Raw genomic sequence first — 115,343 nt, 5'->3', positions numbered from 1 at the left:
TTCTTTATATTACGAGAGTGGCTTGTTCCAGTAATGGAGCTGACAAACACGGGGTTTTTGGAATTGATTATGCTATTTATAGCATTATGTCTGGTGCTTAGCTTATTTCAAATTCACTTCTTAATTTCCGGACTTATTAAATTCGCATACATTATCTGGTTTATCGTTTTTGTATATGGAGGAGTCTTTGTTTTATCAGCTGAGGGAATCGATTTTTTATTTAACGATTTTCAAACGAATATCGCAGCTGTTTTGCGAGCAGATTGGCTACATATCACAAATCCGTTCCGAACATTCTTATTCTTTATCTTGATTTGGATGTTAATTTATTTGATACATCACTGGATTGTTGTACGAATGAGTGTTTTTTATTTCTTGTTGTTAACAGTATTCTTTGTCGGAACACTTGATACTTTCACGGAATATGATGGGTCATTTGCCATTGTGCGAGTAATGGTGCTTGGTTTAGCTTTAACAGTCTTTTTATTAGTAAAGCGTTTATTAAAACAAGCAAATATTACGTTAGATTTGAAGAAATATCTCAAATTAGCTGTACCGGCTATTTTGTTAGTTTTTGTGATGAGCAGTATCGCGATTTACCTACCGAAATTCTCTCCTCAATGGCCAGATCCCGTGCCGTTTATTAAATCTGCAACGGGGCAAGGTGGCGCGGAGGTTAATGGAGGGGGCATTTCAAAGGTAGGTTATGGTGAAAATGATAGTAGACTGGGTGGCTCATTTGTTGCTGATGATACAGTTGTGTTTTTAGCTGAATCGGAAACAAAGCAATACTGGCGTATAGAAACAAAGGATCGATATACATCCAAAGGCTGGGAGGATTCGGGTTACTTCCAAGGGGAGCTTAGTGTATTTGAGCATCAGCAGATTATAGAGACTTCTTTGCCGGTTGGTCCTGAAGAAGATACGAAAACAGCTACGGTTGAAGTGGTAAACCCATATGATTTTATTATCCAGCCTTATGGTATGAAGTCTGTTACCTCTGCAATGGTATCGGTACTTCCAAATCTTGAATTCATGTTGTCATTGGATACAGAGAAAATCGTGACTTACGTAGACCGTGCTCCAACTGAGTTGCCAGGTTATACATTAGAGTATAGTAAACCAGTTTATCTATACAGTACTTTAAAGAATCCGACTGAAGAGATAGATCCGGTTCTTTTTGAGCGTTATTTACAATTGCCGGATACATTGCCTACTAGAGTCAGAGATTTAGCGGCGGAGATTGTGGGAATAAGAGAAACTCCGTACGACAAGGCAAGAGCAATCGAAATGTATTTCAAGCAAAATGGATTTCGTTATGAAACGGATAATGTAGCGATTCCTTCAGAAGAACAAGACTATGTAGATCAATTTTTATTTGATACGAAAATCGGTTATTGCGACAATTTCTCAACTTCAATGGTAGTATTATTGCGTTCGTTAGGCATTCCAGCTAGATGGGTAAAAGGATTTGCCGGTGGAGATGTAATCGATAATCATGGATCATCTAGTACCTACCAAATTACGAATAATGATGCCCATTCTTGGGTAGAGGCTTACATTCCGAATGTTGGCTGGATGAATTTTGAGCCGACGATTGGATTCAACAATTCTCGTTCGATTGAATATGACTTAAGCACAGATGATTATGAAGAAGAAGTCCTAACTGTTGAAGAGGAAACAGAGCCTGATGAAAAAATTGAAAAAGAAACAGAGCCTAAAAAAACAGCCGCCGAAGAAAGTCAATTCTTTGAGAATATCGCGAAATTCTTTGAGCAAAATAAATATATCCTTATAGGTATTTTACTGTTAGCTCTAGTTGGAGCATTTATCCTCTATAAGATACGCAGAAAATGGTTGCCGAAAGTATATGGAAAGCTATATAGACGAAAAGAATTAAATGAATCTAGGTTTGAGGCTTCTTTCTTACAATTATTAAAGCTCTTAGAGATGAAAGGATTCAAACGTAAAGAAGGACAAACCCTGCAAGCCTTCGCAAAAGAAGTGGATTCCTACTTTGAAAATGGGCATATGTCTCTGTTAACGGCTGCTTATGAGCAAACAATCTATTCAAAAGATGCTTCGGCAGTGAATGTGCTGCAAATGAGAGAAAGTTGGGAATATTTAATCAATCAGATAACTAGTTGATTTTAGCTTATATTAAGAGTAGAATTTAGAAAAAATATAATTAGGCTGCCTTCATATAAGTCCGATAATAGGGTTCGGATGTATCTACTAAGTTACCTTAAATAACTTATCTATGAGGGCGGGTATGGCTATGCCTTGCGCATACGCTCTATCCGCCTTGTCTTCAAACCATGAACGCGTCAGAAAGATTTCTTTTTGAACGCGTTTTTTTACAAAGAAGCAAGAGCCTTTAAAATTTAGAAGAGGTGTAAATAGCGTGACGACTCCATTGTTAAAAGAACAGGAAAAAATCGTGGTACTCGATTTTGGTAGCCAATTTAATCAATTAATTACACGTAGAATTCGTGAATTCGGTGTTTTCTCAGAATTACATCCACACACAATTACGGCTGAAGAAATTAAAGAAATGAACGCTACAGGGATTATTTTCTCTGGTGGTCCGAACTCTGTATACGATGAAAAAGCATTCAAAGTAGACGAAGCAATCTTTGACTTAGGGTTACCGATCTTAGGGATTTGCTACGGAATGCAGTTAATGTCTTATGCTTTAGGTGGTAAAGTTGAAGGTGCAGACCATCGTGAGTATGGGAAAGCGCAAATCAATATTACTGCTGACAACCAATTATTTGGTGAGCTTCCAAAAGAACAAGTTGTTTGGATGAGTCATGGTGACCTTGTAACAGAAGTACCAGCTGGATTTGAAGTGATTGCAACAAGTGCATCTTGCCCAATTTCTGCAATGCAAAATGTTGAACGCGGCTTCTATGCGGTGCAATTCCATCCAGAAGTACGTCACTCTGTATACGGTAACGATATTTTACGCCAATTCGTATTTGATATTTGCCATGCTAAAGGTGACTGGTCAATGGCAAACTTCATCGAAATCGAAATGAATAAAATTCGTGAACAGGTTGGTGACAAACAAGTTCTTTGTGCATTATCCGGTGGGGTAGATTCTTCTGTCGTAGCGGTTTTAATACATAAAGCAATTGGTGATCAGTTAACTTGTATGTTCGTGGATCACAACTTAAACCGTAAAGGCGAAGTTGAACAAGTAATGAAAACCTTCACTGAAGATTTCGATATGAAAGTTATCAAAATCGACGCTCGTGAACGCTTCATGAGTAAACTAGAGGGTATCTCAGATCCAGAGCAAAAGCGTAAAATTATTGGTAACGAATTTATCTACGTATTTGACGAAGAATCTGCAAAATTAAAAGATATGGACTTCCTTGCTCAAGGAACTCTTTATACCGATATTATTGAATCAGGTACTGCAACAGCCCAAACAATCAAATCTCACCACAATGTTGGTGGGCTTCCAGAGGATATGAAGTTTGAGTTAATTGAACCTTTAAATACTTTATTTAAAGACGAAGTACGTGCTTTAGGTCTAGAGCTTGGCTTACCTGAAGAAATCGTATGGCGTCAACCATTCCCAGGTCCTGGCTTAGGAATCCGTGTTCTTGGCGCAATCACAGAAGATAAATTAGACATTCTTCGTGAAGCTGACTACATCCTGCGTGAAGAAATCAAAAATGCCGGTCTTGACCGTGAAATTTGGCAATACTTCTGTGTACTTCCAGACATCCGTTCAGTAGGTGTTATGGGGGATGCTCGTACGTACGATTACGCAGTAGGCATCCGTGCCGTAACGTCCATCGATGGCATGACATCCGACTGGGCCCGCATCCCTTGGGACGTACTAGAAAAAATCTCAGTACGTATCGTCAACGAAGTAAAACACGTAAACCGCGTGCTGTATGACATTACGTCTAAGCCACCTGCTACTATTGAGTGGGAATAGGATTGTTAAGTAATATAATCTAACTATTATTAAATCCTCTTTTAGTTATTTTGCAACAAGTAACTAGAAGGGGTTTTTATTTTGATCAAAATACATGATCAAAAAGTAAAAAGAATGCCATTTGGCGATGAATTATTTTATATTTAAATAAGTTTTTCATGTTTTTACTGATATCTGTAAGGTTAGGGAGTACACTAATAAAGTAAAAAGGTTTACTTCAGTAAAATAAGCTAAATTATATTTGTTGAATAGATTCTCTTTAAAGACAAGAAAAGTAGGTGAACAAAGTGGGGAAATATCAATTGGATAACAAAGGTCAGGCAGCAGTGGCGAAGTATCATGAAAAAAACAAGCCTGCCCAATTTGATAAAAAGCAACAGCTAGAAAAAATTCGTGCGGAGTATTTGAAAAAGAAGCAAGACCAAACAGATAAATAATATCAATGAATGAATATATAGGAATACTAAAATTTATCATATGTTATTCTTCTATGAAAATTGAACAGATTTTGTGGTTTGTAAATTTAATCTCCTTTCTTTGTGTTTTGCAAAGAAAGGGGACTTTTTTTATGCACAAATTTAAATAAATAGGAATTATTACGATTTGAATTAAATACTATGTTATGAGAAGTCTATTTTTAATTTTAATTTGGACAAGAGACAAACTATTTTATTGGTGCACCGAAGCTCGCTATCAGTACTAGTAAAAAATCTAACTAATGAAAAGAGGAGATTGGATGCAATATAGGCAGAAGAGGTCAGGCAAACTCTCAACAGTATTTGTGGTAGGAATTTTAGTGTTATGTCTCGTTCCGCTTTTTCTAAAAACGAGTTCACTAACAATTTCAAACTCTTTTCTCCAATTAAATACGATTTTTCTTAGTATTTTAATTGAAGCCATTCCTTTTGTTTTAATAGGGGTACTGATTGCAGGATTTATTCAAATTTTTATAACGGAGGATCATATCCGGGCATGGATACCGAAGAATAAATTTTTAGCAGTGTTGATGAGCTGCGTGGTAGGTGCAGTGTTTCCGGCCTGTGAATGTGGAATTGTTCCGATTGTGCGCAGATTAATAGGAAAGGGAGTACCTTTATATGCTGGGGTCGGTTTTTTACTAACGGGCCCGCTTATTAATCCAATCGTGATTTTGTCGACCTATATGGCCTTTGGAAATAATAAGGAGATAGCTATTTTGCGTATGGGGGTAGGTTTTGCTGCGGCGTTGGCAATAGCTCTAGTTGTTAGTGTGTTATTTAAAACCAACCAACTAAAAAATGCTAAGGAGCTTCAGCGTTCGAAAACAAAAGCTAAAAAACAGCCTCTTGTGCCCAGAATAAGCGAAATGTTCAAGCATTCAATAGATGAATTTTTTGATATGAGTAAATACTTGATTGCAGGTGCCTTTGTTGCAGCGTTTCTACAAACCTATGTATCTACACAGTCTCTTCTTCAGTTAGGGAACACTCAAGTTCAATCGACGCTGGTCATGATGGCTCTAGCCTTTGTTCTATCACTGTGCTCAGAAGCGGATGCATTTATTGGGGCTTCCTTCAGAAACGTTTTTCCAACTACTTCCATTTTAGCCTTTTTAGTTTATGGACCAATGATTGATTTGAAAAATACAATTATGCTTTTAAGTGTATTTAAGGCGAAGTTTGTTTTTGTTTTATTTGTCCTTATTACAAGTATTGTTTTCTTGTTTGTAACCTTATCGAGCTTACTGTAGGAGGTGCACCGTTGATATTTCATTTTCAGCATTTTTTAAAAGCTTTATTACTAGGATTATTTACTTTGTATTTTGCTAATCTTCATCTCACAGGTGACATCTCTAAGTACATCAACCCAAAATATGATTTTATGAGTAAAATGGCGGCCATACTCTTTTTTATTTTATTGCTTATCCAGATTACGCGCATATGGTCGGAAAAGCATTCTCACCATACCTGTTCCCATAATTGTGATCATGATCATGGGAATAGTCATTGGAACTTGAAACGAATCGTCGGCTATAGCATTGTTGCATTTCCAATCATAACAGGATTTATGATTCCGCCTGCCACGTTAGATGCATCGATTGCTGCGAATAAGGGATTTCTAGTGGGCAAGGAGAACAGCCAAGGTTCGTTTTTAATGGAGGGGGCAGAATCTTTGGTGGAGAAAGAACATATTGATATCTATTCAAGTGATGTGGATGATATTGCTTTACCAAACGAAAATTATTTGTCTGAGAGTGAGTATGATGAAAGGTTCCGATTACTGCAAGAGTCTGAGACAATCGAAATGGCTGATGATATGTTCAGCACTTATTATGGGGAAATTAACGATAATCCAAAAACCTATGCGGGTAAAAAGATAAAACTGAGTGGCTTTGTTTTTAAGGAAAAGGGATTTGAAAGCAATCAGTTGGTAATATCAAGATTTTTAATAACCCATTGTATAGCCGATGCAAGTATTATAGGGTTTCTAACAGAATTTGATGGAGCCGATACCATCCAGGAGGATACATGGGTTGAAATCGATGGTGTAATAGAAGTGGGCTCATATGATGGATACGAATTGCCGATTTTAAAGGTTACAAGCTTAAGTGTAATAGATGAACCAAGTGAACCTTATATCTATCCTGTTCTAAAACTGTTAGGTAATTAATCTGCTTTCTAGGAGAGTCTCAATATGAGGCTCTTTTTTGATGATTGAATCCCTTTTCTAATAATGTTTTTGCACCATTTTCAAAAATGTGTAAGTTTCATGGAGAGGATATTGGGCAATAGAATAATAGATTCAACTACACAAAATAGCTGTAATTCTAGGAGGAGATTTAACATGGATAAACGTGAATTATATGGGATTTATGATACCGAGGCACAATTAGATGCTGAGATGGATCGATTACGTCTTCAAGGGTATAAAGAAGAAGATATGTTTATTGTATCAAGCAGAGATGACCAGTATACATTGCACCGTGGATATCTCGGAACCTCTGGAGAAATGGAAGGGGCTAGCTGGTGGGATAAATTCAAAGCCTTCTTAACAGGTGAAGACTTAGTGGATGATAATTTCCGTAGACTGGGGTTAGACGATGCCGAAAGAGAACGCTATTACAATGAATTGCGTAATGGCAAATATCTATTGTATGTCGATTCAGACTATGACACGTATTACAAGGATAGTACCCTTGCCTCCAGTGTTAATGATCTGAAAACATTAGAGCTTCATGAAGAGCGTTTGAATATTGATAAAAACCGCGTAATAACTGGAGAAGTGAATGTGAATAAAAACGTACACTTAGATGAGCAATCAATAGATGTACCTGTAGAACGAGAAGAGGTATATATTGAGCGACGTCCGGTAAATCGGGAAGTTGGAGAGGTGGCCGCTACTACCTTCAATACAGATAGTACTGTGGATGAAGAAGGTACAATTCATATTCCAATTACCGAAGAGCAAGTTGAGGTAACGAAAAAAGACGTTGTCACTGAAGAGATTGTGGTCGGTAAGCGTAAAGTAATGGATACTGAAACAATCACTGATACAGTCCGTCGTGAAGAAGCAGAAATCGATGATACGACAGATACTCTCAATAATAAGATTGATCGCCAGCAAGGTGGTATCTAATAGAAGAGTATTTTTCACAGCTAAGTAAAGGAGCTGAAAATATGCCTCACAAAGGAAAAGAGAAAATTGACCGCTTGGAAGATAGTGCGACGTTTGATGATGTCCCAAACGAAGAATTGAATGAAAAGGTAAAAGATGAGAAAAACAAAGAAAAGACAAAAGATACTTCTTCCAGTGAAGATGGAAAGCTAGATGAAAACTAGTTTAAAAAAGAGTGAATCCGTGATTTAATTGCGGGTTTGCTCTTTTTTGGTGTCTTGATGGAAGAGAGGTTGAATTCTTCAACAGATAATTTAATAGAATAAAAGTGATTAAAAGAGCAAAGTTTATCCAAAAAACGTTAAGTATACATTTAAATGATAGATATCCCCTTTAATTTACGAACTATAAAACAAATTTACCAATTAATGTTCGTAAAAAGGGTTGAAATCAAAAGAGTGAGATGTTATATTACAGAAGTAAATTAAATATTTCGTCGTATAATGTCGAGAATATGGCTCGTGAGTTTCTACCAAGCTACCTTAAATAGCTTGACTACGATTTAGAATCTATTAGTAACTGCTATTTTTGTATAGTTATTCTAATTATCGTAGACATGCAACTCTTGTTAGGTGCGTGTCTTTTTATTTATGACATTGTGGACGATTAATTCGGAGGAAAAAATGAAAAAGTATTTCCAATTTGAAGAGTTAGGGACGAATTATCGTCGAGAGATTCTTGGAGGTTTAACTACATTCCTTTCAATGGCTTATATTCTTGCTGTAAATCCAGGAATGCTAGAAGCTGCAGGGATGGACTATAATGCAGTATTTGTTGCAACAGCGTTAGCTGCAGCAGTAGGTTGTTTGTTCATGGGGCTTATTGCAAAATATCCAATAGCATTAGCACCAGGTATGGGGCTTAACGCATTCTTTACATTCTCTGTAGTTATGGGAATGGGTATGGCTTGGGAAACAGCCTTAACAGGGGTAATGTTCTCTGGGATAGTCTTCATTGTTTTATCACTTTCTGGTATTCGTGAAACAATTATTAATGCAATTCCAGCTCAATTAAAATATGCAGTTGGAGCAGGGATCGGTTTATTTATCACCTTCGTAGGATTCCAAGGTGCTGGAATCATTGTAAACGATGATGCAACTTTAACAGTATTAGGTGATATTACATCAGGTAATGCGTTACTTGCTGTATTTGGTATTTTCGTAACAGCAATCTTTATGGCTAAAAAAATTAATGGCGGTATTTTCTACGGTATGGTCATCACTGCAATTGCTGGTATGATTTTTGGTTTAGTTAATATGCCTGAAAAAATTGTTTCTTCTATTCCTAGTCTAGAGCCTACATTTGGCGCAGCTTTCGATTTTTTAGGAAACTTTGATGTTATCTGGAATTTAGATTTCTTAATTGTTGTTCTAACATTCCTATTTGTAGACTTCTTTGATACTGCTGGTACACTAATGGCGGTAGCTGGACAAGCTGGTCTTGTAAAAGACAACAAGCTACCACGAGCTGGTAGAGCCTTACTTGCGGATTCTTTAGCGACTGTAACAGGTGCAATTTTCGGTACTTCTACTACAACTTCTTATGTAGAGTCAACGGCTGGTGTAGCTGCAGGTGCTCGTTCTGGTCTTGCAGCGGTTGTAACAGGTATATTATTCTTATTAGCTTTATTCTTCTCTCCGGTTTTAGCGGTAGTAACAAGTGCGGTTACTGCTCCAGCTTTAATTATCGTTGGTGCATTAATGGTATCTTCGTTAAAGCTTATCGAATGGGATAAAATCGAAATTGCTATTCCGGCATTCTTAGTAATGATTTGTATGCCACTAGGATATTCAATTGCTACAGGTATTGCGATAGGGTTTATCTTCTATCCAATTACTATGCTTGTATCAGGTCGTGGTAAAGAAGTGCATCCAATTATGTATGGATTATTTGTTATCTTCTTATGCTACTTTATCTTCTTATAATTATAGATTACTAATATTATAGTAAAGGGTCGTTATCTTCTTTAGGAGATAACGGCTTTTTTTGTTCTATAAAATAACTGTATTCAAAATAGAAGGGGATGCATGTGTTTTAAACCAAAATACAATAGAAGGAATTTTGAGAAGGAGAAAAGACTGACTTAATGGAATTAATTTAAATTCATTTTTCGCTTGCAAAATAATCTATAGCTTAGTATAGTAATAAACGTTGCTGCTTGAGCAGTGAAGAATTGAAAAAATATATTGTTGACATCGTAAGAACTGGATGTTAAAGTAATTCAAGTCGTTACTTTTTGTAAGTAATGATGGATATCAAAAGTATTGACATAGTGTTAGTGGTTTGATATTATTTAAAAGTTACTTTTTGAAAAACACATTCAATTAATAAAGTGTTGACGATAAATTATTATCTTGATATAATAATTTGAGTAACGAATGAACCTTGAAAACTGAACAACAAAACGTTAATGAACATAGTTTCTTCTATTAAATTAGAGAAACAAAATTTTGGACATCAAAATTGATGCCGGCAGATGTTTGTCGGACATTTATAATGTCCGGTACAAAATTTGAGCTTTATCAAATTTTCTCTTTTATGGAGAGTTTGATCCTGGCTCAGGACGAACGCTGGCGGCGTGCCTAATACATGCAAGTCGAGCGGACTTTAGAAAAGCTTGCTTTTCTAAAGTTAGCGGCGGACGGGTGAGTAACACGTGGGCAACCTGCCCTATAGTTGGGGATAACTCCGGGAAACCGGGGCTAATACCGAATAATACATTCCTTCTCCTGTTGGAATGTTGAAAGATGGTTTACGCTATCGCTATAGGATGGGCCCGCGGCGCATTAGCTAGTTGGTGAGGTAACGGCTCACCAAGGCGACGATGCGTAGCCGACCTGAGAGGGTGATCGGCCACACTGGGACTGAGACACGGCCCAGACTCCTACGGGAGGCAGCAGTAGGGAATCTTCCACAATGGGCGAAAGCCTGATGGAGCAACGCCGCGTGAGTGAAGAAGGTTTTCGGATCGTAAAACTCTGTTGTAAGGGAAGAACAAGTACAGTAGTAACTGGCTGTACCTTGACGGTACCTTATTAGAAAGCCACGGCTAACTACGTGCCAGCAGCCGCGGTAATACGTAGGTGGCAAGCGTTGTCCGGAATTATTGGGCGTAAAGCGCGCGCAGGTGGTCCTTTAAGTCTGATGTGAAAGCCCACGGCTCAACCGTGGAGGGTCATTGGAAACTGGGGGACTTGAGTGCAGAAGAGGAAAGTGGAATTCCAAGTGTAGCGGTGAAATGCGTAGAGATTTGGAGGAACACCAGTGGCGAAGGCGACTTTCTGGTCTGTAACTGACACTGAGGCGCGAAAGCGTGGGGAGCAAACAGGATTAGATACCCTGGTAGTCCACGCCGTAAACGATGAGTGCTAAGTGTTAGGGGGTTTCCGCCCCTTAGTGCTGCAGCTAACGCATTAAGCACTCCGCCTGGGGAGTACGGTCGCAAGACTGAAACTCAAAGGAATTGACGGGGGCCCGCACAAGCGGTGGAGCATGTGGTTTAATTCGAAGCAACGCGAAGAACCTTACCAGGTCTTGACATCCCATTGACCGCTATGGAGACATAGCTTTCCCTTCGGGGACAGTGGTGACAGGTGGTGCATGGTTGTCGTCAGCTCGTGTCGTGAGATGTTGGGTTAAGTCCCGCAACGAGCGCAACCCTTGTTCTTAGTTGCCATCATTTAGTTGGGCACTCTAAGGAGACTGCCGGTGACAAACCGGAGGAAGGTGGGGATGACGTCAAATCATCATGCCCCTTATGACCTGGGCTACACACGTGCTACAATGGACGGTACAAACGGTTGCCAACCCGCGAGGGGGAGCTAATCCGATAAAACCGTTCTCAGTTCGGATTGTAGGCTGCAACTCGCCTACATGAAGCCGGAATCGCTAGTAATCGCGGATCAGCATGCCGCGGTGAATACGTTCCCGGGCCTTGTACACACCGCCCGTCACACCACGAGAGTTTGTAACACCCGAAGCCGGTGGGGTAACCCTTTTGGGAGCCAGCCGTCGAAGGTGGGACAGATGATTGGGGTGAAGTCGTAACAAGGTAGCCGTATCGGAAGGTGCGGCTGGATCACCTCCTTTCTAAGGATTATTAACGGAATGGTTGACCTTCCGAGGTCAAACCAACATTAACGTTTTGTGTTCAGTTTTGAAGGTTCAGTAATGAAACTTCAAAACTTGTTCTTTGAAAACTGGATAAAACGACATTGAAAGCAACAAAATTCAAGTAATTGATTGTGTAGTTCTTAAGTCTTTTCTTTTTAAGAAAAGCAGTAACTTTTAATCGAGGGTTTCAAGACACGAGTTAGACAAGGAAACAAGCGAGCGAACACCGCAGTGTACTTTAGTACATGAGGATGTGAGTGAGTGCAGTTGACACAGTATAACGATGTGGATTGGAAGCCGAACTAGGTTAAGTTATTAAGGGCGCACGGTGGATGCCTTGGCACTAGGAGCCGAAGAAGGACGGCACTAACACCGATATGCTTCGGGGAGCTGTAAGTGAGCTTTGATCCGGAGATTTCCGAATGGGGGAACCCACTGTTCGTAATGGAACAGTATCTTGACGTGAATACATAGCGTCTTGAAGGCAGACCCAGGGAACTGAAACATCTAAGTACCTGGAGGAAGAGAAAGAAATTATTCGATTCCCTGAGTAGCGGCGAGCGAAACGGGAAGAGCCCAAACCAAGAGGCTTGCCTCTTGGGGTTGTAGGACACTCAACATAAGAGTTACAAAGGAATGAGTTAGACGAAGCGACCTGGAAAGGTCCGCCGTAGCGGGTAAAAGCCCCGTAGTCGAAAGTTCATTCTCTCTTGAGTGTATCCTGAGTACGGCGGAACACGTGAAATTCCGTCGGAATCCGGGAGGACCATCTCCCAAGGCTAAATACTACCTAGTGACCGATAGTGAACCAGTACCGTGAGGGAAAGGTGAAAAGCACCCCGGAAGGGGAGTGAAATAGATCCTGAAACCGTGTGCCTACAAGTAGTTAGAGCCCGTTAATGGGTGATAGCGTGCCTTTTGTAGAATGAACCGGCGAGTTACGATTACGTGCAAGGTTAAGCTGAGAAGGCGGAGCCGTAGCGAAAGCGAGTCTGAATAGGGCGAATGAGTACGTGGTCGTAGACCCGAAACCAGGTGATCTACCCATGTCCAGGGTGAAGGTGAGGTAACACTCACTGGAGGCCCGAACCCACGCACGTTGAAAAGTGCGGGGATGAGGTGTGGGTAGCGGAGAAATTCCAATCGAACCTGGAGATAGCTGGTTCTCTCCGAAATAGCTTTAGGGCTAGCCTCGTGATTGAGAATACTGGAGGTAGAGCACTGTTTGGACTAGGGGGGCATCTCGCTTTACCGAATTCAGACAAACTCCGAATGCCAGATATTTATACACGGGAGTCAGACTGCGAGTGATAAGATCCGTAGTCAAAAGGGAAACAGCCCAGACCACCAGCTAAGGTCCCAAAGTAATCGTTAAGTGGAAAAGGATGTGGCGTTGCTTAGACAACCAGGATGTTGGCTTAGAAGCAGCCATCATTTAAAGAGTGCGTAATAGCTCACTGGTCGAGTGACGCTGCGCCGAAAATGTATCGGGGCTAAACGATTCACCGAAGCTGTGGATGGAACATCTTAGATGTTCCGTGGTAGGAGAGCGTTCTAAGTGCGTTGAAGTCAGACCGGAAGGACTGGTGGAGCGCTTAGAAGTGAGAATGCCGGTATGAGTAGCGAAAGATGGGTGAGAATCCCATCCACCGTATGACTAAGGTTTCCTGAGGAAGGCTCGTCCGCTCAGGGTTAGTCGGGACCTAAGTCGAGGCCGATAGGCGTAGACGATGGACAACAGGTTGATATTCCTGTACCACCTCCCCGCCGTTTGAGTAATGGGGGGACGCAGTAGGATAAGATAAGCGTACCGTTGGTTGAGTACGCCCAAGCAGTAAGGCGTGGAAGTAGGCAAATCCGCTTCCTGTAACGTTGAGCTGTGATGGGGAGCTCTTATGAGCGAAGTATCTGATTTCACGCTGCCAAGAAAAGCCTCTAGCGAGGCGGGAGGTGCCCGTACCGCAAACCGACACAGGTAGTCGAGGAGAGAATCCTAAGGTGTGCGAGAGAACTCTCGTTAAGGAACTCGGCAAAATGACCCCGTAACTTCGGGAGAAGGGGTGCTCTCAGCAATGAGAGCCGCAGTGAATAGGCCCAGGCGACTGTTTAGCAAAAACACAGGTCTCTGCAAAACCGTAAGGTGACGTATAGGGGCTGACGCCTGCCCGGTGCTGGAAGGTTAAGAGGAGGGGTTAGCGCAAGCGAAGCTCTGAATTGAAGCCCCAGTAAACGGCGGCCGTAACTATAACGGTCCTAAGGTAGCGAAATTCCTTGTCGGGTAAGTTCCGACCCGCACGAAAGGCGTAACGATCTGGGCACTGTCTCAACGAGAGACTCGGTGAAATTATAGTACCTGTGAAGATGCAGGTTACCCGCGACAGGACGGAAAGACCCCGTGGAGCTTTACTGTAGCCTGATATTGAATTTTGGTACAACTTGTACAGGATAGGTAGGAGCCAGAGAACTCGGAGCGCCAGCTTCGAGGGAGGCGTCGGTGGGATACTACCCTGGTTGTATTGAAATTCTAACCCATGCCCCTTAGCGGGGCAGGAGACAGTGTCAGGTGGACAGTTTGACTGGGGCGGTCGCCTCCTAAAAGGTAACGGAGGCGCCCAAAGGTTCCCTCAGAATGGTTGGAAATCATTCGTAGAGTGTAAAGGCACAAGGGAGCTTGACTGCGAGACCTACAAGTCGAGCAGGGTCGAAAGACGGGCTTAGTGATCCGGTGGTTCCGCATGGAAGGGCCATCGCTCAACGGATAAAAGCTACCCCGGGGATAACAGGCTTATCTCCCCCAAGAGTCCACATCGACGGGGAGGTTTGGCACCTCGATGTCGGCTCATCGCATCCTGGGGCTGTAGTCGGTCCCAAGGGTTGGGCTGTTCGCCCATTAAAGCGGTACGCGAGCTGGGTTCAGAACGTCGTGAGACAGTTCGGTCCCTATCCGTCGTGGGCGTAGGAAATTTGAGAGGAGCTGTCCTTAGTACGAGAGGACCGGGATGGACACACCGCTGGTGTACCAGTTGTCTTGCCAAAGGCATCGCTGGGTAGCTATGTGTGGACGGGATAAGTGCTGAAAGCATCTAAGCATGAAGCCCCCCTCAAGATGAGATTTCCCATTACGCAAGTAAGTAAGATCCCTCAAAGACGATGAGGTAGATAGGTTCGAGGTGGAAGTGTGGTGACACATGGAGCTGACGAATACTAATCGATCGAGGACTTAACCAAATCTTGAAAGCAATCAATGTCTTTATCCAGTTTTGAGAGAACAAGCTTCTTTCAATAAAATAGTCTAGTGATGATGGCAAAGAGGTCACACCCGTTCCCATACCGAACACGGAAGTTAAGCTCTTTAGCGCCGATGGTAGTTGGGGGCTTCCCCCTGTGAGAGTAGGACGTCGCTAGGCAACTAAACCACTGAGTGTTCAGTGGTTTTTTTATATGCAAAAAAGCCCTAACTATTATTAAACCGAAGGTTCATTAGTGCGTATAAGAAAGAGAAATACATACAGAAGTAAAACCTCGAGAAGTGGGAGGACCAAGGAGAACAAAGTGCGGTGTACTTTATTCATGAGCGTCGGCTCAACATAGCTGAAGAAGTTGTCATCTTCGTTGGCCAATTGAAAGTAGGACATAATTAGTCGTATAAAAACCGTAGATATTTCTACAATTTTTTATTTTTCCTTAAATCTAATTAATATAGTGGAAAGAAACATCTAATATAAATTCATGCTCAGTAGCTATTAGGTGCCAATATATATAATAAGGATGGAAGGAAATAATGGATTGAATGCAGTGGGAATAATAATTTAATTTAGACAACAGGTCTTTCTATATTTTAGGTTGAAGATTAACTGTTATTTTTGAAACTAATAAGAAGATATGCAAATAAATATTAGATGCAAAAAAACAGCATATTAAAAATGGAAAATAAATGTTTTGATTAACTATTATTAATAAAATAGCACCAATAACTATACCTGTTAATGAATATATTCCGAGACTAATAAAATAACGTAATAATTTTGAAGTAATGATAAATCTTCCTGCTAAATTGTCTATCAAGATAGAGAGAGGTAATCCTACAAGGAAATAAATAGGTCCCGCATATAGTATAACGAAGATAAATGTCTCAAAAAAAACCAAAATAATAAACATTAGCTTCTCGCTGGGAACTGGGTACATATGAATACCAAGAAAGTAATATTGCAAATAAAATAACTGATATTGCTGCAGTTATGAATCTTTTTAACATTGAATCCTCCATATATGATCAATAGAAATTTTAAGATTACAGGAGAGATAACGTTTGCTAAAAATGTGAGATGATTTATACAAATATTAACAAAGTATAAAAAGAGAATAAATAGGTAATTTTCATAGATTAGCTAAATGGCTAATAATAAAAGTGTAAGAATATTTTTTCTAACAAATACACAAGTTATATATAATCTAGCAATATTTTTAAGTAGGTCATACTTTTCTAATTTATTGAATGCTACTCGTCCTTCAAAGAATAGGAATTGATTAGGCTTATATTATATAGATATATTAGAGGGAGTTCTAATCTAAACAAAATTAAAATTAATTTCTTACTATATACTTGCAATCTGTTTATTATAGTGATATATTATTAACTGTCAGCTTAAGAGTATCAAATAAATACAATTAATGAAAGAAAGTTATTGACTTTGATATGAATTATTGATAGAATTAAAAAGTTGTCGATCGAATTTAATCGATATAATTTAAAACTGTTGACATCTATATATAAGTGGTGTTATAGTAATAAAGTTACTTTTTTTAAAACAGCGGGAAAATTATTGTTGACATAACAAATTAGAGATGTTACAATATTGGAAGTCGATATTAAAGAGATTAACACGAACCTTGAAAACTGAACAACAAAACGTTAATGAACATAGTTTCTTCTATTAAATTAGAGAAACGAAATTTTGGACATCAAAATTGATGCCAGCACAAAATTTGAGCTTTATCAAATTTTCTCTTTTATGGAGAGTTTGATCCTGGCTCAGGACGAACGCTGGCGGCGTGCCTAATACATGCAAGTCGAGCGGACTTTAGAAAAGCTTGCTTTTCTAAAGTTAGCGGCGGACGGGTGAGTAACACGTGGGCAACCTGCCCTATAGTTGGGGATAACTCCGGGAAACCGGGGCTAATACCGAATAATACATTCCTTCTCCTGTTGGAATGTTGAAAGATGGTTTACGCTATCGCTATAGGATGGGCCCGCGGCGCATTAGCTAGTTGGTGAGGTAACGGCTCACCAAGGCGACGATGCGTAGCCGACCTGAGAGGGTGATCGGCCACACTGGGACTGAGACACGGCCCAGACTCCTACGGGAGGCAGCAGTAGGGAATCTTCCACAATGGGCGAAAGCCTGATGGAGCAACGCCGCGTGAGTGAAGAAGGTTTTCGGATCGTAAAACTCTGTTGTAAGGGAAGAACAAGTACAGTAGTAACTGGCTGTACCTTGACGGTACCTTATTAGAAAGCCACGGCTAACTACGTGCCAGCAGCCGCGGTAATACGTAGGTGGCAAGCGTTGTCCGGAATTATTGGGCGTAAAGCGCGCGCAGGTGGTCCTTTAAGTCTGATGTGAAAGCCCACGGCTCAACCGTGGAGGGTCATTGGAAACTGGGGGACTTGAGTGCAGAAGAGGAAAGTGGAATTCCAAGTGTAGCGGTGAAATGCGTAGAGATTTGGAGGAACACCAGTGGCGAAGGCGACTTTCTGGTCTGTAACTGACACTGAGGCGCGAAAGCGTGGGGAGCAAACAGGATTAGATACCCTGGTAGTCCACGCCGTAAACGATGAGTGCTAAGTGTTAGGGGGTTTCCGCCCCTTAGTGCTGCAGCTAACGCATTAAGCACTCCGCCTGGGGAGTACGGTCGCAAGACTGAAACTCAAAGGAATTGACGGGGGCCCGCACAAGCGGTGGAGCATGTGGTTTAATTCGAAGCAACGCGAAGAACCTTACCAGGTCTTGACATCCCATTGACCGCTATGGAGACATAGCTTTCCCTTCGGGGACAGTGGTGACAGGTGGTGCATGGTTGTCGTCAGCTCGTGTCGTGAGATGTTGGGTTAAGTCCCGCAACGAGCGCAACCCTTGTTCTTAGTTGCCATCATTTAGTTGGGCACTCTAAGGAGACTGCCGGTGACAAACCGGAGGAAGGTGGGGATGACGTCAAATCATCATGCCCCTTATGACCTGGGCTACACACGTGCTACAATGGACGGTACAAACGGTTGCCAACCCGCGAGGGGGAGCTAATCCGATAAAACCGTTCTCAGTTCGGATTGTAGGCTGCAACTCGCCTACATGAAGCCGGAATCGCTAGTAATCGCGGATCAGCATGCCGCGGTGAATACGTTCCCGGGCCTTGTACACACCGCCCGTCACACCACGAGAGTTTGTAACACCCGAAGCCGGTGGGGTAACCCTTTTGGGAGCCAGCCGTCGAAGGTGGGACAGATGATTGGGGTGAAGTCGTAACAAGGTAGCCGTATCGGAAGGTGCGGCTGGATCACCTCCTTTCTAAGGATTATTAACGGAATGGTTGACCTTCCGAGGTCAAACCAACATTAACGTTTTGTGTTCAGTTTTGAAGGTTCAGTAATGAAACTTCAAAACTTGTTCTTTGAAAACTGGATAAAACGACATTGAAAGCAACAAAATTCAAGTAATTGATTGTGTAGTTCTTAAGTCTTTTCTTTTTAAGAAAAGCAGTAACTTTTAATCGAGGGTTTCAAGACACGAGTTAGACAAGGAAACAAGCGAGCGAACACCGCAGTGTACTTTAGTACATGAGGATGTGAGTGAGTGCAGTTGACACAGTATAACGATGTGGATTGGAAGCCGAACTAGGTTAAGTTATTAAGGGCGCACGGTGGATGCCTTGGCACTAGGAGCCGAAGAAGGACGGCACTAACACCGATATGCTTCGGGGAGCTGTAAGTGAGCTTTGATCCGGAGATTTCCGAATGGGGGAACCCACTGTTCGTAATGGAACAGTATCTTGACGTGAATACATAGCGTCTTGAAGGCAGACCCAGGGAACTGAAACATCTAAGTACCTGGAGGAAGAGAAAGAAATTATTCGATTCCCTGAGTAGCGGCGAGCGAAACGGGAAGAGCCCAAACCAAGAGGCTTGCCTCTTGGGGTTGTAGGACACTCAACATAAGAGTTACAAAGGAATGAGTTAGACGAAGCGACCTGGAAAGGTCCGCCGTAGCGGGTAAAAGCCCCGTAGTCGAAAGTTCATTCTCTCTTGAGTGTATCCTGAGTACGGCGGAACACGTGAAATTCCGTCGGAATCCGGGAGGACCATCTCCCAAGGCTAAATACTACCTAGTGACCGATAGTGAACCAGTACCGTGAGGGAAAGGTGAAAAGCACCCCGGAAGGGGAGTGAAATAGATCCTGAAACCGTGTGCCTACAAGTAGTTAGAGCCCGTTAATGGGTGATAGCGTGCCTTTTGTAGAATGAACCGGCGAGTTACGATTACGTGCAAGGTTAAGCTGAGAAGGCGGAGCCGTAGCGAAAGCGAGTCTGAATAGGGCGAATGAGTACGTGGTCGTAGACCCGAAACCAGGTGATCTACCCATGTCCAGGGTGAAGGTGAGGTAACACTCACTGGAGGCCCGAACCCACGCACGTTGAAAAGTGCGGGGATGAGGTGTGGGTAGCGGAGAAATTCCAATCGAACCTGGAGATAGCTGGTTCTCTCCGAAATAGCTTTAGGGCTAGCCTCGTGATTGAGAATACTGGAGGTAGAGCACTGTTTGGACTAGGGGGGCATCTCGCTTTACCGAATTCAGACAAACTCCGAATGCCAGATATTTATACACGGGAGTCAGACTGCGAGTGATAAGATCCGTAGTCAAAAGGGAAACAGCCCAGACCACCAGCTAAGGTCCCAAAGTAATCGTTAAGTGGAAAAGGATGTGGCGTTGCTTAGACAACCAGGATGTTGGCTTAGAAGCAGCCATCATTTAAAGAGTGCGTAATAGCTCACTGGTCGAGTGACGCTGCGCCGAAAATGTATCGGGGCTAAACGATTCACCGAAGCTGTGGATGGAACATCTTAGATGTTCCGTGGTAGGAGAGCGTTCTAAGTGCGTTGAAGTCAGACCGGAAGGACTGGTGGAGCGCTTAGAAGTGAGAATGCCGGTATGAGTAGCGAAAGATGGGTGAGAATCCCATCCACCGTATGACTAAGGTTTCCTGAGGAAGGCTCGTCCGCTCAGGGTTAGTCGGGACCTAAGTCGAGGCCGATAGGCGTAGACGATGGACAACAGGTTGATATTCCTGTACCACCTCCCCGCCGTTTGAGTAATGGGGGGACGCAGTAGGATAAGATAAGCGTACCGTTGGTTGAGTACGCCCAAGCAGTAAGGCGTGGAAGTAGGCAAATCCGCTTCCTGTAACGTTGAGCTGTGATGGGGAGCTCTTATGAGCGAAGTATCTGATTTCACGCTGCCAAGAAAAGCCTCTAGCGAGGCGGGAGGTGCCCGTACCGCAAACCGACACAGGTAGTCGAGGAGAGAATCCTAAGGTGTGCGAGAGAACTCTCGTTAAGGAACTCGGCAAAATGACCCCGTAACTTCGGGAGAAGGGGTGCTCTCAGCAATGAGAGCCGCAGTGAATAGGCCCAGGCGACTGTTTAGCAAAAACACAGGTCTCTGCAAAACCGTAAGGTGACGTATAGGGGCTGACGCCTGCCCGGTGCTGGAAGGTTAAGAGGAGGGGTTAGCGCAAGCGAAGCTCTGAATTGAAGCCCCAGTAAACGGCGGCCGTAACTATAACGGTCCTAAGGTAGCGAAATTCCTTGTCGGGTAAGTTCCGACCCGCACGAAAGGCGTAACGATCTGGGCACTGTCTCAACGAGAGACTCGGTGAAATTATAGTACCTGTGAAGATGCAGGTTACCCGCGACAGGACGGAAAGACCCCGTGGAGCTTTACTGTAGCCTGATATTGAATTTTGGTACAACTTGTACAGGATAGGTAGGAGCCAGAGAACTCGGAGCGCCAGCTTCGAGGGAGGCGTCGGTGGGATACTACCCTGGTTGTATTGAAATTCTAACCCATGCCCCTTAGCGGGGCAGGAGACAGTGTCAGGTGGACAGTTTGACTGGGGCGGTCGCCTCCTAAAAGGTAACGGAGGCGCCCAAAGGTTCCCTCAGAATGGTTGGAAATCATTCGTAGAGTGTAAAGGCACAAGGGAGCTTGACTGCGAGACCTACAAGTCGAGCAGGGTCGAAAGACGGGCTTAGTGATCCGGTGGTTCCGCATGGAAGGGCCATCGCTCAACGGATAAAAGCTACCCCGGGGATAACAGGCTTATCTCCCCCAAGAGTCCACATCGACGGGGAGGTTTGGCACCTCGATGTCGGCTCATCGCATCCTGGGGCTGTAGTCGGTCCCAAGGGTTGGGCTGTTCGCCCATTAAAGCGGTACGCGAGCTGGGTTCAGAACGTCGTGAGACAGTTCGGTCCCTATCCGTCGTGGGCGTAGGAAATTTGAGAGGAGCTGTCCTTAGTACGAGAGGACCGGGATGGACACACCGCTGGTGTACCAGTTGTCTTGCCAAAGGCATCGCTGGGTAGCTATGTGTGGACGGGATAAGTGCTGAAAGCATCTAAGCATGAAGCCCCCCTCAAGATGAGATTTCCCATTACGCAAGTAAGTAAGATCCCTCAAAGACGATGAGGTAGATAGGTTCGAGGTGGAAGTGTGGTGACACATGGAGCTGACGAATACTAATCGATCGAGGACTTAACCAAAATCTTGAATGCAATCAATGTCTTTATCCAGTTTTGAGAGAACAAGCTTCTTTCAATTAAATAAGTCTAGTGATGATGGCAAAGAGGTCACACCCGTTCCCATACCGAACACGGAAGTTAAGCTCTTTAGCGCCGATGGTAGTTGGGGGCTTCCCCCTGTGAGAGTAGGACGTCGCTAGGCAAACGAAACCACTGATTAATCAGTGGTTTTTTTATATTTAAAAATAACCCAACTATTATTAAAACCGAAGGTTCATCGGTGCGTATGAGGAAAAGAAATGCTTACTGAAGTATAACCTCGAGAAATAGGAGAACCAAGAGTAACAAGGAATTATGTGTAGTCCAGGTTATTTTATGAAAATAGCTTGTATACTAGCAGCTACTTCACTAGGTCTTACATCAATAAGATGAAGATTACCAATAGGAATCCGCATAGGTTCATAGGTACCACGATTCCTAGTTGGATTAGTAAATTCTTCACCTTGTCCATTCCCGATATTCCCCTCAATGATTTCTTCTTTGAAAAAATACTGTGTGCCATTGTATTGGATGATTTGAAAACAATCTTCAACATGAATTTTAACTCCTAATTCCTCAAGGACTTCTCTTTTAGTTGCTTCCTCAGGTGTTTCATCCTCTTCTATTCCTCCTCCTGGAAATACATAATAAACTATCCCTTCTCTTATTCTTTTAATTAATACAATTTTTTGATTCTTTACAAGTATACAAGAACCCCTATCACGCATATAAATCTCCCCCTAAAAGAATCTGTATATAAATATTAGCTTTATTTTTTGATTATTCAAACAAATGAACTTAGAATAAAAGGATAGTAGAAATCTGCTTTAAGTGGAGGAGGGGAAGATGTTAAAAAGAAAATACGGTAATCGGACAAATTGGAAACGAGTTTTGAAACGAGAATATCAACAAATCTATTATCAGGATGAAATATTTAAGGGATATATCACCTTGCTCAATATCAAGGAAGTATCTGAGCCCTTGATTGTAAAAAATGGTGGGAAAGAAGTTTGTATAGTTAATAACGGTTTTTCATGGCTACAGCATTTCCCAATTGGAAAGAACTATTCCGTTACTACAATGTTTGATACTCAAGGTAAGATTGTTCAATGGTATATAGATATTTGCTATGAAATTGGCAGTGAGAAGAATATTCCGTGGATGGATGATTTATATTTGGATATTGTTGTATTTCCGACAGGAGAAATAATACTGTTAGATGAAGAGGAACTTGATGAGGCTCTAACTAATGGAGTAATTGATAAGTCTATGTATGATATGGCTTGGAAAGAGGCTAATGAATTGATGGATTTAATTCAACAAGACAATTTCGACTTACTTAAACTAGCTAAAGATCACCAAGAGATTATAAGAAATAAAGGTTAAAGCTATATAGATGGTTATTGTTAGACAGGAGCTGGTAGAGATGGGAAATTTACAATTTAAATTATTTCAAAATGAACTAAATGAAATGATCTCGTTTATGACAAGTAATTTCTGGGAGTATCACACAGACCCAAATGTTTCACAAGAACAAATTGTTCATTCAGTTAATAAGGGCTGGTACAATGAGAATCGTGAGACCTTTTGGATTGAACTATCCAACAAAAAGATTGGTTTAATCATTATACATGATATTAGTGATACGATACCGCTATTTGATATTAGATTAGACAGTATATACAGAGGACTTGGTTATGGAAGCGAAACTATTAAGTGGATGGTAGATTACATATTTAATTTACAAGATAGCAAAATTAGAATTGAAGCATACACTCGTAGCGATAATTACGCGATGAGAAAGACTTTGAGTAATTGCAACTTTGTAAAAGAGGGGTATTTGAGAAGCGCGTGGGAGAATAAGGACGGTACCATTCACGACTCAATTTGCTATAGTGTCATTAAAACCGATTGGGAAAGAGGAATAGTGACGCCGGTAAATCTAGAAGCAGTCCCTTTTTAATAATATAGAGGAGATGTAATAAAACATCTCCTGTAAAATTACACTTCGACTTTTAAGACCTCGTATTGATAACCTTCCAGTTTGTAATTTTGTCTTTGGTACATATCTCTGGGTGTATCTTTACCATTTATAACTAAAATAATAGTTTTGTATTGAAAATTTGCCATTATAAAATGTTGAATGGCACTACTAATACTTATGAGTGGAGAAGAATCTAATATAAATATATTATCTATCTCTACAGAATCTTGCTTTTCGATAGAAGGCCGATAGTAGTAATGTTTTATATAAGATTAATATAACTATACATTTATAATAAAAAAATAATATTTATGTTTAGTTGAATTATTATACAAAATACTTGCTTAGCAATAATTATAGTGATATAGTAGTTAAGTCGCTCAAAGAGTATCATATAAATAATATGTTATTAAAATAAGTATTGCTTTTGATTCAAACGAGTGATAGTATTAGTAAAGTCGTTAGTTGCTTGTAGTAATAACGATACAAAAAACAATTGACATCTACTAATATAAATGTTATATTATAAAAGTTGCTTTTAACAAGCGTAATTGAAAGTTGTTGACATCACGATAGTGAAATGCTACAATATTAAAGTTACTGTTAAAGTGATATGTGAACCTTGAAAACTGAACAACAAAACGTTAATGAACATAGTTTCTTCTATTAAATTAGAGAAACAAAATTTTGGACATCAAAATTGATGCCAGCACAAAATTTGAGCTTTATCAAATTTTCTCTTTTATGGAGAGTTTGATCCTGGCTCAGGACGAACGCTGGCGGCGTGCCTAATACATGCAAGTCGAGCGGACTTTAGAAAAGCTTGCTTTTCTAAAGTTAGCGGCGGACGGGTGAGTAACACGTGGGCAACCTGCCCTATAGTTGGGGATAACTCCGGGAAACCGGGGCTAATACCGAATAATACATTCCTTCTCCTGTTGGAATGTTGAAAGATGGTTTACGCTATCGCTATAGGATGGGCCCGCGGCGCATTAGCTAGTTGGTGAGGTAACGGCTCACCAAGGCGACGATGCGTAGCCGACCTGAGAGGGTGATCGGCCACACTGGGACTGAGACACGGCCCAGACTCCTACGGGAGGCAGCAGTAGGGAATCTTCCACAATGGGCGAAAGCCTGATGGAGCAACGCCGCGTGAGTGAAGAAGGTTTTCGGATCGTAAAACTCTGTTGTAAGGGAAGAACAAGTACAGTAGTAACTGGCTGTACCTTGACGGTACCTTATTAGAAAGCCACGGCTAACTACGTGCCAGCAGCCGCGGTAATACGTAGGTGGCAAGCGTTGTCCGGAATTATTGGGCGTAAAGCGCGCGCAGGTGGTCCTTTAAGTCTGATGTGAAAGCCCACGGCTCAACCGTGGAGGGTCATTGGAAACTGGGGGACTTGAGTGCAGAAGAGGAAAGTGGAATTCCAAGTGTAGCGGTGAAATGCGTAGAGATTTGGAGGAACACCAGTGGCGAAGGCGACTTTCTGGTCTGTAACTGACACTGAGGCGCGAAAGCGTGGGGAGCAAACAGGATTAGATACCCTGGTAGTCCACGCCGTAAACGATGAGTGCTAAGTGTTAGGGGGTTTCCGCCCCTTAGTGCTGCAGCTAACGCATTAAGCACTCCGCCTGGGGAGTACGGTCGCAAGACTGAAACTCAAAGGAATTGACGGGGGCCCGCACAAGCGGTGGAGCATGTGGTTTAATTCGAAGCAACGCGAAGAACCTTACCAGGTCTTGACATCCCATTGACCGCTATGGAGACATAGCTTTCCCTTCGGGGACAGTGGTGACAGGTGGTGCATGGTTGTCGTCAGCTCGTGTCGTGAGATGTTGGGTTAAGTCCCGCAACGAGCGCAACCCTTGTTCTTAGTTGCCATCATTTAGTTGGGCACTCTAAGGAGACTGCCGGTGACAAACCGGAGGAAGGTGGGGATGACGTCAAATCATCATGCCCCTTATGACCTGGGCTACACACGTGCTACAATGGACGGTACAAACGGTTGCCAACCCGCGAGGGGGAGCTAATCCGATAAAACCGTTCTCAGTTCGGATTGTAGGCTGCAACTCGCCTACATGAAGCCGGAATCGCTAGTAATCGCGGATCAGCATGCCGCGGTGAATACGTTCCCGGGCCTTGTACACACCGCCCGTCACACCACGAGAGTTTGTAACACCCGAAGCCGGTGGGGTAACCCTTTTGGGAGCCAGCCGTCGAAGGTGGGACAGATGATTGGGGTGAAGTCGTAACAAGGTAGCCGTATCGGAAGGTGCGGCTGGATCACCTCCTTTCTAAGGATTATTAACGGAATGGTTGACCTTCCGAGGTCAAACCAACATTAACGTTTTGTGTTCAGTTTTGAAGGTTCAGTAATGAAACTTCAAAACTTGTTCTTTGAAAACTGGATAAAACGACATTGAAAGCAACAAAATTCAAGTAATTGATTGTGTAGTTCTTAAGTCTTTTCTTTTTAAGAAAAGCAGTAACTTTTAATCGAGGGTTTCAAGACACGAGTTAGACAAGGAAACAAGCGAGCGAACACCGCAGTGTACTTTAGTACATGAGGATGTGAGTGAGTGCAGTTGACACAGTATAACGATGTGGATTGGAAGCCGAACTAGGTTAAGTTATTAAGGGCGCACGGTGGATGCCTTGGCACTAGGAGCCGAAGAAGGACGGCACTAACACCGATATGCTTCGGGGAGCTGTAAGTGAGCTTTGATCCGGAGATTTCCGAATGGGGGAACCCACTGTTCGTAATGGAACAGTATCTTGACGTGAATACATAGCGTCTTGAAGGCAGACCCAGGGAACTGAAACATCTAAGTACCTGGAGGAAGAGAAAGAAATTATTCGATTCCCTGAGTAGCGGCGAGCGAAACGGGAAGAGCCCAAACCAAGAGGCTTGCCTCTTGGGGTTGTAGGACACTCAACATAAGAGTTACAAAGGAATGAGTTAGACGAAGCGACCTGGAAAGGTCCGCCGTAGCGGGTAAAAGCCCCGTAGTCGAAAGTTCATTCTCTCTTGAGTGTATCCTGAGTACGGCGGAACACGTGAAATTCCGTCGGAATCCGGGAGGACCATCTCCCAAGGCTAAATACTACCTAGTGACCGATAGTGAACCAGTACCGTGAGGGAAAGGTGAAAAGCACCCCGGAAGGGGAGTGAAATAGATCCTGAAACCGTGTGCCTACAAGTAGTTAGAGCCCGTTAATGGGTGATAGCGTGCCTTTTGTAGAATGAACCGGCGAGTTACGATTACGTGCAAGGTTAAGCTGAGAAGGCGGAGCCGTAGCGAAAGCGAGTCTGAATAGGGCGAATGAGTACGTGGTCGTAGACCCGAAACCAGGTGATCTACCCATGTCCAGGGTGAAGGTGAGGTAACACTCACTGGAGGCCCGAACCCACGCACGTTGAAAAGTGCGGGGATGAGGTGTGGGTAGCGGAGAAATTCCAATCGAACCTGGAGATAGCTGGTTCTCTCCGAAATAGCTTTAGGGCTAGCCTCGTGATTGAGAATACTGGAGGTAGAGCACTGTTTGGACTAGGGGGGCATCTCGCTTTACCGAATTCAGACAAACTCCGAATGCCAGATATTTATACACGGGAGTCAGACTGCGAGTGATAAGATCCGTAGTCAAAAGGGAAACAGCCCAGACCACCAGCTAAGGTCCCAAAGTAATCGTTAAGTGGAAAAGGATGTGGCGTTGCTTAGACAACCAGGATGTTGGCTTAGAAGCAGCCATCATTTAAAGAGTGCGTAATAGCTCACTGGTCGAGTGACGCTGCGCCGAAAATGTATCGGGGCTAAACGATTCACCGAAGCTGTGGATGGAACATCTTAGATGTTCCGTGGTAGGAGAGCGTTCTAAGTGCGTTGAAGTCAGACCGGAAGGACTGGTGGAGCGCTTAGAAGTGAGAATGCCGGTATGAGTAGCGAAAGATGGGTGAGAATCCCATCCACCGTATGACTAAGGTTTCCTGAGGAAGGCTCGTCCGCTCAGGGTTAGTCGGGACCTAAGTCGAGGCCGATAGGCGTAGACGATGGACAACAGGTTGATATTCCTGTACCACCTCCCCGCCGTTTGAGTAATGGGGGGACGCAGTAGGATAAGATAAGCGTACCGTTGGTTGAGTACGCCCAAGCAGTAAGGCGTGGAAGTAGGCAAATCCGCTTCCTGTAACGTTGAGCTGTGATGGGGAGCTCTTATGAGCGAAGTATCTGATTTCACGCTGCCAAGAAAAGCCTCTAGCGAGGCGGGAGGTGCCCGTACCGCAAACCGACACAGGTAGTCGAGGAGAGAATCCTAAGGTGTGCGAGAGAACTCTCGTTAAGGAACTCGGCAAAATGACCCCGTAACTTCGGGAGAAGGGGTGCTCTCAGCAATGAGAGCCGCAGTGAATAGGCCCAGGCGACTGTTTAGCAAAAACACAGGTCTCTGCAAAACCGTAAGGTGACGTATAGGGGCTGACGCCTGCCCGGTGCTGGAAGGTTAAGAGGAGGGGTTAGCGCAAGCGAAGCTCTGAATTGAAGCCCCAGTAAACGGCGGCCGTAACTATAACGGTCCTAAGGTAGCGAAATTCCTTGTCGGGTAAGTTCCGACCCGCACGAAAGGCGTAACGATCTGGGCACTGTCTCAACGAGAGACTCGGTGAAATTATAGTACCTGTGAAGATGCAGGTTACCCGCGACAGGACGGAAAGACCCCGTGGAGCTTTACTGTAGCCTGATATTGAATTTTGGTACAACTTGTACAGGATAGGTAGGAGCCAGAGAACTCGGAGCGCCAGCTTCGAGGGAGGCGTCGGTGGGATACTACCCTGGTTGTATTGAAATTCTAACCCATGCCCCTTAGCGGGGCAGGAGACAGTGTCAGGTGGACAGTTTGACTGGGGCGGTCGCCTCCTAAAAGGTAACGGAGGCGCCCAAAGGTTCCCTCAGAATGGTTGGAAATCATTCGTAGAGTGTAAAGGCACAAGGGAGCTTGACTGCGAGACCTACAAGTCGAGCAGGGTCGAAAGACGGGCTTAGTGATCCGGTGGTTCCGCATGGAAGGGCCATCGCTCAACGGATAAAAGCTACCCCGGGGATAACAGGCTTATCTCCCCCAAGAGTCCACATCGACGGGGAGGTTTGGCACCTCGATGTCGGCTCATCGCATCCTGGGGCTGTAGTCGGTCCCAAGGGTTGGGCTGTTCGCCCATTAAAGCGGTACGCGAGCTGGGTTCAGAACGTCGTGAGACAGTTCGGTCCCTATCCGTCGTGGGCGTAGGAAATTTGAGAGGAGCTGTCCTTAGTACGAGAGGACCGGGATGGACACACCGCTGGTGTACCAGTTGTCTTGCCAAAGGCATCGCTGGGTAGCTATGTGTGGACGGGATAAGTGCTGAAAGCATCTAAGCATGAAGCCCCCCTCAAGATGAGATTTCCCATTACGCAAGTAAGTAAGATCCCTCAAAGACGATGAGGTAGATAGGTTCGAGGTGGAAGTGTGGTGACACATGGAGCTGACGAATACTAATCGATCGAGGACTTAACCAAAATCTTGAATGCAATCAATGTCTTTATCCAGTTTTGAGAGAACAAGCTTCTTTCAGAAACAAATAGGAACTTCGCCTAAGAGCGCAACGTCCATGTTGCAAAGGCGAAGCCAGCACATCTATGTGCAAGTCTAGTGATGATGGCAAAGAGGTCACACCCGTTCCCATACCGAACACGGAAGTTAAGCTCTTTAGCGCCGATGGTAGTTGGGGGCTTCCCCCTGTGAGAGTAGGACGTCGCTAGGCAACGAAACCACTGATTAATCAGTGGTTTTTTTATATTCAAAAATAGCCCAACTATTATTAAAGCCGAAGGTTCATCGGTGCGTATAAGAAAAAGAAATACTGTACATGAGTATCTGCTCGACACTAGACGTCGAAGTTAGCTGCTATGTTACAAATTGAAAAGGGAGTAAACCGTGTTGTTTTACTCCCTCATTATCTATAGATTAATTATCATACCTGTTGTCATCGTTATCATCAAAATCATCATCATACCAGTCATCATCATCAAAATCATCGTCATCATATTGATCATCAAAATCATCATCATCCCCATGAGAATATTGATAAGGTACTGGATGATCTTTAGATGCGCTGTTTGAATTTATATTCGTATTAGGCTTAGACTTTTTAATATCATCTTTTGTTTTCTTTAGTAATTCACCAGTCAAGGCGTTGAATTTTAGGTCATGCTCTGCATCGGCAGTTACTATTTCTACTTCATAAAGAAGTGCAGCCCCTTCTTTTTCTAATTCAATTTCAGTGATTTTTCCATCTACTTCTGCCAATGCTTTTTTCTCTATTTCATTTTTTGTTAATTCTTTAGAAGAATTAGCAGAACCAACTAGGTTGTCACCAGATACGGCGATTACTCCTCCAATACTCATTATTCCTAATAAAGCAGGTACTAAAATTATCTTTTTCATGTGTTCTCTCCTTAAACTTATTTGATACCTTTATAATACTGGCGGTAAATTATAAGAAGGAGAGAGAAAGATTAGGATTCCATTAGAATACTATGAAGCTTTTCTAATCATCATCGTCACTATCGTCGTCCTCTTTAGTCACAGACATCACTTTTCCAGAAACGGCATGTATTTGAAAGATGGATTCTTGATTTTCTCCGTCTATTTCAACGAGATAATAGCCTCCATCATTAGCCGCCTCATATACTACATATTCCACTGTGCCATTGAGCTGGGATAGGGCAATTTGTTTTGCTTGTTCACTAGAAAGTATTGATAGTGTATGATTATCAGATGTGTTTGGTTGTTTCACTTCTTCAGACAGTATTTCACCTGTAATGGCATGCATAACTACTGTTTTTAAATTTTCCTGTTCTAATATCTCAACTATATACTGAGGCTGCTCTGCAGCATCTTGATAGCTTATAGAATGAATAGAACCTTTTTGGTGAGCCATTATTAAAGCTTGAATTTCCTCCTTTGTTTTCACATTAGTTAGAGCATTAGGTAATTTGTTGTCATTCTTAGTTAATTGAAGGATGCTGCCGGTTTGTGTATCGATTTGAAAATCATAGGTTAGATTATTTCGAACGACAGAGATATAGAAAATATCGTCCTTCTCTTCAATCGATTCCACAGAGCCTCCATAGAGGTTAGTAATCATCTGTGAGGCTTCTTGTACAGTAAGCTCGGCTGTGGACTCAAAAAAGCGATCATGAATAAGCCAAATGACAAAGGCGGTAACGGTTATCATCAGGATGACTAAAGCAATCATCCCTTTAGTGTACTTTGTCATTTTTGCTCCTCCTGCTTAGCTTCTATTTTGAAGGGAATTAACAGTGTGAAGCATGCTCCTCCACCTAATTCACTTTGAACGTTAATAACGATTTGCAGCTTCTTAGATAGCTCTTTTGCAATTGCAAGACCTAACCCTGAACCACCCGTTTTTCTGTTCCGATCCTTACTTACCCGATAAAAACGGTCAAACAGATGAGGAATCTGCTCTTGTGCTATTCCTTCACCAAAATCTTGAATAGCGATAGAGATTGATTTTTCTTGCTTCCTTGTAGTGATAATAATTTTATCTTCACTATATTTTCGTGCATTATCCAAAATAATAAATAAAAGCTGCTTTAGTTTTTTTCCGTCTGTTTGAACGGATAGATGTGAATCTCCTTGTATTTCAAATGTTCTATTATAGGCTTGGTGCATTTGGGATACTGTGCTTTCAAGAAGTAAGGAGACGTCTACCTGATTAATAGAAAGGGAGGCATTCTCTTTATTCTTCGCTAGCTCTAGCATTTGAACGATTAAATCATTCATGCGGTCCGATTCATATGCGATTGCTTCTAAGGCTTCTTGAGCTACCTTTTCATTCGTAAAGCCTCTTCGTAACAAAAGCTTCGCATAGCTTTCGATTACTGTAAGAGGGGTTTTTAGCTCATGGGAAGCATTAGATACAAATTGTTCCTGCTTTTTGTAGTTTGTTTCAAGAGCCTCCATCATTCCATTAAATGTTCTCCCAATTTCAGCAAGCTCATCTTTACCAGCCTCTGCTTTTTCAATTTTTTCATAGGTACCAGTCGTTCGGCTTTTCTTCATAGCTAGATTTAGACGGTCTAATGGCTTTAAAATGATGCGGCTTAGTGCCATATTGGAAAGTAAAAGAGGGATGGCTATTATAGTTGTAACAGCGATGAGAATTAGCTTTAACAACTCAGCATTATTCGCAACTTCAGTTAAACGCTGTAATAGCTGTAATTTAACAACACTCCCATCAATCCAAATGGCAGGGGTTTCAATCATAATGACAGGAGTGCCTTCTATCTCTCTTTTGGCATAGTTTTCATCTTTCCCTAATTCCAGCTTGATATTTTCGATTTCCAGTGAAGCATCAACTGAACTCAATTGTTTTCCAGACGCATCTAATAGCCGAATTGCACCATCTGTTGGCATATAAGCACGTAGAACTATATATGGATCAGTTACTGCTACATCGGTTAATTGATTAAAAGACGTTAAAAGTTCTTCTCCTCGCACTTTTAATTGCTTATATTCAGTATTGATAGCCAGCTGCTCATATAGCACATAAACACCGCTATTCATTAATGCCAATAAAATCAGCATAAGCAAAGTAGTGATAAGATGGATTTTTGTCCTAAGCTTCATGATTGGACTCCTTTAAGACATAACCAACGCCTCTCACAGTCTTTATAATAGCTGTAGGGTTTACCGACTCTAGCTTTTGACGAATATAACGAATATAGACATCTACTACATTGGTATCGCCAAAGTAATCAAAGCCCCACACAGCCTCCAGGATTTGCTGCCGTGATAAAACCTGTTTTGCGTGTTTAAGCAAATAGAGCAGTAAATCATACTCTCGTGGAGTTAACTCAACCGGCTTTTCAAAGTAAAGCACGTCACGGGTTTGCTCATGAATAGAAAGAGGTCCATAGCTTACTAGATGAGTATCTTTTTCATCAGCCAGTGATTTAGGGTTTTTCATCTTAGAAAATCGAATAGAATTTCGGATACGTGCTAATAATTCATCGATTTCAAAGGGCTTTGTTACATAATCGTTTGCGCCGAGATCTAATCCCTTGACCTTATCATCAACCTCACTTTTAGCAGTTAGTAAAATGACCGGCGTGTTTTGCTCTGTAGCACGGATTCGCTTTAAAACGTCCAAACCATGCATCTCAGGTAACATCAAATCAAGAAGTATTAAATCAAAGCTTCCCTCGCGATACTTTATTAAGCCACTCGTTCCTGTATGAGCAACATCTGCCTCATAGCCCTCAAACTCTAACTCCAACTGCAGAACACGGGCAATATTCTCTTCATCCTCGATAATTAAAATTTTATCAGTCATCTTATCAGCTCACTTTTTTCTTCTTATATAAAATCATACATAATCTCCATTAGAAATTAATGAGAAAACCCCACTTTTATGAAAATATTTGTTATATATTTTGGAATAATCATTTCAGCGATGTTAAGCTGAAAAATATGAAAAAGGATATCCATTTTGAATGCAACTGTAATAGGTAAATTAATAAAGAATTTAAATACTTTATCAGAAATGACGATTTAATATTTGTTATGATTGTTACTACAATGATTGAAAGGAATTAAGCATGGGAAAAAAACAAATTTGGTTTGAAGTTGAAGAAAATGAAACAATTGATCAATGTCTAGAGCGTATGAAGGAACAGGGATATATGGCAATGGGACGTAAGGAAGAACCGGTATTTCACATTGTGGACGGAGAGCCGACGTATCTACGTCAAAAGATTATGTTTAAGGGGATTTTGCTAGAAGAATAAGGAGACTTTTAACCTAAATACGAACATTACCGTTTTCTGAAAATTTATCGTTCGCATTTTACCGTTGATTTTCTTCTGAAGGGTTGTTAAAATGTGAGAAGGAAGTAAAACTTCTAAAAATATTGAAAAATACTATTTTAGAAGATTAGCCTCTAGCATGGTCATGTAAGTGCTTGAAACAAATCACAAGACAATGATTGCAGAGGACGTGTAAGTAAGTAAGTAAGTAAGTAAGTAAGTAAGTAAGTAAGTAAGTAAGTAAGTAAGTAAGTAAGTAAGTAATTTAGTCACCATTAAATATGATATCCCACATATATGCTAGAGAATATGGCTCTAGTGTCTCTACCCGACACCGAAAATGTTGGACTATGCGGGAAAGCGAGCTTTTGGTATATAGAAAGGTGTGGGTGTGTACTATGTTCACTTCATTCTCTTTCAATCTTATGTCCTCAAGTAATCTGCTTTCTTCGTGTAGGAGAGAGTGGATTATTTGAGGGCTATTTTATTGTTCAAATGGAAAAGTGTTAACAAATTGATGTAAACTATCAAGCTTAATTGGCTAGATAGTCATTCCAGAAAAAATTGATTGAAATATATTTAGTTTTAAAGACATTAAAGCGTAATCGTAAAGAAGAGCGAAGATTGAAGGAGAGATTGAAATGAATCCAAAAATCGGTGTTATTATGGGAAGTTCTAGTGACTGGGAAACGATGAAGCATGCATGCGATATTCTTGAAGAGCTACAGGTGCCTTATGAGAAGCAAGTAGTTTCTGCGCATCGTACGCCCGATCTTATGTTTGAATATGCAGAGAACGCTCGTTCAAGAGGAATTCAAGTAATTATTGCAGGTGCAGGTGGAGCGGCTCATTTACCAGGAATGGTTGCAGCTAAAACAACTTTACCTATTATCGGTGTACCGGTCCAATCAAGAGCGTTAAATGGATTGGATTCATTGCTATCAATCGTACAAATGCCAGGTGGTGTACCAGTTGCAACAGTTGCAATTGGAAAAGCTGGGGCAACAAATGCAGGACTATTAGCAGCTCAAATTTTATCGATTACAGATAATGAGTTAGCAGCAAGACTGGATGCACGTCGTGAAGCCATTAAGGCGCAAGTATTAGAAAGCACGGGTGACTTATCATGACAAAAATGATTTTCCCTGGACAGACAATCGGCATTATTGGTGGTGGTCAATTAGGCCGTATGATGGCTCTTTCAGCAAAAGAGGCTGGATATAAAATTGCTGTACTTGAACCAGCGATGGATTCGCCTTGTGGGCAAGTTGCCGATATTCGAATTGTAGCTCCTTTTGATGATGAGGCTGCATTAGAAGAGTTAGCAGATGTTAGTGACGTAATTACGTTTGAATTTGAAAACATAGATTATGAAGGCTTAAAGAGGTTAACAGAGATTGCATATGTTCCACAGGGTGCTGAGCTAGTTCGCATCACTCAGGACCGTGTAACAGAAAAGGCTGCAATTGTAGAAGCTGGTTGTCCTGTTGCACCATACATAGTAGCAAAGAATTACGACGAGTTATTGAATCAAATCGACAAAATTGGCTATCCAAGTGTTGTGAAAACCTCACGTGGTGGCTATGATGGTAAGGGTCAACAACTATTAACTTCAAAAGATGATTTACCATTGGCAAAAGAGCTATTTGAGCATTCGCAATGTGTTGCTGAAGGTTTCGTTCCTTTTGAAAAAGAGATATCTGTCATTGTTCAGCGAAATGGACAGGGGGAGACGTATTGTCTACCTGTTGGGGAGAATATCCATGTTCATCACATTTTGCATGAAACGATTGTACCTGCACGTATTGCTGATGAAACTTACAACAAAGCGGTTGAAGCTGCGAAGAAAATAGCAGATCATCTAGAGCTTGTTGGTACATTAGCTGTAGAAATGTTTGTCTTAGAAAATGGTGAAATTATCATTAATGAGCTTGCACCTAGACCTCATAATTCAGGGCATTACTCCATTGAAGCTTGTAATGTATCTCAATTTGGTCAGCATATTCGAGCGATTTGTGGATGGCCACTTCGAGCACCAAAGCTTATGAAACCATCGATAATGGTGAATGTTCTAGGTCAGCATGTGATGCCATTAAGTAATTCTATTTCTAAGTATCCTGGTTGGTCCATCCATCTTTATGGGAAGACTCAAGCAAAAGTGGATCGTAAAATGGGGCATGTAACGATTTTGACAGATAATATTGACGACACACTTAAAGAAATCGAGCATTCTGGCATCTGGTCAGAATAAAAGGAGAAGAAAACATGATCGAACGTTATACACGTCCGGAAATGGGCGCAATTTGGACAGAGGAAAACAAATTTAAAGCTTGGTTAGAAGTTGAAATTTTAGCTTGTGAGGCATGGGCTGAGCTTGGGGACATTCCAAAAGAAGACGTAGCATTACTTCGTCAAAACGCTTCATTTGATATTAATCGTATCTATGAAATCGAAAAAGAAACGCGTCATGATGTAGTAGCCTTCACTCGTGCGGTATCTGAAACTTGTGGGGAAGAACGTAAATGGGTTCACTACGGTCTAACTTCAACAGACGTAGTTGATACGGCTCTATCATATCTAATCAAACAAGCAAACGTAATCTTACGTAAAGATATCGTGAACTTTATCGATATCTTAACTAAAAAAGCAAAAGAGCATAAATACACTGTAATGATGGGACGTACTCATGGTGTACATGCTGAGCCAACGACATTTGGTTTAAAGCTTGCATTATGGCTTGAGGAAATGAAACGTAACCTTGAACGCTTTGATACTGCTGCACAGGTAATTGAAACAGGTAAAATGTCAGGAGCAGTTGGAACTTATGCCAACATCGATCCATTCGTTGAACAATATGTTTGTGAAAAATTAGGTCTACAAGCTGCACCAATCTCGACTCAAACATTACAACGTGACCGTCACGCGCAATACTTCTCAACTTTAGCTCTAATTGCAACTTCTATTGAAAAGTTTGCAACAGAAATTCGCGGCCTGCAAAAATCTGAAACACGTGAAGTAGAGGAAGGATTTGCAAAAGGTCAAAAGGGTTCATCTGCAATGCCGCATAAGCGTAACCCAATCGGTTCTGAAAACATGACAGGTATTGCTCGTCTATTACGCGGATATATGTTAACAGCTTATGAAAACGTATCTTTATGGCATGAGCGTGATATCTCACACTCTTCGGCAGAGCGCGTAATTATTCCAGATGCAACTATCGGATTAAACTACATGTTAAACCGTTTTGGAAACATCGTGAAGAACTTAACGGTATTCCCTGAAAACATGAAACGCAATATGGATCGCACATTCGGATTAATTTACTCACAACGTATCTTGCTTGCATTAATCGATAAGGGCTTATCACGTGAGGAAGCTTATGATACGGTTCAACCACTTACTGCTATTGCATGGGATGAACAAAAGCAATTCCGCCCATTAGTAGAAGCAAACGAAAAAGTTTCTTCTTTATTATCAAAAGAAGAGATTGATGACTGCTTCGACTATAACTATCACATTAAAAATGTAGATATGATCTTTGAACGTCTTGGACTAAACTAGCATATTCATTGAAGTAAACTTCAATGAATATGCTAAGCCTCCGGCGGATGCCACAGATTTTCAAATGAAGTTTAAAGAGGAAGTTAGCCTAAAATCGTCGCGTCCTACGACAACGGCTAACTGACCTGCATCGTGCAGGCCTAAGCTCGATAAAATCTGGGCGAGCAAATACGCCAAGGCGAATTTGATTAAATGATTAACTGATTTTCGCTAGTAACCATTGATAATAATCATTCATCTTCCATACTAAGTGGGAGATGAATGAAAAATAATTGGAGGCACGCGTCATGAATAAAGGTCAGCTTTTATATGAGGGGAAAGCAAAACGTTTATACCAAACAGAGCAAGAGGATGTTTTGTTCGTTGAGTATAAAAATAGTGCTACTGCATTTAACGGTGAAAAGAAGGCAGAGATTGCTGGAAAAGGTATACTAAACAACCGCATTACAACTGTAATTTTCGAAAAATTAAAAACGCAAGGTATTGATTCACACTTTGTGGAGCGTATCTCTGAAAACGAACAACTAGTTCGCAAGGTTGATATTATCCCAATCGAAGTTGTGGTTCGTAATATCGCTGCGGGCAGTCTTGCGAAACGACTTGGGTTTGAAGAAGGAACACCGCTAAGCCGTACGATTGTAGAGTTCTACTATAAAGATGATGCCTTAGGAGATCCAATCATTAATAACGAGCATATCGATATTTTGGGGATTGCTACAAAGGAAGAAGTCGGAATTCTCTATGAACTAGGTTTAAAGGTTAATAGTGTTCTTCAACCAATTTTTGAAGAAGTCGGCGTTATTTTAGTAGACTTTAAGCTTGAATTTGGCCGTGATAAGGATGGAAATGTACTCTTGGCAGATGAAATTTCACCAGATACATGCCGTCTTTGGGATGCAGAAACAAAACAAAAGCTTGATAAAGACGTGTTCCGTCGTGATTTAGGTAGTTTAACAGATGTATATGAAATTATTCTTGCTAGACTTGGAGGAAAATAGAAATGACTAAAGTTAAAATTTACGTTACATTACGCGAAAGTGTACTTGATCCACAAGGGTCAGCTGTACAAGGTTCATTGGTGAAAATGGGTTACAACGAGGTTCAGGATATCCGTATTGGTAAATATTTAGAGGTTGTAATTGGTGATACAGAGCGCGATCTAGATTCTCTAGTAAAAGAAATGTGTGAAAAGCTTCTTGCAAACACAGTGATTGAAGATTACCGCTACGAAGTCGAGGAGGCTAACTAATCATGAAATTCGCAGTACTTGTTTTCCCTGGGTCAAACTGTGACGTTGATATGTATCATGCGATCAAAGACGAACTAGGTGAAGAAGTAGAATACGTTTGGCACGACGCAACAGATTTAAGCGAATTTGATGGCGTTTTAGTACCGGGAGGATTTTCTTACGGCGACTATTTACGCTGTGGTGCAATGGCTAACCAATCGAACGTTATGGCAGAAGTGAAAAAGTTTGCTGAAGCAGGCAAGCCAGTCCTTGGTGTATGTAACGGATTCCAAATTTTAACTGAAGCAGGCTTACTTCCAGGAGCATTACTTCGAAACAAAAACTTAAAGTTCATGTGTCGTACTGTTGAGTTGAAAGTTGAAAATAACGATACATTATTTACACATCAATATGAAGCTGGCCAAATTATCAATGTTCCAATCGCACATGGAGAAGGAAACTACTTCTGTGACGACCAAACACTAGCTGAGTTAAAAGCGAACAATCAAATTGTATTTACATATTCAGGGGAAAATCCAAATGGTAGTCTTGAGGATATTGCAGGAATCATTAACGAACGAGGAAATGTACTAGGAATGATGCCTCACCCAGAGCGTGCTGTGGATACATTACTAGGTAGTGACGACGGACTTAAGGTATTTAAATCTATTGTAAAAATGTGGAGGGAATCACATGTCAGTTAGTTTAGAACCAACTAAAGAGCAAATCAAAGAACAAAAGCTATATGCTTCTATGGGTATGTCAGATGAAGAATTTGCAATGGTAGAGGGTATCTTAGGTCGTCTTCCAAACTGGACTGAAACAGGTCTATTCTCTGTAATGTGGTCTGAACACTGTTCTTACAAAAATTCAAAACCAGTATTACGTAAATTCCCTACAAAAGGTCCTCAAGTTTTACAAGGTCCTGGTGAAGGTGCAGGGATTGTTGATATTGGTGATGAACAAGCGGTTGTTTTCAAGATGGAATCACATAATCACCCTTCAGCAATTGAACCATATCAAGGTGCTGCAACTGGTGTAGGCGGGATTATCCGTGACGTTTTCTCAATGGGTGCTCGTCCGATTGCCATGTTAAACTCATTACGCTTTGGTGAATTACAAACTAAGCGTGGTAAGTATTTGTTTGAAGAAGTAGTTGCAGGGATTGCTGGCTACGGAAACTGTATCGGTATTCCAACAGTAGGTGGCGAAATTCAATTCGATCCATGCTATGAGGGGAATCCACTTGTAAACGCAATGTGTGTTGGCCTAATCGACCATAAGGACATTCAGCGCGGAATTGCTGCTGGAGTTGGTAACACAGTGATGTACGTTGGTGCTAAAACAGGTCGTGATGGAATTCATGGTGCGACATTTGCATCGGAAGAACTGTCAGAAGCTTCAGAAGAAAAGCGACCAGCAGTTCAAGTTGGGGACCCATTCATGGAAAAACTTTTACTTGAAGCATGTCTAGAGGTTGTAAAGTCAGATGCTCTTGTAGGAATTCAGGATATGGGTGCAGCAGGTCTTACTTCATCGTCAGCAGAAATGGCTTCAAAAGCTGGTTCTGGCGTGGAAATGAATTTAAATCTAGTACCTCAACGTGAAACAGGAATGACAGCTTACGAAATGATGTTATCTGAATCACAAGAACGCATGCTACTCGTTGTGAAAAAAGGGCGCGAAGATGAAATCAAAGTGATTTTTGAAAAATACGGTTTAGATGCTGTAGCAATTGGCCGCGTTACAGATGATAAAATGCTTCGTTTATTACATAAAGGAGAAGTGGTTGCAGAGGTTCCTGCTGATGCGCTTGCTGAAGATGCACCAGTTTACAATAAGCCATCACAGGAGCCTGCATACTTTGCAGAGTTCCAAGCAATTGAAAATAGTGAACCAGAAGTAGTTAACTATAAAGATACTTTACTAGGATTGCTTCAGGCACCAACAATTGCTTCTAAAGAGTGGGTTTACGACCAATATGATTACCAAGTACGTACAAATACAATTGTTGCACCTGGATCAGATGCGGCTGTATTACGTGTTCGTGGTACAAATAAAGGTCTTGCAATGACAACTGACTGTAACTCTCGTTATATTTTCTTAGATCCTGAAATGGGTGGGAAAATTGCAGTAGCAGAAGCCGCACGTAATATCGTTGCTTCAGGTGGGCGACCACTTGCAATCACGGACTGTCTAAATTTTGGGAATCCAGAAAAACCAGAAATCTTCTGGCAAATTGAAAAATCAGCAGATGGTATCTCAGCAGCATGTACAGCACTGAATGCACCAGTAATCGGTGGGAACGTATCCCTTTATAACGAGCGTTCTGGTGAAGCGGTGTATCCAACACCAACAATTGGTATGGTTGGTTTAGTAGAGGATTTGGCACATGTAACTACTCAACAAGTTAAAGCTGCTGGCGATGTTGTTTACTTAGTAGGCGAGACGGCTACTGAGTTCGGTGGATCTGAGCTACAAAAGCTGGTCTACGGCAAAATCTTCGGTAAAGCACCTTATATTGATTTAGAGGTAGAAGCAAGCCGTCAAGAATCAATTTTAACTGCAATCCGTGAAGGGTTATTACAATCTGCACATGACGTTTCAGAAGGTGGCGTAGCAGTAGCTTTAGCTGAGAAAGCGTTTGGAGCAGCGGGCTTAGGTATAGACGTAACTTTAGAAGGCTCTGCTGTAACGGCTTTATTTAGTGAAACTCAATCACGTTTTGTTGTGACAGTAAAAGAAGAAAATGCAGCTGCATTTGAAAAAGTAATTCCTGATGCGAAGAAAATCGGTATTGTAACAGCTGATGCAAATATTACAATCAACGGTGATACTGGCGTTCTTTTAGAAGGTACAGTGGAGGAATTCCGTTCTGCTTGGAAAGGAGCTATCCCATGCTTGGTGAAATCAGAGGCTTAAACGAAGAATGTGGTGTATTCGGAATTTGGGGACATCCTGATGCTGCACAACTTAGCTACTATGGTCTACATGCACTTCAACACCGTGGTCAAGAGGGAGCAGGGATCGTCGTAACTGACGGTCACTCTCTTCGTGCGGTAAAAGGTGAAGGACTAGTAAATGATGTATTTAATGAGGCAAACATAAGTGCTGCCAAAGGTAACTCGGCAATTGCCCATGTTCGTTACACTACTGCCGGTGGTGGGGGAATTGAAAATGTACAGCCATTATTATTCCGTTCCTCAACTGGTACATTAGCGATTGCCCATAACGGGAATTTAGTAAATGCTAATCATTTAAAGCAGCATTTAGAGCGCTCGGGAAGTATTTTTCAATCTACTTCTGATACAGAAGTTGTTGTCCATTTGATCAAGAAAAGTAAAAAGCCAGGCTTCCGTGAACAAGTAAAGGAATCACTTTCTCTATTAAAAGGTGCTTTTTCATTCTTGATTCTTACAAAGGAAGGCATGATGGTTGCCCGTGATCGTAATGGTTTACGTCCTTTGTCTCTTGGTAAATTAGGAGATGCATATGTTGTCGCATCGGAAACCTGTGCATTTGATTTAATTGGTGCTGAGTTTGTAAGAGAAGTAGAACCAGGGGAGCTATTGATCATTACAGATAATGGTATTGAAGAGGATCGCTTCGTTCAAATGGAAAAACGTGCAATGTGTGCGATGGAGTATGTATACTTCGCTCGTCCAGATTCCAATATCGATGAAATAAACATTCATGCTGCACGAAAACGTATGGGGAAACAATTGGCGAAAGAGTGCTTTGGAATTGAAGCAGATGTTGTAACAGGTGTTCCTGATTCATCAATTTCAGCGGCAATTGGTTTTGCTGAAGAAAGCGGCATCCCTTATGAGCTTGGTTTGATCAAAAATCGCTATACTGGTCGTACTTTCATTCAGCCTACACAAGAGCTTCGTGAACGTGGAGTGAAGATGAAGCTTTCGCCAGTCGTACAGGTGGTTAAAGGGAAGCGTGTCATTATGGTGGATGATTCCATTGTACGCGGCACTACATCACGTAGAATTGTGAACATGCTAAAAGAGGCTGGGGCAACAGAAGTCCATGTTCTCATTTCATCACCGCCGATGAAAAATCCTTGCTTCTATGGTATAGATACGTCAACAAGCGAAGAGCTTATTGCGTCCAATATGAGTGTAGAGGAAATGCGTGAAGCCATTGGTGCGGATACGTTAACCTTCCTTTCAGCAGATGGACTGGTAGAAGCTACTGCACGTGCATTTGAGGACGAAACTCGCGGACTTTGCATGGCGTGCTTTACAGGGGATTATCCAACAGAGATTTTCCCAGATACAGTATTACCACATGTGAAGGAATTGCAGCATTAAACACTTGCCCTGATACTTCTACATCGCGGCGAAATGATTAAGAGGAGGATTCAACAGTCATGTCAAAAGCATATGAACAAGCGGGCGTTAATATTGAGGCTGGATACGAGGCCGTAAACCGAATGAAATCCCACGTAGAACGTACAAATCGTTTAGGTGTAATGGGTACATTTGGTGGCTTCGGAGGCATGTTTGACTTGTCCTCTTTAAACTTAAAGGAACCGGTTCTAATTTCAGGTACTGATGGTGTTGGGACAAAATTAAAGCTTGCATTTATGGTCGATAAACACGATACAATTGGCGTTGATTGTGTGGCAATGTGTGTTAACGACATCGTTGCTCAGGGTGCAGAGCCACTTTATTTCTTAGATTATGTGGCAGTTGGAAAAGCTGAACCTGCGAAAATTGAACAAATCGTAAAGGGCGTAGCAGATGGCTGTGTGCAAGCTGGATGTGCTTTAATTGGCGGGGAAACAGCTGAAATGCCAGGACTTTACGAAGAAGATGAATATGATCTAGCGGGGTTTGCAGTAGGGGCTTGTGAAAAAGCGAATGTCGTTACTGGAGAGAAAATTGCAGAAGGTGACGTTCTAATTGGTCTAGCTTCAAGCGGTGTTCATTCCAACGGTTATTCGCTAGTTCGTAAAATTGTCTTTACTGATAATGGATTCGCAGTTGACGAGGTTGTGGATGGCTATGAGGATCTTGGTCCAATCGGCGAAGCCTTGCTTGTACCCACTAAAATATATGCAAAGCCTGTGCTCGAAATCTTGAAGCAAGCAGATATTCACGGTATGGCCCATGTTACAGGTGGCGGTTTCTATGAAAACCTTCCTCGTATGATGCCTGAGGGATTAGCTACTGAAATCGAGCTAGGCTCTTGGCCAGTTTTACGTATATTTGATTTTTTACAGGACAAAGGTGCTTTAGCTGATAAAGATTTATATAACGTTTTTAATATGGGCATTGGATATGTTCTTTCAGTTCCAGCTTCCGAAGCGGACAAGGTTCTTGCCATTGCAGAAGAAAATGGTGAACAAGCTTACAAAATTGGTCGTGTCGTTAAAGGAGAAGGTGTCGTATTTAACGGGTCACATGATGGGAGCTTGAAATAATGACTACCAAAATTGCCATATTTGCTTCTGGTAGCGGGAGCAATTTTCAAGCAATCCAAACAGCTATCGAAAACGGGAAGCTAGATGCAGAGATTGGAGTCGTCGTAACGGATAAACCAGATGCTTACGTTGTAAAACGTGCAGAAAATTTTGGCATTCCAGTATTCTCGTTCGTTGCAAAGCAATATGAATCAAAAGCAGATTATGAGCAGGAAATTATTAATATTCTAAAAGAGCATGAAGTACAATGGGTAATTCTTGCTGGATACATGCGTTTAATAGGTAACACTTTACTGTCTGCTTATTCGAATCGAATTGTGAATATTCACCCCTCCTTACTCCCTGCGTTTCCGGGCAAAGATGCTATTGGACAAGCATTAGAGCATGGTGTCAAGGTTACGGGCGTAACGGTTCATTTTGTTGATGAGGGTTTGGATACTGGTCCAATTCTTAGTCAGGCGGCAGTAGATGTTGTAGAAGGAAATCGTTCTGCAACAGAAGCCAAGATTCATGCACTTGAGCATGAGCTTTACACAAGCACATTGCAAAAGCTGTTTAAAAAGGAAATTAAATTATTTCATTAATTTATAAAAGTTCCTAAGAGCTGTTAATTTCGAGCCGAGCTTCATTATTTGATGCTCCCGAAATACTGTACTTAATTTATTTACATAATTGGAGGTCTTTTTCGTGGCGAAACGTGCACTTATTAGTGTTTCTAACAAAGATGGTATTTTAGAATTTGCAAAAGAATTGGTAGCATTAGATTACGAGATTTTATCAACTGGTGGTACGAAAAAAATGCTGCAGGATAACGATGTACCTGTAACGGCTGTTGATGAAGTAACAAAATTCCCTGAGATTCTAGATGGGCGTGTAAAAACCTTGAACCCATTAATTCACGGGGGTTTGTTAGGCAAATTTGACGATCCTTCTCACCAAGCACAAATGAATGAACATGGTATCGAACCGATTGAAATTGTTTGTGTAAATCTGTATCCGTTTGTAGAAACAATTTCAAAACCGAATGTAACCTGGGATGATGCAATCGAAAATATCGATATCGGTGGTCCAACAATGTTACGCTCTGCAGCGAAAAACCATCAATATGTAACAGTAATCGTAGACTCAGATGACTATGCAAAAGTACTTGAAGAACTAAAAGCACAAGGGTCTACAGGTCTTGAAACACGTAAACGTTTGGCAGCAAAAGTATTCCGTCATACAGCAGCTTATGATTCATATATCTCGAATTACTTAACTGAAGAAGAGTTCCCTGAAAATTTAACAATGACATATGAGTTAAAACAAACTTTACGTTACGGGGAAAATCCACATCAAAAGGCTGCATTCTATCAAAAACGTTTAGGCTCTGATTTTTCATTAGCCTATGCTACTCAATTACACGGTAAAGAACTATCCTATAATAATATTCAAGATGGCAATGCGGCTCTACAAATCGTGAAGGAATTTGATATTCCTTCTGCTGTTGCAGTTAAGCATATGAATCCTTGTGGAGTAGGTACTGGTACGACTATTGAGGAAGCTTTTGATAAGGCTTACGAGGCGGATCCGACTTCTATCTTTGGAGGAATTATCGCCTTAAACCGTGAAGTAGATGTTGCTACAGCTGAAAAATTAAGCGGCATTTTCTTAGAAATCATTATTGCGCCTTCATTCACAGAGGAAGCTCTAGCAATTTTAACTCAAAAGAAAAATATTCGTTTAATGACTATTAACTTCGCACAGGAAAACCAAGACAAGTTAAAAGTGGTTTCTGTTGAAGGTGGTTTATTAGTTCAAGAAGACGATGCTTTCGGATTCGCGGAAGCAGACGTTAAAGTTGTAACAGACCGTGAGCCTACTGAAGAAGAGTGGGCAGCTTTAAAACTAGGCTGGGCTGTAGTTAAGCACGTGAAATCGAACGCAATTGTTGTAACGGATACTCAAATGACATTAGGTGTTGGTGCTGGTCAAATGAATCGCGTGGGCTCTGCAAAAATTGCTCTAGAGCAAGCAGGTGAAAAAGCAAAGGGTGCAGCTTTGGCATCTGACGCGTTCTTCCCGATGAACGATACTGTTGAAACAGCTGCTTCAGCGGGTATCACAGCAATCATCCAACCAGGAGGCTCTATCAAGGACCAAGACTCTATCGACAAAGCCAATGAATACGGAATCGCTATGATATTTACAGGTGTACGTCATTTTAAACACTAATTTAGAATAAGAGTATGAAGTGGTATTGAAACGCTCGGCGATGAGCCGGGCGTTTTTTAGGGGTAACTAGGTGTTTGTTGGCTTTGTGCTGGGAATAGGAAATAGGATGGTAGGGTGCCAGCAAACTATTTGAAGTGGCAAGTAACCTAACGAAAGTCGCAAGTATTCTCTTAAAACTCTCAAGTAATCGAGCAACCAAAGCGCAGCGCTCATAACTAAGTAAATTAAAAACATAAATATAGGAGGCATTTCACATGAACATTCTTGTAATTGGTAGTGGTGGACGTGAACATGCTATTGCAAAGAAATTTAATGACTCTCCTTCAGTTGAGAAGGTGTTTGTTGCACCTGGAAATGATGGGATGAGGCAGGATGCTGAAATCGTTGCTTTAGATGCGATGGATTTTGCAGGACTTGCTCAATTTGCAAAGGAGAATGAAATCGATTTGACGTTTGTTGGACCTGAGCAACCTTTAGCAGGAGGAATTGTAGACTTCTTCCAAGCAAGAGGGCTACAAATTTTTGGGCCAACAAAAGCGGCAGCTTTTATCGAAGGCAGTAAATCCTATGCTAAAGAAATTATGCAAAAATATAATGTCCCAACTGCTGCATATGAAACCTTTACGGATGTCAAAGAGGCTGTAGAGTATGTTCAACAGCAGGGTGCACCAATTGTTGTGAAAGCGGATGGATTAGCGGCAGGGAAGGGTGTTATTGTCGCTATGACGGAGCAAGAAGCAATCGATGCTATTAACGATATGATTGGCAATCAACGTTTTGGTGAGTCGTCATCTCGTGTGGTAATTGAAGAGTTTTTAGACGGGGAAGAGTTCTCCTTCATGTCATTTGTTCATAAGGGTCAAATTTATCCAATGGTAATTGCACAGGATCATAAGCGTGCTTACGATGGAGACAAAGGGCCAAACACAGGTGGAATGGGAGCATATTCACCAGTTCCTCAAATCACACAAGAGTATATTTCCAGAGCATATATCGAGATTGTTGAGCCAACTGTTAAGGCGATGGAAGAAGAAGGAGTATCCTTTACGGGAATCCTGTATGCAGGCTTGATATTAACGAAGCAAGGTCCAAAAGTAATTGAATTTAATGCCCGTTTCGGTGACCCTGAAACGCAGGTAGTTCTTCCACGTATGGCCTCAGACTTTGGTTTATTCATGAAAGCCATGATGGAGGAAAAATATTTTGATCTACAGTGGTCTGACGAAGCAATGTTAGGTGTTGTTATTGCAGCAGAAAACTATCCAGGTGATGTAGAAAAAGGGAATCCACTTCCGGACTTAAATAGTTTAACCGAAAATTATGAGGTTTATCATGCTGGAACTAAACTCGTAGAGAATCAATTTGTGGGCAATGGAGGCAGAGTTCTTTTGGTTGCAGCAAAAGCAGCTACATTAAAAGAAGCACAAGAACAAGTATATGAAGGCATTGAACAACAAAAATGGGATAAATTTTTCTATCGTAAAGATATAGGCTGGAGAACTTTCCAGGACTAATAAAAATGGCAAGAGGAATAGACGCCTCTTGCCATAATTTATCTTATCGGGCAAAAGCCAATACTAAAAATAATATATTAGCGTTAGCTCTTATCCGTTATTTTGAAGAGTGTGTATTTTTCCCTGAACCAGCACCGGCAGCAGTTTTTACCGCCTGTGAAGCAGTATTTTTTAAGGAGTCATTTTGCGTTGTATTCGATACGATTTGGCCAATGTCATTAGCCGCTTTTTCAATACTAGAGCCAGTGTTAGACTGACCACCGCTAGAATCTGAAGCTCCTGTACCCCATTTTTCTGTATAGAAGTCGTTATAGGCACTCATAAGGTGATCGCCATCTAAGTAATCATTAAAGGATGTTGCAACGGCTTCTTTTACATTAGAATTAATTAAAGCTTTTACGGGACAATAAAGGAAAATGCCTTCTGCCACCTTCATGGCACCTGCTGCGACGAAAAGAGCACCTATGCCACGATTACCGGATTCCTTTGAGAGGTGAGCAATTCCGCATGCTGTTAAACCTGTACCCAGAGCTAAACGGACAAAACCATTTCTTTCTGAAATATTCTCTTCCATGTAAAGTCACTCCCCTTATAAAAGTTATTGAGTAGCAAATTTAAATCTTTTCTTTAAAAAAATGCTGTGATACGATAAAAACACTATATTTTTTCTAAATACTCAATTAATATTTGAACATTTTTTGAGCAAAGTTAGTATGTGCGTATAAAAGTCGATTAACCAAAATAAATTTTATAAGTAATAGAAGGGAGTGTTAAAAATGCCAGAATCTACCTGGAGGATTCACGAAATTCGAAAACAAGTGGCTGTAATCGATGGAAAACTAGCACCATCAATGGTTTTAAAAAATGCTCGCTTTCTACATAGTGTGCTAAAAAAATGGCTAGTAGGAAACATATGGATTTTAGGGAATCGAATTGTATATGTAGGTAATGAGATGCCAATAGAGATGTCTAAAACGGAAGTCATTGATTTGGATGGAAAAGTAGTTGTACCTGGATACATTGAGCCACATGTACATCCAACACAATTGTATAATCCACATTCATTTGCAGATTTTGCTGCTCAAACTGGAACAACAACATTCATTGCTGATAACATGACATTCGCTCTTTCATTGTCAAATCAGAAAGCGTTTACAATTATGGATCAATTAAAAAAATTGCCGTTTTCATTTTACTGGTGGGCGAGATTTGATTCACAAACAGAGCTACAAAATGAAGATGAAATTTTTACTAATAAATCTGTTTTAGAATGGCTAGGGCGGGATGATGTGCTTCTAGGTGGCGAGTTAACTGGATGGCCACGTTTAGTTCGTGGAGATGATCTAATGCTAAGCTGGATTCAAGCGGCGAAAATGAAAGGGAAAAAGATTGAAGGTCATTTTCCCGGTGCATCAGAAAAGACAATCGCTCGTATGAAGCTTTTTGGAGCAGATAGTGATCATGAAGCTATGACGGTTGAAGAAGTAGAGAAAAGAATTCTGCATGGTTTAGATGTGACATTACGTCATTCTTCAATTCGTCCAGATTTACCGCAATTACTAAAAGGGATTTTAGATAAGGAGCTAGACATATTTGATCATTTAATGATGACGACAGATGGTTCTACTCCTGCATTCCATGAGGATGGTGTCATGGATAAATGTATTCGTATTGCACTAGAAGAGGGTGTCTCGCCAATTGATGCCTATAATATGGCTTCATACAACATTGCCCGTTACTATAATAAATCACATTTACATGGGTTAATTGCAACTGGGCGTTTTGCTACGTTGAATATTCTGAAAAATGAAAAGACACCAAATCCTGAATCGGTTTTATCTAAAGGCGTTTGGCTAAAAAGGGATGATAAAAAGGTAAATGCTCTTCCAAAAATTAAATGGGACCAATACGATACCTTTACAATTCCTTTTGATATTTCAGATGATGATTTTCAATTTTCAATGCCTATAGGAATTCATTTGACTAATGAGGTTATTACCAAGCCATATTCTATTAATCTTCAGTTTAGTAAAAAGGAGCTTCCTCTAGACAATGATGAAAGCTATCTTATGCTAATCGACAGAAAAGGCAAGTGGCGTGTTAATACTATGCTCAAGGGATTCGATACGCATATTAAAGGATTTGCTTCCTCTTATTCAAGTACTGGTGAAATTATTTTAATAGGAAAAAGCATAGAAGATATGAAGTTCGCATTTAATGAACTAAAGAGAATAAATGGTGGAATTGTTCTAGCAGAAAATAAAGAAGTAGTTGCATCAATCCCGCTTAAAATAAACGGCAAGGTTTTTGATGGTGAAGTAGAAGAGTTGATACAATATGAGAAAAAGCTATCAAAAGCTCTTAACGATAGAGGATATAGTCACTCAGATGCAATCTATACCTTATTCTTTTTACAATCCACACATTTACCATATATTCGTATCACTCCACAAGGTATATATGATGTCATGAAAAAGAAAGTGATGTTGCCTGCTGTGATGCGCTAAAGGAGCGAATTCTATGCGTGTAAATCAAGTTTTTCCAGTGCTTGCCTGTCTATGCTTATTAGCTGGATGTGGCGACAAAGAGAAAGTCGTAGAAGCAAACACAAACAATACTAGTGAAGAAGTAGTGCCTGTAACAGGAGAAGAAAGCACGTTCCCCTATTTTGCACCATTTACAGGCATGGGTGTTGCAAATGAGATTACCCAGCGCCCTATTCTAGCAACTATTAATAATTATCCTGATGCACGTCCACAATCAGGTTTAGAATCGGCTGACGTGATTTATGAAATGCTCGCAGAAGGTGATGTTACTAGATTACTAGCGTTATATCAATCGGAAATTCCAGAATCGATTGGACCAATACGTAGTGCGCGGGATTACTTTATTGAATTAGCTGCAGGGCTCGATGCCTTTTACATTGCCCATGGCTATAGCCCAGAAGCTCAGCAGCAATTAGTCAATGGGTTTGTTGACAATGTAAACGGTATGCAATATGACGGAATCCTATTTAAACGTTCGTCTGACCGTGTTGCACCACATAATTCTTACTTCCCTGGTGAAAATTTAGAAACTGCTGCGGATAAAGTGAACGCTTCACTTCTTTATCAGAAAAAAGTATCGTATACTTATTATAAAGAGGATGAAAGTGTTAAAATAGGGACTGAGGCAGAATCAGTAGCTATTACTTATAGTAATAATGACATGTTTAATAGCTTATACACTTATGATGGTGAAAGTAATACCTATACACGACAATCAGGAAATGCAGAAACAATCGATTATTTAACAAATAAGAAGGTAGAGCTTTCGAATGTCTTGTTTTTTGAAATGAGCCATTCCATTATAGACAGTGAAGGTCGTCGCGAAATTGATTTAACTTCTGGTGGGACTGCTTATGTTTTTCAGCAAGGCTTAATGCGGGAGGTACGCTGGGAAAATAGAGATGGCGTATTAAAAGCAGTTGAAGAGGATGGTAGTGAAGTGAAATTAACCCCAGGAAAAACATGGGTTCATTTCGTACCGACAAAACCAGGAATTACTACATCGGTAAAATATTCGTAGCAAATGCGAAAGGATGAAGATTATAAATGCAAATCGATAAAATTCGTGGGCATCAAACTGAACAATTATTTAAGGCTGTATTAGAGTTGAAGGATATAGAGGAATGCTATAAGTTCTTCGATGATTTATGTACGATCAGTGAAATTCAATCATTAGCACAACGATTTGAAGTAGCTCATTTATTGCGTCTAAAGAAAACGTATGAATCCATTAAAAAGGAAACAGGTGCATCGACTGCAACGATTTCACGTGTGCGACGCTGTTTTGATTATGGAAATGATACTTACGATGAAATGTTGGGACGTCTTTATCCAGACGAAAAACCGTTTCAGGCTTCAAAATAATAATCGATTAAATAAAAATAGGCTGTTTAGTTAGTCAAAGAACAAGACTTGCTAAATAGCCTTTTACCATTCTTTAAAGTAATACATAGGATAAAACTGCATGGATTTTAGAAGAATGAAAACTTTTTGATTTAGTGCACTTTACGTTATACTTGAAGACGAATATTAAGAGTCAAAACATATAAATATTAGGGTTGATAGGTGGGAAGTAAGGAATATGGAATATAAAAATTGGCGACATGTGTTCAAAATTGATCCTGCAAAAGAGCTGTCAGAGGAAGCATTAGAGATGGTATGTGAATCTGGAACTGATGTCATATTAGTTGGCGGTACAGATGATGTAACACTAGAAAATGTGATAGATATATTACTTCGTGTACGACGTTTTTCAGTACCGGTTGCACTGGAAATTTCCAATGTAGACGCAATTTTAGCTGGCTTTGACTATTATTTTATACCAAGTGTATTAAACAGTCAGGATACAAAATGGGTAAAGGATTTGCATCATGAAGCGATTAAAGAATATGGTGATATTTTAGTTTGGGATGAGCTGATTGCTGAAGGCTATTGTGTGTTAAATCCAGATTGCAAGGTAGCCCAGGTAACAGACGCGAAGACGGATTTAACGAAGGATGACGTGATTGCTTACGCACGCTTAGCTGAAAACTATTTTAAATTACCGATTTTTTATCTTGAATATAGTGGTGCTTATGGTGACGAAGAGATTGTTGCTTCTGTAAAGGAAGTTTTAGACGAGACTCGACTTTTCTATGGCGGTGGTATTACTGGTCCGGAGCAAGCGGCTGAGATGGCTCGTCTTGCAGATACAGTCGTTGTAGGGAATATTATTTATGATGATTTAAAACAAGCCCTGAAAACAGTTGAGGCGGTAAAGAACGTTACTATTTAAATATAAAATTCACAAGCTAAAAGAAATTCGTTATAATAAAAACAGAACAAATGTTTGTGTAGAAGGCGGTGCATCATGGAACAAATAACGAAAAATTTACTTAATGGAATGAATCCACAACAGGCTGAAGCGGTAAAAACAACAGATGGCCCATTGTTAATTATGGCGGGGGCGGGATCTGGTAAAACTCGTGTTTTAACGCACCGTATTGCTTATCTAGTTGTTGAGAAGGAAGTCTATCCTTCTAAAATATTAGCTATTACATTTACCAATAAGGCAGCTCGAGAAATGCGTGAACGTATCGATAACCTGCTTGGAAACGGTACGACACAAAGTATGTGGGTATCAACCTTCCACTCAATGTGTGTACGTATTTTAAGACGTAATATCGATCGAATTGGTATTTCAAAAAACTTCTCTATTTTAGATTCAAGTGACCAGTTAACTGTAGTGAAAAATGTGTTAAAAGAATTGAATATTGATTCAAAACGTTTTGAGCCTAGAGCTATCTTAAATGCTATTAGCTCTGCCAAAAATGAATGTATCACTGCAGATATGTACAAGGCTAACAGTAATCCTAGTAATCCATATGAAAAAGTAATTTCTCAGGTCTATGAAGGCTATGAGAAAAGACTGCGTCGAAACCAATCATTGGATTTTGATGATTTGATTATGACGACAATTACACTTTTTGAGCGTGTACCAGAGGTGTTGGAATTCTACCAAAATAAATTCCAATACATACATGTAGATGAGTATCAGGATACCAACCATTCACAATATAAGCTTGTTCAATTACTAGCACAAAAATTTAAAAACATATGTGTCGTAGGGGATTCCGACCAATCGATTTATCGTTGGCGTGGAGCAGATATCGGCAATATTTTATCCTTTGAAAAGGATTATCCAAAAGCTAAAGTCATTCTTCTTGAGCAAAACTATCGCTCGACAAAACGCATTCTAAAGGCTGCTAATGATGTCATTGAGCATAACGAAAGCCGTTATCCAAAGAAATTACGTACAGAAAATTTAGATGGTGAAAAGCTTGTTCATTACAAGGCTTCAAATGAGCAGGATGAAGCACAATTTGTCGTGCAGACAATCCAAAAGCTTATGGAAAAGGAAAACCGCTCATTAGATGATTTTGCGATTCTTTACCGTACCAATGCCCAGTCCCGTGTGATGGAGGAAGTGCTCGTTAAGTCGAATATGACCTATCAGATCGTTGGCGGAACTAAGTTCTATGACCGTAAAGAGATTAAAGACTTGTTAGCTTACTTACGATTGATAGCCAATAATGATGATGATTTATCTTTGGCAAGAATTATTAACGAGCCGAAGCGAAGCATTGGAGCAACTTCCTTTGAAAAGATTGCCTCTTACGCAATTGGACAAGACCGTTCAATTTTTGATGCCATGAAGGAAGTGTTATTCATGGGGATTACAGGAAGAGCGGCAAGCAGTGTGGAGAAATTCCATCAGTTAATAGAAGATTTCACTAAAATGCAGGACTATCTGTCAGTAACAGAGCTTGTTGAACAAGTTATCGAGAAATCTGGCTACCGAGCTATGCTGGAAAACGAAAAAACGATTGAAGCAGAAAGTCGTTTAGAAAATATAGAAGAGTTTTTATCTGTTACGAAGGCTTTTGAAGAGCGTAGTGATGACAAGTCGCTAATTGCTTTTTTAACAGACTTAAGCTTAATAGCAGACATTGACTCATTAGATAAAGAAGATACATCAAAAGGTACTATTATTCTAATGACAATGCACTCTGCAAAAGGATTAGAATTCCCAGTAGTATTTATTATCGGAATGGAGGAGAATATTTTCCCGCATTCACGTTCATTGGATGATGCCGCTGAGATGGAAGAAGAACGTCGTCTAGCTTATGTTGGAATTACCCGTGCTGAACAAAGATTGTATTTAACCTGTGCTGGTTCCCGAACATTGTACGGACGCTCAAGCTTCAATATGCCTTCTCGATTCCTGCAAGAAATATCAGAAGACATCATTGAACAAATTTCAAAATCAGGCAATCGCTTTGATGAGGATGAATTGCCATTTGGTGCAGGAAGAAGCCGTGCACAAAGCCAAAGACGTCGTACTATCGGTGATGTCCAAACGAAGCCTCAAATTGCAAGCCTACAAGCTACAGGTGGAAACCAAATGGAATGGAGAGCTGGCGATAAGGCGGTCCATGGTAAGTGGGGAACAGGTACTGTAGTAAGTGTTAAAGGTGAGAATGATGGCCTTGAGCTGGATATTGCATTCCCGAACGTAGGCATTAAGCGTTTATTGGCTAAATTTGCACCAATTACAAAAGGTTAATTAACAAAGTATTGATGTGATGATGGAGGAATAACATGAACGAAATCGAAAAACGAATTGCCGAGCTAAATAAACTGCTTCATGAGTATGGGCATGCTTACTACGTAATGGATAAACCACTTGTGTCAGATGCTGTCTATGATCAGCTTTTACATGAATTAATCGCTCTTGAAAAAGAGAATCCATCATTGATTTATCCTGATTCTCCGACAACTCGTGTTGGGGGCGCTCCACTTGGAGGCTTTAAAAAGGTAACCCATACTTATCCGATGCTCAGTTTATCGAATGCATTTGGTGAAGAGGATCTAAGAGATTTCGACCGAAAAATTCGCCAAGCAATCGGTGATGACTTTTCATATGTTTGTGAGCTGAAAATTGATGGGTTAGCCATTTCCCTGCGCTATGAAAACGGTGTGTTTGTACAAGGTGCTACGCGTGGAGACGGGACTGTTGGTGAGGACATCACGGCTAACCTAAAAACAATCCGTGCTATTCCTCTTCGTTTAAAGGAACCGGTAACAATCGAAGTGCGCGGTGAAGCTTACATGCCTAAAAAATCCTTTGAAGCATTGAATCAAGCCCGTAGAGAAAAGGGTGAAGAGCTTTTTGCCAACCCGCGTAACGCGGCTGCAGGCTCACTTCGTCAGCTTGATCCCAAAATTGCTGCCAGCCGAAATCTATCAACGTTTATTTACTCGATTGGTGGAGATGGTGAAGCATATGGAATTGATTCGCATGCGGAAATGCTAGATTATTTAGAGACATTAGGCTTCCCATCAAATAAAGAGCGTGAGTTTTGTGAAACAATTGAGGACGTACTGTCGTTTATAAATAAGTGGACAGATAATCGCCCTAGCCTTCCTTATGAGATTGATGGAATTGTCGTAAAGGTAAATCGCTATGCCCACCAAGATGAGCTAGGATATACGGCAAAAAGTCCTCGTTGGGCAATTGCTTACAAATTTCCTGCAGAAGAGGTTGTTACAACAATTACAGGAATCGAGTTAACAGTAGGACGTACAGGAGTGATTACGCCAACCGCTATTTTAAATCCTGTACAAGTAGCTGGAACAACTGTAGGAAGAGCTTCACTTCATAATGAAGACTTAATTCGTGAAAAGGATATTCGAATTGGAGATACGGTTATTATTCATAAAGCAGGTGATATTATCCCAGAGGTTGTAGGGGTAATCCTTGAACAACGACCTGAAGAATCTATTCCTTTTGAAATGCCGACCAATTGTATTGCATGTGGAAGCGAATTAGTACGTATTGAAGGAGAAGTAGCCTTACGCTGTGTAAATCCTACTTGCCCTGCACAAATCGCAGAGGGAATTAAGCATTTCGTTTCGCGTAATGCTATGAATATCGATGGACTTGGCGAAAAGGTAGTAGAACAGCTCCTTCGAGCAGAGTATATTCGTGATGTTGCTGACCTTTATCATCTAGAAAAGGAGCAGCTTGTAAAACTTGAACGTATGGGTGAGAAATCCGCTACCAATTTAGTAGAAGCCATTGAACGTTCAAAAGAAAATTCAGTAGAGCGTTTGCTATTTGGTTTAGGAATTCGTCATGTTGGAGAAAAGGCTGCAAAACTTTTAGCGGAACAATTTGAATCGATGGATGCTCTAATGCTCGCAAAAGAGGAAGATGTCACTGAAGTTCATGAAATTGGAGATAAAATGGCTGATTCCATCGTTACTTATTTTACTAGTGATGAAGTGAAAGAGTTAATCGAACGACTAAAAGCTGCTGGCGTCAATATGCTGTACAAAGGGAAAAAAGTACAGGTTGAAGCAGGCGAAAATCCATTTGCAGGCAAGACAATTGTTTTAACAGGTAAATTATCACAATTGACACGTAATGAAGCAAAGGCGAAAATAGAAGAGTTGGGCGGAACCGTTACAGGTAGTGTTAGTAAGAAAACAGACCTTGTAATTGCAGGCGAGGATGCCGGTTCAAAGCTAACAAAAGCAACAGAACTAGGTATCGAAGTTTGGGACGAAGACCGCCTAGTTGAACAATTACAACAGTAAAGGAGTTTCAAACGATGAACCGATTTCGCTGGATTCCGGCGGTGGTCGTTGTTGCAATGCTAGCAGGTTGTGTGCCTTCCTTTAAAGAAGATACAGAAGTGTTAAAAGATACAGATGAAACTGAAAGCGTAATTGAAACGACAATCATCCCAAGTATGCAATTGAATGATAATTATTATAGAACGCTAGTACCTTATAAGGAAAGTGCTAGCCGTGGATTAGTCGTGTCAAATTTATATACAAAATATGACATTAAAGAAGTAGAAGAAGGTTTAATGCGACTTTCACAAAACGTATATGATACAGATAACTATTACTTCCAGGAAGGTCAGTATTTAGATACGGATACGGTTAAAAACTGGCTTGCAAGAAGTAATCAAAATCAAGATCAATCAGAAGAGCTACGAGGGTTAAATCCTCCTGATGTGGATGCAAATGGAACAGCATTAGATCCTGTAACAAGAGCACAAGAAGCACCGATCTATTTGGCTCACGTGATTGAACAAAATTATCTAGTTAAAACAGATGATAATAAAGTAAAGCTTGGTGGGATATCCATCGGTCTAGCCTTAAATTCAATTTATTACTACCAAAAAGAGCAATACGGCGATACATTTGAAGAACCAATTCCGGATACAGAGCTTGAACAAAAGGGCAAAGAGATTGCTGAACAAGTAATTTCGAGACTTCGTCAACGTCCAGAGCTTCAAGATGTACCAATTGTGATTGGTCTATTTAAACAGGCAGCTAATAACTCAATCGTTCCTGGAAGTTATTTTTCATTTAGCGTTTCGGACAAAGGTCAAAATGCTTTAGGAGATTGGCAGGGTATTAACGAGAAGTATGTGACCTTCCCAATGTCTTCACCAGAAGCACTCTATCGTGATGTAAATGACAGCTTCCTGAAGTTTAAGCAGGATATCGATGAATACTTCTCAAATTATACGAGTGTAATTGGTAGGGGCTTCTATCAAAACAATACGCTTCGTAAGCTATCGATCGAAGTGCCAATCCAATTTTACGGAACGACCGAAATCATTGGATTTACGCAGTATATATCAGGTGTCATCATGCAACATCTACCTGTTGATGTAGATATCGAAGTAAGCATCACATCCATTAATGGAGCGGAAGCATTAATCATAAAAGAACGAAACGAACAAGAACCCTTCGTTCATATCTACGACTACTAAAAAAGTGTAGCCCAACGCGGCTACACTTTTTTTGTGGTGAATTGTTTGTGTGCCAGGTACGTGGATAATTCGGAATATTCGAAATGTAATATGTACCTGGCACACAAACAGCACACAAACAATTTCAAATTCATATGTTTGAATTTATGGAAGATAAGGCGATAATAGAGTTTGATTCAATGTATTAAAATGGCAGAGTGAATTAATTATTTCCTATTGTGACGGACATTGACAGATAACTTCGGGATTTATCAAATTTCATGATTTATTTCACTGATATGATATTAAATGGAGTATTTGGATATCGGTATAAGAAAAGCCTGATTTCGCTATAATTGGCGAAAATCGTGTTTTTCTAAAACTAAAAATGGTACAATTAATGATTATTGCCACGTAGAGATTATCGGAGGTGTAAAGTTATGGCGAAATTATCAAAAGAAGAAGTAAAACACGTAGCACATTTAGCTCGTCTTGCTATTACTGATGAAGAGGCGGAAAAATTTGCAGACCAATTAGGGAAAATTACTGACTTCGCACAAACATTAAATGAGCTGGATACTACTAATGTGGAACCAACATCACACGTTTTACCTATCGTTAATGTAATGCGTGAAGACGTTGCACAAAAAGGTCTAGACCGTGAAGTAATGATGCAAAACGTTAAAGAACAAGTAGATGGTCAAGTAAAAGTACCAGCAATCTTAGAAGACTAATATAAGAGCAAAGGGAGGTAGCCTCATGACGTTATTCAAACTTTCATCAAAAGAATTACAAGAAGGCTTACATAACGGCGAATTTAAGATCGCTGATTTAACGAACGAAGCATTTGCTCGTATCGAAAACCTAGATAACGATGTACAAGCTTTCTTAGCTTTAAATAAAGAAAAAGCAACGGAACAAGCTGCTCAAATGGATCAAGTGCCATTCGAACAACGTGGTCCATTATTTGGTTTACCAATCGGTGTAAAAGACAATATTGTAACAGAAGGACTTGAAACAACTTGTGCTTCTAAAATTTTAGAGGGCTTTATGCCAATCTATGATGCAACTGTAGTTAAAAAACTACGTGAAGCAGGCATGGTAACGGTTGGAAAGCTTAACATGGATGAATTCGCTATGGGTTCTTCAAACGAGAACTCTGCATATAAAACAACTAAAAACCCTTGGAACCTAAATCATGTACCAGGTGGATCTTCAGGTGCATCTGCAGCTTCAGTGGCAGCAGGAGAAGTACCATTCTCATTAGGCTCTGATACTGGTGGTTCAATTCGCCAGCCAGCAGCTTATTGTGGTGTTGTAGGAATGAAGCCTACTTATGGTCGTGTATCTCGTTTTGGATTAGTAGCATTCGCTTCTTCGCTAGACCAGATCGGACCAATTACACGCAACGTCTATGATAATGCACTTCTTTTAGAAGCAATCGCTGGTGTAGACCCTAGCGACTCAACTTCAGCAGACGTACCGGTACCTAACTATGCATCGAAGCTAAATGGCGACATTAAAGGCTTACGTATTGCAGTACCAAAAGAATACCTTGGTGAAGGTGTTAAAGAAGAGGTTAAAAATTCAGTATTACAAGCCCTTGAAGTACTAAAAGGCTTAGGTGCTACGGTTGATGAAGTATCACTACCTCATTCTAAATACGCTTTAGCAGCTTACTATATTCTTTCTTCTTCTGAAGCTTCATCAAACCTTTCTCGTTTTGACGGTATCCGTTATGGCTTCCGTGCTGAAAACGTGAAGAACTTAATGGAGCTTTATAAAGAAACACGAGCACAGGGCTTTGGTGACGAAGTGAAACGTCGTATTATGCTAGGAACTTACTCATTAAGTGCTGGTACTTATGATGCTTACTACAAAAAAGCACAACAAGCACGTACTCTAATCAAACAAGATTATGATAAAGTGTTTGAAAACTATGATGTTATTATTGGACCAACTGCACCAACAGCAGCGTTCGAAATTGGCGCAAATATTGATGATCCAATGACGATGTATGCAAACGACATCTTAACGATTCCGATTAACCTTGCTGGCGTTCCTGCGATTTCAATTCCATGTGGATTTGATAATGGACTTCCATTAGGCTTACAAATTATCGGCAAACATTTTGACGAGGAAACAATCTATCGCACTGCTTACGCTTATGAGCAAGCAACAGATTTCAATACTCAAACTCCTCAAATTTGGGAGGGTAAATAATTATGAACTTTGAAACAGTTATTGGTTTAGAGGTACACGTTGAGTTAAAAACAAATTCTAAAATATTCTCTCCAGCACCAAACCATTTCGGTGCAGAGCCAAATACAAACACTACAGTAATCGACCTTGGTTACCCAGGTGTATTACCTGTATTGAATAAAAACGTTGTAGATTATGCTATGAAGGCTGCTCTTGCACTTAACATGGATATCAACCAACAAACAAAATTTGACCGTAAAAACTATTTCTATCCTGACAATCCGAAAGCATATCAAATCTCGCAATTTGATAAACCAATCGGTGAAAATGGCTGGATTGAAATTGAAATCGAAGGTACAGATGGTCAACCAGGCTATACGAAAAAGATCGGTATTACTCGTCTTCATATGGAAGAAGATGCTGGTAAACTAACGCATGGCGATGGCTATTCATTAGTAGACTTTAACCGTCAGGGAACGCCACTTGTGGAAATCGTATCTGAGCCAGATATCCGCACAGCAGCAGAGGCATATGCATATCTTGAAAAATTAAAAGCAATTATTCAATATACAGGTGTTTCTGATGTACGTATGGAAGAGGGGTCACTTCGTTGTGATGCCAATATTTCGATTCGTCCTTATGGTCAAGAAGAATTCGGTACAAAAGCCGAGCTTAAAAATTTAAACTCATTCAACTTTGTACGAAAAGGTATCGAGCATGAAGAAGTTCGCCAAGCAGAAGTATTAATGTCTGGTGGCGAAATCCAGCAAGAAACTCGTCGTTTTGATGAGAAAACGGGTAAAACAATCTTAATGCGTGTTAAAGAAGGAACAGATGATTACCGTTACTTCCCAGAGCCAGACTTAGTGGACCTTAATATCGATGATGAATGGTTAGAAAGAGTTAGAGCTTCTATTCCTGAGCTTCCAGATGCTCGTAAAAAACGCTATGTTGAAGAACTTGGCTTAAATAACTACGATGCAAGCGTTCTTGTTGTTAACAAAGTCATTTCAGATTTCTTTGATGAAATGGTAGCACTTGGAGCAGACTCAAAGCTTTCTGCTAACTGGTTAATGGGTGACGTGTCAGCGTACTTAAACGCAGAACAAAAAGAGCTTGCTGATACACCATTAACACCTGAAAACTTAAGCGGTATGGTGAAGTTAATTGCAGATGGAACGATTTCATCTAAAATCGCGAAAAAAGTATTCACTGAGCTTGTGAAAAATGGTGGAGATGCTAACGAAATCGTAAAAGCAAAAGGATTAGTTCAAATCTCTGATGCATCTGTTTTACTTGGTTTAGTTACAGAAGTTCTTGATGCAAATGCTCAATCTATTGAAGACTTTAAAAACGGGAAAGACCGTGCGATAGGCTTCTTAGTAGGCCAAATCATGAAGGCTTCAAAAGGACAAGCAAACCCACCAATGGTGAACAAAATCTTGCTTGAAGAAATCAATAAAAGATAGAATCAATTACCGTTCTAAATAAGCCTCTATGAGCTAAAAAGTGAATTTAGCTTATAGGGGCTTTTCTCCGGTTACAAACAGAAAAATTGTATTTCTATAAAATCCAATGCAAAATGGAATTATTAAGGAAAAGGAGGTTCATTTATGAAAACTGAACAACAATATTTTGAAGAATCATTGACAATGGCTGAATACATGGAGCAAATGACGACTAAATTAAAGGAACCTAGCTTTAAGGTTTATGAAAGCTTCAACGTCAATTCAGAAGATGAAGTCATTCAATTATTACAAGCAAAAAAACCACATATTTTAGCAATAACTGAAGACTGGTGTGGGGATGCTATGTTAAACAACCCAGTAATCCGCAAAATTGCAGAAGCAGCTGAATTAGAAATTCGTTGTGCATTCCGTGATGCAGATACGGATTTAATCGATCGCTATTTAACGAATGGTGGACGAGCAATTCCAATTTATCTATTCTTGAACGATCAAGGTGAAGTAATTGCGAAATGGGGGCCTCGTGCACCAGAATTACAGCAGCTTGTAATGGAAATGCGTGCTGAGCTTCCAGAAAAAGACGACCCTTCATTTGAACAAAAACAAAAAGAGTTGTATACTAACTTGCAGGTGAAATTTGTAAAAGACCCACAATGTGCTACTTGGGTTTACGAAGATGTAAAGACGGTCATTTCGAAAGCGTTATTATAATATAGAGTTAGGTGAAGTTCTCTTCAATTTCAAAAATATTTTCTGCGATTGAAGGGAACCTTTTTACGCCTAAATATGTTTTTACATAATAAAAGGTATAGGATGGAAAAAATATGAGAAGAGCGAGAATCATTTATAATCCGACATCGGGGAGAGAGCTGTTTCGAAAGAATTTGCCTGAGGTATTAGAAAAACTTGAAATAGCAGGCTATGAAACATCTTGTCATGCAACAACCTGTGAAGGGGACGCGCGAGTAGCTGCTGCCCATGCTGTAGAACGTGGTTTTGATATTATTATTGCTGCTGGCGGTGACGGTACATTAAATGAAGTTGTAGCTGGAATGAGCCCTTATGAAAAGAGGCCAAAGTTAGGCATCGTACCAATGGGAACAACAAATGATTTTGCCCGAGCAATCCGAGTTCCTAGAAAAATTGACGAAGCAATCGATATTATTGTTAAAGGCGACACAATTCCAGTTGATGTTGGATTAATAAATGATGACCGCTACTTCATCAATATTGCTGCAGGTGGTCGCATTACTGAGTTAACTTACGAAGTACCAAGCAAAATGAAAACGATACTGGGACAGCTTGCCTACTACTTAAAGGGTATCGAGATGATCCCATCCATTAAAGCGACAACAATGCGAATTGAATACGATGACGAGGTATTTGAAGGTGAAGCCATGATGTTCTTATGTGGTCTCACGAATTCAGTAGGTGGATTTGAAAAAATCGCCCCAGATGCAAGTATTAATGATGGTCTCTTCACAATGATGATTCTAAAAAAATGTAACATCGCAGATTTTATAAGAATCGCATCACTGGCTTTACGCGGAGAGCATCTAAATGATCCAAACTTAATCTACAAAAAGGCAAGTGTCGTTAAAGTTACATCAACAATCGACGAAGAAGAGATTCACATCAATCTAGATGGTGAATACGGAGGCGATGCACCTGTAACCTTTACCAACCTAAAAAGACATATCGATGTGTTCGTCCCATTAGAAGACATCCGAGATTTAGATCGAGTGGAATAAAATAACAAATCTAACCCATATAGCAGTTGAGCGGCTCGGCTCACTGTTGTATGGGTTTTTAATTTTTGAGGAAACACACCGGGGTATTATCGGATGGTATTGGATGAAACGCATTGAGAAGGTGGGGTTTGGAGGAGATGCATTTCATAAGGTGGATGAACTGCGTTAGGGTAGTGAATTTTTGATTGAGATGCGTTTCATAGAGTGGTTGAAACGTGTTGGGAAGTGAATTTTTGGTTGAGGTGCGTTTCATAGAGCGATGAAACGTGTTGGGAAGTGAATTTTTGATTGAGATCCGTTTCATGAGGTGGATGAACTGCATTAGGGTAGTGAATTTTGATTGAGATGCGTTTCATAGATCAGGTGAAACGTGTTGGGAAGTGAATTTTTGAATGTAATGCGTTTCATAGGGTAGATGAAACGCTGTAAGAGAGAGTTTTTTCTACCATGTGGAGCGACTTACGTTCTGAATCGTAGTAAAGAGACTGGCTTTGCTACAATGTAAAGTGGTTTGCGTTCTGAATCGTAATAAAGTGACTGTTTTTGCTACCGTGTGGAGCGGTTTACCGCTTGAATCGGAGTAAAGAGGCTGGCTTTGCTACCATGTGGAGCGGCTTACGTTCTGAATCGTAGTAAAGAGAATGTTTTTGCTACCATGTGGAGCGACTTACGTTCTGAATCGTAGTAAAGAGACTGGCTTTGCTACCACGTAGAGTGGTTTGCATTCTGAATCGTAGTAAAGAGACTGGTTTTGCTCACAGTTGTATGTTTTTTCTTCAAACTAAAGTTATTTTGCGCCTGCCGTAAGCTTTCGGCGCAGAAAAAAATTCAACTCAATTACTGTTGAGTGTTATTAAGTTAATAAATTTTTTATAATAGAATTCAACTTTTCATTAAAAGTTATTTTGCGCCTGCCGCAAGCTTTCGGCGCAGAAAAAGAACTCAACTCAATTACTGTTGAGTGTTATTAAGTTAATGAATTTTTTATAATAGAATTCAACTTTTCATTAAAAGTTATTTTGCGCCTGCCGCAAGCTTTCGGCGCAGAAAAAGAATTCAACTGAATTTACTTTTGAGTGTTATTGAATCAATGAATTCTTTAGGAAAGAGTTCACTTTTCATTTGTTGATTTTTTGCGCCTGCCGCAAGCTTTCGGCGCAGAAAGAGAATTCAACTCAATTACTGTTGAGTGTTATTAAGTTAATAAATTTTTTATAATAGAATTCAACTTTTCATTAAAAGTTATTTTGCGCCTGCCGCAAGCTTTCGCCGCAGAAAAAGAATTCAACTGAATTTACTTTTAAGTGTTATTAAATCAATGAATTTTTTAGGAAAGAGTTCACTTTTCATTTGTTGATTTTTTGCGCCTGCCGCAAGCTTTCAGCGCAGAAAAAGAATTCAACTCAATTACTGCTGAGTGTTATTAAGTTAATAAATTTTTTATAATAGAATTCAACTTTTCATTAAAAGTTATTTTGCGCCTGCCGCAAGCTTTCGGCGCAGAAAATAAATCCAACTCAACTTACTGTTGAGTTGGATTTATTTTTGCTACAATAGAGTAACTGAAATGGAGGACGGAAGATGGTAGCACCAGTTAAGAAGAATGATCGTATGACGGTATATATAGAAGATTTGACGCATGATGGGAATGGCGTGGCGAAGGTTGATGGGTATCCTTTGTTTATTCAAGGGGCATTACCTGAGGAAACGGTTGAAGTTCATGTGCTAAAAACGTTAAAGAACTACGGTTTTGCGAAAATCGTAGATATTATAAAAGAATCACCTGACAGAGTGAAGGCGCCTTGTATTTATTTTGGTCAATGTGGAGGTTGCCAGGTTCAGCATTTGTCGTATGAAGGGCAATTGAAGTGGAAGGAAAGTATGGTTCGCAATGTGATGCAACGAATTGGCAAGATAGATGCGCCTGTACTGCCTGTAAAAGGGATGCAGGATCCTTGGAATTACCGAAACAAGTCTCAAATTCCATTTTCAATGACCGAAACCGGTCCTATTGCAGGCTTTTACAAATCTAAGTCACATGAAATTGTGGATATGGAACGTTGTTTAATTCAGGTGAGTGAAGCAGATACCATGATGGCTACCTTGAAAAAAGAGCTTATGGAAATCGGATTGCAGCCTTATAACGAAGCTTCTCATCAGGGAATGCTGCGCCATGTGGTTGTTCGTAAAGGTCGTGCAACTGAGGAAGTAATGGTAGTTCTCGTTACAAATAAACATAAATTCTCTCAAAAAGATGAGGCAATTGCATTAATTCAAAAGCTTATTCCGAATGTAACTTCGATTGTTCAAAACATTAACATCGAAAAAACAAATGTCATTCTTGGAAATGAAACAGTGACACTTTGGGGGAAAGATTTCATCGAGGATACGATTGGCGACGTTCGCTTTGAAATTTCAGCTCGATCGTTCTATCAAGTGAACCCAGTTCAAACAGAAGTTCTATACAAGCAGGCATTAGATTATGCGCAGTTGACGGGAAATGAAAGAGTAATTGATGCTTACTGTGGCATCGGAACAATTTCTTTATTCCTAGCACAAAAAGCAAAATCTGTTATGGGTGTTGAAATCGTTGAGCAAGCTATTGAAGATGCAAAACGCAATGCGGAAATCAACGGATTCACTAACACTTACTTTGAAGCTGGACCAGCAGAAGAAGTAATCCCACGCTGGTACGCAGATGGGAAAGAAGCAGACGTTCTAGTAGTCGATCCACCTCGCAAAGGATGCGACGAAGCATTGTTATCAACAATCATCGAGCAAAAGCCAAAACGTGTAGTGTATGTATCGTGTAACCCAGGAACATTAGCCCGTGATCTTCGCTTCCTAGAAGACGGCGGCTATAAAACAATGGAAATCCAACCGGTGGACATGTTCCCTCAAACAACGCATGTCGAGTGTGTTGCGAAGTTGATTTTAGAAGAAAACTGAAGCTTAATAAAATATATTGAAATTTGAGACTCGAATACGATTATTGTATTCGAGTTTTTTTAGTGGTAAAAATGCTTTTGTACGTTGAATTGTGAGTTTAATGGGATTAAAAGGTTTCGCTCTCATAGATTGGGAGGGAAGATTGAGAGCCAGGTTTGTAAAATAGAAGGGAAAATTTCGCTTATTTAAAAAATATAGTGAAAAATAGTCTAAATAGCCGAAGAAAATTCCCTTAACGTCTTGAAAAATGAGGAAATGAGTGATTTTTCTTATGATAAGCGGAAAATATTCCCTTATTTACCTTCAAAACGAGTTTTATTCTGCAAATAACCGGAAAAATTACGCTTATTTACTTTCGCTAGTTACATTGTTACATATTTAAAATTCATTAAGCTTATTGAAAAAGAAATGAGATGGAAGGGTATCATTCAATCTGTTTGTTATCTTCATAGAAAACCTTATTAAATGCTCGCATCCAACTTTGCTGCTGAAATTTTAGGAACGATAGAAGATAAACTCTGTCATTGTATCAGATTGGAACGGTTTGTTTGAGTTTTTCAAGATGAATGTTCGGTCTGAAATTCTTGTTATTCACTCTCAAGATCTTTCTGAATATTGTTTCGGTAGTTTATCTACCGTCAGGAAGTAAACTTACTCAGTAGTGAGTATGTTCATCTCTTATTAGCTTGGTTTCTTAAATATCGTTGGGATAGATTTTTAAAGAGCATTCCAGAAATTTTGAGGCTTTTAGGAGGCATTTATTTCGTAGCTATTTTAATGATTAAAGAGAATAAATTTCCATTTTACCTCACAATGAATTTTGCTGTCAACAAGAAATTTGTAAAATCTTCAGAAAAATGTTATAATAGTCTTACAATTGTTTTATTCAATCGTATTCGTAATTCCGGTGTATTGAATTATGGATACGTTTTTTTATATCCATTTTAATATCAAAGAATAATTTAAACAGTTGTGTGCACTTGAAACGAAGTTAGTGGAATGAAATTATCAATTTACTATCAAAGTAACCGAATTTCTATTCTACAAGGAGGATTTTAATAATGAATCTAATTAATAAGAAAGTAACACACAAGCGTTTTGGCATGGGGAGTATAGTTAAACAAAATGAGTCTAGTATTGAAATAAATTTCGCAACGGAAAATAAAAAGTTTATTTTTCCAGATGTATTTGGAAAGCACCTACAATTACATGACAAAAATGTTGCGGACTCACTTGAAAAAATTATACAAAAAAAGGAAGTTGAACTAAGGGAGGAAGAATGGAGGAAGAGAGAGGAAAAAAAGCTATATCAAAAAAATAGGGAACTTCGCTTGGAGCATGAAAAACTTATGAAAAATCATAAACTCCATCCAGAATCACAAATGGTTTTTTGGTGTGACACAGAAGAACAGATTAGTTCTTTTTCTGAGTGGAAAGTTTTTTCAGGTGTAATAAAGAGCGGTAATAATAAGGGGAATACAGTCAAACCCATCCGCTTGTACCAAAATAGCGCCGTCCTGTTAACCGAAATTGATTCAAGCGGGACTGAAAAAAACAGACGTATTTTAGGTGTCTATATGGTAAAAGAAGATTTTATTGGTAAGCTTTGTAAAGATGGAAATATTCCTGCCCATTCAAAATACAGACTCAAGCTTTCAGAACAGGAATCGGATCAGATGCTTTTTTGGAATTATTACGTAAATGAAAAATCCCCCCACAAAATGACATGGAATACAGGTAAACACCGTTATTTTGATAATTTAAGGATGGCTCAAATTTTAATCGATATAGTTGAGTTGAAAAGTGACCCAAAGGAACGAGAACTTGCACAACAATTTTTAAAACATTTTTGTAAAATGAATCAGATATCAGTCCAAGACATACCGAAGCCGGATGGAGCATTGATGCATATTTAGCTATTAACATAAAAATTAATATGAAACATTCGAATCCAACCTATTGCATATTTTGCTATTTAAAAATAAAGACCATAAAATTTAGAACTTAACTCCGCCCCATATTGTTCTACCAAATGCAGGCTAGATACTGTGGAAGAGTTATAATTTGAATAGAAAAGCAGTTGTTATAGGCAAAAATCTATATCATCTGCTTTTTTGTTTAAAAAAATACCATTCAGAGCAGATTTTCGTTAAAATAAAGATTGCCGAATTTCGCAGCTTAGTTTTTTCGTAAATGATTTAAGTTTAAATAGAGTAAAACAATTGGTTTGGTATTTTTGGCAGATGGTTTAAAGTTTTCACCATAGTGAGAGGATTTGAGTTAGAAATGATAGATAATTTTTGGCGTGACTTGCCACGACCGTTTTTTGTACTTGCACCAATGGAGGATGTGACGGATGTTGTTTTTCGTCATGTAGTTAGTGCGGCCGGTCGACCAGATGTATTTTTTACAGAGTTTACAAACTCGGATAGTTATTGTCATCCAGAAGGCATGAAAAGTGTTCGTGGCCGGTTGACTTTTACAGAAGATGAGCAGCCAATGGTGGCGCATATTTGGGGAGATAATCCTGAATATTTTCGTCAAATGAGTATTGGTATGGCAGAGCTTGGCTTTAAGGGTGTTGATATCAATATGGGATGTCCTGTGCCGAATGTTGCCTCTAGAGGGAAGGGCAGTGGTCTTATTCTACATCCAGAGACTGCAGCAGAACTTATTCAAGCGGCAAAAGCGGGTGGACTTCCTGTCAGCGTGAAAACAAGACTGGGCTTTTATGAAGTTAGTGAGTGGGAAGAGTGGCTAACACATATCTTAAAGCAGGATATTGCAAACCTTTCTATTCATTTACGTACAAGAAAAGAAATGAGCCAAGTCGATGCCCATTGGGAGCTGATTCCTGAGATTAAAAAGCTTCGTGATCGTATTGCGCCCGATACGCTTCTAACAATCAATGGGGATATACCTGACCGTAAAACTGGGCTTGAGCTTGTTGAAAAGTATGGTGTTGATGGCGTTATGATTGGACGAGGTATTTTTAAAAATCCTTTTGCCTTTGAAAAGGAACCAAGAGAGCATAGCCCTGAAGAATACCTTGATCTTTTGAGATTGCAGCTTGATCTTCAAGATCAATATGCAGAAGAAGTGCCTCGTTCAATCTCTGGCCTTCATCGCTTTTTCAAAATTTATGTCAAAGGATTCCGTGGAGCTGGTGAATTAAGAAACCAATTGATGAACACGAAATCTACAGATGAAGTGCGAGCATTGCTCGATAATTTTAGAAAAGATGTAGATGAGACAGGAACAGTAGAATAACTTTTTTGCAAAATAGAATGGCTAGTATGGCAGTGGTTTCGAACTGACTCCTACTAGTCATTTTTTTTTGTAAATATAGTAAGAATATTCGAAACTTATACCGAAATATTCCGTCAATTAATGGGGAAACAATATGTTCAAGGGGGAATGGAATTGGTCGGTTTATTTAATCTCGGAAGTCTTATCTTAGGCTTGGTTGCTTGGATACTTCCGATTATAAATTTATTGAGGTACCAAAAGCATGAGAATAAAAATTGGTTTATTTTATCTATTGTGAGTGTTACTGCCTGTGCTTTTTCACTGAGTCTTCAAATTTTTTATAACTATCATTTAGTGAAAATTGAAGATTGGGCGGCGTTAATGGACACTACAGGTGGTGTAGTAATGGCAACCATAGTACTTCTTTTTTCTACAGTTATTTTAAACGCAGTAACCTTAATGGTATATCGTAATCGAATGGTTTAGTATACGGATATTAACTGGGAGGATAAAAAATACGTAAGCTATAATGCATTTACTAGTTATGGTAAAATTTAAAATAGGGAAAATGTTGGGAGTGATGGAGGGATGGACCTAGTTTTATTAAGTCTTGCTGGTTTGGGAGTACTTTATCTCATTATTTCATTTGCAGTTCGATTTGGCATTGATTCATCAAAGCAGGTGAGATCCTTGAGGAAAGAGCTGCACGAAATCAAAAAACAGCTAAAGGATATAGAAAGCTCTACAAAAGAGTAAATTACATAATGACAAACATGTGTACATCTCGTTTAGGATTTACGCATTTTTTATTTTAAAATAAAGTCCCAATTATATAAGGATTATTCAAAAGAAGGTATTCGGTTTGTGGAATACCTTCTTTTCGCGTTTGAAGGGTGTGTTTTTAAAGGAATAAAAAAATCATTAAAAGCCAATATAACCTTTAAGTAACGGAAAAATAAAATTATAGGGAGAGTGACTATGAGGAAATTTTTACGAATGACAATTGGTTTCATGTTAGTGCTTGGCTTATGTATAAGTGGAACGATTAGTACTAATGCTCAAGTGCAATCTGTTCCGAATGCAGGTGTGTTTATCAATGGAAAGGTTGTCAGTGGTATAAATCCGATTATTGAAAATGGTGTGTATTACTTACCATTTATAGATTTAGCTAAAATTTTAAATTACAATAGCATCAAGTTTGAAGAAAAAACAAAGACCTACGAAATAACGGATGGTTCTACGGTTATACGAATAACGATGGGTGGAACAAGAGCTAAAAAGGGAAATGAATATATAAATGTTGAGCCTCCACGATGGATTAATGAAACACCGTATGTTTCACTTCATACTGGTGGTGCGATATTTAACTCCTATATTACTTTTAAGAAAGAAAATGGTTCGATTCAAATTCAAAATCCAGCAACAAAATATATCGTGCATACAGGAGATACGCTATTTAACATTGCTCGCATTCACCATATTACGGTTGATGAGCTGAAAAAAGCAAACAATCTAACGACAAATATCATCCATGATGGACAAGTCTTAAATTTACCAAGCCCAGATGCATCTAAAGGGGAAATGGAGCCTGTAAAAGAGAAGGAGCCAGTCAAAAATGATAGCAAAGATACGGTTGCACAGCAAATAGCGTCAATTCTGGCAGATGCCAAGAAATACATTGGTGCAAAATACAAGTATGGTGCTACATTAGCAGAAGCGCCAAATATGTTTGACTGTTCTTCTTACACGCAGTATGTCTTTGGAAATTCCGGTATTCAGCTTCCGAGGGTTTCAAGAGATCAAGCTAGTAAGGGTGTATCAGTTGCGACGTCTAATCTAAAAGCTGGAGATTTAATGTTCTTCACTATGAAGGACACTTATACGGACGGACGTGTAGCCCATGTTGGTATTTATATGGGAGATGGTAGTATGATTCATGCTTCTACGTCGAAGGGTGTTATGATTTCGACGAATGTTTTACAAAATCCTTATTGGTCTAAGAACTATCTATTCTCTAAACGTGTGGTTCAATAATTAATTACAGGGAAGGGTAATAGCTCTTTCCTGTTTTTTTATATTGGTAAAAAAAATTGGATTACTCATTTTCTAAAGTTCTTCTAAGGGATTTTAGAATAATTTTTTGTAAAGGTGTCAGTCCGAGATGATTGATGCTTTTTTAGTTGAAATTATTTTTAAAGGGTATTTAAATCAGGAGGAAAAAATTAGCTGGCTTAAAGAAGGAGGAAATGACAAGAATAGAAAAACAATTAAATTGAAATAGATGAAGACATATGATAATCTTATAAGGATATATGTACTTTTATTCCAAAAAGGTAATATATTCCCTATTATTATTTTATATTATATTTATAAATTAGTCAACCATAAAGTTTGAAAAGGAGTGTTTGCTTTGAATTCGGAATTTCAGCAGGAGCAACAACGAGTTGACAGTGTGATGCAAACAATTGCAAATCAAATTCGTAACCTGGAAGAAGAGACATCTCGTAGACGGGATGAAGTGGTGAATATTCGCAGGCACTTTTGGGATGAAGTTAAGGTAAATACCGATACTTTCGATGATTATCTTGAAACAGTTATTGGATTGAGACAAGAAGCGCAAAATCTCTCCGTAACTCAGAGTACGCATAGACATGCTTCTAAGAGGCTATCAACACTGCAACGAATGCAGGAAATTCCTTATTTCGGTAGGATTGATCTCATCGAAGAAGGGCTATCAACACAGGAGCAAATATTTATAGGGATTTCTTCACTGACAGATGAAAGTGGCGATAATTTTCTTATTTATGACTGGAGAGCTCCGATTTCAAGTGTCTATTACGATTACCAGCCTGGGCCAATTCAATATAAAACCCCTGGTGGCATCGTTCGAGGTGACCTGAAGAAAAAGTGGCAATATCTTATTCGCGGTGGAGTTCTTCAATCCATGTTCGATACTAGTCTCACTATTGGAGATGAGATATTACAGCAAGTTCTGGGCAAGGGCTCTGACAAACATATGCATAATATAGTTGCAACAATTCAGCAAGAGCAAAACCAAATTATTCGTCATGATAGTGGGAAACTACTTGTTGTTCATGGAGCAGCTGGAAGTGGAAAAACATCGGCAGCACTCCAAAGAATTGCTTATTTACTCTATAAATATCGAGATACTCTAAAGGCCGATCAAATCATTTTATTTTCGCCGAATTCATTATTTAACAGCTATGTGTCAAATGTGCTGCCAGAGCTTGGTGAAGAGAATATGCAGCAGGTGACTTTTCAGGATTATTTGAATCAGCGATTGAGTAAGGATTTTAAAGTAGAAAATCCCTTCGAGCAGCTAGAGTATATTTTAACTGCAGAGCATTCAAGTCTATACAAAGCTAGGGTAAAAGGCATCCAATTCAAAGCATCTGTTACTTTTTTTGAGGCAATTGATGCCTATAGACAATCGCTAGAGCAATCGGGGATGTTATTCAAGGATATTGTATTTAGAGGGATGTCTATTGTGAGTGGTGAGAAAATTGCCTCCAGATTTTATAATACAGACACCTCACTCCGCTTCCATAACAGACTGGAAAAGCTAAAGGATTGGTTAATTCAGCAAATAAATGCTGCTGAAAAAGGAGAATTGCATAAACAATGGGTGCAGGAAGAAATTGAACTTCTTAGTAATGAAGAATATGAAAAGGCCCGTATCCACTTAGCTAAAAAACGAGGGTTTAAAAAAGAAGAAATAGCTGATTACGAGGTTGAGCCTGAAGCACTTGCAAAATTGATTGTTCGACAAAAATTTAAACCTATAAGAAATAGAGTGCAGGCATATCATTTCGTAGACATTAAGGGAATATATAAAAATCTTTTTGCTAATCCATTGCAAATAAAACAATTTATAGCAGAAGAAGTACCAGCAAAATGGGAAGAAATTTGCCGAGCTACAATAGAGCAATTGGAAAAGGGACGGCTTTCTTATGAAGATGCAACGCCCTATTTACTTATCAAAGAACTCATTCAAGGATTTCAAGCGAACCGTGCGATTAAACAAATACTGGTTGATGAGGCACAGGATTATTCACCATTTCAATTTGAGTTTTTAAAACGACTGTTTCCTTCTGCGAGGGTGACAGTGCTAGGTGATTTTAATCAGGCAATATTCGCCCATGCCAGTCAATCGATTGATTTTCAAACGTTATCAGGTATCTATGGAGAAGACGAAACAGAAGTGATTAACATGACTCGCAGCTATCGATCCACAAAGCCGATTATTGAATTTACGCGTAGGCTTGTCCCAAATGGAGCTAACATTATTCCTTTTGAGCGTGAAGGAGAGAAGCCTGTTCTGACACAAGTATCCAGCCACCCAGAATTACACAGCTGTATTGCTTTTAAGGTAGAGGCTTTGCGAAAGCTTCAATATAATAGTATAGCAATAATATGTAAATCAGCGGAGGAAAGTGAACGGGCATATGAGGCCTTATCTGATATTGAAAATATTAAGCTTTTGAAAAGTGGCTCTTTTGAATACGAGCAGGGTGTTGTTATAATCCCATCCTATTTATCCAAAGGAATTGAATTCGATGCTGTCATTATTTATGATGCATCAGAGGAAATATATGGTGACGAAAGCTTACGTCGAGTTTTCTACACAGCATGTACTAGAGCAATGCACTATTTACAGCTTTATAGTATTGGTGAACCGAGTGAATTTATGGAAAAGGCTTTAACAGAAGGCTTTATTGATGCTTAAAGCAAGAGATTTACTGAATTTAATCAAATAGAAAGCAAAAAGGAACCTAAATTGGTTCCTTTTTTGCATTATGGACTTGATATAGAAAGGCCAAAGGTAAGCTCGATAAAAATATTAATCTAGTATTGTCACTTTTAGTTGTTTAACCCCAAAATTAATCGCTTCTTGTTTTGATGGAATGAAGACATCGATTTTGTTACCTTTAATGCCGCCACCAGTGTCACCTGCAATTGCTTCACCATAGCCTTCAACAAAAACTTTACTTCCCAATGGAATAACAGTTGGGTCTACAGAAATCACTTTTGCATCAGGGTTTTCCAAAAGGTTTATTCCAGTAGAGGTAATGCCTGTACATCCCTCACAAGAAGCAGTATAAGCTGTAGCTTCGACCATAATTTCCTTTGCACCTTCAGTTTGGGCTGGAGCAGAAGATTCGGGAGCACTTTCTTTTACAGCTTCATTATTTGATACTGGCGCAGTTGCTTCACCTGTAGGTTGTGTAGTACTTGATACTGGAGCAGCTGTCTTAGGTGCATCATCGGAATTGTTTGTTGCTGGAACTGACTCTTTAGACTTTTGAGCAGGAGCAGCTACAGTTGAAGTTCCTTTAACAGCAGAAGCCTTTGCTCCTACATAGATTACTAGATTTAATCCAGGGTGAATAAGATCAGTCTGTAAATTATTCCAGTCTTTTATTTGAGAAACAGTTACATCATGCTCAATAGCGATATCCCATAAAGTGTCGCCGAGTTTAACTGTATGTTGTTTTTCTTTTGCAATCGTTAATAAATCCCCAGGGTAAATAAGGTCACTTGTGAGATGATTCACTGTTTGGATAGTCTCGACAGTTGTATTATTCTCACGTGCTAACCCCCAAAGAGTATCTCCCTTTTCTACGGTAATAGTTGATGCCTGTGCAGTCGCACCTACAGTTAAGAGTGCAGCTACTGGTACAATCGTTATGATTTTTTTAAACAATTATCCATCCTCCAAATTCTAGGTTGCTATTTTCGAGGATAATCGTAACATAGAATTTTTCGAGAAAAAGAACAAGCAGGTGTTAATTCGTTTACACAAATGGCAATTAGATTGCAGGAATGTTTCTTGGGTTAAACTGAATGCGGGGAAGCAATGAGGAGAAAAAATAAGTAAGTATGCTTTCATTTTAAATAGGAAGTAATTATATAAACTAATGGAAAACCTTTAGATTGTTTGAGATAATTGTTAAAAGATGGAATGTTAGGAGTGTATTAAATGCAAAGATTTGAAATGAATTTTAAAAATCCTGTTGTCAGGGTATGGTTTTATACAGTATTTCCGACCATTTTTATTGCAATTCTTTTATTATTAATACTTCCGGTTGAGTATCATAATAGCATCATCTTATTTAAAGCATTCGTTATTGTTGTGTTCTGGATATGGTATTTATTTAATAAGAAGAAAAGAGTAACACATTAAGGAAATAATATATATATATAATAGCTGCTTAACAAAAGGATTGAATTCGTTCTTTAGACGGATTCGATTTTTTTTTATGAAAAATCGTCAGCTAATGTGAAACTTTTAAGGGCATGTAAACGTTATGTTAATAATGTAAATGGTCATCTGTGAAAAGGATGAAAAACTAATGTGTATAAAGCCTATATATGTTTAGAGTCTTGAAATCTAGCCTATACTTGCATTTGTATAAATGTTAGTAGTAATAAGCCTTTGAATCTAAGTGGAAGTGAGAAGGAATTATAGTAAAATAATTTATTGCGATTTAATTATTAGACTACGCTCAAAGAAAACATAGGTTTTATCGGCTGCTTTATAGGATGATTTATCTATTTTGTATTAGGTCGATAGTGTGGAAAATAGTAATCTAGCTTGGTTAGGGTCTTGACAGAAGTATGTTGCAAGATGTAATGTAAGTAAGTTCTAGAAAAAGTTCTAGATGAAAAATAAATTATCTTATAATTTAACGATATAATCTTCAAATGTAAAACTTAAATGTTGTTTTTTAGAATAATAATTTAAGTACTATATTTTAGTCTATTAGAATAATAGGAAGGTGGAAAAATGAAAGAATTAAATCTTAAAAATAACAACTTTTTAAATAAATTTTTTGGACTTTATTCATTAGCAGTTATCATGCTATGGATTAAAACATATATAACGCAAGTAACGCAGTTTAACTTGGGGGTTGAAGGACCACTTCAACAATTCCTATTATTTATAAATCCTTTAGGCTCAGCAATGTTATTCCTTGGTCTAGCATTTTTATTTAGAGGAAAAGGACGATATGTATCACTAGTAGTGATTTACATCCTTATGTCCATCCTTTTATATGCAAACGCAGTTTATTACCGATTCTTCAGTGACTTTATTACATTGCCAACGATTCTTCAAACGCAAAACTTTGGAGATTTAGGTGGTAGCGTCGTTTCATTGCTGCAGCCTTATGATGTTTTATTCTTTGTAGATGTATTGGTATTAATTTTCTTATGTACTACTAAAAAGCTGCAAAAAGATACAACAAGAATGGGCTATAAAAAAGCTCTTGCAATGATTGCTTTTATCATTGGACTATCTGCAGTGAATTTAGAATTAGCTAATACTGATCGCCCAGAATTATTAACTCGTGGTTTTGATAGAAGTTATATTGTGAAGTATTTAGGAATGTATAACTACACTCTTTATGATGCTACTGAAACAGTTAAGGCTTCTTCACAAAGGGTTTTAGCTGATAATGATGATATGACTGAGGTTATTAACTATACAAAATCCAACTATGCAGAACCAAATCAGGATTATTTTGGTGCTGCAAAAGGTAAGAATGTTATCTATATTCACTTAGAGTCATTCCAAACCTTTTTAGTTGATTACAAGCTAAATGGTGAAGAGGTTACGCCGTTTATCAATTCGTTAACAAAAGATTCAAGCTCACTTTACTTTGATAACTTCTTCCATCAAACAGCTCAAGGTAAAACTTCAGACGCTGAATTTATGCTAGAAAACTCTTTATTTGGTTTGCCACAGGGATCTGCTTTTATTACAAAAGGTCAGAATACTTACCAAGCGGCACCTGCAATTTTAAGTGATAATGGGTACACATCTGCTGTATTCCATGGTAATAACGGTACTTTCTGGAACCGTAACAAGATCTATAAAGGCTTCGGCTATGAGCATTTCTTTGATACAAAATATTATGATACAAGCAACGAAATTGATATGGCTGAATACGGTTTACTGGACAAGCCTTTCTTTGAACAATCAGTACCATTGCTAGAAACATTACCTCAACCGTTCTATACGAAATTCATTACGGTTGGGCATCACTATCCATATAAAATCAATCAAGATTTAACAACGATTGGTAAAGCGGATACTGGAGATTCAAGTGTGGATGATTACTTCCAAACAGCTCGTTATGCTGATGAAGCGATCGAACAGTTCTTTGCTGATTTAAAAGAAAAAGGCTTATATGAAAACAGTGTGTTTGTTCTTTATGGAGACCATTATGGTATTTCTGCAAATCATAACAAAGCTATGTCTAAACTTTTAGGAAAAGAAATTAATTCTTACGAAAGTACAAACTTACAACGCGTACCTTTAATCATTCACGTTCCAGGAATGGAAGGCGGAGTGAATCATACTTTCGGAGGTCAAATTGATCTTCTTCCAACTTTATTACACTTACTTGGCGTTGATACACATAATTATGTTCAGTTTGGTACTGATTTATTATCAAAAGAGCATAATGAAGTAGTTCAGTTTAGAAACGGGGACTTTGTTAGTCCAACTATCTATTCTATTAACAACAAATATTATGATGCTAAAACGGGCTTACCACTTGATGAAAGCCTATTAGAATTAGCGGATGAATACAAAAAAGAAGTCGATTATAAATTGCAGCTGTCTGATCAGGTGGTTAATGGAGACCTATTGAGATTCTATACACCAGCTGACTTTACTAAAGTCGATCCATCTCAGTACAATTACAATCAAGACTTAACAAAAGTAAAAGAAACTATTAATGTTGTTGAATAAGGAATTTAAATAATGGGGTAGGATATGACAAATTGTTTGTTATATCCTGCCTCTTTTATAAATGATTCTAAAATTACTCACACCCCAAGCTCATTCTAGTATATAAAAATGAAAATTAACCAAACTACCTTCAAAAGTATGTGGAGGGATTACATGGCGGAGCAACAAAAGCCAGATAACAGACTGAATAATGTCGAACGTTTACATGACATGATTGAAAATACGCAAAGTAAGCTAAAGGAAGCTGAAATTAGTATGGAGTTTGCAAGTCCAGAAGAACGACAAATGCTTCAAGGTAAAAATGAAAAGCGAAAACAATCAATTCAGGCAATGGAAGAAGAAATGCAGAATGAAATCGAAGCTCGAAAAAATAAAGAAATTTAGAAAAGGCACTCTTTTTGGAGTGTCTTTTTTTATGAAAACACCAAGTTAATCTAATTTTAAAGGGAATTGTAGTGTTAATCGGTAATTTTCTATCAATTCTAAATAAATAAAATTAGTAAAAAGTCCTATATTGCGTGTTATTATGGCATCAATGTTAATAATTTCAAATAGATGCAAACTATTGGAAAATAGGGACGCAGGAGCTAGGTTGGATAGATTTCAATTCTAAACAACCACTATTCTTTACGAGCATTTTGCATCCCTTAAAGGGATTTTTTTTATAGTTGAATTTCTCTGTTTGAAATATTTCCAATGTATTAAAAGAAAACCTAATAAAATCTTTAGTAATTGGAGGAATAACAATGGATTTTAAAAGTGTACAACAACTATTCCCGAGCGAGGATGGAAATAAACTACAGCAAGTAACATTCTTAAATTATATTGAAAATTTGATAGAGAACATTGATCTTTTAAAGGATCCAGACAAATCTACATTAGGTAATATTCAAGATAAAAACAACGATTTCTATAAAGAAATTATTGAAAATACATACACACCTCAATCTGGAATTGGGATGGACAAGGTTGTTCAAGAGTTGATTAACCTATCAGAAGGCAGCCCTTATCAAACGAGGAATTATGTAACTAACTCGATTCCGGTTGCGAGTATGGCAGCGATAATTGGTCAGCTAACAACTGCATTATTAAACTCAAACAGTCTATGGGATGTTTATGGGCCAGCAGCCACTGAAGCTGAAGTTCGAGTAATTTCTATGATGTCTAAATTAGTTGGCTATGACTTCACGAAAAGCTGGGGCTATACAACATGGGGCGGACAAGGTGCTGTCTTTAATGGATTGCGACTTGCTATTGTGAAGCAATTTCCTCATTCAAACGAAGAGGGGATTCCAAATAACCTTTACTGCTTTGCTTCTGAAAATGCCCATTACAGCTTATTAAAATCTGTAGAAGCAACAGGTATTGGCAGTAAGCATTTAGTGACAGTAAAGGCTGGTTCAGATCATTCAATGGACTTGGCTGATTTAAGAAGTAAATTGGAAGAGGTCATTCAAAAGGGTGGTATTCCAGTATATATTGCTGCAACAACAGGTGTAACAGACAGCTTTGGAATTGACGATGTAAAAGCGATTAAAGAAATCTCGACAGAATTAGAAGAAAAATATCAGCTAAAGCCGATTCATATCCATGCTGATTCTGCAATGGGTGGATTTTATAGCTTCTTCCGTGAATACGATTTCGCAAATAATCCACTTCAATTTGAAGAAAACGTCGTAGCGAGCTTAGAAAAAATTAATGAAAGAATGCAACATATTCATTTAGCTGATAGCTGCTGCTTTGACTTCCATAAACTAGGTCAAAATCCTTATAACGCAAGCTTGTATCTAGTGAAAAATGGTCAGGATTTTGGGTTGCTTGACCTTGAAGAATTTGACACACCTTATGTTGGAAATCGTGGGTACGGAAGCTATCATACAGGATATACATTAGAATGCTCGAGAATGGGAAGTGCTGTTTCAATTTATGCGTCATTATTAGCTTTTGGTGTTGAAGGCTATCAACAATTACTAGCTAACTATATTCGTGTAAATCTAGCCTTCAGAGAAAAATTAGTTTCAAAGATTCCTACAATCGGTATTACAAATAGCGAAACAATCGGACCGATTACAACATTTAGACTGTATGCAAGCGAAGCAAGCTGGCATCACGAAATTAGTGGACAAGCAACGCTTCAGGAAGTTGAAACGACAAACAGATTAAACAATTATTTATTTGAGATATTAGGTAAAAATCGTGAAGGTGTTTTCTTTGGAGATACAAAAAAACAATGCTTAGTAGATGTAGTTGATTCAAAGAATCGCTGTCCAATTTATGCGGCTAAGTTTTTCTCGATTTCGCCTTATACAACAGTCGAACATTTAGACCACATTATTGACGCGGTTGAAAAAGCCATTTCAGAGCTGGAGGAAGCAACAAGTGAAGTTTCTATCTAAATTCAAACATTCTATTTTAATGAAATATATTATGAGTTTTATTATTCCAATTGCTATTTTCTCAATTTGCTTTAGTGCGATTTTATATTTCTTCTCACAAAGTATTGTAAATAACCATGTATTAGGTCAATTTGAAAGAAACTTAGAGTTATTAGTGCAGGAAGCTCAAAGAGAAATTGACCCAGCTGTAGTAGAAGCGGCAGATAGTGGCGATAAAGAAACATATCAAGAGCTACTAAATACACTAAATCATTATGCAGACAAATATGAATCTGTTGAATTAGCTTATGTTCTTACAGAGAATAGCGGTAAAAGCTATATTGTTGCTGTAAATGGTGATGACTTATATGGAACAGAATATGCTTTAACCGATGAAATGAGGAAGACACTTTCTCAGGGCACAACTGAAATCAGTGATATCTATGAGGATGAATATGGAGTCCATAAATCAATTTCTGCCCCGATTGCAGGGACGAACATGATTGTAGGGATTGACCTAGATGCATCGTTTATTCAAAAGCTATATTCAACAATTCTAATGATTGCAATTGTGATTTCCTTAATCTTTATTATAATCGGAGCGATTATTGCCTTCGTTGTAAGTAAGAAGATTATTAATCCACTTATCCTTATCAAAAATTATGTTAACCGTGTAGCTAATGGAGACTTATCAGTGAGTGATCTTAACATCAAGGGTAAGGATGAGATTGCTCAACTATCTGATGGTATTCAGAGTATGGTACAAAACTTAAATCAATTGATAGCCTCTATTTCTCATAGTGGTGACCAGGTTGCGGCTACTTCTCAGGAGCTAATGGCAGGTGCAGAACAAACAAGCCAATCTATCAACCAAATTACTGAGGCGATTCAAGAAGTAACAAGTGGTATGGATAATCAGGCATCAAATATTGAAACGATGAATGATAGCGTAACGAATATTTCAGGTAGCATGCAACAGATCAATGACAATTTAAGCTTAGTTGCGGATAATTCTCAAAACACAACTGTAATAGCGGAAAACGGAAGCAAGATCATTGACGAAGCAGTGGAAAAGGTGCACTTCACTTATAAAACAATCCAAGAAACTTCAGATGTAGTTAATCGATTAAGTGATTATACAAAAGAAATCAGTGAGATTGTTTCCATCATTACTGAAATTACAGATCAAACAAACCTACTTGCATTAAATGCTTCAATAGAGGCAGCAAGAGCTGGCGAGCATGGAAAAGGCTTTGCTGTAGTAGCTGAAGAGGTTCGTAAATTAGCAGATCAATCAAAGGATGCTGCAAATCATATTAGAAATAAAATTGAATTGATTAAAGATGAAGCAAACAATGCTGTAAAATCCATGGCTGTTGGCTATGATACTTTAAAAGACAGTGTCTCTTCATTTGAACACGTTGGCGTTGACTTCGGAAATATTCTAGATTCAGTAAATAGCGTTAACAATCAAATTGTAGAAATAAATCGCGAAATCGGAGCAATGAACAAAGGCATCCACCATATCTCAACTTCGATGAACGATTTAAGTGCGATTTCAACTCAAACATCAGGAAACATCCAAAATGTAGCGGCTTCCTCAGAAGAACAATCCGCAACAATGGAAGAAATCACATCCTCTGCCAACGTACTATCCCAAATGGCAGAAAACCTGAACGAAGCAGTGAAGAAATTTAGATTGTAAAGTACCAGGTACATGTAATAGTGAGCTCAACCTCAGTCTCGATGAGGTTGAGCTTTTTTATATGGAGTTAAATAATCCAAAGGGTTATATAATATATTGTGTAAGAAAATAATATAATATATAGAGTCGATTTCAAATGAATTACGACAAAAAGTGGAAAAAGTATTGTATTTTGGAATTATATATTATAAAATCTGATTAAATAATATAATATTTTAGAGAGAAGTGCTGTCAATTGGTTATCGAAAAGGAACATGGAGAGAAGTCGGACTACGCATATAACCTGATAAAAGAAAAAATTTTCAGTTGGGAATACGGGCCAGGACAGAAGTTAAATGTAAGTAAAATGTCTAAGGAAATGGAAATTAGCCCGATTCCGTTAAGGGAGGCGTTATCCAGATTACAATCTTCAAAGCTCGTTATTTTGATTCCAAACAAGGGGTACCATGTAACGGATATTTTAGATGAGGTTTCGATGAAAAAAATGTCGGAGTTTCGATTGTTACTTGAATCCGAGGCGATAAAAAATATAATCCGAAATAATAAAATGGAATGTATAGTAAATTTGGAAAATATTAACATGAAAATTGAGCAGATTAAAATCACTAACTACAGAGAGATACTGGATTTTAATAATCTAGATAACATGTTCCATCTAGAATTAATTAAAAATTCAGAAAACAATTTTCTGATTGAGAGTTTTGAAAGTTTATTTTGCCACCTCCATATTGCAAGGTTTTACTATCGACGAGGTGCTGTAGATCAACAAGAAACAGTAAGAGAACATGAAAGAATTATAAAGAGTATTCAAATGAGAGATATGGATTACGCATTGGAATTTATTAAAGAACATATATTAGGTGCCTCAAATAGATTGCTAGAAAAAGATCCTAATAAATCATTTTAAATAAATTTAACATAGGGGTGTAGTGATTATGGAAAGATATGGCCACTTTATTAATGGGGAATGGATTGAAGCTGGTGAAGTTGTTTCAGTAATGAACAAATACACTGGGGAAACTTTTGGAGAAATTTATGAAGCAGACGAAGAGATTGTAAATAAAGCTGTTCAAAATGCTTATGACTCTTATGAAACATCCGAACTTTCTGCAGATGATCGTTTTAACATAATAATTAAAGCGGTTACATTAATCGAAAAAAGAAAAATAGAGTTAGCAGAAGTACTAATATATGAGGCTGGGAAAACAAGAAAGGATGCGGTAACTGAGATTGAGCGCGGAATTTCTACTCTTAGAGCTTCAGCAGAGGAAGCGAAAAGAATTACAGGGCAAGGGGTTGCTCTTCCAAATAGTACTGATTTAGGAAAGCTTGCATTTACTGTTCGTGTTCCGGTTGGGGTAGTAGTAGCCATAACCCCATTTAACTTCCCATTCAATTTAACTGTACACAAAATTGGGCCGGCCTTGGCAGCTGGGAATGCAGTGGTATTAAAGCCAGCTGAAATGACTCCATTAATTGCGTGTAAATTAGTCGAAATATTCAAAGAAGCAGGATTACCTGATGGCTTGTTCAATTTGGTGAATGGTAGAGGAACACACACTGGGGATTATTTATTAAAAAATGACTTAGTTGATATGTATACGTTTACAGGAAGTCCTAAAGTAGGCCAGCTTATCAAAAGTAAAACAGGAATTAGAAAAGTTGCTCTTGAGTTAGGAAATAACTCCCCAAACATCGTGCATAAAGATGTGGCTGATTTAAAAAGAGCAGCTGAACTTTGTGTAACAAGAGGCTTTTCAAATGCTGGTCAGGCATGTATTTCAGTGCAAAGAATCTATGTACACGAGGAAGTCTATGAACAATTTATAAGTTATGCTACTGATTTTACGAAGTCACTAGTTCCATGCAGTGAAGATAATCCAGATGGTGATGTTGGACCGGTAATTTCTGAGAGAGAAGCACTACGAATTGAGTCGTGGATTGATGAAGCAGTTCAACAAGGTGCAAAACTTGTGATTGGTGGTCAAAGAAAGCGTACGCAATTTGAACCGACAATTCTAGCGGATGTAACACAATTGATGAGAGTGGTTTGTGAAGAAGTATTTGGACCGGTTATTACAATTCAAACTTATAGCAATATTGATGAAGTGCTCCAAAAAGCAAATGATTCAACGATGGGGCTGCAAGTGGGAATATTTACCTCTAATATTCAGATTATTATGAAATCTATCAGAAAATTGAAATTTGGTGGCGTAATAGTAAATAATGTTTCAACTTATAGAGAAGATGCTATGCCATATGGAGGTGTGAAAAATAGCGGAATTGGCAAAGAGGGTCCAAAATATGCAGTATTGGAAATGACAGAAGAAAAGCTGATTGTTTTAGATGCATAAGCAAAAGTGGGTAAAGGGAAAATATTTTTCAAACTAGGGGGATAAAAAGATGAAAAGAAGATGGAAAATTGGGGCAATTTTTTTAGCGATATGTATGTTAGTCTTGACTGCTTGTAGCGGTAATGAGAATGATACCGAAGCAGCATCAAGCTCGGGGGAAGTTACAAAATTAAGACTGGGTCATATTTTCCCGACAGATAGTGTAAAAGATCAAGCATCCAAATTATTTGCAAAGCGTATCGAAGAAGAAACAAATGGAGCAATTCAAATCTCGGTTTTCCCTGCTTCACAATTAGGTGGGGATGAGGTAATGGCACAAGATATTTCACGAGGAACTCTAGATATGTCATTCATCAATCAAGGTTCATTGTCTGGATTAGATTCGTTATTGGATTTCCATTACTTACCCTATATTGTCACATCTTATGAACAAGCCGATAAAATTTTCTATGGTGAAGGTGTTATACCAAAATTAATGGTGGACACATTAGCAAAACATAATATGACTACTTTAGGATTCTTCGAAAACGAATTTCGCGGAGTTTCCAATTCTAATAGAAAAATCGAGAAAGTAGAGGATTTAAAAGGTTTAAAGTTACGGGTTCCGGGATCTCAAGCTATCAAAGGTTTCTTTGAAGAAGCAGGGTCACAAGCATTAGTAATGCCATTTAACGAGCTGTATTTAGCATTACAACAAGGTACAGTTGACGGGCAAGACAATGGGCTACTATTAACTGGTGATAGCAAATTCCAAGAGGTAAATAAGTTTTACACTCAATTAAATCATGTTTATGCATCAGGTTCAATTGTCATTAATACAAGTAAATTTAATTCATTAACTCCAGAACAACAAGAAATCTTCAAGGCGGTAGGTGAAGAAGTGCAAGCGTGGCAGATTGAAAACAATCGAGAAGCTACTAAAAACTATATTAAAATGTTTGAAGATGCAGGCGTAGAAGTAACAGAACTAACAGAGGAACAGATCAAAGAATTCCAAGAATTTGGTTTAAGTCAATGGGATAACTATGAGTCAACTTATGGTGCAGATTTAATTCAATCACTTAAAGATGAATTAGCCGAGATTAATAAATAATTATTAGGATTAATGGGACAGAGAAATCTGTCCCATTAAGTAAATAAGGAGTGAATAAAATGTGGCATAAGTTTGAAAAAGGCTTATATAAGACACAAGAATTCTTAATTGCCATTGCACTAATAGTTATTATGATTGCTGTTATCCTTCAAATTGTGGGACGATTACTTGGATGGCATTCTTTAGGTATGCCAGAATATGCAGCTATAGGAATGACGACGATTACATTTTTAGGTGCAAGCGCAATTACCTATACAAGAGAATATATATCTATTGAATTAAGTCAAATGATTAAAATTAAAAACATACAAACTATTATGAATTTGATAGTTGACATTATACTTATAATTTTCGTTGTAGTATTTTTCAATATCGTCTACTCATTCTTAAAATTTGTAGGGGAGAGCGGTGAAAAAACGTTAGAAGCAGGAATTCCTTTATCCATTATATATGGAATTATTGTATTATCCATTGTAGTGATGGGTTTGCACTGTGTAAGTAATATCTTTAAGGGGATACAAAAGTTGCGAAAAGGAGGGGATATTTAATGTTAGTAATTGTGGTAGTTCTAATTGCTATTTTAATGATAGGTGTACCAATTGGAGTAACATTTGCAATTAGTGCATTATTAGGGGGGCAATTACTAGATATCCCATTTGCTTCATTTGCCTCACTATCAAATCAAGCTGTATCTTCTTTTTCCTTATTAGCGATTCCCTTGTTTATTTTAGCAGGACAAATTATGAACCAAGGCAGTATTATTTCACAGTTAATTCAGTTATCAGAGAAGTTGTTGAAAAAAATTCATGGCAGTTTAGGGTATGTAACTGTGTTAGCAAGTGCCTTTTTAGGGGCTATTACAGGTTCCTCTGTTGCGACGGTATCTGCAATAGGAAGTTCAATTGGTCATAAAATGGTTGAAAAAGGTTATGATCGGGGATATACTGCTTCACTAATTGCTGCTGCCGGATTATTAGGTGTATTCATCCCCCCTTCAATCCCATTAATTTTGTATGGGGCGACAGTAGGTGCATCAATTTCTGATTTGTTTATTGCATCAATTGTTCCTGGTATTGTATTTGTTTTAGCTTATCTTGTACTTCATCGTATTTTATTGAAAAAAGTATATCATCCAGAAAATGCCTCAATTTCTGAAGAAACAAAGCAACTTGAAAAACAAGCAGCTACTGAATCGTTAGGAAGAACTTTTTTAAAAACGATTCCAGCTTTAATTATGCCAATCATTGTACTGGGAGGAATCTACAGTGGGATATTTACACCCACTGAAGCAGCAGCAGTAGCATGTGTATATGGTTTAGTTCTGGCAGTTGTGACTAAAAAGATTAAATTCAGCAATTTATTTTCACCATTCAAACTGGCTGCTATCTCATCAGCAGCCATTCTAGGAATTATTGCATTTAGTAATCTATTTAATTACATGATTACTTTGGAACAAATTCCTCAATTGGTATCAGAGGCAGCAATGAATTTAACAGATAACAAATTCCTATTTTTACTATTATTAATCCTTATTTTGTTTGTAGTAGGAATGTTTATGGAAACAAATGCAGCAGTATTACTGATGGCGGTTTTATTAGCTCCAGCAGCACAAACATTTGAAATTAACCCAATACATTTTGGGATTATATTGGTTACTACTATTGAAATCGGGTTACTGACTCCTCCGATGGCTGCAAACGTCTTTGTTTCAGCAAAGGTTAATAAAAGTTCCGTATTAGAAATGATGCCACATACATTAAAGTTTTTGCTAGTTTCAATAATCGTGTTGTTGATTGTTGCATTTGTGCCTTTCTTAACAACTTGGTTTTTATAGATTCAAATAATACTAGATTGGGTAGGTGGAAGATTTGAAGACATATTGGCAATATAACTTTCCTGGGAACATCTATTTTGGGGAAAATTCATTAGATGAACTAAAAAATATCTATGCAGCCTCTGATAAACCAAAGACCCTTGTGATAACAGATCAAGGCATTAAAAATAGCGGGGTATTAAATGTACTCAAAGAGAAGTTGGACGTATTTGACATACCTTATGAAATTTTTGATCAGGCAAAGCCAGAACCTACAGTTAAAGATGTTGAAGAAGTATTAGGTACTTATAAAAATAAGGAGATTGACATTTTAATCGGTCTAGGTGGAGGGAGCTGCATAGATTTAGCGAAGATGATTGCATTTATGCTAAAAACGGAGCAACCGATTAGTTACTTTTATAACAATAAAATAGATTTCGAAACAACTACTATCATCGCAATTCCTACGACGGCTGGTACCGGATCAGAAGTAACAGGGGTTGCAGTTGTAAATGATGAAGAGCGTAATCTCAAAGTTGGAATCTCTAGCAACTTCTTAAAACCAAAGTATGCGATACTTGATCCACAATTGACAGTAGGAATGCCTCCAAGAGTTACTGCATGTTCTGGTATTGACGCACTAGTACATGCAGTTGAGGCGTATACTTCTAAAAACTTTAATCAATTCGATACTGATTATCAAGCGGATTTTAGAGGATCTTCAATCTTAACCAATTTATTTGCAGAAAAGGCAATTAGGCTAATAACTGCAAGTCTAGTGGATGCTTTTAAAGATGGAAAAGACATTCAGGCGAGATCGAATATGTTGTTAGGAAGCTTATTAGCAGGGCTAGCATTTTCAAATGCTGGCACGTCAATCTCACATGCAATGGCCTATGCAATTGGAGGAAGGGTTCATTCCCCGCATGGAGAAATTACTGGCTTAATGCTGCCTTATACAGTGAAGTATAATTATCAATCAAACGAAGAGAAATTCGATAAATTATATGATTTATGCTTGCCGGGTCAAAAATTCTCAAATCAAGAAGAAAAAGAAAACCAACTTTTCGACTATTTCATTGAGTTACTGAAATCTATCAATCTACCAACAAAGCTTTCAGAACTGCATGTGGATGAAAGAGATTTAAAAGCAATGACAATGGAGACTCTAGACATTTCACGACTAATGAATATAAATCCTAGATTGGCAACAGAAGTAACTTTATTCGAAGTATTCCAAGCAGCTTATTAAAAGTGTAATGATATTAAATATCTAAGTAGCAAAATTTTCATAGAAACCTACTTAGATATTTATTTAAGCAAAAGTGTATACAGTTATACAATTAGGGAGGATTTTATGGAAAAATTTCATGGATATTTCATAAATAATGAGTTTTTAGAAACTGAAAACTATACAAAATTAGTTAGCCCAATTAACGGAGAATTTTGGGCGGAAATTCCAGATTGTACAGAACATGAAACAACTCAAGCGATATTGGCTGCAAGGAAGGCATTTGAAAATGGGTGGAGTGAAACAGATGTTACTAAGGTTAGTAAATTACTCCGTAGATTAGGAGATTTAGTTTTAAAAAATAAGGAACGGTTAGCGACTTTAGAGTGTAAAGGAAATGGAAAATTATATATTGAACTAATTGAAAATGAAATACCTGCAGTTGCTGAATGGTTTTACTTTTACTCAGGCGTTGCAGCCCAATTAAGGGGGGAGTATGTTGAAATTTCCAAAAATGTATTTAGCTATATTAAGAAAGAACCAATTGGCGTAGTAGGAGCAATTGTACCATGGAACTCCCCCTTACTAATGCTTGCTTGGAAAGTTGCGCCTGCACTAGCAACTAGAAATACAATTGTATTAAAACCAGCTATCCAAACCTCGGTTTCAGCATTGGCTTTTGCAGAATTAATAGTGGAGGCGGGCATTCCAGCAGGAGTTGTAAATATTGTTACGGGAGATTTACCAGTTGCGAAAACACTAACAACACATCCAGAAATAGATAAATTAGGTTTTACAGGTTCTACCAATACAGCTATTAGTATTGCAAAACAATCGAGTGACACATTGAAGAAATTAACATTTGAACTAGGGGGAAAAGCACCCCATATTATTTTTGAAGACGCCGATATGGAAAAAGCCACAAATGCAGCAGTACGGGGAATATTCATAAACGCGGGACAAACATGTGCAGCAGGGTCACGTGTTTTTATAGAAGAAACTATCTATGAAGAGTGCTTAGCAAAAATTATTGAACAGACAAAGAAAATAAAAGTAGGCGATCCTTTTGAAGTAGATTCTGTCATGGGACCAATCTCTATTGCAGAACAATTAGATAAACTACAGACCTTTATAGAATCAGTAAAAGCTGATGGCGGTTCCATTATTTATGGTGGTGAGCAAATAAATTTAAACAATGGAGGCTTCTATTTTTCTCCCACAATTGTAACAAATTTAAATAATGACTCTTATTTATGCAGGGAAGAAGTCTTTGGGCCAATCTTAGCCATTATCCCTTTTAAAAATGAAGATGATGTAATTAAGATGGCGAATGATTCAAAGTATGGCTTAACAGCTGGAGTTTGGACTAAAAATCTAGCAAGAGCCCACCGTATCTCAAATAAATTACAGAGTGGTACAGTCTGGATTAATAATTATAGGAAAATACATTGGAGTGTTCCATATGGCGGCTATAAGATGAGTGGTTATGGTCGGGAGAATGGTTTGGAAGTAATAAATGAATTCACTGAAATAAAAACAATAATGATAGATATTACAAGTGATGATGAATGAGTCAAAAAGTGAAAAGGGGATGGCGACAATGGAGATACCTAAACTTTCAAGAGCAGCAGTGTTAAGAAATTTTGGAGAAAAGTTACAAATTGAAAATGTAGAAATACCTCAAACAATAGAACCAAGAGCGGTTCTGGTGAAAAATCAAATGTCTTCAATCTGTGGAACGGATGTTCACTTATGGCAGGGAGAGCTAAATTTAAAGGTAAATTTACCAGTAATATTAGGTCATGAAATGGTTGGTGAAATTGTAAAGCTTGGTGAAGAAGTTAGTGTTGATTCAATTGGTAATCCATTAAAAGAGGGAGATCGAGTTATATGGTCTCATGCTGATTGTGGAAATTGCTATTATTGCAATGTCGAAAAGCAACCAACCCTCTGTTTAAATAGACGTAGTTACATGTATGAAACAATGGAAAAGTATCCGTATTTAATGGGAGGATTTAGTGAATACGGATATATTCTCCCTACATCAGGAAGAGTGAAAGTACCCGATACTGTAAGCTCGGAATTAGCAAGTCTATGTAGTTGCGCATTTAGATCTGTAATGAACAGTTTTAACCAATTAGGAAGCATTTCATCTGAAGATATTGTGGTAGTACAAGGGACAGGGCCATTAGGTCTATTAGCTATATGTGTAGCTAAAAAAGCAGGTGCTAAGAGTGTAATCGCAATTGGAGGACCAGAGGAACGTTTAAGTTTAGCAGAGGAAATGGGAGCAGATATCATAATCAATATTTCTATTGAGAAAACAATGGAAAGTCGAAATGCGATAATTAACAATCTGACAAATGGTCTAGGTGCAGATATTGTATTGGAATATTCTGGTCATCCAAGTGCTTTTGAGGAAGGGTTAAATTATATTCGGAAAAACGGACGGTATGTAGTTGTTGGACAATTAGGAACAGGAAAAGTTGAAATCATGCCATCACTTATTACTGCAAAAAATTTAAAATTAATTGGTTCATTTTCAGGTGGTATAGGGAATTATTATCAAGCATTAAAATTTATTGAAAAATATCAGTATGAAGTTCCATTTAACAAAATGATTACAAATATATATTACCTTGAAGAAATTAACGAAGCACTTGAAAGTATGAAAGACTTTAAAGAAATTAAACCAATTATCAAGCTTGCATAAAAGGGGATGTGTTTGTTGCCATTACAGGGTATAAGAGTGGTCTCTATTGAGCATGCAGTTGCAGCGCCTTTTGCAAGCAGGCAATTAGCTGACCTTGGAGCAGAGATTATTAAAATTGAGAAACCTGGTGTCGGTGATTTTGCAAGGAGCTATGACGAGGCAACTCACGGATTGTCAGGTAATTTTGTTTGGTTAAATAGAGGAAAGAAATCAGTAGAGTTAGATTTAAAGAAGCAAGAAAATGTTCAATTGATATTTGATATCCTGCAAGATACCGATGTCTTGTTAAATAATTTAGGACCAGGAGCATTAGATAGGCTAGGTTTCAATCCAGAAAAGCTGCATGAAATATTTCCACATTTAATTATTTGTAGTATTTCTGGTTATGGAAAAGAAGGTCCTTATAGCAACAAAAAAGCTTATGATTTATTAATTCAATCGGAAGCTGCCGTGCTACAAATTACCGGTTCTCCTGATGCCCCAGCGAAAACGGGGCTGGCAGTGGTAGATATTGCTAGCGGAATGTATGCTTTTTCTTCGATATTAGCAGCAATCATCCATCGTAATAAAACAAAAATAGGAACCATAATAGAGATTTCAATGCTAGAAGCAATCGCAGAATGGATGAGTTTTCCTATTTACTATACCTATGGTGGAACAGAACCTGTAAGAAGTGGAACAGATCATGCCACAATATATCCGTATGGTCCATTTTTAACTATGAATAAGGAGCAATTATTTATCGCCATTCAAAATAATCGAGAATGGGAGATTTTTTGTAGGGAGATTTTGAAAGATGCCTCGCTCATTGTTAATCCAAGATTTAAGACTAATATTCTTCGCGTGCAAAATAAAATGCTTTTAAAGAAAATTATAGAAGATGTAACGGGTGAAATTGATCGGGCAGATTTGGCAAATTTACTAGATGAGAAGAAAATAGCAAATGCTTATTTCAATGATATTAATGGATTAATTAATCATCCACAACTCCAATTTTATCAAAAATGGAAAAATGTCAATTCTGAAGTTGGAAAAATCTCGATGTTGCAATCCCCTATGAATTTTAATAATATTTCATGCCATTGGGGGAGATATTCCATTATTAGGAGAACATACTGATGAAGTATTATCGCCATATAAAAAGAGGAGGAGTAATTATTAGTTGTTGGTTATTTGTGCCGGGAAATAATACAAGGGCATTAGAAAAGGTTAGGTCTGAGTTGAATCCAAATTATATTATTATAGATTTAGAGGATGCCATACCATCGGGCGAAAAATTAAATACAAGAATTCAGGTTAATGATTTTTTATCAAATTATAACAGTACAACCCCAATCTATATTAGAATAAACGATACTAAATGTGAATTTTTTGATGATGATTTAACAGTTATAAACTTTGAAAAAGTAGCGGGTATTATTTTACCGAAATGCGAACACGTAGAGGAAATAAGTAAAGTTCAGCAAGGAATTCAAAAGATACCTGCTAGTTTGGAAATCATCCCTCTAATTGAGACAGTAAATGGATATTATGAATTAGAAAATATACTTGTCTCAAGTGTGGTTAAGAGAATTGCTTTTGGCGCTGTAGATTTAGCCAGAGATCTATCTGTAAATGAAGAGGATATAGTGGATAATCCATTAATTCAGCATATAAGAATGCAAATATCTTTATTATCTAAGAAATTTAAAAAACTTCCTCCTATAGATGCACCATGCATTTATTTAAAGGAGATGGATTTATTGCAGAAAGAAACGGTTCAAGCAAGAAAACTCGGTTATAATGGAAAGCAAGCTATTCATCCGAAACAAATCGAATGTATTCAAGAAGTATTTAAAGTTCATGAAAGTGAAATTGTTTTGGCAAAAGAAATCGTAAATTTTTTTGAGACGAATAATTTTAAGACCTTGGCATATCAAGACATGATGATTGATATGCCAGTGTATCTTAAAATGAAAAATTTGTTAGCCTCATTAGAAAATTAAAAGCATAAGGCAGGAGGAATAATGAAGAAATTTGAAGTAGTCAACTCGAGCTCTTCCCTATCTGAAACAATATTCAATTCAATAAAACTAGAAATCTTAAAAGGGAATTTAAAACCAAATCAGAGCCTCAGTCAAAAAGAAGTAGCTGATAATTTCAATGTAAGTAGAATTCCTGTTAGAGAAGCTTTTGTTAAATTAGAAAGTATGGGCTTTCTTCAAAAAAGAATTAATAGTCGTTATTATGTTCAGGCATTCTCTGTAAAAGAAATTGAAGATTTATATGATACCCGATTGATTTTAGAGTTGGAAGGATTGAAGATGGCATTTCCACATTATTCAAAGATAGATATTATTTTATATGACGGAATGGTACAGCAAATGGAGCATATAACGGATAGTGGAGATTATATTATTTTAAATGCAAAGTTTCATGAATTGTTGTTAGAAAAGTGCCCTAATAAGCAGCTTGTGGCGTTTATTAATCAATTATGGGATGGTGTAGCACTTTATTCGCCATCTATTATAACGAATCAAAGTCATTTTCCTAACCATGAACATAAAGAATTGATTAATGCAATAAAGCAGAATGATTTAAATACAGCTTTAAGTGTGTATGAACAGCATATAGTAAATGCTAAAAAAAGACTGTTAAAATATATCCAATAGAAGTACCACCTCTACAAATAACTTTGAATTATTTGTGGGGTGGTATTTTTTTGTTATTTCAAGATAATAAACTCAATATTATTTCCATAGATATTATGATAAAATTGATATAAATTATACCGATGTATAATCTTACGATAAAGGCAAACCTATTGAAAGGTAGGGACGCAAAGCTACAGACCTAAGACGTTTTGTTATGGTGGCTGGGTTGCCGAAAAAAGATGGCTTTCAATTATTGAATCCACCTTTTTTTAGGGTGGATTTTTTCGTATTTTTCTTTAAAAAATCACTTAACGATAGGAGAATAACCAGTGAAACTAGTATTTAAAAATACGATAGTTATTAGTATTTTAATAACAATTTCTATGATAAGTATTTCGGCTTTTGGGTACTTGAAGGCGAAGGACTTTCTATATGAAAGATTTGAAGAGCAGGCATTCGGTGAGCTAGAATCCATTAAAGCGAATATCGATATATGGATACAAGGTAAGCAGGAAACAATGGCATACATAGCTGAAGCTGATGAATTAAAGTCGGTTGATACGGAAAAAGCAGATGCTTTAGGAGCTAGAATTGCCGAAAAAACAGGGAATCCAGATGGTTTTGCCTTTATGGATGCGAACGGTTTTTTATATTTAGGTGGCTCCCAAATTCCAGTTGCTGAATTTGAGCATTATCAAGGCGGTATGAAGGAGCTAACGAAAACCTATAATCCAGTACCTTCTTCTTCACCAAGTGTGAATGGTGCTCCAATTGTTTTAACTTCCGCTCCAATTTATGGTGAAAATGGAGAAGTAGTAGGGGTAGCTTCAGGCGGAAACCAAATTGAAAGTCTAATAAATATTATTACTCAAAATACAATTGGGGATAGTGGGTACGTTACAGTCTTTACTAATGACGGGACAATAGTAGCAGGCAAAGAGAAGGAAGATACTCTTAATAAGACTATTGCAGATTATGACAATGCCGATTTAAATAAATTGGTAGATGAAAGTATGGCGGGTAAAAGTAGTGTTATTGAAACAAAATTCGAAGGAGAAGACAGCTTAGTCTTTTATAGCAAAGCAAGTGAAATGGATTGGGGAATTATGATCACAATCCCGACTAAGGAAGCCTTTGCAGATGCTCAATCCTTATTGAACTATTTTATTATTATGACAATTGTCTTTATTTTGATAGGCGCATTGATAAGCTATATTGTTAATCGCCGTTCGTTAAAGCCTATTCAACAGGTCAATGACAAAATTGAAGAACTGGTAACTAATAATGGAGATTTAACACAAAGACTTGCTATCAATAGAAAAGATGAGGTTGGTATGCTGGCAAATAACTTCAACTCCTTATTGGAAAGCTTGCAGGAATTGATTCGAGATATCCTCCATAAGGGGGAAGTAGTTTCTGATAGCACAACTGCCCTTTTAGATCGAGCAGAAGAAATGGTTCATTTATCAGATGGTGTCACTAAAAACGTTCAGCATTCAGCAGAAATTTCTATTGAACAAGAAACTGGCAACAAAAATAATCTACAATCGATTCATGTAATCACGCAAAGTGTTTCAGAAATAAAGGATCATTCCTCTTTAGTATCGAACAAAACGAAGGATGCCTATAAAGAGGTTGAGAAGGCAAATGAAGAAGTAAAAGCGTTGATGAATCAAATGAAAGATATCCAAAATTCAGTCCGTAGCTCATCAGAGACGGTAAAGAAATTAGGGAATCGTTCATCAGAAATTGGCAATATTGTTGGAATGATTACTAGTATTACAGAGCAAACAAATCTTCTTGCTTTAAATGCTTCTATCGAGGCAGCTCGAGCTGGTGAACACGGAAAAGGCTTTGCTGTTGTGGCAAATGAAGTGAAAAAATTAGCTAGCCAATCTGCTCAGTCAGCGGCACAAATCTCAGAGCTCGTAAATCAAATATTAACCGAAACTTCAAGTGCAGTTATAGAGATTGAAGCAGGAACAAATCAATTCGGAACAGGTATGGAAAGACTGCAAGGAGTTAATGGCATTTTACAAAATGTCTATCACTCCACTAAAGCATCTTCGAGTGAAGTGGATTTGATCTTTGATGAAATCGAAACACTTTTAGCGAAAGTTAAAGACGTACAACAAGTAATAAATGATAATTTAGATCGCTCTGTTGAATCTTCAAAATATATTCGAGAAGTAGCCTCTTCCTCAGAGGAGCAGCTTGGCTCAATTCAAGATATCACAGCATCGATTGATAAAACTGCACAATTTGCAGACGAACTAAGAGAGCTATTAAATCGATTTAAAATATAAAGTTGAAAAGGAACTGCCCCTCATCCTGGTGATGGAGGGCAGTTTTTTTGTTGGATGGAAGGGAGAAGGGGGCGAAATCTAGTTTAATAATTTTGGATGAAATGCGTTGTAGAGTGAAAAGTAAATCGGGAAGCAGTTCATAAGCGGGATGAAGTGCATTGCAGGGGGAAAATTGGTTCGGGATGCAGTTCATAAGATAGATGAAGTGCATTATAGAGAGAAAAGCGAATAGAGAAGCAGTTCACAATCCAAATGAAATACATTGCAGAAGGAAAACCAAATCGTAATGTAGTTCATAAGCCAAGTGATGACATGCATCCCAAAAGAAAAATCAAGTCAGCCGCCACCAGATTCATTAACAAACAAAAAAACAAATGGAGGGAAACGAAATCGTTTCTCTCCACTTGCTTGTGCGCCCGGCATGCGCATGAACTATAGGGTGTAAGTCCCGAACCCCGAAGACAGAAGTAGAGGTTAGCCAAGAGCAAGGGTGTCCGTGGCGACGCGGAATCTGAAGGAAGCTGGAGGCAAAACACCGGTCCGAGGAACACGAATCTCATACAAGGCTAGTTACGACTGGATGAGTTTGCAAGACAAAACAAAGTCCTTTCTGTCGAAGGTCATACCTAGTAAATGAGGCGGATAGATGGTGTGAAAGTGCATGTGCTTACCCGGGGAGGTCTGATGGAAACATGAAGTACCCTTCATAACCTACTTGGTGACAAGTAGCTGAATCATCAGAAGTCAGCAGAGGTCATAGTACGATTGGGTCTAGAACCAGTCGGAAGGACTGAACAATTAAGAGAGATTAGCCCTTGGCTTTCCATCTAGAATGAATGAGCACAGAAAACAGAGAAACCTCACGCTTAGAAAGTAGTGGTGAATCCCACGAGGGTATTTGCGGAGGGTGGAGTTCAGATGGGCATAAGAAGATAAGCTAATCACGGAAAGGAACGAAATGGTGATGTTGAATCAAATTCTTGAACGGCAAAATATGATACAAGCGCTAAAGCGAGTTGAAGCGAATAAAGGAAGCCATGGAGTAGACATGATGCCCGTACAAACCTTACGACAGCACATGCTCGAAAATTGGGAAACCATTAAATCGCAGATTTTGAATGGAACCTATGAACCGCAACCAGTACGTCGAGTCGAAATCCCGAAACCAGATGGTGGTGTGCGTTTACTAGGTATCCCAACCGTGACAGACCGTTTGATTCAACAAGCTATCTCGCAGATTTTATCGAAGGAATATGACGAAACATTTTCGGACCACAGTTATGGATTCCGTCCAAATCGGAGCGCCCATGACGCCGTTCGGAAAGCAAAGGGTTATTTAAAGGAAGGTTATCGATGGGTAATTGACATGGATTTAGAGAAATTCTTCGATAAGGTTAATCATGACCGACTAATGGCAACATTAACGAAACGAATTTCAGATAAACCTTTATTAAAACTTATTCGTAAATACCTCCAAGCCGGTGTCATGATAAATGGAGTGGTTTCAAGTACAGAAGAAGGAACACCACAAGGTGGACCTTTAAGTCCTCTACTTTCAAACGTAGTTCTAGATGAACTTGATAAAGAGTTGGAGGAACGTGGACATAAATTCGTTCGATACGCAGATGATTGCAATATTTATGTGAAAACGGAACGTGCGGGGTTAAGAGTAATGGCGAGTGTACAAAGATTTATTGAGGGAAAACTTCGTTTAAAAGTAAACCAAAAGAAATCAGCAGTAGATCGTCCTTGGAACCGAAAGTTCTTAGGTTTTAGTTTCACGAATCACAAAGAACCAAAAGTTCGTCTTGCGAAAACAAGTCTAGTCCGAATGAAGATGAAAATACGAGAGATTACCTCAAGAAAGATGCCATATTCCATGGAATACAGAATCGAGAAGTTAAACCAGTATCTAATGGGGTGGTGTGGTTATTTTGCATTAGCAGATACAAGTTCCACATTCAAATCACTAGATAGCTGGATTAAAAGAAGATTAAGGATGTGTCTATGGAAGAATTGGAAGAAACCTCGAACAAGAGTCAGAAATCTTACTCGATTGAAAGTTCCTTTTGGAAAAGCATACGAGTGGGGAAACACCCGGAAAGGGTACTGGCGCATTTCTAATAGCCCCATATTACACAGAACCCTCGGCAATTCCTATTGGGAAAGCCAAGGGCTGAAAAGTCTGCAAGTTCGTTACGAAACTTTGCGTTATTCATCTTAATTGAACCGCCGTATACGGAACCGTACGTACGGTGGTGTGAGAGGTCGGGAGTTAATCACTCCCTCCTACTCGATGTCTTACTAACTTCTAGATTTTAAATGTGTTCACAACGCTGCGTAAGTCTTCGGCCATTTTTGCAAGGGCGTGGGCAGAGGCTGTAATTTCCTGCATAGATGCAAGCTGTTCCTCAGCACCAGCTGCTACAGTTTGTGAATTTGAAGATGCTTCTTCAGCACTCTTTGAAACATTCAAGATTTTACTGCTCATTTCTTCAACAGAAGCTGCAATTTGCTCGGATGTAGCAGATACTTCTTCTGATTTTTTTGATACATCTGTAGCAGAAAGCAGGATTTTTCCGAAGGATTCCCCTGTTTCATTGATTAAATGAAGACCTGTCTCTACTTCTGATGTACATTGTTCCATTGAAGCAACAGCTTCCATTGTGCTGTTTTGAATATCTAAAATTAGGTGAGTAATCTGTTCAGCAGAACGTCTTGATTCTTCAGCAAGCTTTCTAACTTCTTCGGCTACAACAGCGAATCCTTTACCGTTTTCACCAGCTCGTGCTGCCTCGATTGCTGCATTTAAAGCTAATAAATTTGTTTGCTCTGAAATACCAGAGATAACCCCTACAATTTTCTCAATCTCAGATGAGCGACTGCCAAGATCCTTAATAACATTTGATGAAGCTAATACAGTACTATTGATAGATTTCATTTGCTCGATGGTTTTATTTAATGCTATATTTCCACGTTCTGATTCTTCAGTTGTTGCATTTGACTCTTCAGAAACTAGTGAAATGGAATTAGCGATATGGCTAATACTCATCGCTGTTTCTTGTGTAGAAATAGAAATTTCATCTGTATGCTTCACAGCACTTTCAGAACCAGCAGCTAAATAAGTACTAGCTTCTGCAATGTGTTGAGATGCATTACTAGTTTCTTCAGCACTTGCGATTAATTGCTCTGAAGAAGCTGCTACTTGGTCAGAAGATTCACGTACATTCATAATGAGCTGCTTTAATTGAGTAAGCATATCGTTAAATGAATGTGAAAGTGAACCAATTTCATCTTTAGATACATATGTACTCTGAACTGTTAAATCTCCTTGCGCTGCTTTGATCATTAGCTTTTCCATTTCTTGAGTTGGCTTAGAAATCGCTTGAGCAATAATCCAGCTGATCCCTACATATAAAGCTAGTGCTATCGCGATAACTACTAGTAATAGGATATTTGATGCTTGGATTTCTTTTTCGTTTTCATCGTTAACTAATTTAGCATCGTTACTATTTATATCAATAATCTTAGTATAATTATCATCTAAATCATTGAAAATCGGAGCGACCTTTGCTACATAAAGTGCATAACCTTCAGCATTTTGATTTTTATTGGCTAAATCAAGCAGTTCATCTTTATATTTATTGAATTCAGTAATTAATACTTCGATTGATGTCAATATTTCAAGCTCTTCAGGATTATCTGTTTGATAAGACGCTCTTAACTCTTTGTTAGCATCAAGTCTATCTCCAACTGCCGTTAGTAGCTCCTCGTTGCGATTTGCTTCTGTATTAATCATTAACTCAATTAATGCCAAACGTACATATTGTGAATTGTTTTTCATTTGAGTCACTGTCTCTATCGGCAGAAGTTTATTATCATACATATCCTCCAACGAATCGCCCATTTTTTTAAATTGGAAAAAGCTGATGCTGCCAATTAATAAAAGGCTAACTAATGTAACAACCAAAAGCATTGTAAACTTCTGGTTTAGTTTTAAATTTTTGATCCACTTCATGATGTTTTTCTCCTTTGTTGTTATTCATGGTTGATAGATTTTTATAAATCATCTTCATATGGTTATATCGATAAATAAATGTGATTGTTAATACTAGGACTTTAGTTTTTTTGTGACTAATATATTCCAATTATTAATGTTAATATTTTTAGAATTTATAGTTAAAAATTGCTATCTATCCATACAACTTACTATGTGATATTATCAGAAAAGATAATGTTGTTATATTAACAGGAGGAAATACCCATGGTTTCAATGAAAAGCCTCATTTCTATTTCTAACTCTCAAAAAAAGCTTATGAAGAGAGGTTTATCAGAAAATCAGGTACACGTTCAGTATGATGATTTGCTCACTTTTTTTAAAAAGAACGGGGGTAACCATGTATCACATTTAATCTTTTTAAAAGATAAAAAACAGTTTTGGACAAAAGACTTGAATGTGTTGATTGTGTATAAGAAAATTTTCGATAAATATGTAGTACTGGGCGATCCTTTAGGCACAGAATCGAATTTCCACAAGGCTATAAAAGAATTCAATGAGTTTTGTAAAAAAAACAGGGTAAAGCCGATTTACTATCAGGTAAATCCCCGTTATATGCAACTCTATCATGATGCGGGTTTTCGATTTATGAAGTTAGGTGAAGAAGCACTTATTGAGCTAAACTCTTTTTCTTTAGATGGGAAAAGGGGAGCAAAGCTACGAACTAGATTAAATAAATTTACCCGAAATGGCTTTACATTTAGGGTTCTACAACCACCACATTCTCCACAGCATATTTCCGATATAAAGAGCATTTCACAATGCTGGCTTGGAACTGAAAAGGAGAAGGGTTTTTCGGTGGTTTCTTTTTATGAGGATTATGTTTCCCGTTTCCCGATTGCACTAATGCAGGATCCACAAGGAAAAATTATCGCTTTTGCCACGTTACCAACAAATTATAAGCAGACGGTCACTATTGACTTAATGAGAAATTGTAAACAAAGTCCACATGGGACAATGGATGTTTTATTTACAAATATAATTCTATGGGCAAAAGAGTCAGGCTTCCATAAGTGCAGCTTGGGTATGGCGCCGTTAGCCAATGTAGGCAATTGCGAGGATTCATTTATTAGTGAAAAGTTACTTCAGTATGTCTATCGTTATGGAAATAAAAAATATAATTTTAAAGGCTTGAAGGAGTTTAAAGGTAAATTTGCAACAGATTGGGAGCCTAAATATCTTGCATATAAAAAATCTCTTTTACCCATTGTCTTTTTGCAATTAATTCTATTAATCAATCGAAATAAACGACAGCCTAATACTATCTTAAAAAAGAATATTGCTAGGAAGGTCTTTGATTGAAAGTTAAGATTCTACTAATAGATAGTAAGTCTGCATTTTAAAGGAGATTCGGAAGAGAAGTCATGATATTAAGCAAAACATTGTTTACAAAGTTTTTGAAATATAGCTTTGTCGGCTGTATATGTACATTAATTTATTTTATTTCAGTGTTTATTTTTATTGAAGGTCTGTATATGGATCCTGTAGTGAGTTCTGCACTTTCATTTATCATTATGACGATTGTATCGTTCTTTCTAAATGTTAAATATACATTTGGAAGCATCATTACTCGACAAAGAGCCCTTCGCTTTACGACTGTGTCAGCAATAGGGTTTCTTTTAAATTTTCTATTAATGTTTGTCATAGTTCATCTTTTCAATCTCCATTATGTCATAGGTGAATTAGTTACCATTCTGGTGATTCCTGTTGTGAACTTTATATTAAACAATTATTGGACCTTCCAATCACAAACCTGAACGTATTAAAGGCTAGATAGGAAATTTGAAAATCAAAATTAAATGATAAGGATGTATTATATGAAACTTAAGCTAGGTACTAAAATAAATATAATTGTTATTCTCGTTATCCTTTTACTATCAACTGTCATTGGACTTGTAGTAAATAATGAAGTGCGAGCCGGCATTAAGCAATTTGCCATTCAAAAAGCAGAGGGAGATTTAAAGTTATCCTTAAATTATATTGATAGTACATATCCAGGAGATTGGGAAATCAAAGATAACCAGTTATATAAAGGGGCTACTTTGATGAACGAAAATGCAGGTCTAGTAGACGCAATCGGAGCGGACACTGGTGATACTGTGACAATTTTCCAAGGAGATACACGTGTTGCAACAAACGTTATGAAGGACGGCGAACGTGTTCTTGGTACACAAATTTCACAAGAGGTTGCAGATATTGTTATTGGTAAAGGTGAGAATTATTTAGGTGAAGCAAATGTACAAGGAAATATTTATCAAGCAGCTTATATGCCGTTAAAAAATGCACAAGGTGATATTGTAGGGATACTATACGTAGGAGCAGCTCAGGATATTATCGATAGTATTATTTCAAAAGTACTTAGAGTTTTCTTGATCGTATTATTGATTATTATCGTTGTTTCCATTATTGGCGTATCATTCTTTACAAGAAAAATAAAGAATCGATTAAATCGACTTTCAACGGTTCTTCAATCGGCTGGTGAGGGTGACTTTACAGCAGTTATTGACGATAAAACTGGCGATGAATTAAGTGATTTAGCAGAAAACTTTAATGAAATGTCTCAAAACCTAAAAATGATGATTAATGAAGTGACTACTTCGTCTATCCAGCTTTCGAATGCAGCAGAAGAACTATTAGCAAGCTCTGAAGAAACAACCGCTGCAACGAATCAGGTGGCAGTTTCTATTACAGAGGTAGCCAAAAATGTTGAGGTGCAAGGGAAAAATACAGAGGAAAGTGCACAAGCCATCGATGAAATCACTATAGCCATTACAAGAATTGCAGATAATGCATCAAGTGTAGCAGAATCATCAATAGAGTCTACTAGCCATACGGAATTGGGCTATAAAAATGTACTGAATGTTATTGAACAAATGAAAACAATTTCTCAAGCTAATTCAGAAACAAATCAAGTGATACAAGAATTAGAGAGCAAATCAAAAGAAATCGGCAATATTATAGAAGTCATCACAAGTATCGCAGATCAAACAAATTTACTTGCACTAAATGCAGCAATTGAGTCGGCTCGTGCAGGTGAACATGGAAAAGGCTTTGCAGTAGTAGCTGATGAAGTACGTAAGCTTGCGGAACAATCGAGAACCTCCGCAAATCAGATTTCGGAAATCATTAAAACAATTCAAAATGAGACGGAAAATGCAGTTCAAATGATGCACGAAGCAAACCAAGAGGTAACAAACGGAGTGAATTTAGCTGAAGAAACGGGTAAAACCTTCAATGTTATTAAAACTTCTATCGGAGATTCTACTTTGCAAACACAGGAGCTTTCAGCAATCTCCGAAGAGTTATCAGCAAGTGTTCAGCAAGTAAATGCTTCAATAGAGGAGGTTGCACAGTTAGCAAAGGTAACCTCAGATAATGCAGGTCAAATTGCAGCAGTAACAGAAGAACAGCTTGCTGCAACAGAGGAAGTAACAAATGCAGCTGCTTCTTTATCTAAACTAGCGGAAAACCTTCGTGAATTAGTAAACAAATTTAAAATTTAAGGATCTAAATTTTCAAGCGCTGCTAAATCCCTTTATGGTAGAGCAGCGCTTGATTCTTTTGTTTTATATGGTTTTATTATAGAAATATTAATAAAATTTTGATATTTTACTTCTGTAATATTATACTGTTATAATTTGAAAGTGTTTGAATACTTATATTTTCTCGTATTCGTACAATCATTCTAAAAGTTAAACCCTTATTTATAGTGAAAATAGTCTCTTTTTTTAAGAATAGTAGGAAAGCGCATGAATAGTATTTTTAGAATGAAGAATTATGTGGAAAAAATTAAGCGCTTAATTGAATATGAAATAGTTAACTCGAAAGTACTCAAATTAGTAGAAAATAAATGAAGGAGGAAGGATTATGAATTTGTTTGAAAGTATATTAGGAACAGTAAATACATATTTGTATTCTTACGTATTAATTGTTTTACTTGTAGGAATCGGACTATTTTTTACGTTTAAAACGAAATTAATACAATTTAGATTAATCCCTGAAATGTTCAAGCTACTTACTGAAAAATCACCAAAAGATAAATCAGGGAAGAAGAAAGGGATCTCTTCATTCCAAGCATTTACAATTTCGGCAGCATCTCGTATCGGGACTGGTAATATTGCTGGGGTTGCTACAGCCATTGCGCTAGGAGGACCAGGTGCTGTATTTTGGATGTGGATGATTGCCTTAATTGGTGGAGCTTCAGCATTAATTGAAAGTACATTAGCTCAGGTGTATAAAGTCAAAGATTCTAGCACAGGCATGTACCGTGGTGGTCCTGCTTATTATATGGAAAAAGGATTAAATAAGAGATGGATGGGTGTGCTTTTTGCAGTAGTAATTACGTTAACTTATGGTTTTGTATTTAACGCTGTACAAGCAAACACAATTACTATTGCATTTGAAGAAAGCTTTGGTACAAATCGTGTTGTAGTTGGTATTATCATCTCAATCTTAACAGCCATTATTGTTTTTGGTGGATTAAAGCGTATTGTCAGCGTTACTCAAGTAATCGTACCGGTTATGGCGATTGCTTATATTGCTGTTGCATTAGTTGTTGTAGTATTAAATATTACAGAATTACCAGGTATGTTTGCCTTAATTTTCAAATCTGCCTTTGGATTTGAAGAAGCATTTGCAGGGATGATTGGGGCAGCAATTATGAATGGGATTAAACGTGGTTTATTCTCAAATGAGGCTGGTATGGGGTCTGCACCGAACGCGGCAGCTACAGCAGAAGTGTCTCACCCGGTTAAACAGGGGTTAATTCAAACATTAGGTGTGTTTATTGATACATTAATCGTTTGTACTTCAACTGCAGCTATCGTTCTATTGAGTGATGTATATCTTCAATCGGATGCAGCTTCTATTAATTTAACACAAGCTTCTTTAGTTTCTAATTTAGGAGAATGGGCTGGAATTTTCTTAGCTATTGCTATTTTCTTATTTGCTTACAGTACGGTTATTGGAAACTACTTCTATGGTGAGACGAATATTGGGTTTATCAAAGATTCTAAAACAAGCTTACTAATTTTCCGTATTTTAGCTGTAGGTTTTGTTATGTTTGGTTCAGTTGCGAAAGTTCAAGTTGTTTGGGATTTAGCAGACCTTTTCATGGCCATAATGGCGATCATTAACTTACTGGCAATCTTAATGCTTTGGAAAGTGGCAAAACCAGTTATCCAGGACTATATTGCTCAACGTAACCAAGGCAAAGACCCAGTCTTCTACAAGAAAAATGTTCCGAATATCGGTGATGTTGAATGTTGGGAAGACGAAGAAGAAAAACGATAATATAAATAAAAAACGAATTCCTGATATTTTGGGAATTCGTTTTTTTATATTGATAACTAAGAGGCTCTAAAGTGAATCAATAAACCGTTTTATTCGTTTAACTGCTTCCTGTAGCTGCTCTAGTGAGGAGGCGTAGGAGCAGCGGATGTGACCTTCGCCGCTTTCCCCGAATACGTCCCCTGGAACAACGGCTACGCCTTCTTGCAATAATAGCTTTTCGGCAAATTCCTGAGAAGTTAGCCCAGTTGATTGGATAGATGGGAAGGCATAGAAAGCTCCACCAGGCTTATGACACTCTAATCCTATTTCGTTAAAGGACTGTACAATATAATTTCTGCGTCGACGGTAGCTTTTTACCATTTCTTCTACATCTGCTCGACCGTGCTTCAGAGCTTCAATGGCAGCATATTGTGACATTGTAGAAGCACACATTAAACCATATTGGTGAACCTTCAGCATTGCATTTGAAATCTCAACAGGAGCACAAACAAATCCTAGACGCCAGCCTGTCATGGCGAAGCCTTTTGAGAATCCAGAAACTAAAATTGTTCTTTCAAGCATTCCATCAATGGCTGCCATACTTGTATATTCTTCATCATAGGCTAGCTCTGCATAAATTTCATCGGCAATTACTAATAAATCGTATTTATTAGCTAAGTCTGCTAGCCCCTGTAATTCACTTCTACTTAACATTGTACCGGTAGGATTATTTGGTGAGCATAGCATAATAGCTTTTGTTTTTTCTGTAATAACTGCTTCGATTTGATCAGGTAAAATTTTAAAATCATGTTCTTTTAATGCTTGGACTTGAACAGCCACACCACCAGCTAATTCGACCATAGGTACATAAGATACGAAGCATGGTTCCACAACTATGACTTCATCGCCCGGGTCTAAAATTGTTCTTAATGCAATATCGATAGCAGAGCTTGCACCAACAGTTACAATAATCTCATCAGCAGGGGAATAGGCTACATTAAATTGACTTTTCATATAATAGGCAATTTCTTCGCGTAACTCTAATAATCCTGCATTCGGTGTGTAGGAGGTATATCCCTGTTCAAGGGAAGTGATTGCCGCTTCACGGATATGCCAGGGAGTTACAAAATCAGGTTCCCCAACCCCTAAAGAGATTACACCTTCCATTCCCGCTGCTAAATCGAAAAAGCGACGAATTCCTGATGGCTTTAAATCATGTACCAATTTCGATACATACGTACGTTTTGTTGATTCCATTAAGGTGACACCACAATTCTTTTGTCTTTGTTATCTGGTTCGAAAATGATTCCATCATGCTTATACTTCTTCAAAATGAAGTGAGTCGTTGTTGAGATAACAGAATCTAAGGTAGAGAGCTTTTGAGATACAAAGTTTGCCACCTCATTCATGGATTTCCCTTCCACAATAATCGATAGATCATATGTACCCGACATTAAGTACACAGAATTTACTTCGTCAAAACGATAAATTCTTTCAGCAATTTCATCAAAGCCAACCCCACGCTTTGGTGTCACCTTTACATCAATCATTGCTCTTACACCAGGGTGCTCTTCAACCTTTGTCCAATCCACAATGGAAATATAGCGAACGATGACTTTATTTTCCTCTAGTTTTTTTATGGACTCCGTTGTTTCTTCAAGACTTAAGCCCACCATTTTAGCGATATCCTCAGTTGCGATTCGGGCATCTTTTTCTAGAATTTCTACGATTTCTAGTTCCTTTTCATTTAGTCTCATTAAAAGACCTCCATATGCTATTAAATATTTTTTATTATAGCAAAATTCCGACGAGAGTATAGTATGTAAGCGGATTTTGCTATACTTGCTTTAATTGTCAAAGAAAGCGAGAACATTTATGTTTTAATGTACAGGAAGTATTGAAATAAGTAACATCAGTAAGTAAGATTAGCGGTAGTCAATAATAGTGTTTAATGGATGGAAAGTCCTCGATGTGATAAATTAAGGAATACATAAATTTTTCGCTTTAGAAAGTAAAAGGAGAGCAATATGACAAATAATGATTTACTAATTCGATTACGTTATGCACTTGATATTAAAAATACAGACATGGTCGAAATATTTAAACTGGGCGGTATGGAACTTTCGAAAGAAGAAGTGCTTAAAATTTTAACTAAGCCACAATTTGATGAAGATGGTGAGATTGACTTAAGTAACCCTAACTTTATGCTTTGTGATTATGAAAAGCTTGAAGCATTTTTAAACGGGTTTATAACATTTAAGCGTGGAAAACAAGAGCAAAAACCAAATCAGACAAAAGCACCTGAGCCAACAGGGAAACGGGATGCAGCAAACAATCTTTTCATTAAGAGAGTAAAGGTTGCACTAAGTTTAACGACTGAGGACATGATCACAATCTTCTATGATGCAAGGTTAAATGTGTCAAAAGGAGAAATCGGGGCAATCTTACGTAAAGCAGATCATCGTAACTATAAAGAGTGTGGAGATAATTTTACGCGTAACTTTATAAAAGGGCTGACAATGCGATATCGCGAATCAGAACAACAGTAATAGAAAAAGGAGCTATTTCACATGAGTGTGAAACGGCTCCTTTTCCTATTCTAATTATTTGATTATCCTTTTGAGCGTTTATTTGCAATATCTGCTGTTGCTGTAAATAATACGTCAGATGAAGAGTTAAGGGCAGTTTCACAAGAGTCTTGTAATACACCGATGATGAAACCGACAGCAACCACTTGCATAGCGATATCATTTGAAATACCGAATAAGCTACAAGCAAGGGGGATAAGTAACAATGAACCACCTGCTACACCAGAAGCGCCAGATGCAGATACAGCTGATAAAACCATTAAAATAATCGCTGTCCAAATATCTACTTCAATACCAAGAGTGTGTGCAGCCGCAAGTGTTAATACAGAGATTGTCACAGCAGCACCTGCCATATTGATTGTTGCTCCTAATGGAATGGAAACCGAATAAGTATCTTCATCTAAATCTAATTTTTCACATAACGCCATATTTACCGGAATGTTGGCAGCAGAGCTACGTGTGAAGAATGCTGTTAATCCACTTTCTTTTAAAGTTCTAAGTACTAATGGATATGGATTTTGACGAGTAAAGATAAATGAAATCAACGGATTAACCACTAATGCGACAAATAACATACAGCCAAGTAGTAATATTAAAAGCTGACCGTATTCAGTTAAGGATTTTAACCCATTTGTTGAAATAGCATCAAACACTAGACCCATAATCCCGAATGGAGCTAATTCGATAACCCATTTCACAATATTAGTAATTGCGTCAGAAAAGTTGGCAATCATTGTTTTTGTACTATCAGCGCTCTTTTTCAATGCGAATCCAAGTAAAAGCGCCCAAGCTAAAATCCCTAAATAATTTGCATTCATTAAGGCATGAATTGGATTGTCCACAATGTTAAAAAGTAAAGTTTGCAGCACCTGTAAAATTCCCTCAGGAGGAGCGACCTCATTAGTACTAGTTGTCAAAGTTAAAGTAACGGGGAATAAGAAGCTCGCAACAACGCCAACTATTCCAGCTAAAAATGTCCCAATTGCATATAGAGCAATAATAGTTTTCATATTCGTTTTTTTACCACTTTTGTGGCTTGAGATTGCATTCATGACTAAAACCAAAACTAAAATAGGAGCCACTGCCTTTAATGCTCCAACAAATAATGAACCGAAAATTGATACCCAGCTAGTTGCCTCTGGAATGGTAAGGGCTAATAAAACACCAATAATAATACCAAGTAAAATTCGTCTAACGAGGCTAATTTGTTGCCACTTATGTACAATGTTTTTCATGATGACCCTCCGAGGTGATAGTAAATTATTTTATTAGAGTGTACAGATGTATCTCCGTAGTGGACACTGTTAGAACAAAGTGTAACATAGTTTTGTAGATTAAGAAACATGAAATTACTAGAAAATTTAAAAGTGACGAATGAAGGGTGTGTTGAGACTCTGTTTTAATAATGAATTTTAGTTAAAACCGAACATTTTATTTTAATTTTTAATTAAAATTCGTGTTTTTGTGGATTGTCATAGTTTCTGTATAACGGACTAAATGATGAGATGTAATAGATACGATTCAATCCTTAGAGAGTTGGAAAGGGAATAATGCCTATTTCGATTTAAATCGCAAAAATAAAACATTTCTCGGGAAATATATCGACACCTTCCTACAAATTCGTATAAAAAAGCGCCGAATGATGACCATTCAGCGCCTTTTAAAGCTTATATTAATAATGTATTAGATTGCCCAGTCGCCATTACGGAAGATTGGAACAATAGTACCGTCTTCTTTGATGCCATCGATATCCATGTTAGCTGAACCAATCATGAAGTCTACGTGAACTGTTGAAGTATTCATACCGTTTGCACGTAATTCCTCAGGGCTCATTTTTGTTCCGCCTTCAATTGTAGTTGGGTAAGCAGAACCAATTGCTAAGTGATTTGATGCATTTTCGTCGAATAAAGTGTTGAAGAATGTGATACCAGATTGTGAAATAGGTGATGGATCTGGAACAAGTGCTACTTCACCTAAGCCAGTACCACCTTCGTTATCAAAGACTAATTTTTTGATTGCTTCGTCGCCTTTTTCAGCTGAGATTTCAGTAATCTTACCGTCTTTGAAGTGTACTTCAATCCCTTCGATTAAAGTACCTGCATAGCTAAGCGGTTTCGTGCTTCGAACAACACCGTCCATACGGCGTGTGTCAGGAGCAGTGAACACTTCTTCTGTAGGCATGTTAGCAATAAACTCATCACCCTTTGGATTGTAGCTTTCTGCACAAGCCCAAATATGGTTTTTAGGTAAACCTAAAGTTAAATCTGTACCAGGAGCAGTATAGTGAATTGCATCGAACTGGATTTCATTTAACTTATTGGCTTTTTCGTTTAAGATTTGTTTGTGCTCATCCCAAGCAGCAATTGGATCTTCTTCATACACTCGGCAAGCTTTAAAGATTTGATCCCATAATGCATCAACCTGTTCTTCGCTTGTAGCAAGGTTATGGAATACTTTTGCTGCCCAGCCTGCTCCAGCTGCAGCTGCAACTGTCCATTTTAAATCATCATTTTGTGTTGCTTTACGCTGTGCATGGAATACTTTACCTGCAATGTTTTGGTAAGCAGCAATTTTTGCAGGGTCTGCTTCATTTAGTAAGCCAGGGTCACTCGATACAATTGAAAGTCTGCTCACATGATGATTTAAAACATGATCTTCAGACTCATCGATTTCATATTGAGGAATGTCTGTTAAAACTTCAGTTGGTTGGTTTAGATAGTGCAATTTCGTAATTTCATCATCAGACCATTTAATGATGACTTTTTCGGCACCTAATGCATAAGCTTCCTTTGTCACTAAACGTGCAAGAGGGGCTTGATCAACCGTGATAGTCATTTTAACCCAGTCACCAGGCTGAACATTGATGCCCTTTGCAGCTAATAACTTCGCGTATTTTTGTAGATTTTCCTCAAAATTTGCTAACATATTTAATTCCCCCAATATTATTCTTTCAATCTTAATATTATCACAATAGAATGAAAACTTAATAACTATGTGTCTAATATTATGAAAAATGCATCACAGGTGATTTAGTCTTTTCTACACTTATTTAGTAAACCGATTTGCGTAGCTGCTGGCTACAAATGAGTCTGGTTTTATTTTAGGCTTCAATCCGATTGTATTTATGCGTGACATCATTTCTTTTACAAAAATACTCGTTTTGTTTCTTTTTCCTGAGCCTATATCAATATGGCCTTCGATTGAAAGACTTGCTCCTTTATAGATGTTAGGAAGTACAATGTCTATTAAACTGTCTTTTTTCTCATCGGTGAAAAGGGCTACTACTTCTTCTGTTAAGGTAGTTTCATAAGAGATTCGTTCATAGAGGTTGGTCATTCTTCTTGGAATAGTGACTTTTCGGAAGCATGCCCAAACACCTTTTCTTTCTTGTTGGATGACGATGCCTGTTATAAATCTTGTTTCTCGACTAAACACTTGCGAATCGGTCCCAAACATTAATTTGAAATTTCCGGTGGGATCTTTCTCCATAAACTGTTCAATATTACGAAAAACCCTTTCAAAAGACATGTGTTTATGACTTAAATTTTGAAAGGTAATATCAGATACATAATCCTTTATCATTCTTCCTACCTTTCTCTTCTTAGTCGATTACTATAGCTTATTCATGTGAATGAAAAAATAAGAGTAATTTCTTAAAGCAAAAAAGGAAATTCAGCTTTAGTGGCTCGATTGATCCGGATGACTGTGGAGATGAAATAAAGGTGAATTTTTTTTATTGCGAGAGGTGTAATCACAAAATACGCATGAATGCCATTGAAACTTTAAAAGATAATTAAATTTAAAGCCCAAAAATCACAATTGGATTTTTGGGCTTCTACATTTTTATAGAGATTGTAAAATTGAATTTTTCACTTCAGTAAGGGAAGACGCTCCACCTAAGTCACCGGTTTTCACACCAGCTACTAAAGATTGTTCGATTGCATTTAGTATGCGAGCTCCTGCTTCTTGATGTCCCAGGAAGTCGAGCATCATTTTACCAGTCCAAACTTGGCCAATTGGGTTGGCAATGCCTTTACCTGCAATGTCTGGTGCTGAACCATGAACCGGTTCGAACATTGATGGATATTCCCGCTCGATATTTAAATTGGCAGCAGGGGCAATACCGATACTTCCCATAATTGCACCGCCTAAATCAGTTAGGATATCACCAAATAAATTCGAAGCAACAATTACATCAAATGCTTGTGGCTTCATGACAAAAAATGCAGCTAAAGCATCGATATGGTTTACTGCCGTATCGATATCAGGATAATTTTCTTTCACTTCATTAAAGACTTCATCCCAAAATGGCATAGAGTATGTTAGCCCATTTGATTTCGTTGCACTTGTTACATGCTGACGAGAATTTTTCGCTAGTTCAAATGCGTAATGCATTGCTCGCTCAGTTCCTTTTCGAGTAAAAACAGCATTTTGAATAGCGATTTCATCTGCTCCACTATGCATCCGGCCGCCACTATCAGAATACTCGCCCTCTGAATTTTCACGAACTACTGTAATGTCGAAGTTCTCAGGATTTTTTAAAGGTGATTCAAGTCCAGCTAAAAGCTTAGCCGGTCGAACATTGATGGACTGCTTCAAGCCACGGCGTATTTTAATCAATAATCCCCAAAGTGAAATGTGATCAGGGACAAGCTCAGGCATTCCTACTGCACCTAAAAAGATTTGATCGAATTGCTTTAATGTTTCAAGCCCATCCTCAGGCATCATTTCCCCATGCTCTAGATAGTAATCACAGCCCCATGGGAAGTAAGTCCATTCAAATTGGAAGCTCCCATCAAGCCTTGCAACTTCATCAAGCACTTCTATGGCTGCTGGTACCACTTCTTTGCCTATGCCGTCTCCAGCTATAACCGCAATTTTATAAGTTTGCATTGTTAACTCTCAATCCCTTCACATTAAACTATTCTCCTAAAATATAGCATAAATACTTGGGAAAAGTAGGGGGACAATAGTATAAGCTGGTAAATTAAGAGGGAGGAATGGTATTGATGGCAATGTGTCCTTTATGTAATTCACTAAAAGTGCTAGAGGTTGATTGTCCCAAGTGTAATACTCGCTTAGATGATTCAGGGAAGGTATCGGACTATTTAGATCCTTATGGTCACTATAACGATGAAGAAACCGTTAAAATGGGAGACGGTTATCCGAATACAGCCAAAGATCAAATTTGTCCTCATCTAATGGTTTGCAACCAATGTGGATATGATGTAGTAAAGTTTATTCAGGAAGAATAGGGACGCGGTTCTATTATGTTAGAACCGAGTCTTTTTCTAGGGTAAGTAAGTTTAGTCATATAATTACTAGGGCATAGACCGTTAAATTGATTCACTTGAGGAAAAGTAATAAAATAGTAGAATATAGAAAATTCGTAAAACTTTACTTGTGATGGGGGGTAATTTAATGAAAGTATTAGTAATTGGAAATGAGGATAGATATAAAAAGTATATGCCCAATAATGAAATTATTAAAAAGGCTGAAATTTTCTATTTTCCAATTGGCACAAGTGATGAAGAACTAATCGAAAAGGGAAGAGATTCCGAAATTATATTAGCAGATGCTATTGCACAAGTCAGTAAAACCCTCATTGAAAATTTACCAGATTTGCGCCTTATCCATTCTGAAGGTGTTGGCTATAACGCTATTGATATTCAAACGGCGAAGGAACGCGGTATTTATGTTTGTAATAATAAAGGAGTTAACTCAGGGGCGGTTGCAGAACAGACAATTCTACTGATGCTGGGATTATTAAGGAATGTTGCTTCTGGAGACCGAAGTGTACGTGAGGGTAAACAATTGCAAACAAAGGAAAAAGCTATGATTGAAGGTATTACAGAAATTGCTGATTGTAAAGTTGGTCTAATTGGCTTTGGAGATATTGCAAAGGCAGTAGCGAAAAGGTTAGCTTCCTTTGAGAGTAATCTTTACTATTACAGTCGAACACGTTTTGCCAAAGAAGTGGAAGATCAACATCAGGTTACCTACTTAGAGCTTGAAGAGCTAATAAGTACATGCGATATCATTAGCATCCATGTGCCTGTAACAGAAGAAACAACAGCTATGGTTAACCAGGAATTTTTGAAAAAGATGAAGAAAACGGCCTTTCTTGTTAATACAGCAAGAGGAGAAATTGTAGATAATGAAGCAATGAAAGAAGCATTAATCCAAGGTGAAATTCAAGGTGCCGGCTTTGATACGGTTTATCCAGAACCGACCACTAAGGTCAACCCTTTAGTTAATCTTCCAGCTGATACAGAAAATAAGGTTTTATTTTCTCCTCATATTGGCGGTATTTCGACTAGTACGTTCTTCAGAGCACATGAAAATATTTGGTCTAATGTTGAAGCGGTTATGAATGAGCAAAGACCCAATTATGTTGTAAATGGAGTTTTGAAGATTAAACGAAATTAAATAAGCAACACATAAAAAAAGGACTCTTCACAAAAGAGACCCTTAAGAAAAAGCATTTCTTCTATTTTTAGATTTAACTATTTCTTTTTTTTCTTTTGTGAAGCATTTTTCTGTGCAGCTGCAGCAGCATTTACATCTTGCTCTACTGCAATCTCTTCGAGGTTATTCGCTTTTTTGTCTTTTTTGCCTTTCTTAAGGGGCTTATTTCGCTTTGCCATAAGTTATCACCTCCGATTCTATTCTGCACTAATCAATTAGAGAATAGACGCGATGAATTAAAAAAGAGAAAAAATTTTTAGGTTATAATGAGTAGGATGAAAGTATTGATTTATAAGGGATTTTTGAAAGGAGATTTACAATGTATAAGTTCGCAAACCGTATGGGGGAAGTATCTTCAAGTGCAGTCCGAGAAATTTTTAAGGCAATGGCAGATCCAGAGATGATTTCATTTGGTGGGGGAAGTCCTGCAAATGAATCTTTCCCAATCGATGAAATTAAAGGGATTACCGACAAATTACTATCAGAAAACGGACACCAAATTCTACAATACGGAATTACTGAGGGCTGGAAACCTCTAAAAGAGGCCTATCTAAAACATATTGTTCACCCAAAAGGAATAAAGGGGACAGTTGAGAATGTAATTGTGACTACTGGTGCCTCTCAAG

General features: G+C 38.5%; 84 protein-coding genes, 9 rRNA genes and 4 riboswitches (2 of these 97 only partly in view). Of the genes, 78 read left to right on the top strand and 15 right to left on the bottom strand.

What is annotated here, in order from left to right; translation table 11 throughout:
- The 14 genes from LG296_RS17160 to rrf (LG296_RS17095) all read left to right on the top strand — a co-directional run.
- Positions 1-2,148 carry the 3' portion of a transglutaminase domain-containing protein gene (locus tag LG296_RS17160; protein ID WP_107936245.1) on the top strand. Its footprint begins 54 nt before the window's first position, so only the last 2,148 of its 2,202 coding nucleotides appear in the window; the start codon falls outside the window, past its left edge; it ends in the stop codon at positions 2,146-2,148.
- A 31-nt stretch (positions 2,149-2,179) separates the two neighbouring features.
- A riboswitch (purine riboswitch) is annotated at positions 2,180-2,281 on the top strand.
- 123 nt (positions 2,282-2,404) lie between these two features.
- Positions 2,405-3,955 (top strand): glutamine-hydrolyzing GMP synthase, encoded by a 1,551-nt coding sequence (guaA, locus tag LG296_RS17155; RefSeq protein WP_282433282.1) that lies wholly within the window; start codon positions 2,405-2,407, stop codon positions 3,953-3,955.
- A gap of 302 nt (positions 3,956-4,257) precedes the next feature.
- Positions 4,258-4,392 carry a hypothetical protein gene (locus LG296_RS17150; protein ID WP_282433283.1) on the top strand — a complete coding sequence of 45 codons (135 nt, stop codon included), beginning with the start codon at positions 4,258-4,260 and terminating at the stop codon, positions 4,390-4,392.
- A 299-nt stretch (positions 4,393-4,691) separates the two neighbouring features.
- Positions 4,692-5,684, top strand: coding sequence for a permease (locus tag LG296_RS17145; RefSeq protein ID WP_107936249.1), 993 nt, complete (start codon positions 4,692-4,694; stop codon positions 5,682-5,684).
- 11 nt (positions 5,685-5,695) lie between these two features.
- A complete protein-coding gene (locus tag LG296_RS17140) occupies positions 5,696-6,604 on the top strand; it encodes a TIGR03943 family putative permease subunit (RefSeq protein WP_107936251.1) in 909 nt (302 codons plus the stop codon).
- Positions 6,605-6,778: 174 nt separating this feature from the next.
- Entirely contained in the window at positions 6,779-7,570 is a 792-nt protein-coding gene (locus LG296_RS17135; RefSeq protein ID WP_107936252.1) for a YsnF/AvaK domain-containing protein, read from the top strand.
- 41 nt (positions 7,571-7,611) lie between these two features.
- Positions 7,612-7,773 carry a hypothetical protein gene (locus tag LG296_RS17130; protein ID WP_181418079.1) on the top strand — a complete coding sequence of 54 codons (162 nt, stop codon included), beginning with the start codon at positions 7,612-7,614 and terminating at the stop codon, positions 7,771-7,773.
- A 252-nt stretch (positions 7,774-8,025) separates the two neighbouring features.
- Positions 8,026-8,127, top strand: a riboswitch (purine riboswitch).
- 105 nt (positions 8,128-8,232) lie between these two features.
- The gene (locus LG296_RS17125) at positions 8,233-9,534 is read left to right on the top strand and encodes an NCS2 family permease (protein ID WP_107936254.1); all 1,302 of its coding nucleotides are present in this window, start codon (positions 8,233-8,235) and stop codon (positions 9,532-9,534) included.
- 610 nt (positions 9,535-10,144) lie between these two features.
- Positions 10,145-11,698 (top strand): 16S ribosomal RNA (locus LG296_RS17120).
- A gap of 329 nt (positions 11,699-12,027) precedes the next feature.
- Positions 12,028-14,950: ribosomal RNA gene (locus tag LG296_RS17115) — 23S ribosomal RNA — on the top strand.
- 63 nt (positions 14,951-15,013) lie between these two features.
- Positions 15,014-15,129 (top strand): 5S ribosomal RNA (gene rrf / locus LG296_RS17110).
- A 1,602-nt stretch (positions 15,130-16,731) separates the two neighbouring features.
- Positions 16,732-18,285: ribosomal RNA gene (locus tag LG296_RS17105) — 16S ribosomal RNA — on the top strand.
- 329 nt (positions 18,286-18,614) lie between these two features.
- Positions 18,615-21,537, top strand: a 23S ribosomal RNA gene (locus LG296_RS17100).
- A gap of 65 nt (positions 21,538-21,602) precedes the next feature.
- A 5S ribosomal RNA gene (gene rrf / locus LG296_RS17095) occupies positions 21,603-21,718 on the top strand.
- The 16S, 23S and 5S rRNA genes sit together here, the layout of an rRNA operon.
- A gap of 166 nt (positions 21,719-21,884) precedes the next feature.
- Here the strand turns inward: rrf (LG296_RS17095) and LG296_RS17090 are convergent.
- Complete coding sequence (locus LG296_RS17090) at positions 21,885-22,283, bottom strand: NUDIX domain-containing protein (protein ID WP_107937909.1); 399 nt, start codon at positions 22,281-22,283, stop codon at positions 21,885-21,887.
- 118 nt (positions 22,284-22,401) lie between these two features.
- On the opposite strand from LG296_RS17090, the gene LG296_RS17085 reads away from it, so the two are divergent.
- The 5 genes from LG296_RS17085 to rrf (LG296_RS17065) all read left to right on the top strand — a co-directional run bounded on the left by LG296_RS17085 (position 22,402) and on the right by rrf (LG296_RS17065) (position 29,331).
- Complete coding sequence (locus LG296_RS17085; RefSeq protein WP_107937910.1) at positions 22,402-22,941, top strand: DUF402 domain-containing protein; 540 nt, start codon at positions 22,402-22,404, stop codon at positions 22,939-22,941.
- Positions 22,942-22,981: 40 nt separating this feature from the next.
- Positions 22,982-23,518, top strand: coding sequence for a GNAT family N-acetyltransferase (locus LG296_RS17080; RefSeq protein ID WP_107937911.1), 537 nt, complete (start codon positions 22,982-22,984; stop codon positions 23,516-23,518).
- A 762-nt stretch (positions 23,519-24,280) separates the two neighbouring features.
- Positions 24,281-25,834, top strand: a 16S ribosomal RNA gene (locus tag LG296_RS17075).
- A 329-nt stretch (positions 25,835-26,163) separates the two neighbouring features.
- Positions 26,164-29,086 (top strand): 23S ribosomal RNA (locus LG296_RS17070).
- 129 nt (positions 29,087-29,215) lie between these two features.
- A 5S ribosomal RNA gene (gene rrf, locus LG296_RS17065) occupies positions 29,216-29,331 on the top strand.
- 203 nt (positions 29,332-29,534) lie between these two features.
- Here rrf (LG296_RS17065) and LG296_RS17060 read toward each other — a convergent pair.
- The 4 genes from LG296_RS17060 to LG296_RS17045 all read right to left on the bottom strand — a co-directional run bounded on the left by LG296_RS17060 (position 29,535) and on the right by LG296_RS17045 (position 32,928).
- Positions 29,535-30,014, bottom strand: coding sequence for a PepSY domain-containing protein (locus tag LG296_RS17060; protein ID WP_107935935.1), 480 nt, complete (start codon positions 30,012-30,014; stop codon positions 29,535-29,537).
- Between the two features lie 103 nt (positions 30,015-30,117).
- Entirely contained in the window at positions 30,118-30,849 is a 732-nt protein-coding gene (locus LG296_RS17055) for a PepSY domain-containing protein (protein ID WP_107935933.1), read from the bottom strand.
- Complete coding sequence (locus LG296_RS17050) at positions 30,846-32,222, bottom strand: cell wall metabolism sensor histidine kinase WalK (RefSeq protein ID WP_107935931.1); 1,377 nt, start codon at positions 32,220-32,222, stop codon at positions 30,846-30,848. The genes LG296_RS17055 and LG296_RS17050 overlap by 4 nt, the downstream gene beginning before the upstream one ends.
- Positions 32,212-32,928: a response regulator transcription factor gene (locus LG296_RS17045; protein ID WP_107935929.1), complete on the bottom strand. Its 717-nt coding sequence runs from the start codon at positions 32,926-32,928 to the stop codon at positions 32,212-32,214. Before LG296_RS17045 ends, LG296_RS17050 begins: the two co-directional genes overlap by 11 nt.
- Positions 32,929-33,193: 265 nt before the next feature.
- Here LG296_RS17045 and LG296_RS17040 point away from each other — a divergent pair, with 265 nt between their 5' ends.
- From LG296_RS17040 to purD, 13 genes are all read left to right on the top strand, one after another.
- Positions 33,194-33,382 (top strand): NETI motif-containing protein, encoded by a 189-nt coding sequence (locus tag LG296_RS17040; RefSeq protein WP_107935927.1) that lies wholly within the window; start codon positions 33,194-33,196, stop codon positions 33,380-33,382.
- Between the two features lie 289 nt (positions 33,383-33,671).
- Positions 33,672-33,771, top strand: a riboswitch (purine riboswitch).
- Positions 33,772-34,041: 270 nt separating this feature from the next.
- Positions 34,042-34,530, top strand: a complete 489-nt coding sequence (gene purE, locus LG296_RS17035; protein ID WP_107935925.1) for a 5-(carboxyamino)imidazole ribonucleotide mutase — start codon at positions 34,042-34,044, stop codon at positions 34,528-34,530.
- On the top strand, positions 34,527-35,651 hold the full coding sequence (purK, locus tag LG296_RS17030) for a 5-(carboxyamino)imidazole ribonucleotide synthase (RefSeq protein WP_107935923.1): 1,125 nt from the start codon (positions 34,527-34,529) through the stop codon (positions 35,649-35,651). The genes purE and purK overlap by 4 nt, the downstream gene beginning before the upstream one ends.
- Before the next feature lie 14 nt (positions 35,652-35,665).
- The gene (purB, locus tag LG296_RS17025; RefSeq protein ID WP_107935921.1) at positions 35,666-36,961 is read left to right on the top strand and encodes an adenylosuccinate lyase; all 1,296 of its coding nucleotides are present in this window, start codon (positions 35,666-35,668) and stop codon (positions 36,959-36,961) included.
- Between the two features lie 287 nt (positions 36,962-37,248).
- On the top strand, positions 37,249-37,959 hold the full coding sequence (purC, locus tag LG296_RS17020) for a phosphoribosylaminoimidazolesuccinocarboxamide synthase (RefSeq protein ID WP_107935919.1): 711 nt from the start codon (positions 37,249-37,251) through the stop codon (positions 37,957-37,959).
- 2 nt (positions 37,960-37,961) lie between these two features.
- The gene (gene purS / locus LG296_RS17015) at positions 37,962-38,210 is read left to right on the top strand and encodes a phosphoribosylformylglycinamidine synthase subunit PurS (RefSeq protein ID WP_107935917.1); all 249 of its coding nucleotides are present in this window, start codon (positions 37,962-37,964) and stop codon (positions 38,208-38,210) included.
- Between the two features lie 2 nt (positions 38,211-38,212).
- Entirely contained in the window at positions 38,213-38,893 is a 681-nt protein-coding gene (purQ, locus tag LG296_RS17010) for a phosphoribosylformylglycinamidine synthase subunit PurQ (RefSeq protein ID WP_107935915.1), read from the top strand.
- Positions 38,883-41,111 (top strand): phosphoribosylformylglycinamidine synthase subunit PurL, encoded by a 2,229-nt coding sequence (purL, locus tag LG296_RS17005; protein WP_107935913.1) that lies wholly within the window; start codon positions 38,883-38,885, stop codon positions 41,109-41,111. The genes purQ and purL overlap by 11 nt, the downstream gene beginning before the upstream one ends.
- Positions 41,087-42,511 carry an amidophosphoribosyltransferase gene (gene purF / locus LG296_RS17000; RefSeq protein WP_107935910.1) on the top strand — a complete coding sequence of 475 codons (1,425 nt, stop codon included), beginning with the start codon at positions 41,087-41,089 and terminating at the stop codon, positions 42,509-42,511. Before purL ends, purF begins: the two co-directional genes overlap by 25 nt.
- Before the next feature lie 59 nt (positions 42,512-42,570).
- The gene (purM, locus tag LG296_RS16995) at positions 42,571-43,626 is read left to right on the top strand and encodes a phosphoribosylformylglycinamidine cyclo-ligase (protein ID WP_107935908.1); all 1,056 of its coding nucleotides are present in this window, start codon (positions 42,571-42,573) and stop codon (positions 43,624-43,626) included.
- Complete coding sequence (purN, locus tag LG296_RS16990; protein ID WP_107935906.1) at positions 43,626-44,210, top strand: phosphoribosylglycinamide formyltransferase; 585 nt, start codon at positions 43,626-43,628, stop codon at positions 44,208-44,210. Before purM ends, purN begins: the two co-directional genes overlap by 1 nt.
- A 103-nt stretch (positions 44,211-44,313) precedes the next feature.
- On the top strand, positions 44,314-45,840 hold the full coding sequence (purH, locus tag LG296_RS16985) for a bifunctional phosphoribosylaminoimidazolecarboxamide formyltransferase/IMP cyclohydrolase (protein WP_107935904.1): 1,527 nt from the start codon (positions 44,314-44,316) through the stop codon (positions 45,838-45,840).
- Between the two features lie 254 nt (positions 45,841-46,094).
- Positions 46,095-47,354: a phosphoribosylamine--glycine ligase gene (gene purD, locus LG296_RS16980; RefSeq protein WP_107935902.1), complete on the top strand. Its 1,260-nt coding sequence runs from the start codon at positions 46,095-46,097 to the stop codon at positions 47,352-47,354.
- A gap of 97 nt (positions 47,355-47,451) precedes the next feature.
- Here purD and LG296_RS16975 read toward each other — a convergent pair whose 3' ends face one another.
- Positions 47,452-47,928: a DUF2892 domain-containing protein gene (locus LG296_RS16975; RefSeq protein WP_107935900.1), complete on the bottom strand. Its 477-nt coding sequence runs from the start codon at positions 47,926-47,928 to the stop codon at positions 47,452-47,454.
- Between the two features lie 202 nt (positions 47,929-48,130).
- Between LG296_RS16975 and LG296_RS16970 the strand changes: the two genes are divergently transcribed.
- From LG296_RS16970 to helD, 19 genes are all read left to right on the top strand, one after another.
- On the top strand, positions 48,131-49,861 hold the full coding sequence (locus LG296_RS16970; RefSeq protein ID WP_107935898.1) for an adenine deaminase C-terminal domain-containing protein: 1,731 nt from the start codon (positions 48,131-48,133) through the stop codon (positions 49,859-49,861).
- 13 nt (positions 49,862-49,874) lie between these two features.
- Positions 49,875-50,921: a DUF3048 domain-containing protein gene (locus LG296_RS16965; protein ID WP_107935896.1), complete on the top strand. Its 1,047-nt coding sequence runs from the start codon at positions 49,875-49,877 to the stop codon at positions 50,919-50,921.
- A gap of 26 nt (positions 50,922-50,947) precedes the next feature.
- Complete coding sequence (locus LG296_RS16960; protein WP_107935894.1) at positions 50,948-51,265, top strand: YerC/YecD family TrpR-related protein; 318 nt, start codon at positions 50,948-50,950, stop codon at positions 51,263-51,265.
- A 217-nt stretch (positions 51,266-51,482) separates the two neighbouring features.
- Positions 51,483-52,175: a heptaprenylglyceryl phosphate synthase gene (locus tag LG296_RS16955; RefSeq protein ID WP_107935892.1), complete on the top strand. Its 693-nt coding sequence runs from the start codon at positions 51,483-51,485 to the stop codon at positions 52,173-52,175.
- Between the two features lie 75 nt (positions 52,176-52,250).
- Positions 52,251-54,506, top strand: coding sequence for a DNA helicase PcrA (gene pcrA / locus LG296_RS16950; protein ID WP_107935889.1), 2,256 nt, complete (start codon positions 52,251-52,253; stop codon positions 54,504-54,506).
- A gap of 35 nt (positions 54,507-54,541) precedes the next feature.
- Positions 54,542-56,542 carry an NAD-dependent DNA ligase LigA gene (gene ligA, locus LG296_RS16945; protein WP_107935887.1) on the top strand — a complete coding sequence of 667 codons (2,001 nt, stop codon included), beginning with the start codon at positions 54,542-54,544 and terminating at the stop codon, positions 56,540-56,542.
- 14 nt (positions 56,543-56,556) lie between these two features.
- Positions 56,557-57,735: a CamS family sex pheromone protein gene (locus tag LG296_RS16940; protein WP_107935884.1), complete on the top strand. Its 1,179-nt coding sequence runs from the start codon at positions 56,557-56,559 to the stop codon at positions 57,733-57,735.
- Between the two features lie 419 nt (positions 57,736-58,154).
- Complete coding sequence (gene gatC / locus LG296_RS16935) at positions 58,155-58,448, top strand: Asp-tRNA(Asn)/Glu-tRNA(Gln) amidotransferase subunit GatC (protein ID WP_107935882.1); 294 nt, start codon at positions 58,155-58,157, stop codon at positions 58,446-58,448.
- Between the two features lie 25 nt (positions 58,449-58,473).
- A complete protein-coding gene (gatA, locus tag LG296_RS16930) occupies positions 58,474-59,937 on the top strand; it encodes an Asp-tRNA(Asn)/Glu-tRNA(Gln) amidotransferase subunit GatA (protein WP_107935880.1) in 1,464 nt (487 codons plus the stop codon).
- 2 nt (positions 59,938-59,939) lie between these two features.
- Entirely contained in the window at positions 59,940-61,385 is a 1,446-nt protein-coding gene (gene gatB, locus LG296_RS16925) for an Asp-tRNA(Asn)/Glu-tRNA(Gln) amidotransferase subunit GatB (RefSeq protein WP_107935878.1), read from the top strand.
- 144 nt (positions 61,386-61,529) lie between these two features.
- Entirely contained in the window at positions 61,530-62,093 is a 564-nt protein-coding gene (locus LG296_RS16920) for a thioredoxin family protein (protein ID WP_107935876.1), read from the top strand.
- A 113-nt stretch (positions 62,094-62,206) separates the two neighbouring features.
- Positions 62,207-63,133: a diacylglycerol kinase gene (locus LG296_RS16915; RefSeq protein WP_107935874.1), complete on the top strand. Its 927-nt coding sequence runs from the start codon at positions 62,207-62,209 to the stop codon at positions 63,131-63,133.
- A 1,581-nt stretch (positions 63,134-64,714) separates the two neighbouring features.
- A complete protein-coding gene (gene rlmD / locus LG296_RS16910; protein ID WP_107935872.1) occupies positions 64,715-66,082 on the top strand; it encodes a 23S rRNA (uracil(1939)-C(5))-methyltransferase RlmD in 1,368 nt (455 codons plus the stop codon).
- A 1,061-nt stretch (positions 66,083-67,143) separates the two neighbouring features.
- Positions 67,144-67,998 (top strand): malate synthase, encoded by an 855-nt coding sequence (locus tag LG296_RS16905; protein ID WP_107935870.1) that lies wholly within the window; start codon positions 67,144-67,146, stop codon positions 67,996-67,998.
- A gap of 370 nt (positions 67,999-68,368) precedes the next feature.
- On the top strand, positions 68,369-69,352 hold the full coding sequence (locus tag LG296_RS16900) for a tRNA-dihydrouridine synthase (RefSeq protein ID WP_107935868.1): 984 nt from the start codon (positions 68,369-68,371) through the stop codon (positions 69,350-69,352).
- A 120-nt stretch (positions 69,353-69,472) separates the two neighbouring features.
- On the top strand, positions 69,473-69,817 hold the full coding sequence (locus tag LG296_RS16895; RefSeq protein ID WP_251400935.1) for a hypothetical protein: 345 nt from the start codon (positions 69,473-69,475) through the stop codon (positions 69,815-69,817).
- A gap of 102 nt (positions 69,818-69,919) precedes the next feature.
- A complete protein-coding gene (locus tag LG296_RS16890; protein ID WP_181418069.1) occupies positions 69,920-70,087 on the top strand; it encodes a hypothetical protein in 168 nt (55 codons plus the stop codon).
- Positions 70,088-70,309: 222 nt separating this feature from the next.
- On the top strand, positions 70,310-71,365 hold the full coding sequence (locus tag LG296_RS16885) for a LysM peptidoglycan-binding domain-containing C40 family peptidase (protein ID WP_107935864.1): 1,056 nt from the start codon (positions 70,310-70,312) through the stop codon (positions 71,363-71,365).
- A 376-nt stretch (positions 71,366-71,741) separates the two neighbouring features.
- The gene (helD, locus tag LG296_RS16880) at positions 71,742-74,078 is read left to right on the top strand and encodes an RNA polymerase recycling motor HelD (protein WP_107935862.1); all 2,337 of its coding nucleotides are present in this window, start codon (positions 71,742-71,744) and stop codon (positions 74,076-74,078) included.
- Between the two features lie 114 nt (positions 74,079-74,192).
- On the opposite strand, the gene LG296_RS16875 is transcribed toward helD, so the two are convergent.
- Positions 74,193-75,056 carry a LysM peptidoglycan-binding and 3D domain-containing protein gene (locus tag LG296_RS16875; RefSeq protein ID WP_107935859.1) on the bottom strand — a complete coding sequence of 288 codons (864 nt, stop codon included), beginning with the start codon at positions 75,054-75,056 and terminating at the stop codon, positions 74,193-74,195.
- Between the two features lie 276 nt (positions 75,057-75,332).
- On the opposite strand from LG296_RS16875, the gene LG296_RS16870 reads away from it, so the two are divergent.
- The 19 genes from LG296_RS16870 to ltrA all read left to right on the top strand — a co-directional run bounded on the left by LG296_RS16870 (position 75,333) and on the right by ltrA (position 98,557).
- Positions 75,333-75,536: a hypothetical protein gene (locus tag LG296_RS16870; RefSeq protein ID WP_107935857.1), complete on the top strand. Its 204-nt coding sequence runs from the start codon at positions 75,333-75,335 to the stop codon at positions 75,534-75,536.
- 603 nt (positions 75,537-76,139) lie between these two features.
- Positions 76,140-78,110 (top strand): LTA synthase family protein, encoded by a 1,971-nt coding sequence (locus tag LG296_RS16865; protein WP_107935855.1) that lies wholly within the window; start codon positions 76,140-76,142, stop codon positions 78,108-78,110.
- 153 nt (positions 78,111-78,263) lie between these two features.
- Entirely contained in the window at positions 78,264-78,494 is a 231-nt protein-coding gene (locus LG296_RS16860; protein ID WP_107935853.1) for a small acid-soluble spore protein Tlp, read from the top strand.
- 362 nt (positions 78,495-78,856) lie between these two features.
- Complete coding sequence (locus LG296_RS16855; RefSeq protein ID WP_107935851.1) at positions 78,857-80,506, top strand: pyridoxal-dependent decarboxylase; 1,650 nt, start codon at positions 78,857-78,859, stop codon at positions 80,504-80,506.
- Positions 80,490-82,190 (top strand): methyl-accepting chemotaxis protein, encoded by a 1,701-nt coding sequence (locus tag LG296_RS16850; protein WP_107935849.1) that lies wholly within the window; start codon positions 80,490-80,492, stop codon positions 82,188-82,190. The genes LG296_RS16855 and LG296_RS16850 overlap by 17 nt, the downstream gene beginning before the upstream one ends.
- A 235-nt stretch (positions 82,191-82,425) precedes the next feature.
- A complete protein-coding gene (locus LG296_RS16845; protein WP_107935847.1) occupies positions 82,426-83,097 on the top strand; it encodes a GntR family transcriptional regulator in 672 nt (223 codons plus the stop codon).
- A 28-nt stretch (positions 83,098-83,125) separates the two neighbouring features.
- The gene (locus tag LG296_RS16840; RefSeq protein WP_107935845.1) at positions 83,126-84,544 is read left to right on the top strand and encodes an aldehyde dehydrogenase family protein; all 1,419 of its coding nucleotides are present in this window, start codon (positions 83,126-83,128) and stop codon (positions 84,542-84,544) included.
- 49 nt (positions 84,545-84,593) lie between these two features.
- Complete coding sequence (locus LG296_RS16835) at positions 84,594-85,637, top strand: TRAP transporter substrate-binding protein (protein ID WP_107935843.1); 1,044 nt, start codon at positions 84,594-84,596, stop codon at positions 85,635-85,637.
- 59 nt (positions 85,638-85,696) lie between these two features.
- Positions 85,697-86,185 carry a TRAP transporter small permease gene (locus LG296_RS16830; protein WP_107935841.1) on the top strand — a complete coding sequence of 163 codons (489 nt, stop codon included), beginning with the start codon at positions 85,697-85,699 and terminating at the stop codon, positions 86,183-86,185.
- Positions 86,185-87,471 carry a TRAP transporter large permease gene (locus tag LG296_RS16825; protein ID WP_107935839.1) on the top strand — a complete coding sequence of 429 codons (1,287 nt, stop codon included), beginning with the start codon at positions 86,185-86,187 and terminating at the stop codon, positions 87,469-87,471. The genes LG296_RS16830 and LG296_RS16825 overlap by 1 nt, the downstream gene beginning before the upstream one ends.
- A gap of 34 nt (positions 87,472-87,505) precedes the next feature.
- Entirely contained in the window at positions 87,506-88,702 is a 1,197-nt protein-coding gene (locus tag LG296_RS16820; protein ID WP_181418068.1) for an iron-containing alcohol dehydrogenase, read from the top strand.
- A 105-nt stretch (positions 88,703-88,807) separates the two neighbouring features.
- The gene (locus tag LG296_RS16815) at positions 88,808-90,253 is read left to right on the top strand and encodes an aldehyde dehydrogenase (RefSeq protein WP_107935835.1); all 1,446 of its coding nucleotides are present in this window, start codon (positions 88,808-88,810) and stop codon (positions 90,251-90,253) included.
- A gap of 28 nt (positions 90,254-90,281) precedes the next feature.
- Entirely contained in the window at positions 90,282-91,394 is a 1,113-nt protein-coding gene (locus LG296_RS16810; protein ID WP_202973776.1) for a zinc-binding dehydrogenase, read from the top strand.
- A gap of 15 nt (positions 91,395-91,409) precedes the next feature.
- Positions 91,410-92,513: a CaiB/BaiF CoA transferase family protein gene (locus LG296_RS16805; RefSeq protein WP_404427233.1), complete on the top strand. Its 1,104-nt coding sequence runs from the start codon at positions 91,410-91,412 to the stop codon at positions 92,511-92,513.
- Complete coding sequence (locus LG296_RS16800; RefSeq protein ID WP_107935831.1) at positions 92,513-93,379, top strand: CoA ester lyase; 867 nt, start codon at positions 92,513-92,515, stop codon at positions 93,377-93,379. Before LG296_RS16805 ends, LG296_RS16800 begins: the two co-directional genes overlap by 1 nt.
- Positions 93,380-93,400: 21 nt before the next feature.
- Positions 93,401-94,045, top strand: coding sequence for a GntR family transcriptional regulator (locus tag LG296_RS16795; protein ID WP_107935829.1), 645 nt, complete (start codon positions 93,401-93,403; stop codon positions 94,043-94,045).
- Positions 94,046-94,177: 132 nt separating this feature from the next.
- Positions 94,178-94,261: riboswitch (cyclic di-GMP riboswitch) on the top strand.
- A gap of 95 nt (positions 94,262-94,356) precedes the next feature.
- On the top strand, positions 94,357-96,333 hold the full coding sequence (locus tag LG296_RS16790) for a methyl-accepting chemotaxis protein (RefSeq protein WP_107935827.1): 1,977 nt from the start codon (positions 94,357-94,359) through the stop codon (positions 96,331-96,333).
- Positions 96,334-96,640: 307 nt separating this feature from the next.
- On the top strand, positions 96,641-96,778 hold the full coding sequence (locus LG296_RS16785; protein ID WP_251400934.1) for a hypothetical protein: 138 nt from the start codon (positions 96,641-96,643) through the stop codon (positions 96,776-96,778).
- Between the two features lie 516 nt (positions 96,779-97,294).
- On the top strand, positions 97,295-98,557 hold the full coding sequence (ltrA, locus tag LG296_RS16780) for a group II intron reverse transcriptase/maturase (protein ID WP_107937924.1): 1,263 nt from the start codon (positions 97,295-97,297) through the stop codon (positions 98,555-98,557).
- An 87-nt stretch (positions 98,558-98,644) separates the two neighbouring features.
- Here the strand turns inward: ltrA and LG296_RS16775 are convergent, their stop codons facing one another.
- Positions 98,645-100,351, bottom strand: coding sequence for a methyl-accepting chemotaxis protein (locus LG296_RS16775; RefSeq protein ID WP_107935301.1), 1,707 nt, complete (start codon positions 100,349-100,351; stop codon positions 98,645-98,647).
- A 246-nt stretch (positions 100,352-100,597) separates the two neighbouring features.
- On the opposite strand from LG296_RS16775, the gene LG296_RS16770 reads away from it, so the two are divergent.
- The 4 genes from LG296_RS16770 (at position 100,598) to LG296_RS16755 (ending at position 105,682) form a co-directional block, all read left to right on the top strand.
- Entirely contained in the window at positions 100,598-101,692 is a 1,095-nt protein-coding gene (locus tag LG296_RS16770) for a phosphatidylglycerol lysyltransferase domain-containing protein (protein WP_107935300.1), read from the top strand.
- A 62-nt stretch (positions 101,693-101,754) separates the two neighbouring features.
- Positions 101,755-102,147 carry a GtrA family protein gene (locus LG296_RS16765; RefSeq protein WP_107935299.1) on the top strand — a complete coding sequence of 131 codons (393 nt, stop codon included), beginning with the start codon at positions 101,755-101,757 and terminating at the stop codon, positions 102,145-102,147.
- A gap of 60 nt (positions 102,148-102,207) precedes the next feature.
- Positions 102,208-103,893, top strand: a complete 1,686-nt coding sequence (locus LG296_RS16760; RefSeq protein ID WP_235867647.1) for a methyl-accepting chemotaxis protein — start codon at positions 102,208-102,210, stop codon at positions 103,891-103,893.
- Positions 103,894-104,257: 364 nt separating this feature from the next.
- Positions 104,258-105,682 (top strand): sodium:alanine symporter family protein, encoded by a 1,425-nt coding sequence (locus LG296_RS16755; protein ID WP_107935297.1) that lies wholly within the window; start codon positions 104,258-104,260, stop codon positions 105,680-105,682.
- Positions 105,683-105,748: 66 nt separating this feature from the next.
- Here the strand turns inward: LG296_RS16755 and LG296_RS16750 are convergent, their stop codons facing one another.
- On the bottom strand, positions 105,749-106,918 hold the full coding sequence (locus LG296_RS16750) for an aminotransferase (protein ID WP_107935296.1): 1,170 nt from the start codon (positions 106,916-106,918) through the stop codon (positions 105,749-105,751).
- Positions 106,918-107,418 (bottom strand): Lrp/AsnC family transcriptional regulator, encoded by a 501-nt coding sequence (locus LG296_RS16745; RefSeq protein WP_107935295.1) that lies wholly within the window; start codon positions 107,416-107,418, stop codon positions 106,918-106,920. The genes LG296_RS16750 and LG296_RS16745 overlap by 1 nt, the downstream gene beginning before the upstream one ends.
- A gap of 270 nt (positions 107,419-107,688) precedes the next feature.
- On the opposite strand from LG296_RS16745, the gene LG296_RS16740 reads away from it, so the two are divergent.
- Positions 107,689-108,210 (top strand): DUF1456 family protein, encoded by a 522-nt coding sequence (locus LG296_RS16740; protein ID WP_107935294.1) that lies wholly within the window; start codon positions 107,689-107,691, stop codon positions 108,208-108,210.
- 62 nt (positions 108,211-108,272) lie between these two features.
- Here the strand turns inward: LG296_RS16740 and sstT are convergent, their stop codons facing one another.
- From sstT to LG296_RS16720, 4 genes are all read right to left on the bottom strand, one after another.
- The gene (gene sstT / locus LG296_RS16735) at positions 108,273-109,484 is read right to left on the bottom strand and encodes a serine/threonine transporter SstT (RefSeq protein ID WP_107935293.1); all 1,212 of its coding nucleotides are present in this window, start codon (positions 109,482-109,484) and stop codon (positions 108,273-108,275) included.
- 448 nt (positions 109,485-109,932) lie between these two features.
- Positions 109,933-111,174 carry an aminopeptidase gene (locus LG296_RS16730; protein WP_107935292.1) on the bottom strand — a complete coding sequence of 414 codons (1,242 nt, stop codon included), beginning with the start codon at positions 111,172-111,174 and terminating at the stop codon, positions 109,933-109,935.
- 120 nt (positions 111,175-111,294) lie between these two features.
- Positions 111,295-111,831, bottom strand: a complete 537-nt coding sequence (locus tag LG296_RS16725; RefSeq protein ID WP_107935291.1) for a ribonuclease H-like YkuK family protein — start codon at positions 111,829-111,831, stop codon at positions 111,295-111,297.
- Between the two features lie 261 nt (positions 111,832-112,092).
- Positions 112,093-113,142 carry a tartrate dehydrogenase gene (locus tag LG296_RS16720; protein ID WP_107935290.1) on the bottom strand — a complete coding sequence of 350 codons (1,050 nt, stop codon included), beginning with the start codon at positions 113,140-113,142 and terminating at the stop codon, positions 112,093-112,095.
- A 116-nt stretch (positions 113,143-113,258) separates the two neighbouring features.
- On the opposite strand from LG296_RS16720, the gene LG296_RS16715 reads away from it, so the two are divergent.
- Both LG296_RS16715 and LG296_RS16710 read left to right on the top strand, forming a co-directional pair.
- Positions 113,259-113,504 carry a hypothetical protein gene (locus LG296_RS16715; protein ID WP_107935289.1) on the top strand — a complete coding sequence of 82 codons (246 nt, stop codon included), beginning with the start codon at positions 113,259-113,261 and terminating at the stop codon, positions 113,502-113,504.
- 166 nt (positions 113,505-113,670) lie between these two features.
- Entirely contained in the window at positions 113,671-114,678 is a 1,008-nt protein-coding gene (locus LG296_RS16710) for a 2-hydroxyacid dehydrogenase (RefSeq protein ID WP_107935288.1), read from the top strand.
- 77 nt (positions 114,679-114,755) lie between these two features.
- On the opposite strand, the gene LG296_RS16705 is transcribed toward LG296_RS16710, so the two are convergent.
- Positions 114,756-114,896, bottom strand: coding sequence for a hypothetical protein (locus tag LG296_RS16705; RefSeq protein ID WP_181418051.1), 141 nt, complete (start codon positions 114,894-114,896; stop codon positions 114,756-114,758).
- A 140-nt stretch (positions 114,897-115,036) separates the two neighbouring features.
- Here LG296_RS16705 and LG296_RS16700 point away from each other — a divergent pair, with 140 nt between their 5' ends.
- Positions 115,037-115,343, top strand: partial view of a PLP-dependent aminotransferase family protein gene (locus LG296_RS16700; protein ID WP_107935287.1) — the 5' portion only. It continues 887 nt past the right edge of the window; only the first 307 of its 1,194 coding nucleotides appear in the window; its start codon is at positions 115,037-115,039; its stop codon lies beyond the right edge, outside the window.

Origin of the sequence: Ureibacillus chungkukjangi (genome assembly GCF_044795995.1) — a bacterium.
Taxonomy (GTDB): domain Bacteria; phylum Bacillota; class Bacilli; order Bacillales_A; family Planococcaceae; genus Ureibacillus; species Ureibacillus chungkukjangi.
This window is presented reverse-complemented; position numbering and strand designations above follow the sequence as displayed.

Bases quoted from the DNA above. Each gene is read 5' to 3' on its own strand.
- LG296_RS17145 (WP_107936249.1), top strand. From the start codon at position 4,692: ATGCAATATAGGCAGAAGAGGTCAGGCAAACTCTCAACAGTATTTGTG.
- LG296_RS17135 (WP_107936252.1), top strand. From the start codon at position 6,779: ATGGATAAACGTGAATTATATGGGATTTATGATACCGAGGCACAATTA.
- LG296_RS17130 (WP_181418079.1), top strand. From the start codon at position 7,612: ATGCCTCACAAAGGAAAAGAGAAAATTGACCGCTTGGAAGATAGTGCG.
- LG296_RS17125 (WP_107936254.1), top strand. From the start codon at position 8,233: ATGAAAAAGTATTTCCAATTTGAAGAGTTAGGGACGAATTATCGTCGA.
- LG296_RS17090 (WP_107937909.1), bottom strand. From the start codon at position 22,283: ATGCGTGATAGGGGTTCTTGTATACTTGTAAAGAATCAAAAAATTGTA.
- LG296_RS17085 (WP_107937910.1), top strand. From the start codon at position 22,402: ATGTTAAAAAGAAAATACGGTAATCGGACAAATTGGAAACGAGTTTTG.
- LG296_RS17080 (WP_107937911.1), top strand. From the start codon at position 22,982: ATGGGAAATTTACAATTTAAATTATTTCAAAATGAACTAAATGAAATG.
- LG296_RS17060 (WP_107935935.1), bottom strand. From the start codon at position 30,014: ATGAAAAAGATAATTTTAGTACCTGCTTTATTAGGAATAATGAGTATT.
- LG296_RS17055 (WP_107935933.1), bottom strand. From the start codon at position 30,849: ATGACAAAGTACACTAAAGGGATGATTGCTTTAGTCATCCTGATGATA.
- LG296_RS17050 (WP_107935931.1), bottom strand. From the start codon at position 32,222: ATGAAGCTTAGGACAAAAATCCATCTTATCACTACTTTGCTTATGCTG.
- LG296_RS17045 (WP_107935929.1), bottom strand. From the start codon at position 32,928: ATGACTGATAAAATTTTAATTATCGAGGATGAAGAGAATATTGCCCGT.
- LG296_RS17040 (WP_107935927.1), top strand. From the start codon at position 33,194: ATGGGAAAAAAACAAATTTGGTTTGAAGTTGAAGAAAATGAAACAATT.
- purE (WP_107935925.1), top strand. From the start codon at position 34,042: ATGAATCCAAAAATCGGTGTTATTATGGGAAGTTCTAGTGACTGGGAA.
- purK (WP_107935923.1), top strand. From the start codon at position 34,527: ATGACAAAAATGATTTTCCCTGGACAGACAATCGGCATTATTGGTGGT.
- purB (WP_107935921.1), top strand. From the start codon at position 35,666: ATGATCGAACGTTATACACGTCCGGAAATGGGCGCAATTTGGACAGAG.
- purC (WP_107935919.1), top strand. From the start codon at position 37,249: ATGAATAAAGGTCAGCTTTTATATGAGGGGAAAGCAAAACGTTTATAC.
- purS (WP_107935917.1), top strand. From the start codon at position 37,962: ATGACTAAAGTTAAAATTTACGTTACATTACGCGAAAGTGTACTTGAT.
- purQ (WP_107935915.1), top strand. From the start codon at position 38,213: ATGAAATTCGCAGTACTTGTTTTCCCTGGGTCAAACTGTGACGTTGAT.
- purL (WP_107935913.1), top strand. From the start codon at position 38,883: ATGTCAGTTAGTTTAGAACCAACTAAAGAGCAAATCAAAGAACAAAAG.
- purF (WP_107935910.1), top strand. From the start codon at position 41,087: ATGCTTGGTGAAATCAGAGGCTTAAACGAAGAATGTGGTGTATTCGGA.
- purM (WP_107935908.1), top strand. From the start codon at position 42,571: ATGTCAAAAGCATATGAACAAGCGGGCGTTAATATTGAGGCTGGATAC.
- purN (WP_107935906.1), top strand. From the start codon at position 43,626: ATGACTACCAAAATTGCCATATTTGCTTCTGGTAGCGGGAGCAATTTT.
- purD (WP_107935902.1), top strand. From the start codon at position 46,095: ATGAACATTCTTGTAATTGGTAGTGGTGGACGTGAACATGCTATTGCA.
- LG296_RS16975 (WP_107935900.1), bottom strand. From the start codon at position 47,928: ATGGAAGAGAATATTTCAGAAAGAAATGGTTTTGTCCGTTTAGCTCTG.
- LG296_RS16970 (WP_107935898.1), top strand. From the start codon at position 48,131: ATGCCAGAATCTACCTGGAGGATTCACGAAATTCGAAAACAAGTGGCT.
- LG296_RS16965 (WP_107935896.1), top strand. From the start codon at position 49,875: ATGCGTGTAAATCAAGTTTTTCCAGTGCTTGCCTGTCTATGCTTATTA.
- LG296_RS16960 (WP_107935894.1), top strand. From the start codon at position 50,948: ATGCAAATCGATAAAATTCGTGGGCATCAAACTGAACAATTATTTAAG.
- LG296_RS16955 (WP_107935892.1), top strand. From the start codon at position 51,483: ATGGAATATAAAAATTGGCGACATGTGTTCAAAATTGATCCTGCAAAA.
- pcrA (WP_107935889.1), top strand. From the start codon at position 52,251: ATGGAACAAATAACGAAAAATTTACTTAATGGAATGAATCCACAACAG.
- ligA (WP_107935887.1), top strand. From the start codon at position 54,542: ATGAACGAAATCGAAAAACGAATTGCCGAGCTAAATAAACTGCTTCAT.
- LG296_RS16940 (WP_107935884.1), top strand. From the start codon at position 56,557: ATGAACCGATTTCGCTGGATTCCGGCGGTGGTCGTTGTTGCAATGCTA.
- gatC (WP_107935882.1), top strand. From the start codon at position 58,155: ATGGCGAAATTATCAAAAGAAGAAGTAAAACACGTAGCACATTTAGCT.
- gatA (WP_107935880.1), top strand. From the start codon at position 58,474: ATGACGTTATTCAAACTTTCATCAAAAGAATTACAAGAAGGCTTACAT.
- gatB (WP_107935878.1), top strand. From the start codon at position 59,940: ATGAACTTTGAAACAGTTATTGGTTTAGAGGTACACGTTGAGTTAAAA.
- LG296_RS16920 (WP_107935876.1), top strand. From the start codon at position 61,530: ATGAAAACTGAACAACAATATTTTGAAGAATCATTGACAATGGCTGAA.
- LG296_RS16915 (WP_107935874.1), top strand. From the start codon at position 62,207: ATGAGAAGAGCGAGAATCATTTATAATCCGACATCGGGGAGAGAGCTG.
- rlmD (WP_107935872.1), top strand. From the start codon at position 64,715: ATGGTAGCACCAGTTAAGAAGAATGATCGTATGACGGTATATATAGAA.
- LG296_RS16905 (WP_107935870.1), top strand. From the start codon at position 67,144: ATGAATCTAATTAATAAGAAAGTAACACACAAGCGTTTTGGCATGGGG.
- LG296_RS16900 (WP_107935868.1), top strand. From the start codon at position 68,369: ATGATAGATAATTTTTGGCGTGACTTGCCACGACCGTTTTTTGTACTT.
- LG296_RS16895 (WP_251400935.1), top strand. From the start codon at position 69,473: ATGGGGAAACAATATGTTCAAGGGGGAATGGAATTGGTCGGTTTATTT.
- LG296_RS16890 (WP_181418069.1), top strand. From the start codon at position 69,920: ATGGACCTAGTTTTATTAAGTCTTGCTGGTTTGGGAGTACTTTATCTC.
- LG296_RS16885 (WP_107935864.1), top strand. From the start codon at position 70,310: ATGAGGAAATTTTTACGAATGACAATTGGTTTCATGTTAGTGCTTGGC.
- LG296_RS16870 (WP_107935857.1), top strand. From the start codon at position 75,333: ATGCAAAGATTTGAAATGAATTTTAAAAATCCTGTTGTCAGGGTATGG.
- LG296_RS16865 (WP_107935855.1), top strand. From the start codon at position 76,140: ATGAAAGAATTAAATCTTAAAAATAACAACTTTTTAAATAAATTTTTT.
- LG296_RS16860 (WP_107935853.1), top strand. From the start codon at position 78,264: ATGGCGGAGCAACAAAAGCCAGATAACAGACTGAATAATGTCGAACGT.
- LG296_RS16855 (WP_107935851.1), top strand. From the start codon at position 78,857: ATGGATTTTAAAAGTGTACAACAACTATTCCCGAGCGAGGATGGAAAT.
- LG296_RS16840 (WP_107935845.1), top strand. From the start codon at position 83,126: ATGGAAAGATATGGCCACTTTATTAATGGGGAATGGATTGAAGCTGGT.
- LG296_RS16835 (WP_107935843.1), top strand. From the start codon at position 84,594: ATGAAAAGAAGATGGAAAATTGGGGCAATTTTTTTAGCGATATGTATG.
- LG296_RS16830 (WP_107935841.1), top strand. From the start codon at position 85,697: ATGTGGCATAAGTTTGAAAAAGGCTTATATAAGACACAAGAATTCTTA.
- LG296_RS16825 (WP_107935839.1), top strand. From the start codon at position 86,185: ATGTTAGTAATTGTGGTAGTTCTAATTGCTATTTTAATGATAGGTGTA.
- LG296_RS16815 (WP_107935835.1), top strand. From the start codon at position 88,808: ATGGAAAAATTTCATGGATATTTCATAAATAATGAGTTTTTAGAAACT.
- LG296_RS16810 (WP_202973776.1), top strand. From the start codon at position 90,282: ATGGAGATACCTAAACTTTCAAGAGCAGCAGTGTTAAGAAATTTTGGA.
- LG296_RS16800 (WP_107935831.1), top strand. From the start codon at position 92,513: ATGAAGTATTATCGCCATATAAAAAGAGGAGGAGTAATTATTAGTTGT.
- LG296_RS16795 (WP_107935829.1), top strand. From the start codon at position 93,401: ATGAAGAAATTTGAAGTAGTCAACTCGAGCTCTTCCCTATCTGAAACA.
- LG296_RS16785 (WP_251400934.1), top strand. From the start codon at position 96,641: ATGACATGCATCCCAAAAGAAAAATCAAGTCAGCCGCCACCAGATTCA.
- LG296_RS16775 (WP_107935301.1), bottom strand. From the start codon at position 100,351: ATGAAGTGGATCAAAAATTTAAAACTAAACCAGAAGTTTACAATGCTT.
- LG296_RS16770 (WP_107935300.1), top strand. From the start codon at position 100,598: ATGGTTTCAATGAAAAGCCTCATTTCTATTTCTAACTCTCAAAAAAAG.
- LG296_RS16765 (WP_107935299.1), top strand. From the start codon at position 101,755: ATGATATTAAGCAAAACATTGTTTACAAAGTTTTTGAAATATAGCTTT.
- LG296_RS16760 (WP_235867647.1), top strand. From the start codon at position 102,208: ATGAAACTTAAGCTAGGTACTAAAATAAATATAATTGTTATTCTCGTT.
- LG296_RS16755 (WP_107935297.1), top strand. From the start codon at position 104,258: ATGAATTTGTTTGAAAGTATATTAGGAACAGTAAATACATATTTGTAT.
- LG296_RS16750 (WP_107935296.1), bottom strand. From the start codon at position 106,918: ATGGAATCAACAAAACGTACGTATGTATCGAAATTGGTACATGATTTA.
- LG296_RS16745 (WP_107935295.1), bottom strand. From the start codon at position 107,418: ATGAGACTAAATGAAAAGGAACTAGAAATCGTAGAAATTCTAGAAAAA.
- LG296_RS16740 (WP_107935294.1), top strand. From the start codon at position 107,689: ATGACAAATAATGATTTACTAATTCGATTACGTTATGCACTTGATATT.
- sstT (WP_107935293.1), bottom strand. From the start codon at position 109,484: ATGAAAAACATTGTACATAAGTGGCAACAAATTAGCCTCGTTAGACGA.
- LG296_RS16730 (WP_107935292.1), bottom strand. From the start codon at position 111,174: ATGTTAGCAAATTTTGAGGAAAATCTACAAAAATACGCGAAGTTATTA.
- LG296_RS16725 (WP_107935291.1), bottom strand. From the start codon at position 111,831: ATGATAAAGGATTATGTATCTGATATTACCTTTCAAAATTTAAGTCAT.
- LG296_RS16720 (WP_107935290.1), bottom strand. From the start codon at position 113,142: ATGCAAACTTATAAAATTGCGGTTATAGCTGGAGACGGCATAGGCAAA.
- LG296_RS16715 (WP_107935289.1), top strand. From the start codon at position 113,259: ATGGCAATGTGTCCTTTATGTAATTCACTAAAAGTGCTAGAGGTTGAT.
- LG296_RS16710 (WP_107935288.1), top strand. From the start codon at position 113,671: ATGAAAGTATTAGTAATTGGAAATGAGGATAGATATAAAAAGTATATG.
- LG296_RS16705 (WP_181418051.1), bottom strand. From the start codon at position 114,896: ATGGCAAAGCGAAATAAGCCCCTTAAGAAAGGCAAAAAAGACAAAAAA.